100 protein-coding genes and 1 pseudogene (2 of these 101 only partly in view) are annotated in these 112764 nt (G+C 68.0%); 57 read left to right on the top strand and 44 right to left on the bottom strand.

Annotated elements, in window-relative coordinates; translation table 11 throughout:
* The 11 genes from OV287_RS38270 to OV287_RS38220 all read left to right on the top strand — a co-directional run.
* Positions 1-1306, top strand: the 3' end of a protein-coding gene (locus tag OV287_RS38270; RefSeq protein WP_267538986.1) for a DUF6884 domain-containing protein. It extends 2099 nt beyond the left edge of the window; the window shows 1306 of its 3405 coding nt (coding positions 2100-3405); its start codon lies off the left edge, out of view; it ends in the stop codon at positions 1304-1306.
* A 165-nt stretch (positions 1307-1471) separates the two neighbouring features.
* The gene (locus OV287_RS38265; protein ID WP_267538985.1) at positions 1472-2461 is read left to right on the top strand and encodes a hypothetical protein; all 990 of its coding nucleotides are present in this window, start codon (positions 1472-1474) and stop codon (positions 2459-2461) included.
* Complete coding sequence (locus tag OV287_RS38260) at positions 2458-2889, top strand: hypothetical protein (protein WP_267538984.1); 432 nt, start codon at positions 2458-2460, stop codon at positions 2887-2889. The genes OV287_RS38265 and OV287_RS38260 overlap by 4 nt, the downstream gene beginning before the upstream one ends.
* Positions 2886-3053, top strand: coding sequence for a hypothetical protein (locus OV287_RS38255; RefSeq protein ID WP_267538983.1), 168 nt, complete (start codon positions 2886-2888; stop codon positions 3051-3053). Before OV287_RS38260 ends, OV287_RS38255 begins: the two co-directional genes overlap by 4 nt.
* Complete coding sequence (locus OV287_RS38250; protein ID WP_267538982.1) at positions 3050-3427, top strand: VRR-NUC domain-containing protein; 378 nt, start codon at positions 3050-3052, stop codon at positions 3425-3427. The genes OV287_RS38255 and OV287_RS38250 overlap by 4 nt, the downstream gene beginning before the upstream one ends.
* Positions 3428-3441: 14 nt before the next feature.
* Positions 3442-3858, top strand: a complete 417-nt coding sequence (locus OV287_RS38245) for a hypothetical protein (protein WP_267538981.1) — start codon at positions 3442-3444, stop codon at positions 3856-3858.
* 155 nt (positions 3859-4013) lie between these two features.
* Positions 4014-4910 (top strand): hypothetical protein, encoded by an 897-nt coding sequence (locus tag OV287_RS38240; protein ID WP_267538980.1) that lies wholly within the window; start codon positions 4014-4016, stop codon positions 4908-4910.
* Positions 4907-5320, top strand: coding sequence for a hypothetical protein (locus OV287_RS38235; protein ID WP_267538979.1), 414 nt, complete (start codon positions 4907-4909; stop codon positions 5318-5320). Before OV287_RS38240 ends, OV287_RS38235 begins: the two co-directional genes overlap by 4 nt.
* Before the next feature lie 6 nt (positions 5321-5326).
* Positions 5327-5611: a hypothetical protein gene (locus OV287_RS38230; protein ID WP_267538978.1), complete on the top strand. Its 285-nt coding sequence runs from the start codon at positions 5327-5329 to the stop codon at positions 5609-5611.
* Between the two features lie 88 nt (positions 5612-5699).
* Positions 5700-6875 (top strand): hypothetical protein, encoded by a 1176-nt coding sequence (locus OV287_RS38225; protein WP_267538977.1) that lies wholly within the window; start codon positions 5700-5702, stop codon positions 6873-6875.
* Between the two features lie 69 nt (positions 6876-6944).
* On the top strand, positions 6945-7328 hold the full coding sequence (locus OV287_RS38220; RefSeq protein ID WP_267538976.1) for a hypothetical protein: 384 nt from the start codon (positions 6945-6947) through the stop codon (positions 7326-7328).
* Positions 7329-7331: 3 nt separating this feature from the next.
* On the opposite strand, the gene OV287_RS38215 is transcribed toward OV287_RS38220, so the two are convergent.
* The 19 genes from OV287_RS38215 to OV287_RS38125 form a co-directional block, all read right to left on the bottom strand.
* Positions 7332-9758 (bottom strand): fibronectin type III domain-containing protein, encoded by a 2427-nt coding sequence (locus OV287_RS38215; RefSeq protein WP_267538975.1) that lies wholly within the window; start codon positions 9756-9758, stop codon positions 7332-7334.
* A complete protein-coding gene (locus tag OV287_RS38210; RefSeq protein ID WP_267538974.1) occupies positions 9722-10045 on the bottom strand; it encodes a hypothetical protein in 324 nt (107 codons plus the stop codon). Before OV287_RS38210 ends, OV287_RS38215 begins: the two co-directional genes overlap by 37 nt.
* A gap of 161 nt (positions 10046-10206) precedes the next feature.
* On the bottom strand, positions 10207-10995 hold the full coding sequence (locus OV287_RS38205) for a hypothetical protein (RefSeq protein WP_267538973.1): 789 nt from the start codon (positions 10993-10995) through the stop codon (positions 10207-10209).
* A gap of 23 nt (positions 10996-11018) precedes the next feature.
* Entirely contained in the window at positions 11019-13736 is a 2718-nt protein-coding gene (locus OV287_RS38200) for a hypothetical protein (RefSeq protein WP_267538972.1), read from the bottom strand.
* Between the two features lie 223 nt (positions 13737-13959).
* A complete protein-coding gene (locus OV287_RS38195) occupies positions 13960-14361 on the bottom strand; it encodes a hypothetical protein (protein ID WP_267538971.1) in 402 nt (133 codons plus the stop codon).
* 42 nt (positions 14362-14403) lie between these two features.
* Positions 14404-14835, bottom strand: a complete 432-nt coding sequence (locus OV287_RS38190) for a phage tail tube protein (RefSeq protein WP_267538970.1) — start codon at positions 14833-14835, stop codon at positions 14404-14406.
* A gap of 9 nt (positions 14836-14844) precedes the next feature.
* On the bottom strand, positions 14845-15240 hold the full coding sequence (locus OV287_RS38185; protein WP_267538969.1) for a hypothetical protein: 396 nt from the start codon (positions 15238-15240) through the stop codon (positions 14845-14847).
* 64 nt (positions 15241-15304) lie between these two features.
* A complete protein-coding gene (locus OV287_RS38180) occupies positions 15305-15646 on the bottom strand; it encodes a hypothetical protein (RefSeq protein WP_267538968.1) in 342 nt (113 codons plus the stop codon).
* A 7-nt stretch (positions 15647-15653) separates the two neighbouring features.
* A complete protein-coding gene (locus OV287_RS38175; RefSeq protein WP_267538967.1) occupies positions 15654-17054 on the bottom strand; it encodes a hypothetical protein in 1401 nt (466 codons plus the stop codon).
* A complete protein-coding gene (locus tag OV287_RS38170) occupies positions 17051-17392 on the bottom strand; it encodes a hypothetical protein (RefSeq protein ID WP_267538966.1) in 342 nt (113 codons plus the stop codon). Before OV287_RS38170 ends, OV287_RS38175 begins: the two co-directional genes overlap by 4 nt.
* The gene (locus tag OV287_RS38165; protein ID WP_267538965.1) at positions 17389-18057 is read right to left on the bottom strand and encodes a head-tail connector protein; all 669 of its coding nucleotides are present in this window, start codon (positions 18055-18057) and stop codon (positions 17389-17391) included. The genes OV287_RS38170 and OV287_RS38165 overlap by 4 nt, the downstream gene beginning before the upstream one ends.
* A 2-nt stretch (positions 18058-18059) precedes the next feature.
* The gene (locus OV287_RS38160) at positions 18060-18569 is read right to left on the bottom strand and encodes an N-acetylmuramoyl-L-alanine amidase (RefSeq protein ID WP_267538964.1); all 510 of its coding nucleotides are present in this window, start codon (positions 18567-18569) and stop codon (positions 18060-18062) included.
* Positions 18570-18645: 76 nt separating this feature from the next.
* Positions 18646-19092, bottom strand: a complete 447-nt coding sequence (locus OV287_RS38155) for a hypothetical protein (RefSeq protein ID WP_267538963.1) — start codon at positions 19090-19092, stop codon at positions 18646-18648.
* Positions 19093-19120: 28 nt separating this feature from the next.
* On the bottom strand, positions 19121-20302 hold the full coding sequence (locus tag OV287_RS38150; RefSeq protein WP_267538962.1) for a phage major capsid protein: 1182 nt from the start codon (positions 20300-20302) through the stop codon (positions 19121-19123).
* A 51-nt stretch (positions 20303-20353) separates the two neighbouring features.
* Positions 20354-21094: an HK97 family phage prohead protease gene (locus tag OV287_RS38145; protein ID WP_267538961.1), complete on the bottom strand. Its 741-nt coding sequence runs from the start codon at positions 21092-21094 to the stop codon at positions 20354-20356.
* A gap of 18 nt (positions 21095-21112) precedes the next feature.
* Positions 21113-22474: a phage portal protein gene (locus OV287_RS38140; protein WP_267538960.1), complete on the bottom strand. Its 1362-nt coding sequence runs from the start codon at positions 22472-22474 to the stop codon at positions 21113-21115.
* 23 nt (positions 22475-22497) lie between these two features.
* On the bottom strand, positions 22498-24027 hold the full coding sequence (locus OV287_RS38135; protein WP_267542488.1) for a terminase large subunit domain-containing protein: 1530 nt from the start codon (positions 24025-24027) through the stop codon (positions 22498-22500).
* Complete coding sequence (locus OV287_RS38130; RefSeq protein WP_267538959.1) at positions 24027-24659, bottom strand: hypothetical protein; 633 nt, start codon at positions 24657-24659, stop codon at positions 24027-24029. Before OV287_RS38130 ends, OV287_RS38135 begins: the two co-directional genes overlap by 1 nt.
* A 45-nt stretch (positions 24660-24704) precedes the next feature.
* Positions 24705-25307: a hypothetical protein gene (locus tag OV287_RS38125; RefSeq protein ID WP_267538958.1), complete on the bottom strand. Its 603-nt coding sequence runs from the start codon at positions 25305-25307 to the stop codon at positions 24705-24707.
* A gap of 386 nt (positions 25308-25693) precedes the next feature.
* On the opposite strand from OV287_RS38125, the gene OV287_RS38120 reads away from it, so the two are divergent.
* The 3 genes from OV287_RS38120 to OV287_RS38110 all read left to right on the top strand — a co-directional run bounded on the left by OV287_RS38120 (position 25694) and on the right by OV287_RS38110 (position 26969).
* Positions 25694-25996: a hypothetical protein gene (locus tag OV287_RS38120; protein ID WP_267538957.1), complete on the top strand. Its 303-nt coding sequence runs from the start codon at positions 25694-25696 to the stop codon at positions 25994-25996.
* A gap of 49 nt (positions 25997-26045) precedes the next feature.
* Positions 26046-26297, top strand: coding sequence for a hypothetical protein (locus OV287_RS38115; protein ID WP_267538956.1), 252 nt, complete (start codon positions 26046-26048; stop codon positions 26295-26297).
* 126 nt (positions 26298-26423) lie between these two features.
* The gene (locus OV287_RS38110) at positions 26424-26969 is read left to right on the top strand and encodes a hypothetical protein (protein WP_267538955.1); all 546 of its coding nucleotides are present in this window, start codon (positions 26424-26426) and stop codon (positions 26967-26969) included.
* A gap of 170 nt (positions 26970-27139) precedes the next feature.
* Here OV287_RS38110 and OV287_RS38105 read toward each other — a convergent pair whose 3' ends face one another.
* The 5 genes from OV287_RS38105 to OV287_RS38085 all read right to left on the bottom strand — a co-directional run bounded on the left by OV287_RS38105 (position 27140) and on the right by OV287_RS38085 (position 29375).
* Positions 27140-27592: a hypothetical protein gene (locus OV287_RS38105; protein WP_267538954.1), complete on the bottom strand. Its 453-nt coding sequence runs from the start codon at positions 27590-27592 to the stop codon at positions 27140-27142.
* Between the two features lie 220 nt (positions 27593-27812).
* Entirely contained in the window at positions 27813-28349 is a 537-nt protein-coding gene (locus OV287_RS38100; RefSeq protein ID WP_267538953.1) for a hypothetical protein, read from the bottom strand.
* Between the two features lie 60 nt (positions 28350-28409).
* On the bottom strand, positions 28410-28886 hold the full coding sequence (locus tag OV287_RS38095) for a hypothetical protein (protein ID WP_267538952.1): 477 nt from the start codon (positions 28884-28886) through the stop codon (positions 28410-28412).
* 92 nt (positions 28887-28978) lie between these two features.
* Positions 28979-29185 (bottom strand): hypothetical protein, encoded by a 207-nt coding sequence (locus tag OV287_RS38090; RefSeq protein ID WP_267538951.1) that lies wholly within the window; start codon positions 29183-29185, stop codon positions 28979-28981.
* 25 nt (positions 29186-29210) lie between these two features.
* A complete protein-coding gene (locus OV287_RS38085) occupies positions 29211-29375 on the bottom strand; it encodes a hypothetical protein (protein WP_267538950.1) in 165 nt (54 codons plus the stop codon).
* Positions 29376-29428: 53 nt separating this feature from the next.
* On the opposite strand from OV287_RS38085, the gene OV287_RS38080 reads away from it, so the two are divergent.
* The 3 genes from OV287_RS38080 to OV287_RS38070 all read left to right on the top strand — a co-directional run bounded on the left by OV287_RS38080 (position 29429) and on the right by OV287_RS38070 (position 32491).
* The gene (locus tag OV287_RS38080) at positions 29429-30352 is read left to right on the top strand and encodes a hypothetical protein (RefSeq protein ID WP_267538949.1); all 924 of its coding nucleotides are present in this window, start codon (positions 29429-29431) and stop codon (positions 30350-30352) included.
* Between the two features lie 639 nt (positions 30353-30991).
* Positions 30992-31267, top strand: a complete 276-nt coding sequence (locus OV287_RS38075; protein ID WP_267538948.1) for a helix-turn-helix transcriptional regulator — start codon at positions 30992-30994, stop codon at positions 31265-31267.
* A 3-nt stretch (positions 31268-31270) separates the two neighbouring features.
* Positions 31271-32491, top strand: a complete 1221-nt coding sequence (locus OV287_RS38070) for a tyrosine-type recombinase/integrase (protein WP_267538947.1) — start codon at positions 31271-31273, stop codon at positions 32489-32491.
* A gap of 13 nt (positions 32492-32504) precedes the next feature.
* Here OV287_RS38070 and OV287_RS38065 read toward each other — a convergent pair whose 3' ends face one another.
* On the bottom strand, positions 32505-33959 hold the full coding sequence (locus tag OV287_RS38065) for a sigma-54-dependent transcriptional regulator (RefSeq protein WP_267538946.1): 1455 nt from the start codon (positions 33957-33959) through the stop codon (positions 32505-32507).
* Positions 33960-34473: 514 nt separating this feature from the next.
* Between OV287_RS38065 and OV287_RS38060 the strand changes: the two genes are divergently transcribed.
* Both OV287_RS38060 and OV287_RS38055 read left to right on the top strand, forming a co-directional pair.
* The gene (locus OV287_RS38060; protein ID WP_267538945.1) at positions 34474-42258 is read left to right on the top strand and encodes a S8 family serine peptidase; all 7785 of its coding nucleotides are present in this window, start codon (positions 34474-34476) and stop codon (positions 42256-42258) included.
* A 164-nt stretch (positions 42259-42422) separates the two neighbouring features.
* Positions 42423-42806 (top strand): hypothetical protein, encoded by a 384-nt coding sequence (locus OV287_RS38055; RefSeq protein WP_267538944.1) that lies wholly within the window; start codon positions 42423-42425, stop codon positions 42804-42806.
* Between the two features lie 37 nt (positions 42807-42843).
* On the opposite strand, the gene OV287_RS38050 is transcribed toward OV287_RS38055, so the two are convergent.
* A complete protein-coding gene (locus tag OV287_RS38050; protein WP_267538943.1) occupies positions 42844-43065 on the bottom strand; it encodes a YtxH domain-containing protein in 222 nt (73 codons plus the stop codon).
* 364 nt (positions 43066-43429) lie between these two features.
* On the opposite strand from OV287_RS38050, the gene OV287_RS38045 reads away from it, so the two are divergent.
* The 6 genes and pseudogenes from OV287_RS38045 to OV287_RS38020 all read left to right on the top strand — a co-directional run.
* Positions 43430-44188, top strand: coding sequence for an OmpA family protein (locus OV287_RS38045; RefSeq protein WP_267538942.1), 759 nt, complete (start codon positions 43430-43432; stop codon positions 44186-44188).
* A 26-nt stretch (positions 44189-44214) separates the two neighbouring features.
* Positions 44215-44649, top strand: coding sequence for a chemotaxis protein CheW (locus OV287_RS38040; protein WP_267538941.1), 435 nt, complete (start codon positions 44215-44217; stop codon positions 44647-44649).
* A gap of 3 nt (positions 44650-44652) precedes the next feature.
* Positions 44653-45033 (top strand): protein CrdC, encoded by a 381-nt coding sequence (locus tag OV287_RS38035; protein ID WP_267538940.1) that lies wholly within the window; start codon positions 44653-44655, stop codon positions 45031-45033.
* Positions 45030-46829 carry a methyl-accepting chemotaxis protein gene (locus tag OV287_RS38030; RefSeq protein ID WP_267538939.1) on the top strand — a complete coding sequence of 600 codons (1800 nt, stop codon included), beginning with the start codon at positions 45030-45032 and terminating at the stop codon, positions 46827-46829. The genes OV287_RS38035 and OV287_RS38030 overlap by 4 nt, the downstream gene beginning before the upstream one ends.
* Positions 46829-48649: a methyl-accepting chemotaxis protein gene (locus OV287_RS38025; RefSeq protein ID WP_267538938.1), complete on the top strand. Its 1821-nt coding sequence runs from the start codon at positions 46829-46831 to the stop codon at positions 48647-48649. The genes OV287_RS38030 and OV287_RS38025 overlap by 1 nt, the downstream gene beginning before the upstream one ends.
* Positions 48646-48903: pseudogene (locus OV287_RS38020) on the top strand (Hpt domain-containing protein); the annotation flags it as partial. The gene OV287_RS38025 and the pseudogene OV287_RS38020, both read left to right, overlap by 4 nt.
* A 170-nt stretch (positions 48904-49073) precedes the next feature.
* On the opposite strand, the gene OV287_RS38015 reads toward OV287_RS38020, so the two are convergent.
* Positions 49074-49442, bottom strand: a complete 369-nt coding sequence (locus OV287_RS38015; RefSeq protein WP_267542619.1) for a hypothetical protein — start codon at positions 49440-49442, stop codon at positions 49074-49076.
* On the opposite strand from OV287_RS38015, the gene OV287_RS38010 reads away from it, so the two are divergent.
* The 8 genes from OV287_RS38010 (at position 49435) to OV287_RS37975 (ending at position 57148) form a co-directional block, all read left to right on the top strand.
* A complete protein-coding gene (locus OV287_RS38010; RefSeq protein WP_267542487.1) occupies positions 49435-51138 on the top strand; it encodes a hybrid sensor histidine kinase/response regulator in 1704 nt (567 codons plus the stop codon). The genes OV287_RS38015 and OV287_RS38010 overlap by 8 nt on opposite strands.
* A 69-nt stretch (positions 51139-51207) precedes the next feature.
* Positions 51208-52278: a chemotaxis-specific protein-glutamate methyltransferase CheB gene (cheB, locus tag OV287_RS38005; protein WP_267538937.1), complete on the top strand. Its 1071-nt coding sequence runs from the start codon at positions 51208-51210 to the stop codon at positions 52276-52278.
* A gap of 6 nt (positions 52279-52284) precedes the next feature.
* Positions 52285-53604 carry a CheR family methyltransferase gene (locus OV287_RS38000; protein ID WP_267538936.1) on the top strand — a complete coding sequence of 440 codons (1320 nt, stop codon included), beginning with the start codon at positions 52285-52287 and terminating at the stop codon, positions 53602-53604.
* Between the two features lie 77 nt (positions 53605-53681).
* A complete protein-coding gene (locus OV287_RS37995) occupies positions 53682-54545 on the top strand; it encodes a tetratricopeptide repeat protein (RefSeq protein ID WP_267538935.1) in 864 nt (287 codons plus the stop codon).
* Positions 54542-54673 (top strand): hypothetical protein, encoded by a 132-nt coding sequence (locus OV287_RS37990; protein ID WP_267538934.1) that lies wholly within the window; start codon positions 54542-54544, stop codon positions 54671-54673. The genes OV287_RS37995 and OV287_RS37990 overlap by 4 nt, the downstream gene beginning before the upstream one ends.
* A gap of 72 nt (positions 54674-54745) precedes the next feature.
* Complete coding sequence (locus OV287_RS37985) at positions 54746-55657, top strand: metallophosphoesterase family protein (RefSeq protein ID WP_267538933.1); 912 nt, start codon at positions 54746-54748, stop codon at positions 55655-55657.
* A gap of 123 nt (positions 55658-55780) precedes the next feature.
* Positions 55781-56065: a 50S ribosomal protein L31 gene (gene rpmE / locus OV287_RS37980; protein ID WP_267538932.1), complete on the top strand. Its 285-nt coding sequence runs from the start codon at positions 55781-55783 to the stop codon at positions 56063-56065.
* 198 nt (positions 56066-56263) lie between these two features.
* Positions 56264-57148 (top strand): DNA-methyltransferase, encoded by an 885-nt coding sequence (locus OV287_RS37975; RefSeq protein WP_267538931.1) that lies wholly within the window; start codon positions 56264-56266, stop codon positions 57146-57148.
* A 20-nt stretch (positions 57149-57168) separates the two neighbouring features.
* Here the strand turns inward: OV287_RS37975 and OV287_RS37970 are convergent, their stop codons facing one another.
* Together OV287_RS37970 and OV287_RS37965 are read right to left on the bottom strand one after the other, a co-directional pair.
* Positions 57169-58941 (bottom strand): hypothetical protein, encoded by a 1773-nt coding sequence (locus OV287_RS37970; protein WP_267538930.1) that lies wholly within the window; start codon positions 58939-58941, stop codon positions 57169-57171.
* A gap of 543 nt (positions 58942-59484) precedes the next feature.
* The gene (locus tag OV287_RS37965; protein WP_267538929.1) at positions 59485-60135 is read right to left on the bottom strand and encodes a TetR/AcrR family transcriptional regulator C-terminal domain-containing protein; all 651 of its coding nucleotides are present in this window, start codon (positions 60133-60135) and stop codon (positions 59485-59487) included.
* A gap of 82 nt (positions 60136-60217) precedes the next feature.
* Between OV287_RS37965 and OV287_RS37960 the strand changes: the two genes are divergently transcribed.
* The 3 genes from OV287_RS37960 to OV287_RS37950 all read left to right on the top strand — a co-directional run bounded on the left by OV287_RS37960 (position 60218) and on the right by OV287_RS37950 (position 64316).
* Positions 60218-61765 (top strand): FAD-dependent oxidoreductase, encoded by a 1548-nt coding sequence (locus OV287_RS37960; protein WP_267538928.1) that lies wholly within the window; start codon positions 60218-60220, stop codon positions 61763-61765.
* Positions 61766-62039: 274 nt separating this feature from the next.
* Complete coding sequence (locus tag OV287_RS37955) at positions 62040-63131, top strand: lipase secretion chaperone (protein ID WP_267538927.1); 1092 nt, start codon at positions 62040-62042, stop codon at positions 63129-63131.
* A gap of 33 nt (positions 63132-63164) precedes the next feature.
* Positions 63165-64316, top strand: coding sequence for an exonuclease/endonuclease/phosphatase family protein (locus OV287_RS37950; protein WP_267538926.1), 1152 nt, complete (start codon positions 63165-63167; stop codon positions 64314-64316).
* Between the two features lie 67 nt (positions 64317-64383).
* On the opposite strand, the gene OV287_RS37945 is transcribed toward OV287_RS37950, so the two are convergent.
* Positions 64384-65064 (bottom strand): lysoplasmalogenase, encoded by a 681-nt coding sequence (locus OV287_RS37945; RefSeq protein WP_267538925.1) that lies wholly within the window; start codon positions 65062-65064, stop codon positions 64384-64386.
* A gap of 80 nt (positions 65065-65144) precedes the next feature.
* On the opposite strand from OV287_RS37945, the gene OV287_RS37940 reads away from it, so the two are divergent.
* The 3 genes from OV287_RS37940 (at position 65145) to OV287_RS37930 (ending at position 70056) form a co-directional block, all read left to right on the top strand.
* A complete protein-coding gene (locus OV287_RS37940; RefSeq protein ID WP_267538924.1) occupies positions 65145-66581 on the top strand; it encodes an ankyrin repeat domain-containing protein in 1437 nt (478 codons plus the stop codon).
* Positions 66582-66679: 98 nt separating this feature from the next.
* Positions 66680-67252: a tRNA-uridine aminocarboxypropyltransferase gene (locus OV287_RS37935; protein WP_267538923.1), complete on the top strand. Its 573-nt coding sequence runs from the start codon at positions 66680-66682 to the stop codon at positions 67250-67252.
* 296 nt (positions 67253-67548) lie between these two features.
* On the top strand, positions 67549-70056 hold the full coding sequence (locus OV287_RS37930) for a PAS domain-containing sensor histidine kinase (RefSeq protein WP_267538922.1): 2508 nt from the start codon (positions 67549-67551) through the stop codon (positions 70054-70056).
* Positions 70057-70060: 4 nt separating this feature from the next.
* On the opposite strand, the gene OV287_RS37925 is transcribed toward OV287_RS37930, so the two are convergent.
* From OV287_RS37925 to OV287_RS37915, 3 genes are all read right to left on the bottom strand, one after another.
* Positions 70061-74188, bottom strand: coding sequence for a protein kinase domain-containing protein (locus OV287_RS37925; protein ID WP_267538921.1), 4128 nt, complete (start codon positions 74186-74188; stop codon positions 70061-70063).
* A gap of 122 nt (positions 74189-74310) precedes the next feature.
* The gene (locus OV287_RS37920; RefSeq protein WP_267538920.1) at positions 74311-74952 is read right to left on the bottom strand and encodes a hypothetical protein; all 642 of its coding nucleotides are present in this window, start codon (positions 74950-74952) and stop codon (positions 74311-74313) included.
* Between the two features lie 15 nt (positions 74953-74967).
* On the bottom strand, positions 74968-76119 hold the full coding sequence (locus OV287_RS37915) for a hypothetical protein (RefSeq protein ID WP_267538919.1): 1152 nt from the start codon (positions 76117-76119) through the stop codon (positions 74968-74970).
* Between the two features lie 224 nt (positions 76120-76343).
* Between OV287_RS37915 and OV287_RS37910 the strand changes: the two genes are divergently transcribed.
* The 4 genes from OV287_RS37910 to OV287_RS37895 all read left to right on the top strand — a co-directional run bounded on the left by OV287_RS37910 (position 76344) and on the right by OV287_RS37895 (position 81503).
* Positions 76344-77396, top strand: a complete 1053-nt coding sequence (locus OV287_RS37910) for a saccharopine dehydrogenase family protein (RefSeq protein ID WP_267538918.1) — start codon at positions 76344-76346, stop codon at positions 77394-77396.
* 92 nt (positions 77397-77488) lie between these two features.
* Positions 77489-79654, top strand: coding sequence for an FAD-dependent oxidoreductase (locus tag OV287_RS37905; RefSeq protein ID WP_267538917.1), 2166 nt, complete (start codon positions 77489-77491; stop codon positions 79652-79654).
* A 191-nt stretch (positions 79655-79845) separates the two neighbouring features.
* Entirely contained in the window at positions 79846-80454 is a 609-nt protein-coding gene (locus OV287_RS37900; RefSeq protein WP_267538916.1) for a hypothetical protein, read from the top strand.
* Positions 80455-80465: 11 nt separating this feature from the next.
* Positions 80466-81503, top strand: a complete 1038-nt coding sequence (locus OV287_RS37895) for a polyprenyl synthetase family protein (protein ID WP_267538915.1) — start codon at positions 80466-80468, stop codon at positions 81501-81503.
* Positions 81504-81515: 12 nt separating this feature from the next.
* On the opposite strand, the gene msrB is transcribed toward OV287_RS37895, so the two are convergent.
* Positions 81516-81938 carry a peptide-methionine (R)-S-oxide reductase MsrB gene (gene msrB, locus OV287_RS37890; RefSeq protein ID WP_267538914.1) on the bottom strand — a complete coding sequence of 141 codons (423 nt, stop codon included), beginning with the start codon at positions 81936-81938 and terminating at the stop codon, positions 81516-81518.
* Between the two features lie 328 nt (positions 81939-82266).
* On the opposite strand from msrB, the gene OV287_RS37885 reads away from it, so the two are divergent.
* The 5 genes from OV287_RS37885 (at position 82267) to OV287_RS37865 (ending at position 87608) form a co-directional block, all read left to right on the top strand.
* Positions 82267-82683: a ribosome-binding factor A gene (locus tag OV287_RS37885; protein WP_267538913.1), complete on the top strand. Its 417-nt coding sequence runs from the start codon at positions 82267-82269 to the stop codon at positions 82681-82683.
* Positions 82680-83831 (top strand): RtcB family protein, encoded by a 1152-nt coding sequence (locus OV287_RS37880; protein WP_267538912.1) that lies wholly within the window; start codon positions 82680-82682, stop codon positions 83829-83831. The genes OV287_RS37885 and OV287_RS37880 overlap by 4 nt, the downstream gene beginning before the upstream one ends.
* Positions 83832-84331: 500 nt before the next feature.
* The gene (locus OV287_RS37875) at positions 84332-84796 is read left to right on the top strand and encodes a (2Fe-2S)-binding protein (protein ID WP_267538911.1); all 465 of its coding nucleotides are present in this window, start codon (positions 84332-84334) and stop codon (positions 84794-84796) included.
* A 2-nt stretch (positions 84797-84798) separates the two neighbouring features.
* Entirely contained in the window at positions 84799-87024 is a 2226-nt protein-coding gene (locus OV287_RS37870) for a xanthine dehydrogenase family protein molybdopterin-binding subunit (protein WP_267538910.1), read from the top strand.
* Between the two features lie 179 nt (positions 87025-87203).
* Positions 87204-87608 carry a c-type cytochrome gene (locus OV287_RS37865; protein ID WP_267538909.1) on the top strand — a complete coding sequence of 135 codons (405 nt, stop codon included), beginning with the start codon at positions 87204-87206 and terminating at the stop codon, positions 87606-87608.
* 27 nt (positions 87609-87635) lie between these two features.
* On the opposite strand, the gene OV287_RS37860 is transcribed toward OV287_RS37865, so the two are convergent.
* Positions 87636-88928, bottom strand: a complete 1293-nt coding sequence (locus OV287_RS37860; protein WP_267538908.1) for a phospholipase C/P1 nuclease family protein — start codon at positions 88926-88928, stop codon at positions 87636-87638.
* Between the two features lie 270 nt (positions 88929-89198).
* On the opposite strand from OV287_RS37860, the gene OV287_RS37855 reads away from it, so the two are divergent.
* Positions 89199-90959: a methyl-accepting chemotaxis protein gene (locus OV287_RS37855; RefSeq protein WP_267538907.1), complete on the top strand. Its 1761-nt coding sequence runs from the start codon at positions 89199-89201 to the stop codon at positions 90957-90959.
* 43 nt (positions 90960-91002) lie between these two features.
* On the opposite strand, the gene OV287_RS37850 is transcribed toward OV287_RS37855, so the two are convergent.
* Positions 91003-92535: a prenyltransferase/squalene oxidase repeat-containing protein gene (locus OV287_RS37850; protein ID WP_267538906.1), complete on the bottom strand. Its 1533-nt coding sequence runs from the start codon at positions 92533-92535 to the stop codon at positions 91003-91005.
* A gap of 291 nt (positions 92536-92826) precedes the next feature.
* Between OV287_RS37850 and OV287_RS37845 the strand changes: the two genes are divergently transcribed.
* The 3 genes from OV287_RS37845 to dbpA all read left to right on the top strand — a co-directional run bounded on the left by OV287_RS37845 (position 92827) and on the right by dbpA (position 95169).
* The gene (locus tag OV287_RS37845; RefSeq protein WP_267538905.1) at positions 92827-93018 is read left to right on the top strand and encodes a hypothetical protein; all 192 of its coding nucleotides are present in this window, start codon (positions 92827-92829) and stop codon (positions 93016-93018) included.
* 268 nt (positions 93019-93286) lie between these two features.
* The gene (locus OV287_RS37840) at positions 93287-93757 is read left to right on the top strand and encodes an FBP domain-containing protein (protein WP_267538904.1); all 471 of its coding nucleotides are present in this window, start codon (positions 93287-93289) and stop codon (positions 93755-93757) included.
* 26 nt (positions 93758-93783) lie between these two features.
* Positions 93784-95169, top strand: a complete 1386-nt coding sequence (gene dbpA / locus OV287_RS37835) for an ATP-dependent RNA helicase DbpA (RefSeq protein WP_267538903.1) — start codon at positions 93784-93786, stop codon at positions 95167-95169.
* Between the two features lie 12 nt (positions 95170-95181).
* Here the strand turns inward: dbpA and OV287_RS37830 are convergent, their stop codons facing one another.
* Entirely contained in the window at positions 95182-95667 is a 486-nt protein-coding gene (locus OV287_RS37830; protein ID WP_267538902.1) for a phosphatase domain-containing putative toxin, read from the bottom strand.
* A gap of 65 nt (positions 95668-95732) precedes the next feature.
* On the opposite strand from OV287_RS37830, the gene OV287_RS37825 reads away from it, so the two are divergent.
* A complete protein-coding gene (locus OV287_RS37825; protein WP_267538901.1) occupies positions 95733-96362 on the top strand; it encodes a DinB family protein in 630 nt (209 codons plus the stop codon).
* Between the two features lie 144 nt (positions 96363-96506).
* Entirely contained in the window at positions 96507-97190 is a 684-nt protein-coding gene (locus OV287_RS37820) for a hypothetical protein (RefSeq protein WP_267538900.1), read from the top strand.
* Between the two features lie 62 nt (positions 97191-97252).
* Here the strand turns inward: OV287_RS37820 and OV287_RS37815 are convergent, their stop codons facing one another.
* Positions 97253-97582 carry an ArsR/SmtB family transcription factor gene (locus OV287_RS37815; protein ID WP_267538899.1) on the bottom strand — a complete coding sequence of 110 codons (330 nt, stop codon included), beginning with the start codon at positions 97580-97582 and terminating at the stop codon, positions 97253-97255.
* 53 nt (positions 97583-97635) lie between these two features.
* Between OV287_RS37815 and OV287_RS37810 the strand changes: the two genes are divergently transcribed.
* Positions 97636-98115: an SRPBCC family protein gene (locus OV287_RS37810; RefSeq protein WP_267538898.1), complete on the top strand. Its 480-nt coding sequence runs from the start codon at positions 97636-97638 to the stop codon at positions 98113-98115.
* A gap of 129 nt (positions 98116-98244) precedes the next feature.
* Here the strand turns inward: OV287_RS37810 and OV287_RS37805 are convergent, their stop codons facing one another.
* From OV287_RS37805 to OV287_RS37785, 5 genes are all read right to left on the bottom strand, one after another.
* Entirely contained in the window at positions 98245-98802 is a 558-nt protein-coding gene (locus OV287_RS37805; RefSeq protein ID WP_267538897.1) for an aldo/keto reductase, read from the bottom strand.
* A gap of 11 nt (positions 98803-98813) precedes the next feature.
* Positions 98814-100025, bottom strand: a complete 1212-nt coding sequence (locus OV287_RS37800) for an ABC transporter substrate-binding protein (RefSeq protein WP_267538896.1) — start codon at positions 100023-100025, stop codon at positions 98814-98816.
* Positions 100022-102190 (bottom strand): TonB-dependent receptor plug domain-containing protein, encoded by a 2169-nt coding sequence (locus tag OV287_RS37795; RefSeq protein ID WP_267538895.1) that lies wholly within the window; start codon positions 102188-102190, stop codon positions 100022-100024. The genes OV287_RS37800 and OV287_RS37795 overlap by 4 nt, the downstream gene beginning before the upstream one ends.
* 113 nt (positions 102191-102303) lie before the next feature.
* Entirely contained in the window at positions 102304-102891 is a 588-nt protein-coding gene (locus tag OV287_RS37790) for a YfiR family protein (RefSeq protein ID WP_267538894.1), read from the bottom strand.
* 2 nt (positions 102892-102893) lie between these two features.
* Positions 102894-105149 carry a CHASE domain-containing sensor histidine kinase gene (locus tag OV287_RS37785; protein ID WP_267538893.1) on the bottom strand — a complete coding sequence of 752 codons (2256 nt, stop codon included), beginning with the start codon at positions 105147-105149 and terminating at the stop codon, positions 102894-102896.
* A gap of 558 nt (positions 105150-105707) precedes the next feature.
* Between OV287_RS37785 and OV287_RS37780 the strand changes: the two genes are divergently transcribed.
* Both OV287_RS37780 and OV287_RS37775 read left to right on the top strand, forming a co-directional pair.
* Complete coding sequence (locus OV287_RS37780; RefSeq protein ID WP_267538892.1) at positions 105708-107144, top strand: M16 family metallopeptidase; 1437 nt, start codon at positions 105708-105710, stop codon at positions 107142-107144.
* 566 nt (positions 107145-107710) lie between these two features.
* Entirely contained in the window at positions 107711-108208 is a 498-nt protein-coding gene (locus tag OV287_RS37775; protein ID WP_267538891.1) for a GNAT family N-acetyltransferase, read from the top strand.
* Here the strand turns inward: OV287_RS37775 and OV287_RS37770 are convergent.
* A protein-coding gene (locus tag OV287_RS37770) for an NHL domain-containing protein (RefSeq protein WP_267538890.1) crosses the window boundary here: on the bottom strand, positions 108205-112764 show its 3' portion. It continues 1647 nt past the right edge of the window; only the last 4560 of its 6207 coding nucleotides appear in the window; its start codon lies off the right edge, out of view; its stop codon occupies positions 108205-108207. The genes OV287_RS37775 and OV287_RS37770 overlap by 4 nt on opposite strands.

Below are 112764 nucleotides of genomic sequence, written 5' to 3'. Positions count from 1 at the left end.
CGAGAGCTGGGAGTACCTCCCTGGGTTCGGCGGCTGGCGTGTCATCCGGGAGATCGTCGACGGGTGGGAGCACGCGTGGCTCTCCTTCGACTTGCACGCCACCGCGACCATGGGCCCATGGGTGCTCGACGAGGACAAGCGGACGCTCGAGCGCGCGGAGACCTTCAGCTACCCGAACCGCTGGTTCAACCAGGCCGGGAAGCCGATGAGCTCGAAGAACGCCCACGAGTGGGAGCAGCGAACGGCGTTCGCACGGGAAATGGAGGTTGCCATGGGGCGCGTCCTCCTTCCTGAGCTGTTCCCTCCTTCGGGAGGCGGGGGTGGGCAAACTGCCAGGGATGGAGCCGGCCCGGCTGCAGAAGCGCCAGCAGCTCCCGTCGGGAAGGTCCAGCAGCCCGGGGCGGAGCGGTGGCAGCTCACGCAATGGAAGGGGACTACCTGGTCCTTCGGGCTCGGCCAAGGTCGCGGCCTGGAGATCGACGTCTGGGTGGAGAAGGCGACGAAGCGCAAGGGAGCGGAGTTGTTCGGCCCCGCGAGCTGGTCCCTTGCTATCGAAGGGTGGACGGGCGCCGCCTTCCCGGAGGGCGTTCCCGGGGAGGTGGTGAAGATGCTCGTCCGCGAACTCCGCGCGGAAGACTCCCCAGCTCGGGAGGCCGTTCAGCGTGGGGCTGCGCGACAGCTGTCTGACTCCAGTGCGTCCAGTGCGGCCGCGACGAGCACCTGGCGCGTGGAATTGCCGGAGCGCAATGAGGGACACGTCATCCTCCGTCTGTGGTTGGTGAACGACACCACCGGAGAGCGCAAGCCAGCCACCTGGCGGAGTGGCATGTCCGCTCTGCGACGCAGCCACCACCTCGCCGGAACGCTCGAGGGAGAGGCCCTCCAGGCTGAGCGTGAGCTCGAGGTGTGGTGGATGGTCCATGCGGACGACGTCGTCGCGCCGCTCGCCCAGGCCTGCCGGGACGGCAAGGTGTCGGGCCTGAAGGTGTACGACCCGGACGCGTTCGGCAGCGGGCCGCACAAGTACGCGCTCTCCAACGGATGGACGTTGGAGGCCTGGGAGGGGGAGGGCTCTGAGGGCGACCAGGACGAGGAGCCGGCACTCATTCACTTCACCCGGCCCACTCAGCGCAGCGATGTATGGGAGCGCTTCGGCCCGTTCGTGCTGAACCCGCAGGGCCACCTCACGACTGCCAATGCCGAGGCCTCAGAGTGGTCTGCCGAGCACGAGGCGGTGGTGGCCGAGGCCGAGGACTTCGTCCGACGGGGTTTCGTGTTCGAACTGCGCCAGGAGGTGGCGTCGTGACTCCGCGCGGCGAGGGCGGGGCAGATGCCGCCGCTGGAGGCCTGTTTGTGAGCGTCGCAGCGAGGGCACGTAGTAGGGCACCAGTCCGACCGGGCACCCGTGTCGTCCTGGTGGGCCGTAACGATACGGGTAGGGTGATGCCACACGATGTGGGGGGGCACTGACATGGCTCGTCTTCCTTTTCTGCAAGTGCCGCAGCAGACCGTGGCATGCGCGCGCATGCTGGCTCGTGCTCTCCGTGTGCCCGAGTTTCAGGGCATCGGCCTCGCAGTGGCCCTGGACGCGTGGGCGGTGGAGATGGCCCCCGAGGGGGACCTGTCTGGCACCCTCCCACCCGGGGACCCGGCGGCGCTGCTGGCCCTGGCCGTGGGTTGGGAGGGAGACCCGGCGGCCCTTCTGGCAGCCCTGCTCCTCACCGGGTTCCTGGTACGCGACGGCGACACGGTGCGTTACGTGCACCTTCCCAAGTACGAGGGTGCTCTCGTCTCGTCCCCAACCCGCCGGTCGACGCAGGCGAAGCATGCCGCCAACGCACGCTGGAGCAAGAGTCGAGCAATGCCGACCGATGCTCCGGCATGCGTGAGCATGCGGGAGCATGCGGGAGCATTGCCCCCCGATGCCGGGCGATGCCAAGACGCAGACGCAGACGCAGACGCAGATGAAAGATCCCCCAAGCCCCCAGGGGGGGCTGGGATGCTACGGGTTGTTGCGCCGCCCACGCCGCAGCTGCCGTACAAACCAGATGCACCCAGTCCTCCGTCCCTGGACGTGCCGACCGCCGTGGACCTGGTGCACCGCGAGGTGATGGAGGGCCGCCCGTACGCCTGGGATGTCGTGCAGGACGAGCGGGCGGCAACCGCGCTGCTCTCGCTCTGCATGGCCGACGGGGTGTCGATTTCCGAGGTGCCCGCTGAAGTTGCCAGGCGCTTCGGCCGCGCCCTCGTGCGCAGCCTGGACAAGTACGCGAAGGGCAGCACCAAGGCCGTCACCCTGCGCGAGCTCGCCCGGAGGGAGTGCTGGGCAGCCAACGCCGAGCGCCCCACCGTCGAGCGGGAGGAACGCGACCCGATCAGCGGCGTGGCACGACGTCGTCCCGTGCTCGTCGAGCCCTGGGACGCTGTTGCTGCGTCGCTGGCGGCGAGGGGGGCGTCATGAGCGCCGGCCGCAAGCGCCGGCCGGCATCCACCAGCGCCCGCCGGGCCGCGCAGGAGTCTCTGCCGCTCGCCCCGGCCGCCGCTGTGGACGGCGAGCTGTCCACGCTTCCCGTGCCGACAACTGCACCCCCGTCCCCGGAGGCCCCCGTGCCGCTCGAGCGCCGACAGGATGCGCCCGTGCACGAGCCCCAGGGCGCCTGGCTGGTGCTGTGGGTGAAGTGCGAGGACTGCGGCAATGGCAGGCACGTGGACGCGGCCGGGCGGCACGGCGCCATGCCCGTGCGCGGGGAGACGCGGACGGAACACCCGGAGTGGCCACGGTGCTCCCACGGAAAGCCGCACTGGGAGAACTGCCGCGGAGCTGCCGTGGCGCCTCCGTGCTGCATGTACGACGCCCCGGAGAGCAGTTCGCAGGAGGCCACCCCATGACGCCCCTCCAGGCCTGTCTCGTCCTGCTCGCCCACGTCCTCCTCGCCTGTGCCCTCAACGGAACGCGCGGGGAAGCGCCGGCGGTGCTCTCCGCGTGGGGCGCCCTCGCCGCGCTGCTCGGCTTCGCCAGTTCACTGGGTGCGGCGCTTCGGAGACGCCCATGAGGTGGGCCGCTCAACGCGACGCCGCAGAGCCTGCCGTGGTGCAGGCCCTCAGGCTGGCCGGGTGGACGGTAGAGAAGCTGTCCGACAAGGGCTTCCCGGACTTGCTGTGCGTCCGCAACGGGGAGGTGGTTCTCCTCGAGGTGAAGTCAAAGCGCGGCCGGATGAAGTCCGCGCAGGTGGAACTGCATGCCCGCCTGCGTGCGGCCGGACTGCCGGTGGCGATCGTCACTACCCCTGACGAGGCGCTCGCTGCCGTCCGCGGCGAGGTGCGACGGACTGCCATGGATGTCCGAGTTGAGCGGCGTCCAGGGCAGCGGCGCTCTCTCTCGGAACTCGCAACCCCTAACACGTTCAGGACTGGGAGGACGTCATGACGAGATGCAACGGAATGCAAGACATGCGACGCCCGGCCACCATCATCTGCGGATGCGGTTCGGTGGTAGAGGTGAAGCGACAGGGCCGCATACCCTGGCGCTGCGCCTCCTGTGCGCGCAACCACAGACTGGCGCGTCAGCGTGGAGAGACGACACCTCGTCGTCCCCGACACCTCACCGTAGACGCGTGCGACGAGCGGGAACTCGGCCCCGAGCGGCCCCTGTATGGGATGACGCCCGAGGAGTATGCCCGCTGGAAGGCAGCGCGCGCCGTGCGCCTCTACCAGGGCGAACCAGAGCTGTCTGTGCACGTCATTGCAGAGCGCTTGGACTTGACGGTGGAACACGTGACGTCGCTGCTGCGCGGGGTAGGGCTCCGGTGCAAGGGAGACGGTCGGGCCAACCTTGCCTCTGGGCCTCCGGCGCAATAGTTGACGCAACGGTCTCCCGTTGGGAGGGGTAGAGAATGGCTTGCGCAGCCCGCCCTTTGGTGCCCGCCCCTATCTCTTCTCCACCTGTCTCCGCTAGGAGTCGAGGACACGCACGTCCTGGAGTACCTGCACCGGCAGCTCCCTCGCGCGCAGGTGTGCAAGAGCCCTTTCCCTTCCTCTCCGAGGTGCCCACCCACCAGACGCGGCGTGAGGAGAGGGCCCGCCGCCCCCACCTCCGCCGGCGCACCCAGCCGGGCGCTGACCTGCGGCAGCAGGTGCTGCCCTTCCGTCGCACCGGCCGGGAGAGCATCCTCACCCCGGAGCTGGCCGAGGCCATGGAGACGGCCCTCGCCGAGGTGCGTGGCGCCGCGGAGGGTGGACTCCGACAGCGGAACGCCGAGGCCCGACTGCTGGAGTTGCTGACGCCCTTCCTGCGGGCCGAGGTGGAGCACGCCTTCACCCACCACGAGCGCACCCACCTGGACAAGGAGGACCTGCTGCAGGAGGCCCGGCTGCGCGCCCAACGCCTGTGGAAGCGCTTCACCCCGGGCTGGGCTGGGCCGGGGCGCACCCTCTACCCTGCCTACGTCCAGAAGGCTGTGCGCCAGCGCCTGGGCAACGTCCTCGAGGAGGCCAAGCTGGTGGGCCCGACCCAGTGGGGGCGCAAGCTTGCCGGCCGCGCTCGCCGGCGCGTGGCTCGCGGAGAGTCCTCGTACGAGGATGCTCTGCGAAAGGAGGGGGCGGACCACGCCACCACCCTGGGGCTGACCCTCGGCGCCACCCGGGCCAGCGAGCTGGAAGCCCTGCAGCTCGCCGACGAGGGCGAGGAGGGCAGGACTCGGCGCGCCCTCCATGTCGCCGCTGCGGCCGCGCTGAAGCAGCTTCCCCGGCTGGAGCGCCTGGCCGTCGCCGTTCCCATGGGCCTCACCCGCGAGACGCTCACCGATGCCCAGCTCGCCCGCCGCCTGAAGTGCACCCCCGAGGAGCTCCTCGCGGCCCGGGCGCGGGGGCTGGCGACCCTTCGTGAGTACATGCACGGGAGGGAAGCATGACGGCACCGCGAGAGATGACGCTTCGAGAGGTAGTGGCCATGGCACAGGGTATGGTGTTGATGGACGACCAGGTGAAGCTGGGCTTCATCGCCTCGTCCCAGGAGAGCGCCACGTGCACCGGGTTCGCCGTGGCGAAGATGCTCACGCCGCACGGGGCCACGTGGCATCCCGCCTACCAGCAGGTGCGCTGGCCGAGCGGTGCCGCGATGACGTTCCTCTCCGCCAGGGTCCCGAACCGACTGCGCGGGTTTCGCTGGGCGGCCGCCTTCCTTTCTGCCCCCGCCTCCGCATCGACCGAGGTGTTTGATCAGGCGGCGATGAATGTCCGACCCCCGGGCGCTGGCGTCATCCTCTGCGCCGAGGTGGCCAACCGGAGCGCGCTGGACGAGCAGCTCCACGCGGCGGCCTGAGGCGCCATGCCCACCATCATCACCGAGAAGCCGGGCCCCTGCCGGGCCTGTGGCGGACTCATCCGCAAGGGGGAGTACGCCGACTTCGAGTCGGAGAAGGGCGCCTCCCACGTGGAGCCCCAGTGCGTCACCGCACCCGTCCGCTACCGTCCCAACCGGCGCGCGGGGAGGTGCAAGTGCGGCGCGCGGGTCGAGGCCGGGAAGGGCCTTCTCCGGCTGCTCGAGGACAGGGGGGCCCAGGGAGGCGGGAAGCGCTGGGCGGTCGACTGTGCCAGGTGCGCGGGCTTGTGATGCTGGCCCGAGCGCGGGTAGCGTCCACGGCGCCATGCTCCGACAGGCCCCTACCCATCGTCTCCTCTCGCCCCGGATTACCTGTGTCTTGCTGTTGTCCGTCTACTCGTCGGGCTGCGCCTTCTTCAAAACGAAGGCGTTGCCACATGGGTACACGGCAGAGGCTGCACCGCAGTGCAGCACCAACCTTGGGCCGGCCCGGGTCGATACGGTCGTGGCCGGGGTGTTTGCTGGCTTGGCGCTACTTGTTGGGGCTCAGGCAGTGGGGATCATCCCCGGCGATCGCAAGACAGCGAGCGGTGGTCTTCCTGGGCTCCTACTGCTCACTGCACCGTTCGGCGCGTCCGCAGGCGTGGGCTACCATCGGGTAGCCGAGTGCCAGAGAGCGCAAGGGGCGTGGGCAACGGTGACGGCGCAGCGGGAGAGGGAACGCCAGGAACGGCTGGCGGCCCAGGCTCGTGCTGAGGAGGAACGCAGGGCTGCCGAGCAACGTGAAGAGGAAAGGCTTGCCGCGCAGAGGCGAGCGGAAGAAGAACGCTTGGCTGCTGAGGCTCGCGCGGAGGAAGATCGGGCGGTTGCGGCAAGTACTGACGCCGCACAACCGGACGCGCAACCAGCCACCGAGGAAAGGGCTGTGGGCACAGCACCTCCATCTGTAGCCGCGAGAGGTCCGGTCGCGGCTGATGGGACGCCCATGCTCCTTCCAGATGGCTCATACAACCCGGCATTTACCAATCCTCCCAATGGGTATCGAAGCCCAGAGGGATATCAGCACGTTCGCTGGGGCATGAGCGAGGACGAGGTGAAGCGAGCCTATCCACAACTCCTCCCCATTGAGCAGGGTCTATACTTCGAGGGTGAAACTGCCGGGCATAAGTCTGTGACGGCGTTCGCTTTCAGCGAGCATCGCTTGGCGTTCGCCGCGATCGTGTTTCAAACCACGCGGCAGACGGTGGCGCAGTATATTGACGACTACAATGAGTTGAAAACGCTGCTCACGCAGAAATACGGGGCGCCGCGCCACGACAATGTGAATTGGCGCGAGGGTAAGGGGTTCTTGGGCGATTCTCCGGACGGTCTTACGACGGCGCTCCGGTTGGGGTATGCGACGCTCGAGACGCAATGGACAACAGGTGAGACGCTAATACGTCTAGAGTGCGAGTCCAAGAAGCTCACGCCCGAGATCAGCATCAAGTACGCTAGCCTCCGACTGATGCCTAGGATGATTCAGAAGAACGACCAGGCGAAGGTCGACGACTTGTGATGCTGATAGTCCGTAGTGCGTTGCTGGCCACCGCTTCTCCCGTGAAGCAATCATCTTTCGGGAGATGCCATGGCGTACCGAGTATTTGCGATGGTAACCGTGCTGGGCATTGCGTGCGGCGGCACGGGTGTCGCCGTGAGCAGTGTCGACGTCGTTCTTCGGAACACCACCCAGAGGGAGGCCGCCTTCTATCTCTCGGGAGGAGGTAGGGAGGCCACACTCGACGTGTACGAGATGCACTATCTGCTGCCGGGAGACGTAGTCCACGTCCCCGATGCCATGGCCGGGCCTCGCGGTGCTCGCCTGTTTCTTGGAGTGGTCATTGCCGGCGGTGGGCTCCAGATGCGCGAGTACCAAGGCGAGGTGACGGTCACTGCGCCGCACCACGTCTGTATACTTGCGCTCTCGGAGATGGACTACGCCTACGAGGTGAGCCAGGAGTGCAGCCCCTGACGCTCAGAAGTCCGCCTGGAAGCGCACCATGTCGAGGGGGACCCGTCCCCCAGCTGCGATGGATGGGACGCGCACCGTGCCGTCCGGCCGCACCTCCACGTCCACCAGCGCCGTGCCAGTGGACGTCGCCCAGAGGCGCCGCTCTCCGGGGCGGTAGCCAGAGGGCAGGGTAAACAAGGTGCTGTTCGCAGCTGGGGCCGGACTCGGCGCGCCCGCCGTTCCTTTCAGCCACACCTCGCCCGCGTCGTTCTTCCGGTAGCGCACCAGCCCGAAAACGGCGATGTTGTACGGGAGCCAATCATTCTGCCAGGTGACGTCCTGCCAGGGCTCAAAGGCCTGCTGGCGGAGCGCATCCACGGAATCAACGGTGAGTGCCCCCGCGTATCCGCTCCACTTCTCCACGAGTACCTCCGCGTAGCGCGCGCCCGCCGGCACCGCCGCGGAGACTGCACCGCGCTGCCAACTATTGGCGGGCGTGCTCGCCCCGCCGAGCGCCTCACTGGAGAAGTCGACGGCCCCGGAGAGGCTGGACAGCCAGTTCACCCCCAGGGTGCCGGAGCGAACACCCGCCGTCCCCTGTTTGAACCACGTACTGAATACCCACTGCTCACCCTCTCGCACGGTGAACACCTGCCAGTACAGCGTGGCCGTAGCCATTCCAGCCGGGAACAGGATGGAGCGAACACCAGCGTAACTATCTGTGGAGGTGGTGACGTCGCTACCCCAGATGCCTCCGCTCAACGTCACCGTATCCGGAGGTTGGCCAGCGTCGGTGAGCGCCTCCAGTTCGCCATTGAGGGGGAGACTGCCGACCGTCACCTTAGGCAGGAGAACGCCAGGGGAGACGTACCTCGGCGCAAGCGCCACCTCCGCCGAGGCCGGTCCGACGTTCCCGCGCCTGTCCCTCGACCGGACCCGAGCGTAGTACGGGACGCCCGCTACCAGCCCCGTCACGTCGAACCGCGTGGAACTGCTCACCGCCTTGAGCGTGGAACTGGAGAGGGTGAACCCCGGCGAGGTGCCGACGTGGAGCTCATACTCCTCGGCGGCTGGGCCTCCGGATGTGAGGTTGGGGGCGGTGAAGAGAAGGACGGCGCCCGTCACCGAGTTCGTCACCGTCAGACCGGAGGGAGCGGCAGGCCCGGTGAAGGGGGAGCTGGGGTTGAGCCCCGGCCGGGCCTCCATGGACAGCCACGCGCGTGGGCCCAGGGCGGGCTTGCCGAGCAGCCGTAGCGCCGTCCGGCCCGAGGTGGAGGAGAGGCGGTGCGTCACCTGGCGCACCGCGAGGCGCTGTTCGCTGGAGAAGTTGACGCTATTGGCGGCAAGGGCGACCAGGTCCCCAAGCTCAAGGCCGGGGTGCAGTAACACCTCCACCGAGGCGCCCACGTCCGTGGTGGACAGGTCCGCGAGTCCCGCATCAGCCAAGCGCCCAGCCTCCGCGGCGGAGCGCAGGTTGGTGGCCGCACCCTCCACCACCCGCATGAGGCGGTGCAGGCGCGTGCCTGCGCTGTTGAGGTAGCCGTAGCGGGCCAGGGCGGTGGCGGACTCCCGGCGCTCTGTCTTGCGCTTGGGCTGGCCGGCTGTGTCCAGGTCCGAGGCGTCCGGGTACACCACCTCCACCACGGTGCGGATGTCCTCGAGCCCAACACTGAGCTCGCCCAGGTGCTCGTAGTCGTTGGCGGTGTACGTCCAGACGGGCGTGGTGGCCGCCCTGTCGGGGCCCCACAGCCAGAGCCCCCAGTCGCCGGTGTCCGGCCGGAACTTCCACCGCACCTCCCAGCCTCGCCCGGCCGCCAGCTTCGTCAGGGCGTTTATGACCGGCTCATAGTCCTGCTTGTACTTGCCCAAGGCCTGGGTGGAGGCCTCGGGGGTGTACAGGGCGAACTCGGGGAGCTGCGCGTCCGTGAGGATGGTGTTGCATACCGTCTCCAACGGCACACCGGCGTCGCTGCCGTACGTCTTCTCCTCGGCCGTCCAGACGTCCTGCAGCACGCCCCCCATGTCCCGGCCGACGAAGGTGATGACGTCCGGATTACCGGAGTCCACGTTGTCAATGCGGCCGGCGAAGAGGGGCAGCCACTCGGGGCTGGTGGCGAGTTGGCGCGGTGGGCCGAGGGCTACCTCCACCCGGAAGAGCCGGGGCGGGTCCAGCAAGGGGGCATAGCCAACGCCGAGGTTGTTGGCCCGGGAGGATGTCATCAGCGGCGCCAGTGAGACGCCTCGCACCTCGCGCAGGACGCGCACCGTGGCCTGTCCCACGGGGCTGTCGAGGCTCTCATCCACGTCCACCCCCTCGAGGAAGTCCCGCTCGAAGAGGTTGGTGAGATCGTGCCAGGCGTCGTCCGGGCCCAGCACGCGGACGCGGCCGCGCACGGTGTAGCCGGCGGGGTGCTTCAGGAGACGCTGCTGCTGCTCGTTGAGGGGGCGCATGCCCCGGAGAACGGGCGCTCACCGCGGAGCACCTGGCGGAGTGCCTCGATAACTACCGGAACCAGCGCCTCCTCGATGGACTCCAGCGGGGCGCGCAGGCGCTCAATGGTGGCGCGAGCTTCGGCGAGATCCTCTCGCAGCTTGCGCCACTCGTCAGTGGCCTCACGCCAACCGGGGAAGAAGGTGTCCATCTCGCACCAGCCGAATCCGCCGCGCTGAGCCAACTGCTCGACGCTCTGCCCCCGGCCATAGCGCGCCGAGTACCCAGCCCAAGCCTTATCAGCCACCTCCCATGGCACGCTGATTGGGCCGGGCGCTGCACGTCCAGACGTCTGAAGCGGAAACTCCGGGTACTTCGACCGCACTCTACGAACGCACCCAGCGCAGCCAAATACCGCTTCACGGTGGTCACACGTCGTTTTGTCCATGTGCTGGAGAAGCGTCGCACTCACACCTCGTAGAGGGTGAAGTCGAAGACCTCGGCCACGGACTCCCGCAGCGGCATCGTCTTCGCGCTGCCCACCTCGCCGAGGCAGAGTTGCCCGGCGGTAGCCAGACGCGGGCCCTCAGCCAACACGTACGGGAGAGCGGGCCAGGCGCGGGCGTTATGGAGCGCATACAGCTTCGGCACCCATGCGTCCGGCACCAGGTAGGGCAGAAGCACGGCGTCGTCGAAGTCGCCCAACCCAGTGCCGGTGAAGTCCCCCAGCACGAGCGCCTCCACGGTGCCGCCCGAGCGCCGAACAAACTGCGTGGGCACGGTGGACGGGGAGAGCACCCCATCCCTCCATGTCACCCCATCCGAGCGCGTCACGTAGTGGTGCCACGTGGAGGACTCCCTACGCCAGAGGAGGGCGCTCCAGGGGCTGGAAGCGGTCGCGTCGAGCACCTTCCAAGACATGGTTCCGGAGGTGGGAAGGCGCAGATGCCCGCCGTACTTCCCGCCGGCGGACTCAATGGTGAAGCTCAAGGGGGCCGCGAAGTACCCCACCTCGCGGCTGGTGTAGGAGTGCGAGTCGAAGGCAAGCACGTGCCCCTCGCCCTCAATGAGCGAGCGCAGTAGCTGCGCCGCCGGCACGGTGAGCAGAGAGGAGGTGTAGCGGAGGTTCGCCTTCTTCACCTTCGCCGTCGACCGCGGCACCCCGTTGAGCGAGCGCACCACCTCGCCGAGCCGGACAGGCAGCCACTCCGAGTCCGTTGCCTCTACCTCCACGCCGTTGAGCTTGAGCAGCGCCATAATCAGGGCCCCTCGTATCCGTACTACATCCGCCCGCGCGAGCCGCGGTTGCGGTAGGCGAGCTCATCCACCTTCCGCTCCAGCGCGGAGAGCCCATGGTAGACGTCCTGGGTGACGACGGTGACGGAGTTGATGAGCGGAGCCGCCGGCGCCGAGGGCTGGGCAGGGGCAGCGGGCGAGCTCGGCGTGGCGCTTGAGCTGGAGCCAGGTGCCTGGGAGGTGGGCATGGTGACGGTCCCACTCCGGGCGTTCTGCGCCTCGAAACTCTGGAGCGCGTACTTCCAGGAGCTGGGGGCGTTGGTGAGGCTCGCCGTCATCTTGTCCACGGCGCTTGCGGCCTGATAGGCGGCCGCAGCTTGCTCTGCCGCCGCTGCCGCCTGTTCATATGTCGTGGAGGTGAGGTTCTGGATGGCCTGCCGCAGCCCGCTGGTGTCCGACGTCGCGCCCTCGAGGCCATCCGCCCACCCGGCCAGGAATTCGAGCGGACGGACGCCGAGAATCTCTATTTCAGACAGCTTTCTGAAGACGTTTTGGATCTCCCAGATGATGCCGTTCCATGCCTCTCGGATGCCGAGAATGATGCTCATGACTACGAGGCCCACCATCTTGAGTACCTCGAAGAGGGCAGGCATCACCTCCTCGGCGATGCTGTTGAGCGGCGTTTGGATGGCCTCCAGCGCCTGGCCGAGCACCTGGAAGAGCGGCGCCAGCATGTCGCCGAGCAGCATCATCATCGGGGCGAGAGGCGCCACCGCCTTGCCCATCGCATCCAGCGCCGGGCCCAGCCCGTTGATGACCACGTCCACGACACGGAGGACGGCCGCCACCACCGGCACCAGTGGCCCCGCGAGTCGACCGAGCACGTCCGACACCACCTGGATGACGTGGTTGATCATCTCGATGATCGCCTTGAACTGCTCGGACCGCGTGAGGAGGTCCAGCGCCACGGCGATGACGGCGCCCCACACCCCGCCGGCTTGGGCACCCTGGACCCCCGAGTTGATGACACCGCCGAGCTCGCCCGTGCGGCTCATAGTCTGCTGGACGATGGCGTCCCGAGCCTGGAGCATGCTCTGGGCCAGCGCCTTGGCCCGGTCCACGATGGCCTTCTGCGCGTCCTTCGCGGCGGAGATTGCGGGCGACAGGCTCTCGCGGAAGAGCAGTTCGAACTGGGGGCCCATGACATTGGAGGCGAGCCACTCCTGACTCTTCTCCATGAGGGCCTTCTGCTTGAGAGCCAACTCCAGGAGTCCGCCAGTCACATCGAGCACGGACTCCAGTGCGTCCTTGGCAAAGCTGGCGGCGTTCTCGGCCTCCTTCTTCAACTCGTCCAGCGTCTTCGTCCCCTGGACGGTGTTGGGGTCTCCAATCTCCGGGAGCGAAAGGTTCGGCAGATTAAAGTCGAGGCTGAACCCGAGGTCCTTCTTGAATAGCGCCATGCCCCTGTCGAAAGACTCCTTGGTCGTCAGGAGCATGTCTGCGCCCGCCTTCGCCCCATTCTTGATGGCCGCACCCGCCTGGTCAGCGATGGCCTGGACCTCAGCCATGCCCGCTTCGGCCTTCGCGCGCCCGGCATCCCAGAGCTTTGTCACGCCCTGGTCGAGGTACTCGAGCATCTTCTTGCCGGACGTGTTGGCCATGGTCTCGAACATGGCGGACACCTTGTCAGCACCGACCCACCTCGCCACAGGCGCGGCCATCTTCGCGATCCATCGCACCTGGGCGGCGATGAATTCGAAGGCTGCCTCCACGCCCCTGCGCAGGAAGCCCGTCAGCGAGGAGAACATCTCCCCGACGAAGCCGGAGATCGTCCTGCCGAGGGCAATTGCTTCGGTGGTGATTTCCTCAAACCACGCCTTGATGCCCTCTCCAGTCTGTTCCCACGTGTCGCGCAGCACCGCAGCGAGCACCACGAGCGAACCCACCGCCACGGCGATGGCTGTGACCGTGGCCAGCAGCGGACCTGCCGCCACAGCCATGGCCTTGAACTTCGCTGCGCCGACTGCGAGCGCGGCGGGGATGGCGATGACGGCCCCCTTGATGGTGGACACCAGCTTGTCGACGCCGCTCGTCACCTTGCCGACGTCAAAACCCTTGAACGTCTTACCCACGTCGGACTTGCCCAACTCGCCGAGCCGCTTGCCGAGAGCCGACACCTTGTCGAGTGCCAGTCCCGCCGAGGCGGACATGGTCGAGAATCCCTTGCTGACGGCCTGTGCGGTGGGCCCGGCCAAGCGGGCGATGACAACGGTGCCCTCGGCGAAGCTCTTCGTGAAAACGAGAGCGCTGGAGAGAGCCTTTCCCGCGACGCCGATGACGGCCGCGTACTTCACGAACGTTACTATGCTGTCCTTCTGCTCGGCGGTGAGGTTGCGCCAGGTGGCCACGGCCGTCTTCACCCAGACGGTCATCTCCCGTACGAGGGGGGTAAAGGTGGAGCCAACCTCCTTGCCGAGCGTCATGAGCGCGCCCTTGAGGTCCTCCAGCGCCTGCCGGGCTGGCTCCGAGGTCTGGCTCGCCACCGCGAAGGCACCGGCGGCGAGTGCAGACACGGCGAGAAGCCCGTCTGAGAAGTCACCCAAGGCGGCAGACGCCTTGGACATCTCCCCTTCGATCTTGTCCGCCGTCTCCTCCACCGCCTTGGCGACGGCGGAGAGGTTCTTCACCGCCTCGCCGATGGCGGCGGTCACGGCGACGTAGAGATCGCCGACCTTTAGTCCGCCTGGTCCGTTGCCGCTCATTTGCTGCGTCCCTCCGCCTATGCAGCGTGGTACGTGGTGGTGCGCTTGACCCTCTTACGCTCCGGCCCGCCGGGGCTTGGGCTGGGTGCTGTGCCGTCCTGGGAGTTGCTTGGCGCGCCCTCCGCCTCCAACAGGTGGTCAGCCGCGATGGCCAGGATCCACTCGAAGGACTGCTCCCGTGTCTCCTGCTCCGTCCAACCCTGAAGTCTGGCGACCCGGACCTCTAGGCCTCGGTCGGGGTCGCCTCGGAGTTTCCCTTCATGCGCTCCAGTGCGACGCCCGCCGGGGCCAGGGCGCCATTGATGTCCTCCTGCAGCTCCATCAGCCACTCGGACTCGATGATGCGCTCGAGGTCCTCCTGGGAGTGGCGGTTGAACGCGGGGCGGACGGCGCCGGGGCGATAGACGACGAGTGACGCCATGCGCGCCAGAGCTCTCATGGCGCCGTCCTCGCCGGCATGGTTGTTGTTGGCATCCACGTCCCCCGCCTTCTTGGCCTCGGCAAAGGCCATCGCCACCAGCGACTTGGAGGCGCGCCGCAAGACGAGCGGCACAGCCTTGTCTCCAATAGTGACGGTGACCTCCTTGTAGATGCGCGGCGGTCCATTCAGGTCGTCGTTGTGCATATGCGTGAGTCCCTAGTGAAAGTTGTGAGACGGCGAGAGGGATTAGATGGCTACAGGCGGGCCGCTGAACTCCAGCGCGTACTCGAATTTCAGCAGGGTGCCCGCCTCGAAGTTGTTCGGAGACGACTGCACAAAGGCCTTGTAGCGCCAGCCCTGGCTTCCAGCGACGGCGGTGGGGTCCAGGATGACGTGCATATAAAAGGGCTCCTTGTTCTTGCGAGCCGTCTCGATGACCTCCTGCGTGACGCTGCCGGGGCGGCGTGTACCAGCCAGTGCGCCTCCGGTGAGGGAGGACCAGACGATCGTCTTCTCGCTGTAGCCCTCGGAGTTGAGGAACCGCTGCTCCTCGAATTCCTCCTCCTCAGTCACAGAGAACGTAGTGGCCGCCTCGATTTTGTTCGTGTCGGAGAGCGCGGTGACGGCGTCGGCCGTGACGTGGATGGGGACCTTGTGACTGATGACAGAGTCGGACATGTGGGTGCCTCACTTCGGTGGAAAGAACTTCGCCAGGGACTTCATGAGTTGAGTGGAGACGCCCTTGATGAGCAGCGAGCGCACCCCGCGTTTGAAGGCGCGGCGCAACCAATGCGGAGGTGGCGTCTTGGTCTGCACACCCCAGTGCCAGCCCTCGTGAATGGGACCCGCCTGGGGGTGTTCGTAGCCAGCGGTGGCGGTGGTGCTCAGTCGCTTGGAGAGGTTGTGGTGCGGCAGGCTTACGAAGGACGTCTCCGCCAGATTCAACGGGTCATCCGGCGCGCCGCCGCGAGGGACGAGGAACTGGGCCTGATCCAAGCCGCGCTGGGCGGCGTTGATGACTGGCCTGTCCAGGTCGCGCAGTACCAGCTCGGCCTGCGAGCGGAGCCGGACGAGTGCGGTCACGTCCACCTCCACCGCCTTCCGCATTCTGTAGCCACGTGCCATGCCCCAAAGAAGGGGCGGGCGCTCAGTTCGTGGGCGGGGCGGGGAGCGGCTCCGTTGCCCCGGGTGGCGTCACCTTCCAGCCGTTGCCAACCATCCACCCGAGGGAGAAGCGGGTGACGTTGAGCCACCACTGGTGGTCCTCCTGCGTCCAGTCGGCCGCCTCGGGGTCATCCGCCGTCGCGTCCCGGTACCAGTCGCACCCGACTGGGTGGGGGTTGGTGCAGAGCTTCCCGTGCAGGGCCACCGCCAAGCCGCGCACCGCGGGGGTGGTGGCAGCCTTCGCCTCGTCTTCCTCCCGCTTCTTGGCCTCCAGGCGTGCCACCAGTTCGTACGCGGCCAGCAACTCCTCTTCCGTCCTCGTCATGGCGTCCTCAGTCACGGAGCTCCCATGCCACCACCAAGTCAGCAGCGGGCGGGGTGTCCAGGTAGATGGTGAGCGAGCCGACTGCCGCCGTGGTGCGCACCACGCGTGAGCCGTTGGCGTCGGCGGTGGGCTGCTGCACGTGGGCGAAGACATCGCTACTGGCTAGGCACAGGTTGTTGGTGATGGTGACGGCATTCTGCCCAGCGGCGACCTTCGCTCGGCCCTTCCACGTATTGGACGTGGCGTTGCCCGCGGTGGCGGTGGTGTCACCCGTCAGGCGCCTGATGCGGCCGTTTCGGGTGACGACGAAATTGGAGCTCCCGTCCACAGCGAAGGCGCCGCTCTCGTTGCCGAGTCCTTGGCCCGCCGTGACGGACGGGGCCGCGAAGGCGGTGTTGCTTCGGATGATGTTGCTGCTGACGTGCAGGTACCTGGTTCCAGCTGCGTCGAAAGCCAGGTACGCGCCGGCCGGGATGCGGAGGGCCACAGCCCCCACTGGCACGTCCACCACCTCAAACAATCCTGAGTGTTTCTTCCCTGAGAGCGTCTGCACGCCCGTCGTGCCCACCACGGCGCCCGTCACCCCGTGAGCCGTGCTCGCCGAAGTATGCGAGGCAAGAGCGCTCGCGTCCGCCTTCGCCGCGAGCTCCGCCGCGGTGGCCCGGCCAGAGACGTCGGATTGCAGTTCCTCGAGCGCGTCCTGCACGTTGTTGGAGGCGAGCTCGCCAGCGGGCGTAACGAGGACCTCGGCAGCCGTGGGAATGGGGGGCGGCGCACCGATGGCCAACCACTCCGAGCCGGTGGAGACGCGCAGGAGCCCGGCGTCCGTGTCGAAGGCGAGGGCTCCGCGGTAGCCCCCAGGCGCGGGGAAGCTGGCGAAGGGCATGGACGCCAGCACCAGCAGCCCGTCCAGGGTGGCTTGGCCGGTGACGGACAGCCCTCCCACCTGCAGCGTGGCGTCCCGGGAGAGCGGCACCACCACGCCCGGGGCGGTGGCCGATAGGTACTCCAGGCCAACGGTGAAGGACCAGAGGGGGCGCTGCTCTTCGTCATCGCGCAGGTAGGTGGGCCCGCCATCCTCCAAATCCACCGTCTCGTACTCCGGTGGGTGCAAGTCGTAGAGGGCGGACCAAGCTGCCCTGGCCCTAGTGCCGCTCTCCGTGTACGCGTTCGGCTCCCGCGTACCGCGCACCAGCACCGTCACGGACTCGGTGTGTTTCGCCAGCCCCGTGTTGGCGAGGTACTTCTCCGGCTTCTCGGCACCAGAGTGACGGCAGGAGGTCATCGCGTCGGGCGCGCTGGCGGGGTAGGGGCCCGCGTAGAGCGTGGGCGTCGGGCCCGCGAGGCTGCCCACTCCCGCTGCCTGCAGCAGGGTGGCGACGTCGAGCTCGCAGTCGCGCAGGCTCATAGCACCAGCTCCGAATGGTCGAAGGCGCCCGTCTCGAGGTCCATCCGGACGAACACCTGCACGGCCTGGCGGCTCAGCTTGTAGTCCGCGGGGTCAGCCCCCGGCAGCCAGATGCGCAGCTTCCCGAGTTCCTCCGGCGACACCTGGGCGGTCGTGAAGAGGGTGCCCTGGGCCACCGCCTGGCGACCGTCGACGGTCTGCACGCGCCGGGCTCCGGGCTGCCAGCGGCACGGGTAGGGATCGGGCTCGCCGTACACCTCCCGCCGGCCGTTGTCCTCCGTCCCGAGGAAGCGGCGCAGATGGAAGGTCTGGTGCAGGTCCTCGGCGATGAGGCTCACGACTGCCTCCGGTTCCGCGTCTTGCGGTGCGGCTCGGCAAGCTGGCGGGCCATCTCAGGCACCGCCTTGGGGTCCGTGCTCCACGTCACCGAGGCATCGCCGACGCTGCGACTCGTCACATTGGGGTCCCTCCCCGCGGGCCGGTACAGGGCGGTGACCGTCGCGAGGACGGCCTCCTCGAGCTCGGCGGGCAAGTCGCTGGTGAGTGTGCTCGTGGGGTCCGCCGCCAGCGCAAGCTCCACCTGGCCGGGTGTCCTCCAGCCGGCGTCGTAGGTGACGACGATTTCCCCGGTGTCGTAGGCCGTGTGGGGTATTGGCGAGACGCCGGCCGTCCACGTGCCGGTGAAGGGCCACGCGCAGGAGCGCCGGACAATGCGTCCGTGACGTGGGCTCTCAAGGTGGTAGTCGGTGGCGGCCACCTCCTCACCGCCCACGGTGATACGCACCAGGCGCCGCACCGCCCCCGCGCGCAGGAAGAGCCGGCGTCCGCCCTCGCTGGGCACTGACTCCTGAGCGTCCGTGCGCAGGTGCACCTCGTAGCCCAGCCAGTTGGCCAGAGCCCGGCTCGCCGCGGTGACGAGAGCTGGCAGCTGGGCGTCCGAGCTGGACACCTTGAGGCGGCCCGCCGCGCGCGCCACCGTGGTGAGGTCGTACTCGGTGGCCATGGCTACGCCACGCTCCTCTGCGCGCGCTCCACCGCCGCGCGCACCCGGGCCCAGTTGAAGTTGTCCGCGGGGTCCGTCTTCCGTCCGGGGGCCACGTCACGGTGGCCGAGGACGTTCTCCGTGGGGATGCGGTGGCGCAGGACGATCTCCGGGACGAGCTGCTCCAGCGCCTGGTACTGCGCCTCAGTGAACGGGGTGACGTTGTCGCCGGGGTTGACGATCTCGATGCCGATGGAGCGTGCGTTGACGCTGGGCCTGCTCTCGCCACGCAGGGTGGAGACGCCCGCGTGCCACGCCTTCCGGCTCTCCGCCACGAGGCAGTACACCGTGCCGTCGGTGTCCACGAGGTAGTGCGCGGACACCCTGCGCTCAGGGGGAACCGCGTCGTCCGTCAACGTCCGGAGGGCCGGGGCGCCTCGCCGCGTCGCCGTGTGGTGCAGGACGAGAACGTCCACGCGCACGTCGCTGCGGCTGGAGTGGTTGGGGGAGGGGTAGCTGTTGTTGGTCAGCATGGGCGTCTCTAATAGAACGGCCGGAAAGGCAGCCAGGGAGGCCACCTCCCGGCCGGGAGGACTGAGAGGGGTTGCGCTAGATGGGCAGAGTGGACGCGCCGCCGAGCACCAGCACCGCCCCCGTCACCACCTTGGGCGTGGTGCCAGCGGTGAGGGCCACCGTCTCCACCACCCGCAATTCGTCATGCCCCACGGGAACGAACTGGAGATCGACGTCGAGCTCCTCCGCGGTGCTGGCCGAGGTGATGGCGAGCGCCACATCCTGGCCGTCCATGTCCTTCAGCGGGGTCCACGGATTGCCGGCATCGCTGCCGTCGCGCGTCTCCACCTCGTACGTGACGCTGGTGGCGGTGGGCGCCCCGCTGATGGCCCCGGTGAACGCCACCAGCACGGCCGAGCCGTAGCGGCCCGGGGCGAACGTCGTACCCTGGCGGGTGCCGGCCGCCTGGTCCGCAGGCACGAGCGCCAGGTTGTTGCACAGTACGTAGGCGCCGATGTTGGTCCTGATGATGCTGGACAGCATGGTGTTCCCTTCTCGGGCGGGGCCCGGGTCAGTAGGTGACGTCCTTCTTGAAGGCGAAAGCGGTGGTGTGGCGGAGCTTCCAGTCGGCGTACCCGACGATGCGCAGCGTCTGCATGTCGTTGGCGAAATCGGAGGCGTTCTCGCCGATGGCCATCTCCAACTCGGCCGCCGCGCCGAAGTAGAGCTGGGACGCCAGACCGAAGCCGATCTTCTTGAAGCCGATCAGCGTGTTGTGGCGGAGCACGGGGAAGCCGTTGTGGGTGGGGTTCTTCAGGTCGCGGAGCCCCTCGAACATCCAGCCGGCTGCGTCCCGCTTGTTGCGCAGCGCCCAGAAGGTGTTCGGGTCCATGAAGTAGAAGGCGCTCGCATCCAACTTGTGCCGCTTCTTCTCCAGCGCCGCCGGCAGGTCGTCCATGTCGGCGAGCATGTCGTCCACCGTGGCGCCGGCGCTCGCGGTGATCATGGACGAGTCCACATCCTCCAGGACGCCGAGGGGCTGCTTGTTGCCCTTGCCGAAGAGCGCGGCCTCATCCATCTTCAGCGCCGCCGCCACCTGGATGTCGGCGCCGACGTCCGACGCCGCCGACGAGTGGCCTCGGCGCATCAGGTCGTTGGAGGTCTCGGCGCGCCCCATGAGCTTGTGGCTGCCGAGCTCGAGCAGGCCCGTCTTCATCTGCGTCTTCTCGACCGGCTCACCCTCGGCCGCCCAGTAGACGACGGCCCCGGCGTTCTGACGTCCCACCACGAACTTGCCCCCGTACCCACTGGCCTTCCGCAGCCCGGGGCGCGACAGGAAGAGGGACTCGTCGCGGAGGAACTCGATCATCTCCGTGGACTCGACGACAGGGAGCCGCTCGCCGCCCTGGCCGAAGAGCGACGCGAACGCACCCACGGCCTTGGCCTTCACGAGGTATTTCTCGAGCTCGTCCAGGTTCTTCGCCACACCCAGCGCCTTGGCGCGCGCGAGGTACACCGCCTTGACAGCGACGCCAACGCGGGCTTGGTAGAGGCGTCCGTCGTCGGGGTCCATTTGGAGGTCACGCGCGTTGGTGACCGTCGGCCCGGGGGCAGCCGGGGTAGCAGCCGCGCGCGAGGCGAGCGCCGCCTCCACCGCCTTCACCACCACGGGCTGGAGCGCAGCCTCGACGTTCGGGGGGATGGGGGGCGGCGCGGGATTCGGGGCGGGGGCGGGGCTGGGAACGGGGGCCATCTGGGACTCCTGCGTGGGTGTCTCGGTTCGTGATGGAGAAGGGGCGGACTGCTACGCGGCGAAGCTCCGGAGCCACTTCGTCACGGGCTCCTCGTCCTCGGCCGGCGGGGGCTGCTCGTCCTTGGGCTTCTCCTCCTCGGCGGGCGGGGGCGCCTCTTCCTTCGCCTTTGGGGCGGGCGCCTCCTTGGGGAAGGCCTGCTCGTGCATCGCCGTCACCATCGCCTTCATCGCAGCCACGTCTGCGCGTACAGCCGCGCAGCCCGGGCACTCCGTCGTTTCGTCTGCCATTGCTTTCACCCTCACGGCGCTTTCCTTGGCGCCCTTGTCGACGAGGCTCGCCTCGAGCAACCGCGCCTCGTGCACGTCCTCACCTTTGCCGTCTGGCCCCTTGTCGTTCGGCGTTCCTCTCACCGTGAGGTAGCCGATGCTGCATGCCGTGACTTCGCCCGCGGCGACGGCGGCGGACACCTGCTTCGAGAGGTCGGTGAGGTGGTTGAAGCGCGGCACGAAGTACCACTGGCCGCCCTCCTCCCAGACGGTGGCGGAGCCAATGGGCAGGCGCTGCTCAGGCGTAGCCTTGGGGACAACGCCCTCGTGGTACGAGTGCACCCAGTAGAGCGGCACCTCGGAGATGCCATCGGGGAGCCGGAGAGCTCCGGCGTCCATGGTGTCGCCATGGGCATCCGGCACCCCGGGCGGGTCTAGCATCGCGAACACGGGCCCCGTCGCCGTTGCCAGAGACGGCCGGGGCGCAGCATCCATGAGCTTGAGGGAGAGGCCTCGCGTCTTCATGGTCAGGAGAAGCGGCGGCTATCGGCGTTCGGCGTCACCCCGCGGTGGTGGCGGGTTGGCGGGCGTGGCCGGGGTGTCGAGCACGGGCTGAGCGCCAGGCAGCGGGCGCGGCCGCTTCCCCTCCAAGGCCGGGTCTGGAGGGAGGCCGCCCAGGGCGCGCACCTCGTTCCAGGAGACTCCCTCATTGGGCGCAGCCGCCATCACCTTGAAGGTCCGCTCCCAGGACTCGGGACGCGGGTCCTTCGCCACGATGATCGCCTCGGGGTCGACGCGGGGAACGAGCCCGTGATTCAGCTCGACTACAAGCTTGTCCTGCCAGGGAGCGATCGCGCGGTCGGCCAGCGTGTACTTCTCCTCCTCGGCGCTAGCACGCGTTCCGGCGGCCGAGTCGCCCATCATCCCAGGGGGGACGTTGAACACCTGCCGCACCAGGCTCCCGAGGGCGCGGGCCGCCTCGTCCATCTGTAGCGCACGGAAGTCCTGCTGAATCTGTGACAGCGTCGTCTTGCCGCTGACGAACCAGACGCGGCCAGCGCTCTCGGGCTTGCCGAATCGCTCTTCATACTCGGCCTGGAGTTCCTCTGCTCTGTCCTCGCCGGCGGGCCCCTCGTCCACTCCTACGACGGCAGCTGGGAGGCCGCCTCGCTTGAACGTGGCCTTGCGTGCGGACTGGATGGCGGCATTGGTGTCGAGCTCGTCCGCCAGAGCGCTGCCGCGTCCCAGGCCGCGGCCTACGGGGTTGCGTGGGTCCAGCCCCTTGAGCCACACCACCTCGGAGGCGTGCACGCGCCCCGCGAATTGGTTGTAGCTGATGAAGTAGTGGGGGTCCTGCGGGGTAGGCGTCATCGAGACGCAATGAGGCGGGATGGGCTCATACCCCACGACGGTCCCTGTCGCGGAGCGACGCAGCCAGAGAAAGGCCTCGCCCGGGAGCATGCGGTACACCGCAAGCAGCTTCAGACAGGACTGGCCTGGGTAGTCAGGGTGGGGTGCGTATAGGATGCGCAGTAGCTCGTGGTCCTCGAGCTCAATCCAGTCCCCGGCGGAAACCAGGGCCTCCAATTCCTTGGTGCGCAGCTGCACATTCATGGCGCACAGGCGCGTGCGCAGCGCCTTGGTTTTGAAGGAGCCCGGCGGGGTGCGCAGGTGGTTGGGCTTGAACACCCGGAAGTGACTGGCGGCTATGGGGTCCGCCACCGTGTCCACCACCGCCTGAAACCACGCATCCTCCGCGTACGCGTCGAGCACTGCACGGCTGTCTCGGCGAGGAGAGAACGTGGTGATGGGGATGGCGTGGATGACCGGTTGCCCGGCACCTGGGCCCAGCAGCAGGCGGGACAGGGTGGCCCGAAAACGGTTGCGCAGGGAGGGGGCGGACATGCTGCGAAGAAGGGGCGCGTGGCCTACGCGTCGTCCTCGTCGTCCCCCTCTGCATGGGCCTGCGGCTCGCCCGTGCGCCCAGCGGCGCCGGCGTTCTGTCGCTTCGGGCAGACGTACAGGTAGATGGGCCACGCGAACGCGTCGGCCCGGTCGTCCCGGCCGTGGCCCCCATCCTGCCCGGTGAACTCCGATAGCTGCTTCTCCAGCTTGTGGTGCTTGCCCACCATGTGCACCAGGCCAGCTTCGCACTGGGCAGTCACCGGGGCCGCGCGCTCGGCCTTGGAATTCATGGCGCGCATGCCCTTCACCTTCACCTTGCCGTCCACGCCTCGAATGGTGCTCTTCACCATCGAACCGCCGGTATTCGTCTCGGCGAAGACGAAGGTCTTGCGCGGCGGGGCCAGGTGCTTCCACCGATGCACGGCGTCTACGGCAACCTTCGCCCAGGCGGTCGGCTCGGGCTCTTGGAGCGACAGGTCCTGCAACACGTACGTGTGGAGGAGGCCGTCCACCTCCTCGCGAATACCCTCTACGACAATCCCGTGTAGGTCCGCCCCCTTCCTCTCGCCGGTGGCAGGGTCGACGCTCACCACGACCTTGTCGAAGAGCGGCTCGCCGTCCCGGGCAGGGATCGCCTCGACGCTCTCCACCCGAGACGCGTCCCAGTTGACGCGCTTGTAAAGCGTCGCGTCCATGGGGAAGAAGAGCTCACCGCCGTACTCCCGTCGGCCGTCGGTGGAGTTCGCGAGCGCGAGCGCCTGCCGGATGAAAGACGGATCCAGATTGGCCGCGTTGTCGAAGGTGGTGGACTGCGCGAGGAAGAGCCTGTCCTTGTCCTTGAGGATCTGGCGGAAGAGAGGGGTGGGGGCCGGCGTGGTGGTGATGACGACGCGCGCGGGTAGGCCGAGCCGCTCCATGCGCGGGGTAATGATGCGCGCGCACTTGGTGCGGCACTGGTCGTACACGTCCTCGGGGTGCTTCTTCCAGGCGACGATCTCGTCTGCCCAAACGAAGGACACGTTGTAGCCGCGAAATTTGTCGGGCCCCGCCTGGGCAGGGACGTAGTGCGCGATCGCCCCATTGGGCCACACCAACATGCGCTTGCTGCGCTTGTGAACGGGCCGGAACCAGGGCGGAGAGAGAGTGAGAATTCCAGACGAACCCTCGAGCTGGTTCTTGCGAATCTCGCTGTCGGTGGGTCCGACGATGAGCATCACCGCGTTCGGATCTGCTCGGGCCTCCTCGATAACGGCCGACGCGCCGGCGTGCGTCTTCCCAGTGCCGCGGCCGCCCAGGAAGAACCAGGTTCGCCACACCGCCGAGGGCGTCATCTGCACCGGGCGCAGCGAACAGCGGGGCTCGTAGTACAGCGTGAGCACCTCCGCGGGCGTGAGTCCCAGAGCGATCGTGAGGGACTCCTGGATGCGAGTCGCCCGGCGCTTCAGGACGAGCTGGTCGAAGAGCGAGAAGCGCCCCAGGGTGGCTGACGACAGCAGGGTGACACCCTTGAAGAGATCCTCCCCTGCCTGCTGCACCGCCGCGCTCGCCACCATCACGCACCCTCGGATGGGGCGCTCTCTGCGTCGGCGGCTGCCGTGGCCTCGGCGATCATCGCCGCGCGCCGGTCCTCGAGAGCAAGGAACTTCGCGGCCTTCTCCTCCAGGCTTTTCATGGCCTGCTCGGGGGTGACCATCTCGAAGGCTGGCCCCAGGGCGTTTCCCGGCAGGGCCGCGCCCGGTTCCCGTGGGACGGTGAACTCCTTGGGCTCCGTGACCGCCATCAGCCAGGTCACGAAGCGCGGATTCATGTGCCGATCGGTGACGCTGCGCTCGCCCAGGTTGATGAGGTATGCGCGGCGGTGGGCCCTGGCGTACTCGACCTCCATGTAGAGCTGGGTGTAGAGGCTGCGCTTGCGACGGGCCGCCGCGTCCTTCCCTCGACGCAGCCACTGACTCAAGCAGTCGTCCGTGGTTCCAGCCTTGGCAGCTGCGGAGCGCAACACGCCGGTCCGGGCAATCTCCCGGGCGATGGTGAGCACCATCTCCGGGGTGAGGGACGTGCGAGGCCCTCGCAGGCCGGTGGGCTCATAGCCCTCCAGCGGATCGGGAGCGAGGGACGAGTCCCCGCCATCGCCCCCATCCGGGCCATCGAGCAGCTCCGGCGGCAGGTTCCGAGGGCGGGCCATGCCGGGGAGAAGGGGTGGGCGGACTGCGCCGCTCACCCGAGGAGGTTAGGCGTGGGCGTCGTGCTCGGAGGGCGGCGACGCCAGGACGCGCACCCGGTTGTGCAGCGCCTTCGTCACGTCCTCGACGAGCTCCGCCACCGGTGCGGAGTCCCCACCAGCCGCGCGCGTGGCCTCGGCCAGGTCACGGATGGCGCTGGCGATCTCCGAGATGCCCATGAGGAACGGATCGATGCGGCCCTCGTTCGCGAGGGTCGCCGACGGGGCGGGCGGCTCGAGCTTGGTCATCAACGTGTCGGCCTCGCGCAGGCTGGCCACGAGCGTCTCGGCCCGGGCTTCCAGCCGGGACATGGAGGCCTCGGCCTCACTGGTGTTGACGGCGATGGAGAACTCGCCGATGCGCTTCAGCCCACCGGCCTGGCGGCCCTCGTGCTCCGCGATGACGGCGGCCGCCGCCCGCTCCCAGCGCTCCTGGGTGAAGGCGCCGCTGCTGCCGGGGCCCGCCGCGCTGTACTCCTCCCACTTCGGCATGGACCGCCCGTCGAAGGTGGTCCAAGGGCCGTGGGCGCTCGGGTGATTGCCATAGGCGTCGTAGCCGATACGGCCGAGGGTGTAGGTGTTGGCGGGGGTGCTGCTGGACTGGGTCGTCATGGGTGCCCTCCATGGGCTGGCTGCGAGGTGACACCCGCGAGAAGGGGCGTGGAGGGCTCCAGTTCTGCTCCAATCAGCACCCCTCCCCGGACGGTGCCGAACGTGATTCCGCCCGTTTACGGACGGGGGAGGGGCCATGCACCCCAAATTTCCGGGGGTCGTCCGACAGTTTCGGCTGGTGGTTCGCGTGGGGCACCGTGGGGTAACCGCGAGCGCGAGATTGCAGGGCGCCGAGCAATCCGATTTTTGTCCTACATGGTGGTTTTTGAGGGTGGGGGTCCCCTCCATGCCTACATGTGCGACACATCAGGTTTGTTCACACTCACGGTAACGCCTCGCGCGTCGGACGAGCGCGCCGCTCGGCGCCTCACCCCTTCTCGCTGGGCATGAGCACGCCCACCGCCCCCGCCGAGCCCAAGCCCTCGCCCTGGCTCACCATGGCCGTGCCCATCGTCGTCACGCTGCTCGGGCTCGCCGCGCAGTGGGGCACGTTGGGCGCTGACGTCCGCCACCTCGAGCGCCGCACCACGGCCGTCGAGGCGGACCTGTCCCGGGTCGCCGCCACCCAGCGCACCGCCGACATCCAGGCGGGTCGCCTCGAGGAGCAGCTCCGAGCGCTCAACAGCGAGATCGCCCGGCTCTCCCGCGCCGTCGAGAAGCTGACCGAGAAGCCTCACGCGAGCCGCTGACCCTTTCACCCGGGCCCGGCTCGCCGGCGCCCTTCACCCAGGAGCACCCATGTCCCAGCAGAGCAACAGCCCCCCCGCCCAGAAGCCCAGCCTCGGCCGCGTCGTCCACTTCTACTCGACCACCAGCCCGGGCAGCAGCGAACTGGAGCCCAGTGCGGCGACCATCGCTGCCGTGCTGGACGACACTGGGCGGGTGAACCTGTCCCGTGTCCTGTGGAGCGGGGAGACCCAGCCACAGCCGGATGTCCCCTTCAGCCCCGAGCCCAAGGCGGGCTGCTGGAGCTGGCCGCCGCGCGTGTGAGGCACACCCTGCGGAACTGATGCACACGGGCCCGGTCTCCACCTTGGAGCCGGGCCTTTCTCGTTCCGGGGCGCCACCCACTCCTTCTCCAGGGCGAATCACCTCACCCAACACCCAGGAGCCCTCATGCGTCGCCTGTCCCTGTCGTCCCTCGCCGTCCTCACCCTGCTGGCCCTGTCCACTCCCGCGCTGGCCGAGCCGTCTGACAACACGGGGGCGGGCAGCGTCACCGCGCACCTGGTCGCCCAGGCCCAGGAGGCCGCGCCTGCGGTGTCCCAGCCCGAGGCGATCCCCCCGGACACCGCCACGCCCAGCGAGGTGCAGCTCGGCGAGGTAGTGAAGCTCTTCGCCCAGGCCGTGTCCTCGAAGAACTGGGGGCTGCTCGCGTGCGCCCTGGTGCTCGGCGTCGTGTACGCGGTGCGGCGCTTCGGCTCCTCCAGGGTGACCTGGCTCCGCACGGACTGGGCGGGCATCTTCCTGGCGGTGCTGACGGCCGCCGTGCTGCAACTGTCCACCGCACTGGCGGCCGGCACGCCCCTCACCCCGTCCCTGGTGCTGGGCATCCTGCTCACCGCCGCGGGCGCCTCGGGCCTGTTCTCCTGGGGCGCGAAGCTGAAGGCGGCGAGCTCGGCCGCCGGCGTCCGTCGCCCGGTAGGACACGCCGCCTCCTGACGCACGGAGGGCCCGGTTCTCCACCTCGGAGCCGGGCCCTTCGTTGTGTTTGCCTACAGCAAAGCGTGCGTGGCCGAAGGGGCTAGTCGTCCACTCCAGGGAGAGGGGGCATCACCATCCCCGACGTTGGGCGCGACGTCCCCGCCGCCGTGCTCGCCTCGGGGGCTCTATTATGATGCCTCTGCCGGCAGGCGCTCGGTGGCCTTCAGCACTGCGTAGATGAGTTCCCCCAGCGGAGGTCGGGGAACGTCCCCTTCGTTCCTTGGCTGCGCAGGCACGTAGTCGCCCAGATACGCATCATAGGCGAGATCCACGTTCACCTTCTTGGGTCCGCCTTCCACTACGAACGTACCGTTCGCGTACCTCACGTGCACGATGTCGGGATGGGTGGACGGCCCCGTTGGGAGACAGATCTTTACGCCTTCGCCTTGTTTTTCGAAGTCGAACCTCATGCTGTCGCGGCGCTGCTTGTCCCCCAGCGCCAGGAACTGGGTGAGGAGGCGTTTCGCGGCAAGCTCCCGTCCCTTTATATCCTTTGACTGCCGCTCTGCGTCGTCAGCCATGAGTCGGAGTGCTGCCTCGGTGCCGTAATCCTCGTTTCTTGCTGCCATACTGTCACTCATTCAAGCGCCCTTTCGAAAGACAATGCACCAAGCACTACCTATTGTTGGCTTAGATACCGGCCGCCCCCGGGCGGCAAGTACAGCGTAGGTCGGGAGAGGCGATATGACCCGCGCCGTTCACTGGCGTAGAGATACGGGGACCGTTCCGCCCCCCCCTGAAGCGAGAAGGGCCCGGCTCCGAGATGGAGGCCGGGCCCTTCTCACGTCCGTTGGTGCGTGCTTACAGCGGGGCGAGGGCCGGCAGCGCGAGGAGCGCCGCAGCGATGGCGGCGGCGACGACGGTAGGGGTGAGCTCGACCTTCTGCGCCTTCAGCCCCTCGAAGCGCTCCTGGAGGAACGGCCGCATGAAGGACTGAGCCTGGCTCGCATACGGTGCAATGGCCTCGGCGCCTCGCTTCCCTCCCTGCTTGTTGCACCAGTCGTCTTGGCCCTGCTTGAAGTGACGCAGAGCATCGTCACCGCCAGACAGCCCGAAGAGTTTTCCGGACATGGCCTCCTGCGTGGCCTTGATGAGCGCCTCTGCTGCTGTGGCCTGTGCGCACTGATTCTCGGCCTCGTTGAAGCCCAGCGCCTTGGCCACGGGGTCCACCATGCGCCTCACCGCGTGGAACAGGTTGGACTCCGCGGTGCGGCTAAGCCCCGTCTTCGTGTCGATGGTGTAGGGCGGCGGCGTCCCGGCGAGGGCGACGCTGGCCCCCAGCACCGAGAGGACCGCCAGCACGTGGACCGAGGGGAACCACTTCTTGGACGAGAGCATGCTTCCTCCTGACCGACCGGCGCGGGATGCGTCCGGTGTCGACGGGCAGAAGGGGCGCGCCTACCGGGCGGGCCGCGAGGAGCGCACGTAACCGGTGCCAGCGCAGGTGTCGCACGAGGACAGTACGAGGCTGGTACCCCCGTCGAGCGGAGGCCCGTCACCAGAGCCGACACAGCTCGGGCAGATGACACGGCCGAGCGCCCGGCTGCGGCGGGCGAGGAAGAGTTCCCGCTCGAGCACGGCCCGAAGGCTGTCCGCGTCGACCGCCAGCCGGCGCACCGCATGGCGGGCACTCTGCGCGTCTGCGAAGCGCAGGCACCACTCGTCCAGGGTCCGGCCGGAGCTGCCGGGCTTCACCAGGGAGAGGACCGACTCTGCGGCGGCGAGCTGCTCTCGGGCCTCGCGCTGGCGGCCCTCCATCCCGTGGACGGAGGCCTGGAGCTCGGTGGCCCGTGGGGCGTTGACTGCCGCGAGCTCGTCCAGGAGGGTGGTGAGGGTTGGCGGGGTGGGCAGGTGCGACGGGACAGGGCAGGGCACGGCAATCCTCCTGGGGTGGGGCGGAAAAGAGACGAGCCCCGGACGGGAAAGGGGACCGTCCGAGGCTCGCCGAGGCCGGGGCTAGTCGGCCTCTAATCGTGGGTGTTGGTGGGGTGGCAGCCCCCCGTCGCTGGATGGTCCGGACACACCCAGTAGTACCACTCGCACAGACACCGCTCGGCCTTCGCCTTGTCGCAGCACCGCTCGATGCTGCGCAGGTTCAGGGGGCCGAAGCGGGGCTTGGGCTCCTCGGGGGCGGGGAGACCCATCAACGCACGCAGGCGGTCGGTGAGGAACATCGGCATGCCCGGGAGAAGGGGCGGCCTATTCGACCTGGGCCGTCTCGCGCAGCAGGTCGACCACGGACTCAATATCGCCGTCGCCAAGCAGCGATGCAGGGTCGTCAGAGCCGACCTGTTCCATTGCCCTCCGGACGTCGGCGAGCGACACCATCACATCGTCATCATCCTGAACCTGCGTCTTGGCCACGCGTTCCCTCCAGTTGGGTGTGACGGGCGAGAAAGGGCGGTTGGCTTGGCGCCATGAATATCCGGAAGGCGACAGCGTCGGTGCGGGTGCGGTACAACCGGGCGCGGGAGGGCCGCGCCATGCACAGCGCTCGTCAACGGGGTAACCAGCTCGGGCCGTATGTACTGGGTCCGAGGTTCAAGAGCACGGGGGACATGGGGCGCATCTACCGCGCCCACAACGTGGTGACGGGGGCGCCGGCATTGGTCCTCCAACGCACGGAGCGTCAGGACGACGAGGAGATTCTCGCCGACTGGACAGTGCGCGTGACCTCGTCCGTGTCCCCGGCCTTCGTTGCGCTCGAGGTGGAGAGCGCGCCCAGGGCTGGTGACCCGGCTGACGTGCCCGAGGAGCTCGTGTTCATGCTCAGAGACGCCGAGGAACTCGCCAACGCCACCATCAACCGCCCCGAGACGATGCCCCACCTGCGCGCCGCGCGCCGTCCTCCCTCCGCGCGCCATGCGGTGACGCCTCGCCCGGCAGCCCCCACCTCTCGGAACTGGCAGCGCCCCTCCCTCGCTGCTGGAATCGTGGCCGCGGTGGCCGCGGCCCTCCTCCACCTCGGTGCCTCCAACTCAGGGATCTCCGGGAACATGCTTGCCGGCGCCGAACTGGCCCAGGGGGACTGGGACGCGGGGTGGGATGCCTCGCTCGAGGCGACGGGGTTGGTGCTCACCACCACCGCTGATGACCTCCCCATCGTCCTGGCGCGCGCTCTCCCGAAGAAGCCCTTCGCCAACCAGAAGCGCCCGCCGTGCAAGGTGAAGGAGAAGCTTGAGGTGGAGTTGTTCGGTGGGTGCTGGGTTCCGCATGAGGTGCGTGCTCCCTGCCCTGACGAACTGTACGAGCTTGGGGGGAAGTGCTACCTCCCAGCTGCCAAGCCCGAGTCATCGCCGACCGCCATTTCCGGGCGGGGTATTGCGTTTGACCGGCCGTAGGGGTATCTGTTTCGGTTAGTTGCTGTTCCTTTGTTGCTGGCTCACCTGTCTGCGAGCAGGACCCAGCGACGCCCCACCAAGACATAGCCGACCTTTTTGCTGTTCGGTCGGCCCAGGAAAGCCCGCCCCTATGGACTGCCCTGGGGGTCGGCCCAGGACGCCTCGCACCAGTCTCGCAGCTGGTGCTGAGGCGTCTGTTTTTTGGGGTGTGCGATGGGGGAAGCGAAGAGCAGCAGCCGACAGCACCGCCTGAGAGCAGCGCCCGTGTGGCACGTTCGTGAGGGACGCGCCCGGGCCACTCGCCGCGTGGTGGTCAATCCTTTCTCAGATGATGCTGGCCTTGCGCCATCGCACGCAGCGCGAGTGCAGCACCTCTCGTCGTCAGGGTCCCTTGTGACCGTGTTCACAAAATGGCTGACGCGTTTCGTCACCACCCTGCGTGAAGCCACACCCCCAGCAGTCCGCCTTCCGAGACAGGGTGGACAGTCCGTGGACGGACCGCGCCGTTCTGGGGCAGCACGCCGTCCCATAATTGGACAAGGCGGCTGGCACAGGAGTTGTTAGGCGGAGAACAAGAAGCAACCCGGGGGCGGCGGGGCGAAGCGGGGGAATCACCAACACAGCGAAGACGGCGAGCGCATGGAGCCCCGCTCCACGCGTGCCGTGGAGCGCAAGACGATGACGAACTGCAACCCTGAGCAGAAGGTGAAGCTGGTGCAGGTGCCTGAGGGCGGCCTTTGGGGCTGTGACCAGGTCGCGGCCTACCTGAATGTGTCGAAGTCCTGGGTATGGAAACAGTGCAGGGAGAAGCTCGGGCTGCCCTTCATCGAGCTCGGCGCGCGCAACTACCGCTTCGACCCGGCGGCCGTGAAGGCCTGGGTGGCCCAGTCCCACCAGCAGGGGCAGGTGGGCTGACCCGTGACGAGCGTGTACTTCCGGCCCAACAAGAAGGGGAAGACGGTGGAGGCAGCTGGCAAGCGCCTGCAGCGACGCGCCCCCGACTTTGGCACATGGTGGATCCGCTACCGGGACGCCGCGGGGCGACTGGTGCGCGAGCGCACGGCGGCGAGGATGGAGGGCGAGGCGGAGCGGATTGCCCACAAGAAAGCCCTGTACGCCGAGCAGGTGGCGGCCGGCATCGCCGACCCGGCGCCGGTGCCGATGACGTGCGAGGAGCTCTTCACCCGGTACCTGGACGCCAACAAGCACCTTGGCTCGCAGGCACCCATGCGCTCGCAGGTGAAGGTGTGGTTCGGACCGCACTTCAAGAAGAAGCCGGTGGCCGCTATTACCCCCGCCGACTGTGACGCTCTGCTCGTCGCCGCCCGGAAAGCCGAGCAGGCCCAGGCCTCGGTGCGCCAGCTCCACATCCGAGGGCGCCTCATCTTCAAGTACGCGCTGCGACTTGGGGCACGACGGGACAACCCCTGGGATCAGGTGCCCCGTCCGAAGCTGCCCAAACGCAAGCCGCGTTACCTCTCGCGGGCCCAGACGGCGGCGCTGCTGGGTGCGGCCCGCGGTCACCGCCTCCTGCTGCTCACCGCAGTCCTGTCCGGGCTCCGGCGGGGCGAGCTGGGCGGGTTGATGTGGGGCGACATCCATTGGGACGAGGGCCCATACGGCGTCATCTACGTGAGGCGCAGCTGGGGACGCGACACCACCAAGGGTGGTGAGGAGCGTTTGGTGCCGCTGCACCCCGCGCTTCGGCCGGACCTGGAATCCGCCTTCAAGAGCGCTGCCAGGGACGAGCACGGCAACCTGCTCGAGGACTACGTCTTCCCGTCTCCTGAGGGCGGGATGCGGAACGAGGCGTGGCACACCGCCAAGCTGGTCCGGCGGATCGCTCGGTGGGCTGGCGTGACGCTGCCCGAGGGATTCACCTTCCACGACCTGAGGAAGACCTTCCTCACCCACCTCATCCAGGACACGGGCGGCAACATCGGCGCCGGCCAGCAGCTCGCCGGACACTCCACGCCGGCCGTCACGGCGACCTACTACCTCGGCAAGGACGTGGGATTCCTCGCCGAGGCCGTAGAGGGGCTGAAGCTGGTGGAACCAGCCCCAGCAGTCGAGCACACGGCGAGCACACCGCGACTCAAGCTCGTCGCCAACGCTTCACGCAACAGCCGAAAGGGGTAGTAATTATGGATACTTACTGTTCCGAGCCGCCACGACGGAGTCCGAGGGCCTTCATTTTTTTGTAGAAGTGGCCGCGCTCCAGATCGAGCAGCCGTGCGGCCTCGGTGACGTTGTCCTGCGTGTGCGCGAGCGTGAACAGGATGATCTCCCGCTCGGCGTCCTCCACCTGCTCGCGGAAGGTTCGGTCTACCCGAGGCCGGAAGCCGCTGGCAGGTGCCGGGGCCGCGGGAGCCGCGGTGGGAACCGGCAGGGGAGGGGGACGAGGCGCGGCGGCATCGACCGAACCCGGCTGCGGCACGGCGCCCTTGCCCCGGGGCAGCAGCTCGGCGGCTTCCTGGCCGGTGACGACGGGGCCCTCGCAGAGGATGGCCAGCCGCTCCACCAGGTTGCGCAACTCGCGTACGTTGCCCGGGTAGTCATAGGCGGACATCACCGCCAGTGCCTCGGGTGACAGCGACAGCGGCCGGCGCCCGTTCTTCGTGCACGCCTCCTTCAGGAAGGCGTCGATCAGCGCGGGCAGATCCTCCCTCCGCTCGCGCAGGGGGGGCGAGTGAATCTGCACCACGTTGATGCGGTAATAGAGATCTTCGCGGAACCGCCCCGCCTCGATCTCCTTCTCCAGGTTCTTGTTCGTCGCGGCGATGACGCGCACGTTCACCTTGATGGTCTCGGCGCCGCCCACCCGCTCCAGCTCGCCCTCCTGCAGCACGCGCAGCAGCTTGGTCTGCATGGCCTGGGGCATGTCGCCAATCTCATCCAGGAAGAGCGTGCCCTCGTGGGCGAGCTCGAACTTGCCGCGCCGCACGCTCACCGCGCCGGTGAAGGCGCCCTTCTCGTGGCCGAACAGCTCGCTCTCGATGAGCTCGTGCGGCACCGCCGCGCAGTTGAGCTTCACGAAGGGCCCGCTCTTGCGCTTGGAGTTCTGGTGCAGCGCGCGGGCGATGAGCTCCTTGCCGGTGCCGTTCTCTCCGGTGATGAGCACTCGGCCCTCCGAGGGCGCCGTGCGCTGGATGAGCGAGAAGATGCGCTGCATGGCCGGGCCGCTGCCCACCATGTCGTAGCGGCCCACCTCCGCGCGCAGGGCCTGCAACTCCTCGAGCATCGCCTGCTGCTTGAGCGCGTTGCGCAGCGCCACCAGCAGCCTGTCGCGGGCGATGGGCTTCTCCAGGAAGTCGCGTGCACCGAGCTGCGTGGCCTTCACCGCCGTGTCGATGGTGCCGTGCCCGGACATCATGATGACGGGCAGCTCGGGTTTGAGCTCCATCAACCGGGCCAGGGCCGTCAGGCCGTCCATGTCCGGCATCTTCACGTCCATCAGCACCGCGTCCACCGGGCGCGCGGACACCACGTCCACGGCCACCTGGCCGCTGGCGGCCAGCTCCGTGCGGTAGCCCGCCAGTTGCAGCGACGTCTGGAGCGTCAGGAGGATGTTCTTCTCGTCATCGACGATGAGCACGGTCGCGGGCATGTCGAAGCACCTTGGGCTGGGGGGCCCCTGTGGCCACCGGGCCGCACCGTCCCGGAAATCCGCCGCCCGTTCAAGGGCCAAGAGCCTGGAATCTCGGAGCTTTCTCCTGTCCGGAGGCCGCCCGGCAATGCCTGACACAGACTCCGGACGGTGGTGTTTCTCGGCTTATGAGATTGCAAAACTGCTCCGTGTGACGTTCGGCCGCGGAGCTGGCAGGCGGAGCTCGGCTCATTGATAGGTCAAAGGATTGGACGTCAATCAATGGCTTGTAATGTCGCCTTCTTGTCAGTTTCGACCTGAGTGTGATATTTCACCAGATACTGGTGGTGGGTTAGCGGGCGGGTCACTCTGGCGGTCAGGGGCACGTCAGCGGAGTAGCCACCGGGTTTCGTCCGAGCGGGGTCATTGAAGAAGACGTGGCCCGCTCGTCGTTCAAGGAGCAAGGACAATGAAGGAATCGGCGTACCGGCTGATCGGTATGCGCACTCGTGGTGTGTCCGCGAGAGTGCTTGGAGTGGCATGGCTCACAACGGCGCTGGCGTGTGGGGGCTCGGGGAGTGAGCCTGGAAGTCAGCGGCTCGAGGGCTACCGTTCAGACGCGCCGTTCCACAAGGTGCAGCTCAGCGCGCGGCAGGCGGCGGAGCTGGAGAAGCAGGGCGCTCGGGTCCTCGGGGACTACGGCTCCTTCAAGCTGGTGCAGGTGGACGACGCCACGCTGAAGTCGCTGCCCGCGACGTCGGACGTGGAGCTGCGCGATGACTATGACCACATCCTGCTGAACGCGGGAGTGATCGAAACCACGTCCGAGAGCGCGAAGTCCCTGCGTGGCATGCGGAAGATGGTGGCCACCACCGGCAAGCGCTTCCACCTCGTGCACTTCTCCGGCCCCGTACGCGCCGAGTGGCTCGCGGAGCTGGAGGCCACGGGCGTCAAGGTGGTGACGTACATCCCCAACAACGCCTACCTCGTCTATGGCGACAGCGCCGCGCTGGGCAGCCTGCAGCGGCACATCTCCGCGGCTCCCACCATCCAGTGGGACGGCGAGTACCTGGATGACTACAAGCTGCATCCCACCGTCCAGACGGTGGCCACGTCCACCTACGCCATCCAGCTCATCAAGGACGAGGAGGCCAACAGCACGACGCTCGCGCTCATCCGCAAGCTGCAGTCGCGCGAGGGCGTCATCCAGGATGCGCTGGACTACGTGAACGTGGTGGCCTGGGTGGACCGCCAGGCGCTCAATGAGATTGTGCAGCGCCCGGACGTGCTGTCCATCCAGCCGCGCCCCCAGCGCAAGAAGTTCGACGAGCGGCAGAACATGATCCTCGCCGGGCAGATCACCGGCAACGGACCGACGGGGCCGGGCTACCTGGCGTGGCTGGCGTCCAAGGGCTTCACCCAGGCGCAGTTCACCGCGTCCGGCTTCGGCGTGGACGTGAGCGACAGCGGCCTGGACAACGGCACGGCGACGCCCAACCACTTCGGCCTGTACGTCAACGGGGATGTCACCGGTGCCAGCCGCGTCGTCTACGCCCGACTGGAGGGCTCGGCAAGCGCCGGCAGCTCCATCCTGGGCTGCGATGGCCACGGCACCCTGAATGCCCACATCGTGGCCGGTTTCGCCAACCAGACGGCGGCGCCCTTCACGGACACCACCGGCTTCACCCATGGCCTGGGTGTGGCGCCCTTCGTGAAGGTGGGCTCCTCGGTTGTTTTCGACCCGGACACCTTCACGGATCCGGACTACGAGGACCTGCAGGCGCGCGCATACCGCGACGGCATGCGCATCAGCTCCAACAGCTGGGGTGCCTCCTCCGACCTGTATGACTCGGACGCGCAGCGTTACGACGCGCTGGTGCGCGACGCGCAGCCCACGGGCTCGGCGGTGGCGACCCCGGGCAACCAGGAGATGTTCATCGCCTTCGCGGCGGGTAACGATGGTCCGGGCGCGGGCTCCATTGGCACCCCCGGCACGGCGAAGAACGTCCTCAGCGTGGGTGCCTCGGAGAACGTCCGGGCCTTTGGTGGCGCGGACGCTTGCGATACCCCCGACAGCGAGGCGAACAGCCTCTATGACGTGGTGCCCTTCTCCAGCCGCGGCCCCACCGCCGACGGCCGCAAGAAGCCGGACATCATGGCGCCGGGCACGCACGTCTCGGGTGGCGTGGCCCAGGCGGCGGGCCAGCGCTCCCCCACGCCGGCCAACCCCAATGGCTCGGCGATCTCCTGCTTCGACGCCACGGGTGTCTGCGGTGGCTTCAACGATGATTTCTACCCGGCGGGCCAGGCGTGGTACTCGGCTTCCTCCGGCACCAGCCACTCGACTCCCGCGGTGGCGGGTGGTGCGGCGCTCGTCCGCCAGTACTTCATCAATCAGGGCCAGACTCCGCCCAGCCCGGCGATGACGAAGGCCTTCCTGATGGGCTCCACCCGCTACATGACGGGGACGGGGGCCAACGACTCGCTCTACTCCAACACCCAGGGCGTGGGGTTGATGGACCTGGGCATGGCGTTCGACGGCGTCTCGCGCCTGTTGGATGACCAGCGCCCGGAGAACCTCCTGCGCACCACCGGCGAGACGCGGACCTTCTCCACCAGGGTGGGTGATGCAGCCCGGCCCTTCCGCGTGACGCTGGCGTGGACGGACGCCCCGGGTTCCACCGCCGCCAGCGCCTGGAAGAACAACCTGGACCTCACCGTGACGGTGGGCAGCAACACGTACAAGGGCAACGTCTTCAGCGGCGCCAACTCCGTCACGGGTGGCAGCGCGGACACCCAGAACAACGTGGAGAGCGTCTTCCTGCCGGCCGGCACCACGGGGCCCGTCACCGTGACGGTGACGGCCACCAACCTCAACTCGGACGGCGTGCCCAACAACGGCGTGGCGGTGGATCAGGACTTCGCGCTCGTCGTCTACAACGCCTGCGCCACCCAGGGCGGTACGCCCGCGGGAGTGACGGCCACCCCGAGTGGTACCGGCCGCATCGACGTGAGCTGGACGCCCAATGGCGCGTCCTCGTACAACATCTACCGGTCCTTCACTCCGGGCGGGCCGTATACGCGCCTGAGCTCCGTGGCGGCCCCGCCGTTCACGGACAGCGGCCTGTCGGGCGGGACGACGTACTACTACGTGGTGCGTGCGGTGGAGTGCGCCGAGTCCCCGAACTCCAACGAGGCCTCGGCGGTGGGCACGGGCGTGTGCACGCTGCCTCCCTCCTTCGCGGGTCTCTCCTCCGTCAACAACGGAGCCTCCAGCACCTGCACCAACACCCTGGCCTGGTCCGCGGCCTCGCCCTTCTGCGGTGGTGCCATCAACTACTCGGTGTACCGGAGCACCACGTCGGGCTTCACCCCGTCGGCGGGCAACCGGATCGCCACTGGCCTGACGGGCACCTCCTTCTCGGATGACCTGAACCTGACGCAGGGTACTTCGTACTACTACGTGGTGCGCGCCACCGAGACGAGCACGGCCACGCTCGAGGAGACGAACTCGGTCCAGCTCGGGGCTATCGCCTCCGGAGGGGCCACCTCGGGCATCCGCTACTTCGATGACTTCGACTCCAACCGGCCCGCCAACGCGTCCGCGTACTGGATTCCCACGGTCATCACCGGCAGCGCGTCCACCATGAAGATCTTCTCCGGCTGCCACTACCAGTCGGCGACGAACGCGTACCGGATGGCCTCGACCGGCACCACGTGCGGTGGCACCTATTCCAACAACCAGCAGCACGTGTTGGTGCTGGGCGGCAACGGCTCGGTGTCCCCCGACATCAACGGCTTCGCCATCCCGTCCATCAGCACCAACGCCCAGATGACGTTCAACGTCTGGTACAACATGGAGGCCAGGTACGACGGCGTCTACCTCGTCTACAGCACCACGGGGGCGAGTGGACCGTGGACCACGATGTCCGACTCGGTGTCCACGACGCAGCCGTACATCTCGGCGGGTGGCTACGACGATGTGCTCACCGCCAGCCCGAATCCCCGCATCTGGACCTCGCAGAGCATCAACGCCAACGGCTCGCTCAAGCCGGTCACCGTCAACCTGGGTGCACTCGCCGGGCAGAAGGTGTGGTTCGGCTTCCGCTTCCACAGTGGCTCGATCAACACCTTCGAGGGCTTCTACGTGGACGACGTCCGCGTCACGGCGGACACGGCGACCACCTGCTCCACGAACGTGCCGCCTCCGGGACCGGCCGTGGCCTACACCGTGACGGGGCTCCCGGCCACGGTGTCCGTGGGCACGCAGTCCACCCTCACCGTATCCGCGGTGGACGCGGCGGGCGTGGCGGCTACCAGCTACAGCGGCAGTGCGGCGCTCTCCAGCACGGATCCCCGGGCGACGCTTCCCTCCACCGCGGCCTTCACCGCGGGCGTGGCAAGCATCCCCGTCACCTTCGGCACTCTCGGCACGCAGTCCGTCACCGTGACGGAGACGGCGGGCTCCGGCTTCAGCGCGGCGGCCAGCACCACCGTCACGCCCGGCGCCGCGACCCGGCTGTCCTTCACCATCCAACCCGCCAACACGGTGGCCGGCACCTCCTTCACTCCGGCCCTGAAGGTGAGTCTGCTGGATGCGTATGGCAACCCGGTGTCCACGGGCTCCAACAGCGTCACCCTCGCGATTGGCAACAACTCGGGTGGCGGCACGCTCTCCGGTACCGCGACGGTGGCCATGAGCAGCGGCGTCGCCACCTTCAGCGGCCTGTCCATCGACAAGGTGGGCACGGGCTACACGCTGGCGGCCAGCTCCACCGGCCTCACCAGTGCCACCAGCTCGAGCTTCAACATCACCCCTGCCGCGGTGAACAAGCTGGCCTATGTGACCCAGCCCTCCTCCGTGGGGGCCGGCGCGGTCATCACGCCTCCGGTGCGGGTGGCCCTCGTGGACCAGTTCGGGAACGTGACCGCTTCCACCTCCAGCGTCACCCTCACGCTGAGCGCCAGCCCGGCGGGGGCCACCCTCTCCGGCACCACCACCGTGGCGGCGGTCAATGGCGTGGCCACCTTCTCGAACCTGTCGCTCAACAAGATGGGCACCGGTAACCGGCTGACCGCCACCTCGGGCAGCCTCGCCGGCCTGGCGAGTGATCTATTCGAGGTGACGTCCGCTCCTCCGTATCGCGCCATCATCACCCGGCAGCCCTCCAGCGCGGTGGCGGGTGCGCCCATCTCTCCGGCGGTCGAGGTCTCTCTGTATGACCAGCTCGGCAACCTGGCGACGCAGGCCAACATGCCCGTGTCCGTGTCGCTGGGCTCCAACCCGAGCGGCGGCATCCTGGGTGGCACCACCACCGTGAACTCGGTGAACGGTGTTGCCACGTTCGATGCCCTCTGGGTGAACCGTGCCGGCGTCAACTACACCCTGGTGGCGGGGGCGAGCGGCCTCTTCCTGGACACCAGCGTCGGCTTCAACGTGAGCGTGGGTGCTCCGGCGCGGCTCGCCTTCATCAGCGCGCCGCCGGCCAGCACGGCCTCGGGTGCGGCGTTCTCGGCCCGGGTCGAGGTGCAGGACAGCGCGGGCAACCGCGTCTCCAGCGCGTCGCCGCAGGTGGTGCTGTCACTCGTCAACGCGGCGGGTGCCACCCTCAGCGGTCCGACGACGGTCACCGCCGCGGGCGGCGTGGCCACCTTCACAGGCCTCTCGGTGGACAAGGCAGGCTCGGGCTACATGCTCCAGGCGGACGTGGCCGGCCTGACGTCCGAGCTCTCGCCGGCCTTTGGCATCGTCCCGGGCACTCCGGCGGCGGTGTCCTTCCTGACGCAGCCGGGAGACACCACCGCGGGTACCGCGCTCAATCCGGCGGTCCGGGTGGCGGTGAAGGATGCCCAGGGCAACACGGTGACGTCCTCCAACACGAGCGTCACGCTGGCCTTCGGCAACAACCCCGGTGGCGGCGTGCTGAGCGGCTCGGCGACGGCGCCGGCGGTGGCGGGCGTGGCCTCCTTCGCTGAGCTCTCCATCAACCGGGTCGGCGCGGGCTACACCCTGGTGGCGAGCTCGGGCTCGCTCGCCAGCGACACCAGCGCGGGCTTCGACGTGAAGGTGGGGCCGGCGGTACGGCTCGTCTTCGGTACGGCTCCGGCCAACGCGGTGGCGGGTAACGTGTTCGCCCCCGTGACGGTGGAGATCCTGGACGCGCAGGGCAATGTCGACACCGGCGCGACGGTGGATGTGACGCTGACCCTGGGCGGGCCGGCGGGCGGTACGCTCGGCGGCACCACCACGGTGACGGCTGTTAACGGCGTGGCCTCCTTCCCGGCGCTCTTCATCAACCAGGCGGCCAGTGGCTACACGCTGAGCGCCAGTGCCCCGGGTCTGAAAGGTGTCACCAGTGGCACCTTCGACATCACTCCGGGCGCGGTGTCGGCGCTGGCCTTCACCGTCCAGCCGGCCAACGCGGCGGCGGGTGCGGCCTTCGCTCCGGTGGTGAAGGTCGCCATCCAGGATGCGGTCGGCAACGTCGTGGCGAGCGCCCAGGACGAGGTCACCCTGTCCCTCGCGAGCAACCCGGAGGGGGCTTCGCTGGCGGGCACCCTGAAGGTGGCGGCCATCAACGGCGTGGCCACCTTCAGCGACCTGTCCGTCGGCAAGGTGGGCGCGGGCTACACGCTGGTCGCGGCCTCGGGGACGCTCACGGGCGCAACGAGCTCGGTGTTCAACGTCCAGCCTGGCTCGTCCTCGCGGCTCGTGTTCAAGACGGCTCCCTCCAATACGGCGGCGGGCTCCGTCTTCGCTCCCATCGAGGTGGAGATTCGCGATGCCTACGGCAACTCGGTGGCGGCGGCGAACAGCATCACCCTGACGCTCCAGGGCGGTTCGGGTGGCACGCTGGGCGGCACCACCACGGTGGTGGCGAGCAACGGTGTGGCGGCCTTCGGTGATCTGTCCATCACCCAGGCGGCGGCGGGTTACCGGCTGACGGCGCACGCGGACGGACTGGTGGATGTCACCAGTGCGGCGTTCGACGTCTCGCCCGGTGCGGCGGCGGCGCTGGCCTTCTCGGTCCAGCCCGGCGTCACCCAGGCGGGTGCTTCGGTGAACCCGGCGGTCCGGGTGTCCATCCGGGATGCCTTTGGCAACGTCGTCACGGGGGCGTCGGATGCCATCACGCTCTCGCTGAGCTCCAACCCGGGCAGCGCCACGCTGGCGGGTACCACCACGGTGGCGGCCGTCAACGGCGTGGCCACCTTCACGGACCTGTCGCTCAACCGCTCGGCCCGGGGCTACACGCTCCAGGCGAGCACGGGCGCGCTGCCCTCGGTGACGAGCTCGGCGTTCGAGATCACCACGGGGGCTCCGGCGCGCCTGGTCTTCCGCGGCACTCCGAGCCAGGTCTCGGCGGGCGCCACGCTGGCCCCGATCGAGGTGGAGCTGCGGGACGCTCTGGGCAACGTGCTCTCCGATAGCACCGCCCAGGTGACCCTGAGCCTCGGCGCGAACCCGGCGGCGGGCCTGTTGTTCGGCGCGGCTCCGGTGTCCGCGGTGAATGGCGTGGCGAAGTTCGAGGGGCTCTCCCTGCGCAAGGCGGGCACTGGCTACACGCTGGTGGCGAGCGCCCAGGGCTTCGCGGGGGCAACGAGCACGGCGCTCGAGGTGACGCCGGGCTCGGCGGCCAGCTACGCGCTGGCGCTTCCCGCGAGCGTCACGGCGGGCCAGGAGGTGACGGTCTCCACCACGGCGTATGACGCATACGGCAACGTGGCCACCTCCTACGGCGGGACCGTCCAGGTGACGAGCTCGGACGCGGCGGGAGTCCTCCCGGCCAACGTGGCCTTCGTGGAGGGCGTGCTCTCCGGCCTGAAGGTGACCTTCATGAGCTCGGGCCTGAGGACGCTCACCCTGACGGACGCCGAGCAGGCCAGCCTGAGCGGGGTCGCGCAGACCAACGTCACGCCGTTCGCACAGCCCACCGTGGCGGTGACGGAGCCGGCGGGCGGCACGGAGGTGTCCGGGAAGGTCCGCATCTCCGCCACGGGCGCGGTGGCCGCTGGCACCACGCCGGCCCAGCTCTCCCTCCTGGTGGATGGCGTGGTCATCGCCACCGGCAACGAGGCGACGCTGTCGGCGGAGTGGGACAGCTCCAAGGTGCCGGGTGGCTCGGCGCACACCATCACCGCCGTCTTCTCCGACAGCGCGGGCAACGTGGTGGGGTCCGCTCCGGTGGGCATCACCGTGAAGCCGGAGAGCTGCGGCTGCGGCGCTGCCTCGGGGGCGGACGCGAGCCTCTACCTGGGTCTGTTCGCCCTGGCCCGGTACGTGTCCATGCGGCGGCGCCGGACGCAGAAGGCCGCCTGAGGTGTGAAGGGGTCCCGTGCGCGTGCTGACGGCGCGCCGGGACCGGACCGGGCGGGGAGGTGCTCTCCGCCCGGTTGCTTCGGAGACGAGCCGGTTGACCGGAACGCGCTGGTGTGGGGCACTCCCGCCAGCGCGTTTCCTTTTCGAAGGCCAGGAGGTGCGGCATGGCGTCGCAGGCGATCCAGTTGGGAACGTGGGTGGTGGCGTTGCTGATGGGAGCGGGCGGGGCGGATGGGGAGAGCGCCTCGAAGTTGAAGCAGCGGGCGGACACGCTCGCGAGCGAGGCACGCGCGCTGGCGAACCCGAGCGGGTGCGAGAAGGTGGAGGAGTGCGAGCTGGCGGGGTTCGGCCACAAGCCCTGCGGCGGGCCGCGCGAGTACATCGCCTGGTGCTCGCGCACGACGGACGTGAAGACGCTGCGGGCTCGGCTCGAGGCACTCGAGAAGGCCGAGAAGGCGTGGCAGGAGGCGGTGGGGCTCAAATCCAACTGTGGCCTGACACGTAAGCCTCGGCTCCGCTGGGAAGCGGGGCAGTGCCGCGCTCGGTAGTGGAGCGCGGCACCTGGCCGGTACGCCTGGGGCCCGCTCAGTTGTCGGTCTTCTCCTCGATCTTGTCGCCGGCCTTCTCCGCTTCGTCCCCGGCCTTCTCCGCCGCATCTTCAGCCTTGTCGCCGGCCTTCTCCGCCGCGTCCCCCGTCTTCTCCGCGGCGCGCTCTGCGTCCTCCTTGGCGCCCTCCTGCGTGTGACGGCAGCCCACCCCTGCCAACAGGGTCCCCAGCGCTACGGCGAGCAGTGCTTTCCTCGTCATGTCCCCTCCTCGGTAGGGGGCCCCGGCTTCTGGCCACCGGAGCCTCGTCTTGAGGAGGAAGCTACGGACGCTTCGACCGCCTTACAGGGAGTTGAAAACAAGTGGGCTGCTCCGCCGGCAGCGGGGCAGGCAGCCAGGCGGATGAGGCCGTTCTTCTGCGAGCGCCCCCTGGACCTGGGCTCGCCGTGGCTCCACCGGCTGGGCGGGTTGCTTCCGGCCGGAAAATTCTTTGTCCTATCAAGGGGTTCGCGAGCGGGTGCAACCTTCCGATCCGGACAAAAGGCTTTGACTCAGCGTTCCAGTGCGGGCTAGACGCGGACGGCTTGTGACTCGTCCTCAAGACGACATCTTTTTCGGAGGAGAAATGCGTCGGATCTCGATGGTCGCGGGGCTTGCCCTCGCTGTGACGGTGCTGGCTGGCTGCCCGCCGACCTACCCCAAGTGCAACAGCGACGAGACCTGCCAGGAGAAGGGCGAGGTCTGTGTCAATGGCTCCTGCCAGGAGTGCGCCTCCGACGCCAACTGCAAGGAGGGCTTCGCCTGCCAGGAGAACAAGTGCGTTCCCAAGGGCCCCGAGTGCTCGCGCGATGAGCAGTGCACGGGCGGGAAGATCTGCGAGGCCGGCAAGTGCGCCGAGCCGCAGTGCACCTCGAAGGCCCAGTGCCAGGGCGCCCAGGAGTGCCAGAAGGGCCGCTGCGCGCTGCCGCCGGGCGCCTGCAACTCCAGCACCGACTGTGGTGAGGGCCAGGAGTGCCAGGAGAACAAGTGCGTGGCCGCCGCCGCCCAGAAGCCCGAGTGCAACTACGAGCCGCTGCGCTTCGGCTTCAACGAGTCCTCCCTCGCCCCCGAGGCCCAGAACCGGCTGGGCGAGATGGCCCAGTGCATCAAGGACTCGGGCAGTGGCCGGATTGAGCTCGCCGGGCATGCGGACGAGCGTGGCACCGAGGAGTACAACCTCCAGCTGTCCCAGAAGCGCGCCGCCTCGGTCAAGAAGTACCTGGTGGACCTGGGCGTGCCGGCTGGCCAGCTGAAGACGGTGGGTTACGGCGAGAACAAGCCGGCCGAGCAGGGCGCCTCCGAGGACGCCTGGGCAGCCAACCGTCGCGTCGAGTTCGTGCGCTAGCCGTCTTGAGGTAGGCTGCGCGCGAAATGGCCTCAACCGAGACCGAGACGCGGCAGTCCTACCTCGTATTTGCCTGCGGCAGCAGCTGGTACGCCGTACCCGCTGAGTGCGCGGCAGAAGTCGTCAGCTTTCCGGAGCTGACGCGGGTGCCCGGTGCCCCCGGGCATCTGTTGGGAGTTTTTGCCCACCGCGGGGAGGTCATCCCCGTGGTGGACATGAGCATGCTGGTATCCGGAGAGAGCGAGCCCACCCGCCGCGCCGTATTGGTGCGGCTGACGCGTGGCACCCTGGCCCTCACGGCCAGCCGGGTCGCCGGCGTGTCCCAGGTGGACGGCCGTCTGGAGCCTCTGGGCGCCAACGGGGTGCACCTCCACCTGCGAGGGCCAGCCCGCAGCGCTCAGCGCGACGTGGCGGTCATCGATCCCGAGGGCCTGTTCGATCACCTCAGCCAGGGAGGCTGAGCCATGGCCTCGGGCAGCCGCAGCATCACCGGCATGCTCTTGTGCTGGGCGGGCCACCATCGGGTGGCGTTCGCCGCGCATGAGGTGGCCACCATCGAATCTCCCAGCACCTTCGAGGGCCGGGCGGGTTCGGCGTGCCGAGCCTTTGGCGTGGCCACGGGGGCCGAGCGCATCCTCGTGGCTGCGTCGGGTGAGGCGGTGGGCGTGGACGCGCTGGAGATCGACTCCGAGCCTCTGACGCTGTTGCCGGCTCCGGCGCTACTGGGCCGGGTGGCGGGGGGCAGCCTGCGCGGCTTCGTCCAGGTGCGAGGCGGGTTGTGGCCCTTGATGTCGCTGGTGGACTTCGGGCGTTTCCTGGCGCCCACCACCCGGGAGGCCGCATGAGCGCGCCGGAGGGACTGAAGGGCCTGGCGGAGTGGACCACGCGTCCATCCTGGCTGGGGGGGACGGTGGGGCTGGGGCTGGCGCTGTTCTACGGCAGGCTGACCCAGTCGGTGCCCGAGGGCCATGTGGGGCTCTTCCTGGGGTTGCTGCTGGCGGTGCTGGCGATGAATGCGGTCCTGTCCGGCGCCCAGGAGCGTCACGCGCTGCGCGTACTGCGGGCGATGGCGCAGGGGCGGCTGCCTCCCAACCCGGACAACCTGCGCCGGGCGCTCCAAGAGGTCCGCCGCATCCCCGGGCGCTGCTTCTGGTTCACGCTCCAGGGCTGGCTGGGGGGCGCGCTGATGCTGGCGGCGACGTTCCCGCCCCTGGCGGATGCCCAGTGGAGCATGGGGATGCGCATCGGCATGGTGGGGCTGTCGCTCGGTCCGCTCTCCGCCATGCTCGTCTACCTCCTGGTGGTACGCCGGGGCCGCCTGGCCGCCGAGCGCATTGCCGCGCAGGGCCTGTCTCCCCAGGAGGTCATCGCCGCGCTTCCCGCCGAGCGGCTGCGGCTGCGGCGGCGGCTGGTGATGTTCACCGCGGTGGCCGTGCTCAGCCCGTCCGTCTTCATCCTCGACGTGTCGGTGAGCCGCACCCTGAAGACCTTCGATGAGATTCAGGATGCCCGGGGAGATTCCGCGAGGCAGCAGAAGGTAGTGCACAAGGCTCGCCAGGCCACGGGAGTGCAGCTGGGGCTGCTGGCCGGGCTGGTGGTGGTGCTGGTGGTGGGCACGGCGTATGTGGCTGGCACGGTGCTGGCCGAGCCCCTGCGGGCCCTCTCCGAGGACGCCACCCGCATCGCCCAGGGTGAGGTGCGCACCCCGCGCTTCATCCCCGCCGAGGACGAGGTGTGGGCCGTGTCCGGCGCCTTCACCCGAATGCAGGCCCAGCTCGCCCAGGCGCTGGTGCAGCTGCAGCGCGCGGGACTTCAGATCTCCTCCACCACCGAGCAGCTCGTGGCCACCTCGGCGGACCAGGAGACGGGGGCGGGGGAGCAGGCCATCTCGCTCAACGAGACGCGGGCCACCACCGAGGAGCTGGCGCGCTCGGCGCAGCAGATCGCCGTCAACGCCGAGTCGGTGTCGGCCATGGCGGAGACGACCTTCGGAGCGGCGCAGAGCGGGCAGCGCAGCGCGGCGGCCTTCCTCGCCGCCATGCACCGCATGAAGGGTGACAACCAGGCCATCGCCGACGCGGTGGTGCGGCTCAACAAGCGGGTGCAGCAGATCGGCAAGGTGGTGGAGTTCATCAACGAGATCGCCGACAAGTCGGACCTGCTGGCGCTCAATGCCGAGCTGGAGGGCACCAAGGCGGGCGAGCCCGGCCGGGGTTTCTCGCTGGTGGCCGCGGAGATGCGGCGGCTGGCGGAGAACGTGCTGTCCTCCACCCTGGCCATCGAGCGGCTCATCGATGAAATCCGCGACGCCACCCAGGCGGCGGTGATGGCCACCGAGGCGGGCCTGAAGACGACGGAGCGCGGTGCCGCGCTGGCGGCTCAGGTGGATCAGAGCCTGGGCCTCATCCTCGAGCTGGCGCGGCAGACCTCCCACGCCGTGCGCTCCATCTCCCTGGCCACCCAGCAGCAGCAGACGGGCACGGATCAGCTCGCCGCGGCCATGGGCGACATCCTCCGCGTCACCGAGGAGAACGCCGAGGCCACCCAGCAGATGGTGGCCGCCAACACGGACCTGTCGGCGCTGGCGCGCGACCTGAAGGCCACGGTGCAGCGCTTCCGCGTGGCGGAGAGGGAGGGGTGATGCGGGCCCCGCGCTTCCTTCGTGTCCGGCGTCCCTTCAGCCGCCCCCTGGTGATGGCGGTCGTCTACGCCAACCTCACCACCTTCATTCTCAGCGGGCGCTACTCGCAGCTCACCCTCGGTGAGCGCCTGGACGACAGCATCCCGCTGCTCCTCAAGCTGACGGGGGTGTTCTCCTGCATCTCCATCGTGCTGCAGGCGATCCTTGGCCTGCGCCGGCTGCGGGTGCTGCTGGGCGTGGAGTCCGCACAAGGGTCCATTCCTCCGGAGCAGCTCGGGCAGGCCTTGCGTGAGGTCCACCGCCTCGCGGACTTCACCTTTGTCTCCACGCTCGCCACGTGGCTGCTCACCCCCGTCTTCGTGAACCTGGGGCTGTGGGTGAGCGGCGCGTCCACGAGCTTGGAGGATGCGCTGCGCATCGGCTTTCCGGGACTGCTCTTCGGTCCGCTCTCCGCGCTGCTGACGTACTGCCTCGTCACGCTGCGGGCCCGGCGCGTGGTGCTGGACATGGGCTCCCTGGGCCTGACGCCCGAGCTGGCCATCTCCGTGGCGCCCCGGCGCTCGCAGATCCGCCTGCGGCTGAGCCTCTTCACTGCCATTGTCGTGGTGACGCCGGCGGCCCTCATCTGGGACGTGTGCACGGTACTGGCCGAGCGGGCGTTCGATCAGGTGCTGGCGGAGACCAGCCCCGTGAGGCAGGCGGCGCTGGCCGAGGTGCTGCGCTCCGAGGCGCTGTGGTCTGGCGGAGCGCTGTGCGTGCTCGTCTTCGGGGTGGCCCTGGCCGCCGCCTACCTGGGAGGCACGCTGCTGGGCCGTCCCATGCGACTGCTGGGGGAGGACGCTCATCGCATCGCCGAGGGCGACCTCAGCCGCGCGCGCATCATCCCCGCCGAGGACGAGGTGTGGGCCGTGTCCGGTGCCTTCACCACCATGCGGGCCCACCTGGCGGACGTGCTGTCGCAGCTGCAGCGCGCCGGCTACCGCATTGCCACCACCACCGAGGAGATCCTCTCCACCTCCTCGCGCTACGAGGCCGGTGCCGCCGAGCAGGCCAGCTCCCTGGACGAGACGAGCGCCACCACCGAGGAGTTGGCGCGCTCGGCCCGGCAGATTGCCGAGAACGCCGGCTCGGTGGCGGAGATTGCTCACAAGACGCTCGCGGCGGCCCGGAACGGACAGGCCAGCGCCGAGGACTTCCTGGAGACGATGACGCGCATGCGTCACGACAACCAGGCCATCGCCGCCGCGGTGGCCCGGTTGAACAAGCGCGTGCAGCAGATTGGCAAGATCGTCGAGTTCATCAACGGGGTGGCCGACAAGTCGGACCTGCTCGCGCTCAACGCCGAGCTGGAGGGCACCAAGGCAGGCGAGGTGGGACAGGGCTTCTCTCTGGTAGCCGCGGAGATGCGCCGGCTAGCGGAGAACGTCATCGAGTCCACCAAGGAGATTGAGGGGCTCATCGAGGAGGTGCAGGACGCCTCGGGGGCGGCGGTGATGGCCACCGAGGGCGGAGTGCGTGCCACCGAGACGGGCACCACGCTGGCGCAGCAGGTCTCCGAGTCGCTGCGGCAGATCGTCGAGCTGGCCGGGCGCACGTCGGACGCCGTGCGGGCCATCTCGCTGGCCACCCAGCAGCAGCAGGGCGGAACGGATCTGCTCGCCGAGGCCATGGCGGACATCCTGCGCATCACCCAGCAGAGCCACAACGCCACCAAGCAGGTCATCAGCGCCAACGGGGACCTGTCCACGCTGGCGAAGGATCTGCGCGGGGTGGTGGAGCGCTTCCAGATTGATCCACCGGCCTCAGGGGGGAAGGTGTGAGCGCGCGGGAGAAGCTGCTCAAGCAGTTCCGCGAGCTGGTGGGGGTGCGCCTGGAGCGCATCAATCGCCGCATCGTGGAGCTGGAGGCGGGGGCGAGCCTGGAAGCCGGCCGCACGGTGCTGCGCGAGCTGCACGGCCTCAAGGGCGAGGCCCGGATGATGGGCTTCGACGCCATCAACTCCGTGGTGCACGAGATGGAGGAGCTGGTGCGCTCCACCGAGCGCGTCGAGCATGCGCTGTCCGCCGGCTCCATCGACGCGCTGCTCCAGGCGGGAGACGCGGTGCTGGTGCTGGCCGGGGCGTCGCCCGAGCCGGCGCAGACACCCCCCGAGGTGGACAAGCTGGTGCGGTGGCTGCAGGAGTGCACCCGCTCCGAGGCGGCGGGACCCGCGTCCGCTCCCACGCCGCCCACTCCGAGCTCGGCTCAGGCCCCGGTCTCCCGGGGAGAGCCCGCCGCTCCGCCCGTACGCAAAGAACCCCAGGACAGGGAGCGAGAGGACCGGGAGGAAGTCACTCCCGCGTGGGGCTCGGCCCCGCTGGGCGTGATGATGCCCTCGTTGGTGTCCCGGCAGCCGCCTCCTCCCTCGCCGCCCCCTCCGACGCCCTCCGCGCCACGGCCCCCTTTGACGGGCCGGTCGGTGCCGGTGGAGCCGCCGCGTGTGCAGGCCTCCGCGGCGGTCACGGCCACCACCACCATCAACCGGATGCCGCCGGCCTCGCCCGAGGTCCCGGTCCGGACGGGCTCGACGCCCTCTATACGCACGGGGGACCGTGCGGACGGCTCGGTGCGCATCGGCGTGGCGAGCCTGGAGCTGCTGACAAGTGCGGTGACGAACCTCACCCAGGTCTCGCGCCGCCGCGAGCTGGCGACCGCCCGGCGGCTGGAGCTGGCCCGAGAGCTGAGCCTGCTGGCGCGAGCCGCGGAGGACCTGGGGCCGGCGGCCGCGGCGCTGTCGGAGCGGCTCGGCAGGACGAAGGAGCTGGCTGCCGCCCTCCACCGCGAGGCGAAGCTGCTGGCCAACGAGGAGCTGCGCGACCTGGGCTACGTGGCCGACGAGGTGCAGCGCCTGCGCATGCTGCCGCTCTCCGTCCTCTTCGAGCCCTACCCGCGCATGGTGCGGGACCTGGCGCGCGAGCTGGGCAAGGAAGCGGAGCTGGTGGTGGACGGTGAGGACACCCGCGCCGACCGGGCGGTGGTGGAGGCGCTGAGAGACCCTCTGCTGCACCTGGTGCGCAACGCGCTGGACCACGGGCTGGAGTCACGGGTGGACCGGGTGGCCTCGGGCAAACACCCGCGTGGGAAGCTGACGCTGGGAGCCGCGCGCGACGGCAACCGGCTGGTGCTGCGGGTGGAGGATGACGGCGTGGGGCTGGAGCCCGCGATGCTGCGCCGGGCGGCGGTGCGCAGGGGCTACCTGGACGAGGCCTCGGCGTCGGCGCTGACGGACCAGGCGGCGCGCGAGCTCATCTTCCTCTCCGGCTTCACCTCGCGCGAGGTGGCCACCGATATCTCCGGGCGGGGCGTGGGGCTGGACGCGGTGCGCAGCTCGCTCCGGGCGCTGGGGGGAGACGTGTCGGTGTCGTCCACGGCGGGCCGGGGCACGTGTTTCGAGCTGCGGGTGCCGGTGTCCCTCACCGTGTCCCCGCTGCTCTTCGTGAAGGTGGCCGAGGAGACGCTCTGCCTGAGCGCCGTCCATGTCTCGCGGGCGGTGAAGGTGGAGGCCTCTCAAATCAAGGAAGTGGCCGGGCGTGCGGTGCTGCAGGTGGATGATCAGCCCATGCCCTTTGCCTCGCTGGGCGCCCTGCTCGGGCTGGGGCCGGAGGAGGACGCGGGCGAGGGGGCGCTGGTGCTGGTGGTGCGCAGCCAGGGCGCCACGGCCGCGTTGGCGGTGGACCGGGTGCTGGAGGAGAGCGTCCAGGCCATCCTGCCGCTCAAGGGGTTGATGGCTCACTTCCCGCACCTCACGGGGGCCACCACCCTGGCGGACGGTCGGCTCGCCATGGTGCTGTCGGCGGCCCACCTCATCGCCAGTGCCCAGGGCGCCATGGGCTTGCGGGTGCCTCGCTCGCCCGCGGCCGCTCGCCCGCCTCCCGCTCCCCGTCGCTGCATCCTGGTGGTGGACGACTCCCCCCTCACCCGGGAGCTGATCGGCTCCCTGCTGGAGGCCGTCGGGTACGATGTGGTCATGGCCACCGATGGCATGGAGGCCCTGGAACTGCTCAATGGGTCCATCAATGGGGCCTCCAACGGCCCCAAGGTAGACCTGGTCTGCACCGACTTGGAGATGCCCCGGGTGGACGGGTTGGAGCTGACCCGCCGGCTCAAGGGGCATGCGACCCACAAGGTTCTCCCGGTGGTCATCCTCACCACGCGTGGAGGAGAGGAGGACCGGCAGCGCGGGTTGGCGGCCGGCGCAAACGGCTACATCACCAAGGGTGACCTGGTGCGTCAGGACCTGGTGGACGTGGTGGGCCGCCTCCTGGGCTGACGTACGCCCGCGGGACAGTGGGCTACATTGGGTATACTCGGGGGGCCGCGCACGGGGTATGGAAGCCACATGGGCAAGAAAGTGTCAGTGCTGGTCGTTGACGACTCGCACATCTGCCGACAGCTGATCTGCGAAGCACTGGGCAAGGATCCGGATCTGGAGGTCGTCGGAACTTGCGCCAACGGCAAGGAGGCGCTCGAGGCCGCGCGGGAGCTACGTCCGCAGGTCATCACCATGGACGTGGAGATGCCCGTGATGGACGGGCTCACGGCCGTGGAGCACATCATGGCCGAGGTGCCCACGCCCATCCTGATGCTGACGGCGGATCCGCGGCAGCAGGCGCCGGAGCTGACGTGCCGAGCGCTGGAGCTGGGCGCGCTGGCCTTGCAGATCAAACCGGCCATCGACGCGGGTACGGAGGCGTGGAACCTCTCGCGCGAGGTGAAGCTGCTGTCCTCGGTGCGCGTCATCCGGCACATCCACAACAGCAAGCAGCGCCGGCCGCCGCTGCCGGGCATGGGTGGGGCGGTGGCGCCCACGCCGGTGGTGGGTATGCCCTACGGGGTGCTGGCGGTGGCCAGCTCCACCGGTGGCCCGCAGGTCCTCTTCCGGATGCTCTCTGAGTTGCCGGCGGACTTCCCCACGCCCATCGTCATCGTCCAGCACATCAACGCCGCCTTCTCCGAGTCGCTGGCGGGCTGGTTGGCCAACTCCTCGAAGCTGAAGGTGCGGCTGGCGACGGACGGAGAGCAACTGCTGCCGGGCAACGTGTTGATCGCCCCGCCGGGACTGCACATGTCCGTTCCCTTCCGCGGCCGGGTGGCGCTGCGGCCGGGGGTGGAGCGCGACGGGCATATGCCGTCGGGCACGGTGCTGCTGGAGAGCGCGGCCAAGGCCTACGGGCGGCGCACCCTGGGCCTCATCCTCACCGGCATGGGCGAGGACGGCGCGGATGGCATGCTCGCCATCAAGCAGGCCGGCGGACTGACGCTGGCGCAGAACGAGGAGTCGTGCGTGGTGTTCGGCATGCCGGGTGCGTCGGTGGCGCGCAAGGCGGTGGATCACCTCGTTCATGGCGACGACATCGCGGGCGCCCTGGTGCGGCTGGCCCGGGGTGAGTCCCTCTCCACGGGGCGCTGAGCGCCGGTGGCTCCTCCCACCTTCCCGCCCGCGGCCAGTCCCTTCCACGCGTTCGTCGCGCGGCGGACGGGCATGGCCTTGAGCGAGCTGCAGTGCCGGCGGCTGGACGAGAAGCTGACGGCGCGGCCGGGTGGGTTGAGCGCGCAGTACCTGATGCACCTGCAGTCTCCCGCGGGCGCGGCGGACCTGGCCGAGCTCATCGACGCCATCTCCGTGCAGAAGACGGAGCTCTTCCGGGACGAGTCTCAGCTCGCGGCGCTGCGCATGCACGTGCTGGAGCCGATGGTGGCGAGGATGCGCCGGCCGCTGCGGCTGTGGAGCGCCGGCTGCGCCACGGGTGAGGAGGTGGCCACGCTGCTGGTGCTGCTCGCCGAGGTGGGAGCGGATCCAGACAGCACGGTGCTGGGCACGGACATCTCGGAGACAGCCATCGCGCGGGCGCGGGAGCTGTGCTTCAGCGCGGAGCAGTTTCAGCGGGTGCCGTCGGGGATGCGCGAGCGCTGGTTTCTGCCCGCCCCTGGGGGCCGCTTCACGCTGGTGGGGCACCTGAAGGAGCGGGCCAGCTTCGAGTGCCACAACCTGATGGACCTGCCGTACCCGGTGGCGGCGGAGGGGCAGGGCTTCGACATCATCGTCTGCCGCAACGTCCTCATCTACTTCACCCCCGAGTCCTTCGATCGGGTGGTGGCGTCGCTGGCCGTGAGGCTCGCGCCGGAGGGGATGTTGGTGCTCTCCGCCGCCGAGCCGCTGCTGCGCGCGCCGCCGAGCCTGCGCACCCAGCGCTTCGAGCAGGCCTTCTTCTATGCCCGGGCGCCGCAGGGCACGGCCATCACCGAAGCGGTGCTGCCCGGACCCGTGATGAGGCCGAGCTCCAGCGGCTTGCCGGCGGTAGGTGCCTCCCCAAAGGCGTCGGAGCTCACGGTGTCAGGGCGCTTTCCGGCGGTGGCTTCTCCGAAGGTGGCGACCCCTGCCGAGGTTCGGCCTGGGGAGGCCGGCGCGCACACGGAGGCGGATGCCCTCTTCGCGCAGGTGCTGGAGTGGGCTTCCGCGGGCGGCGAGGCGAGTCCCCAGACGGCGGAGGCGCTGCGGCGCTGCCTCATGTTGGACCCGGACCTGTCCGCGGCGCGCTATCTGCTGGGCATGTTGCTGGAGCAGCGGGGCTCGCTGACCGAGTCCGCTGCGGAGTACCGGCGGGCGCTGCGCTCGCTGGAGGAGGGGAGGGCCCGTGCCACCCCCTTCTTCCTCAACAACGCCCGGCTCCAGGTGGCCTGTGCGCGCGCCATCGAGCGGGTGGAGCGGGCCGCGGGTCCAGACCCGGTGCGTTGACGGGCAGGCAGGCGAGGCGCGAGGCCGCGAAGAAGCCCGAGCGGGCCAGGGGGTTTGTCCGTAAGATGCGCCCCCCTATGCGAAGGCTTGCCCTGATCGCCCTCCCGCTCGTGCTCTCCGGCTGCTTCTACCCCGCGGACCGCGGGCGTGCGCTGGAGACCCGTCTCGAGAAGCTCGATGCCACCCAGGCGCAGCTCCAGGCGGAGTTGAAGCAGACCCGTGAGCAGCTCGACGCCACGCTGCCGAAGATCGACGCGAAGATCGCCGAGGTCTCCAAGGCCCTGCAGAGCCTGGACACCGCCTCACGCCGCTCGGGCGCGGACATTGGCATCCAGCTCCAGAAGACGGTGGAGGACCTGGCCCAGCTCCGGGGCCAGGTGGAGACGTACCTCTACAAGATTGGCGAGCTGGAGGGGGCGCTCTCCAAGACGAGTGCGGAGACGGAGAAGCGGCTGCTGGCGCTCAAGGGCGACGAGGCCCTCAAGGAGGCCGAGGCCAAGAAGAAGGCCGAGGAGCTGAAGCGGCCCACGGACAAGAAGGAGTTCCTCGCACTGGCCCAGGAGAAGGCGAAGGGCGGCGACGTGGCCGTGGCCCGGCAGCTCTACTCGGAGTTCCTCAAGAAGTGGCCCAAGGACGCGCTGGCCTCCGACGCCCACTTCGGCCTGGGGGAGACGTACTTCTCCGAGGACAAGTGCCGCGAGGCCCTCTTCGAGTACGGCAAGCTGCTGCAGGAGTACCCCAAGGCCGACTCCACCCCGGACGCCTACCTGCGCTCGTCGGAGTGCTTCAAGAAGCTGAAGATGCAGGAGGAGTCGCGGCTGGCGCTCGAGGAGCTCGTGAAGGGCTACCCGAAGTCGGAGGCGGCGAAGACGGCCAAGGCGCGCCTGGCCGAGCTGGACAAGGCGAAGAAGGCCGAGCCGAAGAAGGGTGGCAAGAAATGAAGCTGCGTCTGGCGCTGCTGACCGTGCTCGCGCTGCTGCTGACGCCTCTCATGGCAGGGGCGGCAACCAGGCAGGTGGTGCTCCTCTTCACCGGAGACAACGGGGGCGAGATCGCCCCCTGTGGTTGACGCCACAACCCGTCTGGCGGTCTGGCCAGACGAAAGACGGCCCTGGCGCAGGAGCGCGCGAAGGGTGGGCCGGTGCTGGTGCTGGACGCGGGCAATGCGCTCTTCAAATCCTCCACGTCTGGAGGGGACCCCAAGGAGAAGGAGCGTGCCGGGCTGTTGCTCGAGCTGATGGACGCGACGGGCACCACTGCCATGGCCGTAGGTGCGCGCGATCTGACGCTCGGGACGGACTTCCTTACCCGGTCCACGAAGGGCCGGAAGCTGAAGCTGCTGTCCGCCAACCTCGTGGACGCGGCGGGCAAGCCGCTCTTCTCGGCCTCCACGGTGGTGACGGTGGGGGGCGTGAAGTTCGGTCTGGTGGGCCTCTCCCCCGAGGGACCCGTCACCACCCAGAAGGGCGTGGTGGGCAGGCCTCCGGTGCCGGCGGCCATCGCCGAGTCGCGACGTCTGCGCACCAAGGAGAAGGTGGACGTGGTGGTGGTGCTCGCCGCCGTGCCCTACGAGGCGGCCGTCAAGCTGTCCCAGGAGTCGGGCGAGGCCGTGGACTTCATCCTGCAGTCGCATGAGGGCCGCGGGCAGGGCGTGGCCCAGCGCAACGACTTCGCCGTCCTGGTGCCAACGGGCGAGCGGGGGCGGCAGATCGGCCAGCTGACACTCTCCGTGGGGGGCAAGGGGCCCTTCGTGGACCTCTCGGAGACGGAGCGGGCCCAGCAGGGCCTGAAGATCCTCGACAGCAACCTCCAGCAGGCGAGGCAAAGCCACGCGGCGGCCAAGGACGAGAAGAACCGGAAGATGTGGGAGGAGACCATCGCCAGCTTCGAGGCCCGCCGGAAGGCGCTGGCACTACAGGTGGAAGCGGGCAAGCAGGGGGCCGAGCGCACGCACCACCTCTCCTACATCCAGCTCAGCAGCAGCGTTCAGGATGACGCCGAGGTGAAGAAACGGGTGGAGCGAATCGAACCCCCGGGCTCCGCATCTCACTAGCCTGGACAGGGCCCGGTCGCGGGCCTTGTGCCAGGGCCGGTCCGCCGTTATAAGCGCCGGCCTACCTCTAGAACGCCAGACCTCCCACCTCAGCGTGGGGGCAAGGCGCAGGGAGTTGTCCAAATGAAGCCCGATCTGCACCCGGTCTACCCGGCCGCCCGTATCACCTGCGCGTGCGGTCACACCGTCGAGACCAAGTCCACGCGTGGCTCGTTCACCGTGGAAGTTTGCTCGAACTGCCACCCCTTCTTCACGGGCAAGTACAAGCTGCTCGACACCGCGGGTCGCGTGGAGAAGTTCCGCAAGAAGTACGCGGCCAAGCCCGCCGAGGGTGCCGCCCCCGCCGCTGCTCCTGCCGAGGGCACGGCTTCGGCCGAGAAGAAGACCGCCAAGAAGGCCAAGGCCTAGTCTCTTCCGCACAGCTTCGTTGTACCCGCCGAGCACGGCGCTGGAAGGTCTCGATGAGAGGCACTCCCGCCGTGCTCGCGGCGTTTCTGGTGCTCGCGTTTCGCGTCAAGTTTCAGGGTGCTACAGACCAGAAATTGGACGTAGCAGCGTGTTGACCGCACATTCCCGCCCGTCACGACGACCCCTGACGGAGGCGAGATGTCCGCGGAAGCCACTGCCCTGAAGCTCGTTCAGCAGCCCTCTCTGCGCGAGAGCCTTTACGCGAAGAGCGATGCGTACCGGCTGTACCAGGGCGACAGCCTGGCGCTGCTCGAGCAGTTCGAGCCGGGCACCTTCGACATGGTGTTCGCCGACCCGCCCTACTTCCTGTCCAACGGCGGCTTCACCTGCAAGAACGGCAAGCGCGCCGCGGTGAACAAGGGCGGCTGGGACGTGTCGCGCGGGGTGGACGAGGACCACGCCTTCACCACCGCCTGGCTCAAGGCCTGCCAGCGGGTGCTCAAGCCCACCGGCACCATCTGGGTGAGCGGCACGCAGCACGTCATCTTCTCGGTCGGCTTCGCGATGCAGAAGCTCGGCTACAAGCTGCTGAACACCGTCACCTGGTACAAGCCCAACGCCAGCCCCAACCTGGCGTGCCGCTACTTCACGCACTCCTCCGAGCTGCTCATCTGGGCCTCGCCCAAGCCGGCCGCCAAGCTCCAGCACACCTTCAACTACGCGAAGATGAAGGCGGACAACGGCGGCAAGCAGATGCGCGACGTGTGGGCGCTGCCGCGCACGGGTGACGAGGAGCTGGCCGCCGACGAGTCCGGCCGCGTGTGGACGATGACGGCGCCGCGCCGCGAGGAGAAGGCGCACGGCAGCCACCCCACGCAGAAGCCGGTGTCGCTGCTGGAGCGCGTCATCGAGGCGAGCACGCCCGCGGACGCCCTGGTGTTGGACCCCTTCAACGGCAGCGGCACCACGGGTGTGGCGGCGATGAAGCTGGGCCGGCGCTACGTGGGCATCGACATGGACGAGCAGTACCTGAAGCTGTCGCAGAAGCGCCTGGCCGAGGCCGAGCGCGCTGCCCGCCGGTAGTCTTCTCCCGCATCTGTCAATCAGTGGCAGTAGGTGGCGTCCTCCGTGTTTTCAATGGTGACGCCCAGCTCATCCTGGAGCGTGTCCAGCAGGTGGGGCCGCATCAGGATGGTGCCGATGCGCAGGTGGTGATTGAGCGAGAGATCTGCGCCGGAGAGCTTCCGTGCCGGGTGAGGGCGCTGGAGCAATGCATTGATCTGGCGCTGAGCACCTTCCATGGCGCGAAGCGCTGAGCGCTCGATGGACAGGTGCTCCGCTACGGTATCCGCCACGGTATCGAGGACGTCCCCCCGGCTCCCCGAGGGAGCGCCCGCGCGTGAGCGGATCAGCTCCCGGAGTTGCTGGCGGGCCCTCTCATCCACCGCGTCTCTCGCGGGGGTGAACGCCTCCTGGAAGCGATGCAGCGCGTCCTGTCGGAATCCCCGCTGGCCGTGCTGGGCGCGCTCGTACATCTCGCCGTAGCGGGCCTCGGCCAGGTCTCGCGAAGTGGCCTGATGCAATCCTGAGAGCTGGATCATCGGCCAATCGCGCTCGACACGCTCGCGCAGCCGGCCCAGGGCGCCACCCGGCTCATCCTTCACCTCGACCAGCGCCGCGTGAATCACCGCGTGGGCGCGGCACATGTGGCTCCAAAGGTTGGACTGGAGGGAATAGAGCTGGAGCCCGAGCATCCCGTAATCCATTGCCGCGGGGAGCTCGGCATCCCACGCCGCCGTGGAGCTGGGCGCACCCGCCACGGGCTTACCATCCAGCAGCGTCGCGAAGAACTCCTCCACCATGTGAGGGGGACCGGCGCAAACGCCGCGGTTCGAGAGGAACTGGTTGGTCTGCTCCGTGAGGCGGTACAGCTCGGCCGCCGTCATGGGCGCGTCGTACGCCATCGAGTTCTCCAGGAGCAGGAGCAGATAGGACGTCATCATCCGCACGCCGTCCGTCACCCGGAACATGGAGGACAGCACGGGATCCAGCGCGCCGTTGGGGACGGGCGCATTCGCGCGCATCAGCAGCAGGGTTGGCAGGGCCAGCACGGCATAGGACAGGGCGTGAAGGTCCCCCAGCTGCCAGCGCCCGTCTGGGAGCAGGGAATAGTGGCGCAGAAACTCCTCGCGTACCGCGAGCACTCCCTGCAACACGGGCTTCCAGTGCCGCGTCATCGACTTGAGCGCCGTCACGTTCATCGGCGCCTCGTCCCGATAGCGGCTGCCCGGGTAGGGGCACACCCGCCACTCCGTCGGGCGCTTCATGCGCATGGCCTCGGGGAAGACGTTCATCTCACCGACATGGCGACCCTCCGCGTCGAGCGCCGGGTGTGCAAGGCGATGCACCGGGAGCACCGTCTCGAGGAAGCCCAGCTCCAGCGGCCGTCCCACCAACTGCTCCATGACGCGGGGACAGTCCGGGTTCCACCACAGGGGTTCGGTGGGGGCTTCCCGTTTGGCCTCGGCCTCCAGGAACCTCTGATTCGGCTCTCTCCCGGCAGGCGGCTTCGGGGCCTCGCGAGAGAGGATGTCCTCGGCCAACAGTGTCTCGAGCAGCTCCCTCACACGCTCCCACGGATAGGGCTCACCCGAGCTCCACGTGGTGGCGCTGCCCGCCATGAACTGGTCCTGCGCGAGCAACGCCTCACCAAAGGAGAGCAGGTCCGGCTCATCGATCGTGATCTCCTTGATGCCGAAGAAGATGTGCAGCTCCCGAGTGCCCTCGGGGGTGGTCACGTACTCGCTCGTGGAGCGACGCCGCATGGGCAGGTACAGCATCTCATGGGGCTCGACCGACACGGCTTCCTGACTCATGGGCGTGCTCCTGGGAGCAAGCCCGGGATGTGCTGGCGCGGAGGGGCTGCTCCAGACGGATAGGGTTCTTCTCAAGACTGAGCAGGGAACGCGGCTTTGTGATGCGCGGCGCTTCCGGACGCCCTGCTGAGAGGACGAGCGGGCTACCCCCGCCGGATACACCGGGACCTTCCTGGCGATGACGCCCCCTGCACACCAAGAAAACAAAGTCGCCAGCGAGTGGCACCATCCACTGGCGACTCGAATCAAACATCAAACGCGTGTTCTCCCACCTCGGCTAGGGATAGCCGCGGCATCCGCCACCCATGCTGGGAGGCGGGATGTAAGGGATGAAATCGATTTCGACTGGCTGCACCGGTCTCAAGCCACCACGGATATTCGTTTTGACCTTCATGGGACTGCTCCTTGGTTGTACTCCGTTTCACACGGGCTGACGAAGGAGCGATACGTTTGTGATTGTGTTTAGAGTCCCTCTTGGATTGCGCTCCAGTGTCTGCTTGGAGCTGCTTCAGGTAGGCGTTGGCAGATGGCGCGAGGCCGAGCTCATCTCCTATGAGGGAGGGACTGCTCGATTCCATTGAGGATGAGCTCCAGGCCGCGCTCGAAGCGGTCGTCGAACCCCGTGAAGAGCTCCTCACCCATTGCCTGGGCGAGCGGCACTCCCTGTCCCTCCATCCGCTTGGCGCGCCGCGCCAGATCGTACTGCGCTTTGCGCTCGCCCGGCATGGGGTATACGGCCTGCTCCTCGATGGTGAACCCCACCGTGTAGTTGTAGACCGTGGAGTAGCCACTCACCGCGTCGCGAAGTGAGAACCCGGCCTCCACGAACTGGCGCAGCATCGCGTCCAGGGACGCGTACAACGAGGGATCCGTGAGCCGCGTGCCGCTGAACACCTTCGCGCCGTCCCGGTAGCCCAGCAGCATCCGCCGCAGGCCTCGCGCTATCTCCGCCATCAACTCCCGCCACCCCCGCGCCTGCCCGGCCGGACGCTCAGCCTTCACCAGGTCGCGCAGCATGGCGGTGGCCATCTCGTCGAGCAGCTCCTGCTTGTTCTTGAAGTGCCAGTAGAGCGCCGGAGCCTGCACGTTCAGCTCGCTGGCGATCCGCCGCAGCGTCAGCCCTTCCAGCCCCACCTCGTTGAGCACCCGCAGCGCCGTGCCCACCACCCGCTCCCGGTCCAGTCGAGTCGCCACTTCGCTCACCACCTCCGCTCTTCACGAGCTTGACAGCTTAACGGCGTTAAATGCATCCTTAACGTCGTTAAGGAGACGGCGGATGAACCAGCAAGAGACGATCGCGGTCCTCATCGTGGGAGCGGGCCCAACGGGGCTCACGTTGGCGGTTGACCTGCGGCGGCGAGGGGTGGCCTGCCGCGTCATCGACAAGGCGCCGGAGTTTTTCTCCGGCTCGCGGGGCAAGGGCCTGCAGCCCCGGAGCCTCGAGGTGCTCGACGACCTGGGAGTGCTCGACGCGATACGGGCCGTGGGCGCCCCCTATCCGCCGCTGCGCGCCTACGCGGGGGAGCGGGTGGTGTGGGAGGGGCGGATGCATGAGCCGCGCGAGCCCACGCCGGATGTGCCCTATCCGGTCCCGCTGATGGTGCCGCAGTGGCGCACCGAAGAAGTGTTGCGCGCCCGGCTCGCGACGCTCGGAGGCCACGTGGAGTTGGCCACGGAGCTGGTGCACTTCGAGCAGGACGCGGACGGTGTGAACGCCACCCTGGTGCACGTGGGAGGAGCCCCCGAGCGCGTGCGCGCGCGCTACCTCGTGGGCGCCGATGGAGGCCGCAGTCACGTGCGCAAGCAGCTCGGCGTCGGCTTCGAGGGAGAGACCCACGAGACGGACCGCATGCTGATTGGAGACCTCCATGTCGATGGACTGGACCGGGACTATTGGCATGTCTGGTCCAACCTCGAGACGCGCGCGCTGAAGGCGGGGCTGTGCCCGCTGGCTGGCACGGACCTCTTCCAGCTCATGGTGCCGCTCGCCCCCGACGAGGAGCCCGGCCTGGCCCTGGAGGACTTCCAGCGGCTGTTCAACGAGAGGTCCGGCCGAGCGGACCTGCGGCTGCACGGGCTGCGCTGGGCGTCGCTCTACCGGGTCAACATCCGCATGGTGGATCGCTATCGCGTGGGCCGGGTGTTGCTGGCCGGAGACGCCGCGCACGTACACACGCCCGCGGGAGGACAGGGGCTGAACACGGGCATCCAGGACGCGTACAACCTGGGCTGGAAGCTGGGCGCGGTGTGCGAGGGAGCTCCCGCCACCCTGTTGGACACGTACGAGCAGGAGCGCCTGCCCGTCGCCGCGGAGGTGCTCGGCCTGAGCACGCGGCTGTACCAGAAGAACCTGCTGGGACAGCGCAACGGGGCGCAGCGGGGCGCCGAGACAGAACAGCTCGGATTGAACTACCGGGGCGGTCCGCTTGCCCGTGACGAGCGCGAGGCCGCCGGTGACGTCCAGGCGGGAGACCGGGCTCCGGACGCTCCCTGCCACACGGCCAGCGGCGAGCCCGTTCGTCTGTTCGACGTGTTTCGCGGCCCCCACTTCACGCTGCTGGCGTTCGGCGTCGCCACCGCGGACACGGTCGCCCGGATCAACGCCCGCCATGGTTCCCGAGTGCGCGCGCTGCGCGTGGCCCGACCGGGCGAGTCTTCCGGAGAGCACGTCCTCATCGACACGCACGGGCACGCGCGCACGGGATATGCGCTCGCGGGCGACGCGCTCGTGTTGGTTCGTCCCGATGGCTACATCGGGCTCGTCACGCCCCACCTGTCCGCGGACGCGGTGGAGCGCTACCTCTCGTCCGTCACCGCTCCCTGAGCGCCGCGAGACTTCACGGCCCGCTGCACATCGCAATCGATGTGTGGGAATGCCAGGGAATTCACTCTCGTCAATTCCGGTCACATCGTGGTGACAGGCATTGCTGGGGAGATGGCCCGGTCCGTACTCGTCCGCCGCCCTTGGTGTGCCCCCATCGAAGTGTGTTGCTTCTGATGGAATTACACGGTATTCAGTTTAAGCCGTTGTGGTGCGGCAATCGACATCCGAGCCGTTGACGCGCGAGTCCTTCCGGCCTCGAGCAAGAGGTACTCCCATGCGGATGGACATGAGGGTTCTGGGAGTCCTGCTGGGGGCGGTGCTCCTGGGGTTTGTGCTCTGGTGGTCCCTCTCCGACTCCGTGGCGGTCGCTCAACCCCCGTCCACCCCCGGTGGGTCCGGTGACCGTGCGTCCTCTCTGGCCGGGACCCGGCGCCCGGCACAGCCTGCCTGGAGTGCGCCGGCCGCGTCCGCGAACCTCGATTCGCGGGAGCTCGAGCTGCGGATGCTGGTGGCGAAGGTCCGGGCCTCGCTGGGCCGGAGCTATGAGCGTGCCTCGTCGCAGGGGGACTTCGCCCTGGCGCCGGGCCGCATCCTCAAGGGCCTCCTCGAGCGACGTTGCGGACTCGTGCGGCGTCATGCGGAGGAACTCTCCGCCCATCGGGAGCAGCTCGGTCTCACGGGACCCGATGCCGAGGGATTCTGCAGGGATCTGCTCTTCTCGCTGCTCCAGGAGCGGCACTCCCTGCCCGAAGGGACTTCCCAGGCGCGGTTCTGGGAGTCCTTGGCGCGGGTGGACGAGGCCGCGGCACGGCATGTCCTCGCAGAGCCGTCCGCCTCGCGTGGTGAGACGTTCCTCGCGGCCTACGAGCGCTTCCGGCAGGAGCGTCGGGACCTGGTGGGCCCGGGCGTCGAGCGGAAGCTCTTCGGGCTTTCCGACGAGCTGGTGCGTCTGCCCTTCCAGGTGGACGAGCTTGTCAACGATCCACGGCCGTCGCCCGAGCAGCGGATGGCCACCTACGAGAACGTGCTCCAGCGCATTGGGCAGGAGTACGGCGTCGAGCTCGCCTCGGTGGTGGAGCCGCTGGAGCTGGCGAAGAACGCCTTGCGGCTCCACGAGACGGCGGGGGCCCTCGGGCTCGCGCAACAACAAGCCATCCTGGAGAAGTACGCTGGCTCCGAGACCACGCGGCTCTACCTCGAACACCAGCTGGAGCAGCAGGACCGGGGCGAGCGGCTGCGGGCCTTCAACCAGGAGCGCGATCGGCTCCTGGAACAATTGACCCGCGCGGGCCTCACGCCGGAGCAACTGCGTGAGCGGATGCCCGAGATCGACCAACAGCTCTTTGAGAAATACAACCTGCAGTAGGACCGACCGCGGTTGCACAGGGGAAGCCAGCCCATGAAGACTCGCAAGAACCAGGGAAGTCACCGCATGCTGCCCGCGGTGGTGGCGTTGATGCTCGGAAGCCAGGTATGGGCGTATGACGCCTATTATTCGAACAACCCCACCGCCTGGTACAACGAGGTGGCCGAGGACGAGTACTTCAATCCGTCCCTCACGCCCGGCTGGCAGCTCAACGAGACGTGCAGCGACACGGGTTACTTTTCGGTGGCGTCCTACAACATCTTCCACAACGTGCCCTTCGTCTACGACTTCGGAGACGAGATGGAGCAGAGCCTGGGGAAGGTGACGAAGTGCGCGGACGTCGTCCTGTACCAGGAGGCCTGGGATTATGACGACATCATCGAGGACGGTCCCAAGCAGAACATGGCCTCGCGCGGGTTCAGCACCCTCACGCCCAGCGGCTATTACTGTGATGACACCTGGGGTGGGATTGAGAACGACTGCAGCGGCTTGATGATCTTCTACAAGAGCGGCACCACGCTGGTGAGGGAGTTCACCCTCCAGCCCTTCACAGACGTGAACGGGACGGATGTGCACAAGGAGAAGGGGGTCTGGGGCGCCATCTTCGCCAAGGGGGGCAAGTATTATTATGTCTTTGATACGCACTTCACCTACGGGAACAAGGGGCACCTGGAGGGAGACGCCGCCTCGGACGCCTCGCGCACCTCCAATATGAAGCAGTCGTTGGCCTATATCCGCAACCAGGTGAACGCCAACAAGGTGAGCTATCCGCCCTCGCTCATCCTCTTCGGGGGGGACTTCAACGCCGACTTCGCCAGCAACAACAGCTATTCGCGGGGCTATCAGCTCCTCGTTCAGGCCGCGGCCCAGACGTCTTTCTATGAGCCGTACGACTATTCCCTGATGAGTGCCGTGCTGGGCAGCTACGAGACCCCCGGTTTCCAGTCCAACTGGGTCGGCGGTGCCGTGGACACAGGCCCCAATGGCATGGCCTCGGGGGAGAAGGCGGACTACGACACCCTGCTGCTGGGCCAGCCCGGGGCCTTCGGGGGTTGCTCGCCCGCCGAGATCTCCTACAGCGGCTGGGCTCCTGCGTGGAAGACGACGACCGGCGTGCGCAAGTGGCCCTTCTATACCCACTCTGATCACTACGGCCGGTGGATCCGGGTGAAGCCCGGCTGTTAATCCCTTTCAGGAGAGCCCGTGAAGGGGGCCCCAATTTCCCCTCTCCCCTCGGGAGAGGGAGCATTGCTCAGGCGTGGGTCAACTCCTGTGCCTGAGTCCGAGCAGGGACGGCCGAGAGAGTGATGCCGAGCTGGCCAGCCCAGTACAGCAGGATGATGGCGTAGCTCAATCCCGCGACGGGGGACACGAAGAGCCGGAAGGCGAGCAGCGTGTCACTCAGGCCGAAGCACAGGGCCCCTATCAGTGCGGCCCACTGTTCGCGCCGGGCGAGCCCTTCCGTGCTCATCAGGGCGGCCGAGCGCCACATCATCGTGCAGATGACGGCGATGTAGGCGCCCACGGGTGCGGCCAGGCCTCCCAGTCCAGGCCGGAGGAACAACCAGATGCCCACGCCAAAGAGGAAGAAGAGCGCGCCCACGCCCCAGCGCGGCGTGCGCGAGACCGTCAGGTACGCGGCGACATAGGCCACATGGGCCAGCAGGAACGCGCCCAGGGCGGGCAGGAACAGTTGCTCGTCAGCCTCCAGCACCATGTCACCCACCAGGGAGAGGGCGAGGCCGGCGGCGATCCACTGGGCGTAGCGCTCGCGCGGAGGCCACAGCCACACGGCGAGGCAGAGCAGCGGCACGGCCTTGCTCGAGAGCCGTAGCCAGGGGAGTTCCAAATGGAGGCCAGCGAGGAAGGCGGCGACGCCAAACACTCCGAGCACGGCGAGGCCGCGAGTCCAGGGTACAGTGAGAAAACGCATGTCGGGCCCTACGCTCGCACACCGGGCTTCCGGCGTCGAAGGGTAGGGCGGATCAGCACGGAGCAGCTCCGAGGACAAGAATGTCGGTGACATCGAATGGAGACACGACCCAGGCCCTGCTCTCGCTCTGCGAGAACAAGCGCCGTTGGCGCGAGGAGCTCAACGCGGCGACCGTGAAGAAGCTGGTGGCCGAGGGCGCGGACGTGAATGCGCGCAACAAGAACGGCATGACGCCCCTGCACCTCGCCGTGCAGGCGCCCTACACGACGGGGGAGCCGCTGCCCGACGTCGACGTGGTACGTGCGCTCATCGAGGCGGGGGCGGATGTGAATGCGCGCGACAACCACCTGCAGACCCCCGTGCTGCGGGTGGTTCCGTACGATGACAACAAGGCCAACGAGGAACGGGCCCTGGAAATCGTGCGCGTGCTGCGGGACGCGGGAGGACAGGTGCCCTCGGACGTGAAGGACGGGCGCGGCGGTGCGTTCACCTCCGCGGGTGAGGCGCTCTACCGGGAAGTGCTCGACGCGGGCGCGGCCATCGACGCGAGGGATGACACTGACCAGACTCCACTCCATCGCGCGGCGGCTCGAGGGGCCGCCCCCGTCATCCAGGTGTTGCTCGAGCGCGGCGCCGAGGTGAATGCGCTCGACGGGCTCGGACGCACGCCGCTGGGTGTGGCGTTGCGCACGCAGGCGGAGCCCTGGGTCGCGGCGAACAAACGCCAGGCCGCGTTCAAGGCTGCTGTCGGCGCGCTGGAGGCGGCGGGCGGGAAGTCGAGCATCCCCTATCAGCGGAGCGACGACCCCTTCGCTCCCTTTCCCGTTGACGGCACCGCCCTGAGCGCCGCGCTGAAGGGCAAGAAGCTCTCGTTCAAACACGAGGTCAACTCGGCCCAGGAAGTCGCCACGGGGTTGCACAGCTACGGGGATCCGGAACAGTCCCTGGCCAAGCTCGAGGCCCTGCGGGAGTCGCTCGGGGTGGCGCCGAGGAAGGCGCACTTGAAGGGCCCCCTGACCCTGAAGCGCGCTTTCTTTCACCATGGCGACCTGGAGGTGGATGGTGACCTCTCCATCTACCGGCCGTTCGCGGTGACGGGGAACGTCATCGTCCACGGCGTGGTGAGTGACAATGCCAACGACTCGCTCGTCAACGTCCTGGGCAACGTGAAGTGCCACGCGCTCAACACGGACGGCGAGTTCACCGTCGGGGGGGATATCGAGGCCCGCGACGTGGTGCTCGGCTATTACAACGACCACATCCTGAGCGCGGGCACCATCAAGGCCCGGGTCGTCATCGAGGATGACCACGCCACCAGCGCTGCCGTCGAGGCGGAACTCCACTTCGACTTGGACACGTATTCCCAGGGCTACGGCGAGGGGGTGTCCGAGCGACTGCGCGAGCTGTTCGTCGATGAGGTGTTCAAGAAGGACGAGGACGAGGAGGAGGGAGCCCGGCTCGATAAGGGCGAGCTCTTTTACCGCATCAGCAAGGGGCTTCCCGTCTTCCGGAAGTGAGCCTTCTGGCCTGCCGTCCGCCACGGGAGGGGGTTGCTCGGCTGCCCCCTCAACCGGACGCTTCTCTTCCCGCGGCCGCCGGAACAGGATGCCGAAGGATGTCTCCCCGCGTCTCCCCCCGGCCCCGCTGTCACCGCTGCAACCTTCCGCAGCACCTCTGCCTGTGTGCCGAGATCCCTCGGGTAGAGACGTGCACCCGTTTCCTCATCCTCCAGCACGTGGTGGAGATCGGGAAGAAGAGCAACACCGGGCGGGTGGCGGCGCTGGCCCTCTCGAATGCCAGGCTGCTCACCTATGGTGCGCCGGGCGAGTTCCTCGACACCGCCCTGCTCTCCGAGCCCGGTACCTGGCTGCTCTATCCCGATGGCCCCCCCGCGCCGCCGGATGCTCCTGCGCCGAGGCAACTGGTGGTGCTGGACGCGAGCTGGTCGCAGGCACGGCGGATGACTCAGCGGCTCCCCGCGCTGCGGGCGCTCCCCCGGCTGGCGCTGCCGCCGCCTGAGCCCGGGCTGCTCCGGCTCCGCGAGCCGACACATCCATCCGGAATGTCCACCCTGGACGCGGTTGCCCGTGCGGTGGCGGTGCTCGAGGGCCCGGAGGCGGCGGTGCCGTTGGAGCGGCTGGCCGTGCTTCGGGTACAGCGGATCTCCGAGTGCGGGACGCTGAATTGAGCCCCTCGGTACGCTGAGGTGTTGCAACCCAGTCAGCGAGGACGGGTCTCGGAGGCCATGCTCGGCGCGCTGCCGGAGGGACATGCCCTCGGTGCGGGCTTCCAGGCGGGTGCGCCTGGCCTCGCGCTCCTTGGGGATGCCTTCCCGCACACCGGGGCCAGCACTCCTCCTTCCTGAACGCAGCGGAGAAGATACCTATCCTATGTCCATGGGCCTCGGCGTGGGCGACCCGCGAGGCACGGCCCGCCCAGGTCGCAGGAGGGAAGGGCACGGGTACGCGGATGCAAGATTCCCAGATGAAGTTGGATTGGAAGCGGGCCCGGAAAGAGCCTGCCCCTCTGGAGATGCTCGAGGAGCTCACCGCCGCTGCTCTCGACATCGTCGATCAGGCCTCCGCTGACCGGTTCATGGAGCAGCTTGCGCTGTGGTTGGGCTGCGCTGTCGCGCTTCTTCTCGACTCCGACTCCGGGGGACAAGTCCACCTGTGGAGTGCCGCCGGCCTTTCGAGCAACTCCCGCGGCCTCGCCATTTCCACGCCGCTCGCCCATTCCTCCTGGTCCACCCTCGCTCTTCCCTATCCAGAGCTGGCCAGCCCAGAGCTGGTCCGCTCGTGCATTCCCCTCGGTGAGTCTGAGGGCTCAGCGGAGCAATCCCAGGCGCTGCTCCTGTTCTCCGAGCGCGCGCTGTGGCTCCCTCTCCGTTATCACGGCATGGTCCGGTGCCTGGCCAGAGGCCTGCATACCGCCCTGGGGCGCCGTCAGCGCTCCGGTCTGTTTCTCGGGAGCGAGTTCTCCCTCCCCCAGGAAAAGGCCCTCCTCCAGAGCCTGAACGAGGCCTCCAGGGACGGCATCGCGCTCTTCGCCTGCGAGGGACAGCTCATCTTCGCCAATCACCGGTTCTCCGAGATGTGGGGCCTGGACGAGGAGCTGAGGAGTGGCTCGCGCGACCTGCTCGTCACCGCCGCCGCGGCGAAAGTCATGGATCCCGCGGGGTTCGTCGCACGTGCCCAGTACTACCTCGATCATCCGGAGGTGGTGGGCTCCGACGACATCGCCATGAGGGATGGCCGTGTCTTCTACCGCTACACCGCGCCGATCCGGAGCGCGGATGGTGCCTGTTGGGGCCGGGGGTATTACTTCCGGGATGTCACCTCCCGCCGGCAATCCGAACGGGCGTTGCGCCTCGAGCGGGACTTCAACTCGGCCATCCTCGACACGCTCGACGCCCTGGTGGTGGTGCTGGACCGACGGGGACGCATCATTCGCTTCAACCGGGCCTGCCAGCGTGCCACGGGCTACTCCTTCGAGGAGGTGCTGGACGTGACCTTCTGGGAACAGCTTCTGCTTCCGCAGGATCTGGAGCTGCTCAAGGCGGAATTCGTCCGGCTGATCGAGTCGAAGCAACCTCGCCAGCTCGAGAACTCCTGGATGGCCCGGGACGGCAAGCGCAGACGCATTGCCTGGAGCAACACCGTCTTGCTGGGCGAGGACGGTGAGGTTGAGTATGTGATTGGTACCGGAATCGACGTCACGGAGCAGCGCCAGGCCGAGGCGGAGCGCGACCGGTTGCTGGCCTGGGAGCAGGAGGCACGCGCCCGGGCGGAGGAGCAAGAGCGGCGCCTGGCCTTTCTTTCCGGGGCCAGCGGGCTGCTCGCCGGTTCACTGGACGAAGACTCCACGCTGCGCGGCGTGGCACATCTGGCGGTGCCGCGGTTCGCCGACTGGTGCATCATCGACCTGCTCGACCCGGACCAGTCGGTCCGTCGAATCCTGGTGGAGCACGCGGACCCCACGCAAGCGGAGAGAGCGCGCATCCTGCGCGCCCACGTTCCGTCCCTGGGCGCGACGCTGGGTCCGGGAAAGGTGCTGCGCACGGGCGAGGCGGAACTGCTCCCCGAAGCTGCTCTCGTCCCCGCTGGCCTGGAGTTTCGCTCCTGCCTCTGCGTGCCTCTGCTCGCCAGGGACCGGATTCTCGGAGTGCTCACCTTCGGTCTCATGGCGCCAAGACGCCCGTATGGAACGGTCGAGCTCTCCCTGGCCCAGGAGCTGGCCCGCAGGACCGCGCTGGCGGTGGACAACGCCCGCCTCTATCTCGCGGCCCGGCAGGCCATCGACCTGCGAGACGAGTTCTTGTCGATCGCCTCGCACGAGCTCAAGACCCCCCTCACCACGATGAAGCTGGCCCTCCAGGGCGCCTTGCGCGCCAACCGTGCGGCCCCCCAGGTGGAGACCTCACCTCTCTCCATGCCGCGCTCGCTCGAGACCATCGAGAAGCATTGCGGGCGGCTGACACGGCTGGTGGAGAGCCTGCTCGAGGTCTCCCGCCTCCAGGCGGGCCATCTCGAGTTGGATCTCGAGGAGATGGACCTGTCATCCCTGGTGCGGGAGGTGGCCGCGCGTTTCGCGACGGAGCTCGAGAAGGCCAGGTGTGAGCTCACGCTGCGTGCCGATGCCCCGGTGCTGGGCCACTGGGACGTGTCCCGGGTCGATCAAATCCTCACCCACCTGTTCTCCAACGCCATCAAGTACGGCAGCGGCAAGCCCGTCGAGGTGGAGGTCGGGAGGATCGGAGGCCTGGCCCGGCTCGTCGTCCGGGACCATGGAATCGGAATCCCCCGGGAACGGCAGGGGCAGATCTTCCGGCCCTTCGAGCGCGCGGTGTCCTCGCGCTACTACGGTGGGCTTGGGCTGGGGCTACACATCGTGCACCAGCTCGTGGAAAGGCTTGGCGGCACCATCCGGGTGGAGAGCGAGCCCGGCGCCGGCTCCACCTTCATCGTCCAGCTTCCCTGCGCGGTCTCGTAGCGCGTCATCCTGGCGTCGTCCCTGGGGTGGGAGCGTGGCCCGAGAGCCCGGCCAGCAGCTCCTGGGCGCTCCGATAGTCCCGGAGGCTGGCATCCGCCGAGACTCCGCCGAGGACCTCCGAGAGGAGCTCGCGGGCCTTCTGCTCCTCGCCGGATTGAGACAGGAGCCGGGCCAGGCTCGCGGCGGAGCGCAGCGCATGGAGTGCCGCGCCGGATTGCCGGGCCAGGGTGAGCGCCTGCTCAAAGGAGGCCCGTGCCGCTTCCGTCTCTCCCTTCCGGAGCTGGAACTCTCCCTGGAGCCACAGCAGGTCCGGGTGTGCCCGGCGCGCCAGCAAAGGCTCGAGCACCTTCAGCCCCTCCTTCACGGCGGCCTGTCCTTCGTCGATGCGTCCGCTCACGAGATACGCCTTGATGAGACACACCAGGCACGTGGGGTACATGACGAGCGCGCCCATGGCCTGGATGAGCGCGAGGCCCTGCTGGATGATGGGGATTCCCTTCTCGGCGTCTCCGAGCCGGGCGGAGGCCCAGCCCAGGACGCAATAGCCAATCGCCAGCGTGGACAGGAACCCGTTCCCAGCGGAGACGGCGATCAGCCGGTTCGCCATGTCGAGCGCCGCCTCGGGCTCCTCCACCTCGTACTCGATGGAAGCACAGAACGAGAGCGTGACCGCGACGGCATACGGGTGCTGCATCGCCTCGGCCAGCGCGAGCGCCTCCTGGTAGGCCGCGCGGGCCCGGGAGATGTTTCCCAGCATCGACTCGGTGAAGGCCTCGTACAAGGGCGTATAGAGCACCTGTTCGGAGAAGTAGCTCTCGCTGCCACCGCCGCGGATGCGCGCCAGGGTCTCCAGCGGGTGCTCCCGGCGGATCAGCCCTTTCGCCAGGGTGCAGTGCCGCAGGGCCTTGGCATAGGCACCTCGCCAGAACTCCAGCGAACCGAGCGCGGCGTGGATGACCACCTGGGTGGTGGGATCATCATGGGTCTCGAGGATGCGAAGGAAGCGCGCTTCCACCCGGGCTGCGTCCTCGCGGTTGCCCCGCACCAGCGCGACGACCCAGATTCCCCAGACCACGGACAGGGGGACGTCGCCGTACCGTTCGCAGAGCTCCTGGGCGCGTGTGTAGACCTCCTCGACCTCCTTGGCGGCGTAGCCCTTCGTCGCGACGAGTGCCTGGCCGAGCTCGACCAGCAGGGCGATCTCCCGCTCGTTCCTCTCTTTCGACGCTGGCAGGAGCGCCAGTTGCTCCAGGGCTCGGGATAGGTGGCTGATGGCCTCGGGGAGGGCGGACTTCGCCGCGGCCCGCTGACCGGCCCGCTGCAACAGCGTCACCGCTTGCTCCGCGAGCCCCGCACGGATGGCGTGGTTCGCGAGCAGCTCCGGCTGTTCCTGTGCCATCGCGGGGAAGCGCTCGCTCAGCACGTGGAAGATGCGGGTGTGGTAGTGCTTGCGCGTGCTCCGTGGCAGGGACTGATAGGCCGCGTCCTGGACGAGTGCGTGTTTGAAGGCATACGTCATGTGGGGTGGCCAGCCCTGTTGGAAGAGCAACCCGGCCTGCTCGAGCTGCTCGAGGTCCCGTTGCAGCTCGTCCTCCGAGAGGAAGGAGATGGCGCGGAGCACCTCTTGGCCGAACTCCCGGCCCAGCAGGGCGGCGAGCTGCGCCAGCGCTTTCGTCCGGGACGGGAGTTGGTCGAGCCGGGCCAGGAGCAGCTCATGCAGGGTGGCTGGAATGGGGAGGGGACCGGCCTCCATCGCGTGCCCGGCCGTGCCACGCTGCTCCAACACCATTCGGGTCATCTCCTCGACGAAGAGGGGGATGCCATCTGCCCTGGCCACGAGCTGTTCGAGCGCCTCGGCCGGCAGTGTTTTGCCCTGGGCTGTCTCTCGCGCCAGCGTGGCGGTGTCCTGGGGTGAGAGGGGCGCGAGCTGCAGCTCGTGGTAGCCGGGATGCTCCGCCCAGGTCTGGGTGAGCCCGGGCCGGGCGGTGAGCAGGACGCAGATCCGAAGCTGCTCGAGGCGCGCCAGGAGGACGCCGAGGAACTGGAGGGTGGACGGATCGGCCCAGTGCACATCCTCCACCACGAAGACGAGGGGCCGGTTCTCGGTGAGCCGTTGGAGGAGGGCCGAGACGGCCTGGACGCCGCGCTCTCTCTGACGCTCAGGAGGCAGGAGGAGGAAGGGCGCGCTCTCGGAGAGCGGCAGGGAGAGGAGCGAGGCGAGCGGCGGCACGTGCTCCGGGGGCAGGCCGATGGCGGCGCTACGCTCCTCCAGCATTCGTAGCTTCTGCTGGGCGCTGTCCTGGGGGGAGATCTCCAGGAAGCGCTGGAGCCAGTCGATGAGCGGGTAGAAGGCGCTGCTCTTGAATTGGGGCCAGCACTGGCACCGCGCCCACGTGCTCGAGCCGGGAGGCTCCTGATCATGCAGCTCTTGGATGAGGCGGGACTTGCCGATGCCTGCCTCGCCCTGGAGCAGGATGAAGGCGCCGTGCTCGCGCGCGGCCTCTTCGCGCAGCAGGGCCAGGCGTTGCAGCTCCCGCTCCCGTCCCACCAGCGGGGTCAGGGGGCCCACGACGAGCGCACGATCGAATCGCGTCACGTTCCGGCGTTCCTGGAGCACGCGGTGGACGCCGATGGTCTGGGTCCCCGAGAGACCCGCGAGGTTTCGCTGGCCCAGCGGCCGGGTCTGGAAACGGCCTCGCACGAGCGGATAGGTCCGGTCGCTGATGAGCACCGTGTTCGGCTCTGCCTGCATCGCCAGCCAGGAGGAGATCCTCGGGGCCTCGCCCTGCATGGCAGGGAGCATGCCCTGGAGCTCGGGCATGACGTTGGCCAGAGCCACCAGGTCGGTGTGGATGCCCACGCGCACGGACAGGCCGTGACGCCACATGCATAGCAACTCTCGCGGGAGCTGCTCTGTCTGCTGCAGCGCCGCGCGGACCGCATGCTCCGCATCATCCTCCCCAGCGCGGGGGTAGCCGAAACACGCGAGCACCTCGCCTCCGACGGCCGTGGTGATGGCTCCGCCGTGCTGGTGGATGATGCGCGTGCAGGTGCGGTGGAAGGCTGCCTCCAGCTCGCTGGAGTCCTCGGGATCCATCCATCCACCGTCAGCGGGAGTGAGCATGAGCTGGCAGGACACGAGGGTGACAGGACGCCGCTCGGCCTGGGCCTTCGGGCGCTCGGGCCGGAGGGCGAGGCGCTCCTGCAACTCGCACAGCCCCTTGAGCAGCTCGGAGCCGTCCGAGGGGCGCTGCGTCGGATTCTTCTCCAGGGCCGAAGCGACGAGCTGATCCACCTCTTGGGGCAGCTCGGGGCGGCGCTCGCGCACCCGGGGCATCGGGCTGGCGGAGATGACGTGTGCTCGGAGCTCCAGACGTGTCGACAGCGGGAAGGGGAGCTCGCCGGTGAGCAACTCGAAGAGGAGGACGCCGCAGGACCAGATGTCGTCGCGAGCCTGAGGCGGGGCCTGCCTCCACTGCTCCGGAGACATATAGGGCGGTGTTCCCGTGCCACTCGGTTCACTCGCGGAGGCGGTGCCGATCAGCAACCGCGACAGGCCGAAGTCGAGCAGCTTGGCCCGGCCCGTGGAGAGGATGAAGACGTTGCCTGGCTTGAGGTCCAGGTGGACGAGGTGGCGCTCGTGTGCATGCGTCAGTCCCGCCGCCACGTCGATCATGATGCCAAGGGCTCGGGGCAGGCCGAGCCTCTCCCGACGCAGGAGGGACTGAAGGGTCTCCCCCTCCAGGTGCTCCATCACGAGGAATGGAATCTTGAACGGGGAGAGGCCGCTTGCCTGGCGGAACCCGGTGCTCCACAGGGACACGTCGTGGATCCGGACGATGTTGTCATGGTCTAGCCGCGCCGTTGCCTGGGCCTCCTCGCGGATGAGCAACCCCACCTCCTGCTGGGAGATTTGCAGGAAGGAGAGGAGGAACTTCAGGGCGACCGTGCGTTGCAGCTCATGGTCCAGGGCTCGGAAGACGCGCCCCATGCCTCCTTCGCCGATCAGATCGAGGATCTCGTATCGACTCCCATCCAGGCCACCCAACCGCTCTCCCAGGACGGGCATGGGAACCGGGGGAGCTTGTTGGGACAGCTCCCGAAGGAATGAATCCTCCAGTTCGGAATCCACGTGCGAGGTGGACTCCCTCATGGGGAATGATGCGGGGTGCTCTTCATTTCCGATGGCGTTTCCCATCTCGTGTCCCAACCTGGCGATGGCCTGCTCGCGAGATGGCTTGCCCGCCACGTGTCCTACGGCAACGTGGGCTCTTCGAAGAGGGCACAGATGATCGCGAGGGGGCGGCGTTCTGATCCTTCCCTGGCGAAAACGGCGCCCACGTAGAAGCCCGGGAAGATGCCCTTCTGCTCGCGCACGCTCTTGCCCCTGCCGATATCGACCAGGGTCACCACCACCCGGTCTCCTTCCAGCGAGAGACGGGCCCGGACGTGCGCCTGGGCGGAGATCGTGCGGCTTCCCAAGGGCGGTGGACCTCCCGCCAGGATGTCATCTCCAGCACGGTAGAGATCGCTCACCTCCGTTGTGACGCCGGGAGGGAGGAAGATGTTCGTCGGTGCGTCGCCTGGGGGGCTGAACTCGGCATCTCCATCCACGACGAAGAGCAGAGTAGGGAGCTGTTTCGCCTGCCCCGCGGCCAACTGGAACGGCACGGCCGCCAGGTCGAGCCACGAGTCCAACATTCCAACGGTGTCTTGAATCCACTGGGCGGAGTCGTAGGTCCCTGCTCTCGCCTTCTGGAGGATACCGGTCCAGCGGCCGAGCTGGTCCGCGAAGAAGGTGGTGGAAGCTTTCAGGATCTCGTCCAGGTGGCGGACGGCGGTGGTGGTGCCCGTGGCGGAAGGGGCTGCAGTGGTACCACCGATCGGCGTCGTCATCGCGGGCTCCTTTGTCTAGCAATAGAGTTTCTTGACGAGCTCGTTCATCCAGAGCCCCACCACGACGGGCGCCAGAAGAGAGAGGATTTGACCGGAGCCCAGGGGGGCCGGAGTAAGAATCCGCCTGTCCAGGAGGTCCGAGTAGCGGATGTTCTTCACGGTGCGGAGCTTGAAGCGGGCTCCCCCGGGGAGCGGGTTGCGGATCGGCTCGACGGTCTGGAAACCGACGTCAACGTCGATGCCCCTGTCGAACGACACCACGAACAACTCGCTGCCCTCACACGAGAAGAGTGAGAACTGCATGTCGATCTTCTGTTTGGCCGCATCCACCTTGTAAACGATGTTGAGGAAGTTCCGGAACGAGGCGACGCGGAACGTGTTCCAGTTCCACTCGACGTGCTCGAAGAGGAACCCCTCCCAATCTGTTCCTCTCGGAGCCGCATCGGCGGTCGGGAAAGGCACGAAGTCGCGCCCGTCCGGGGAGAGATTCACCTGGAAGCATTCAGGCCAGAAGGGCGAGGGGCCCCAGCTTCGGGGATCGAGGGTTTGTGCCAGCAGCGCGAAGTCGCATCTGGATTCCGAGGGGATATCCACGGTCGTGACCAACGTGTTCAGGTCCACCGTGCTCTCGGGCTTCTGCGCACGAAGCAGCGCGGCCTCTGCGACGAAGCGCGCCCGGGCCTCCTGCTGGGCGGGCGCTTCGGCTGTCAGGCCCAGCACGTCGAGGAGCATCTTCCGGAGGCCCTTCTCCCGAGTCGGATAGGGGGGATAGGCCAGGGGCGCGGGGGGCGCTTCCTGCGCTGGAGGTTCCGCGAGCGTCGTGCTGCCGAGGTCGCCATAGATGACGTTCCTGATGTCGTCGTAGCTCAGGTCGCGGTCCTGGATGCCGGGTGTCCTCTCCCTGAAGCTCTGAGTGAGCCCCCTCCGGAAGTCCGTGGGATCCCCCACCTCCATGCCCAGGAGTTGAGCGAGCGGAGGGATGAACTCGTCTCGCTGCTCGACGAGCACCGCGGAGGTCAGCTTGAACTCCGCGGTGGCGCTTGCTTCCGCGGTCAGTCTTCCGGGGAGCTGATGAATCAGCTCAATGGCTTTCGAGAGGGGGAGCGGCTGCATCTCCGGAGGGAGGGCCAACGAGGCATCGCCTCGGGGGTCCGTGTGCAGGAACACGCTGAGCAGGCTCGCTCGGTATTCATGGACACCGGGGTCCCGCTCCGGGAGGAAACTGTCGGATTCGGATAGTCGTATGACACCCATCAAGCCCTGCCATCGCGCACGCTCGGGCCACGCCCGAGGTCAACTAAGTAGAAAATGAGTCAGGTTGGCGGGTTCTCAAGTGCCGGGCGGGCGACGGGACGTGTGTCCTGCCGTAGGTTGGTGGCGGGGGGAACTTGATGCCGACCACCCATCCCTTCCTTCTCTACGGGGCCACGGGCTACACGGGCCGCTTGCTGGCACGGGCTGCGAACGAGCGTGGGCTGCGCCCCATCCTGTGCGGGAGGGATGAGCCCCGGCTCGCGGCCATGGCTTCGGAACTGGGGCTGGAGTACCGGGTGGCTCGTCTGGACGACGGTCTGGACGAGGCCCTGCGGGGAGTCCAGGTCGTCCTTCATGCCGCGGGGCCGTTCTCCTCGACGTGCCGTCCCATGGTCGACGCCTGCCTGCGTGTAGGGGTCCACTATCTGGATCTCAGTGGAGAGGTAGCGGCCATCGAGGGCGTCTTCCAGCGGGGGGCCGAGGCTCGCCGTCGTGGAGTCATGCTCATGCCTGGGGCCGGGTTCGACGTCGTCCCGTCGGACTGTCTCGCGCTCCACCTGTCGCGCCAGGTGCGGGGGGCTCGGCGCCTCGTGCTGGGCATCTCCGGGCTCGAGACGATCTCTCGCGGCTCCTTCCGGACACTCGCCGAGGGCGCGGGGCAGTCCATCCTCATCCGCCGGGGTGGGAACATCCTCGGGATTGTCCCGGGCTCGCTCGAGCGCGAGCTCGATTTCGGCTCGGGGCCGCGGCCGAGCCTCGCCATGAGCTGGGGAGACGTCAGCTCCGCGTATTACTCGACGGGCATTCCGGACATCGAGGTGTACTGCGACGCCATCCCCGCCTTGCGAATGATGGTGATGGCGAACCGCTGGTTCGGGGGGGGGCTCGCTTCGGACGCGGGGCGCCTCGGGCTCGAGCTCCAGGCGCGGGCGCTTCCTGACGGTCCCACCGGCGAGCAGCGAGCTGGACGCCAGGGCGTCATCGTCGCGGAAGTGGAGGACGCCGCGGGCCGTCGCCTCCGCGGGCGCCTGCGCACTCCAGAGGCCTATGGGTTCAGCTGTACGACCGCGCTGGCGCTCGTCGAGCGCGTGCTGGCGGGAGACCTGGAGACGGGAGCCCAGACTCCGGCGCGAGTCTATGGCCCGGACTTCGTGCTCTCGTTCGCGGGTGTCTTGCGGGAGGAGTTTTGACTGCCCTGGAGTGCAGGGGGCGTTGGAAGATGGACGCTCAGGCGATGCGCTGGATTGACGGGCTTCGTGTCTGTCTTCTTGACTGAGAGGCGATGAGCAACGAGCGCCCCATCAACATCGCCGTCATCGGAGGCGGTTGCGCGGGCATCGCCGCCGCGTTCGAGCTGACGAGACCCGAGCACCAGGGCCGCTATCGCGTCACCGTGTACCAGCTCGGCTGGAGGCTGGGAGGCAAGGGGGCGTCGGGCAGGGGAGCGGCGGATCGCATCCAGGAGCATGGCCTGCACCTGTGGATGGGGTTCTACGAGAACGCCTTCCGGTTGATTCGCGAGTGTTACGCGGAGCTGAAGCGCGACCCGGCCACCTGCCGCATCGCCGACTGGCGCGACGCCTTCACTCCCGATCACTTCAACGGCCTGGCGGACTGGTCCCAGAGTGGAGGCTGGTCACCCTGGACGGCACGGATGCCCCCCTTCGACGGGCTGCCTGGTGATTCCGGCAACGAAGTCCCCCGGTGGACCATCGCAGACTATCTGGCGAGGAGCCTGGAACTGGTGCGCGCCCTGGTGCTGACGGTGCAGGAGACCACCAGCGGCACAGTGCCTGATACGCAGCAGAGCCCGGCGGGAGTGGGGACTCCGGAAGCGTTGCTGGAGTCGATGTCGAGCCTCCTCAAATACGGGCAGTTCGCCACGCTCGCAGCGGTGGTTGAAGCCCTGGGCATGATGGAGCTCGCGCTCGGGACACTGCGCCGCTACCCGGAGAACCTGCTCCTCCGCTTCCATGATGCGGTGGCGGCAGCGCTACGTGAGCGCTTCGCGAAGCTGGTGGAAACGGACGACAAGCTTCGCCGCCTCTGGGAGATTATCGACATGATGCTGGCGGTCGTCCGCGGGGGACTCCGCTTCCGCCTGCTGACCGATCCCCGGGGCTTCGACGCCATCGACGATTACGACTGTCGGGAGTGGCTGCGGCTCAACGGGGCTTCCGAGGGGACGATCAACGGCGCCTTCGTTCGAGCGCTCTACGATCTCACCTTCGCCTACGAGGATGGGGACGTGAAGAGGCCTCGGGTCGCCGCCGGACAAGGGTTGCGCGGCGCGTTCCGGGCCTTCTTCACCTACCGGGGCGCCTTCTTCTGGAAGATGCAGTCGGGGATGGGGGACGTGGTGTTCGCTCCCTTCTACGAGGTGCTGAAGCGGCGAGGTGTCCGCTTCGAGTTCTTCCACCGCTTGGAGGACGTCCGGCTCGTGGCGCCCGAGCGGCTCTCGCCGGGCGAGCGCCCCTACGTGGAAGCGCTCGACTTCGACGTGCAGGCCGAGGTCGTGGGAGGAGGGGAGTACCAACCCCTGGTGGACGTGCGCGGGCTGCCCTGTTGGCCCGCGGCTCCTGACTATCGGCAGCTCGTGGAGGGCGAGCGGCTCCAGCAGGAGGGCTGGCAGTTCGAGTCACACTGGGACCGGCGCAAGGCGAGGACGCGGACGCTGCGCGTGGGAGAGGACTTCGACCTCGCCATCCTCGCCATCGGTGGTGGGGCGATTCCCTATGTCTGCAAGCAATTGGTGGAGAGGGATCCGCGCTGGCGCTCCATGGTCGAGCGCGTCAAGACCGTGCCGACCCAGGCCTGTCAGCTTTGGATGCGCGCGAGCATGAGCGAGCTCGGCTGGAATGAACCGCCCATCAATGTCTCGGGCTTCGTCGAGCCCTTCGACACCTGGGCGGACATGTCGCATCTGGCCTCGGAGGAGAGCTGGTCCCAGCCTCCCGCGGCGATCGCCTACTTCTGCAATGTGTTGCCAGATGTTCCCGAGGAGGAGCGGCTTCGTCCCGCCTTCCCTCAGGAGCAGCACGAGCGGGTCCGGCGCAACTGCGTCCAGTTCCTCCAGCGCGACATCGTCCACCTGTGGCCCCAGGCCCATGGGGTCTCTGGCGGGTTCCGGTGGGACCTGCTGATGGATGCCCGGGAAGCGCCGGATGCTGGCGTGAGCAACCAGGGCGAGGCCCGCTTCACCTCTCAATACTGGACCGCCAACGTGAATCCCACGGACAGGTACACCCTCTCGCTGCCCGGAAGCCTGAAGTTCCGCATCTCGCCGCTGGACAACACCTACGACAACCTCACCGTCGCGGGTGACTGGACGGACTGCGGCTTCAACCAGGGGTGTGTCGAGGCCGCCGTGATGTCAGGGCGGCTGGCGGCTCATTCCATCTCGGGCGCGCCTCGGCTGGAGGAGATCGTGGGGTTCGATCACCCGTGAGCACCATGGATCCTCGAGAGAGAGCAAAGAAGCCGGAGCCCCAGCGTACGCAGCCCATCCGGAGCTGGAGCGTGTTGTTCCCGGGCACGCCACCGCCGGGAGCAACTCCCCCCTCGGGAGCAACTCCTCCGCCAGGAGGGACTCCCTCACCAGGTGAGCCCGTCTCCCGAGGCGTGGAGATGGGTTATCGGGTGATTGAGGAGTATCTGCGCCAGGGTCAGAACGTGGCACGCGCGGTGGGGATTCCCTCCCTCGGGGGTGCTCCGGCCGATGATGGGCTCCAGAACCGCATGGGCGCGATGCTCCGGAGCTTCACGGACTTCGCCAGTCTGTGGATGGATTTGATGGGCAAGATGAGCGCGGGTGGTGCCGCGGCCTCTGCTCCGGGTGCCGCGCCCCCGGTGGGGACGGCAGGTCCCTTTGCAGCAGGCGTTCGCCCAGAGGCTCCTGAGCCCCCGAAGGCTGTGGCGCCGGAACCCCAGGTTGCCCCAGCGCCCCAGGTCGTGGCGCCGCTGGTACTCACGCTCGATATCGAATCGCCCCGGCGCGTCGAGGTCTCGATCGAGCTCCGCCCGCGGTCCTCGGGTCTGCCGCTCGTGGTTCACGACCTGCGCGCTCCCGAGCCGGACAAGCCGCGCATTACGGGTGTGAGGCTCGAGGGCGTGCCCGAAGAGGAGCGGATGGTTCTCTGCCTCCGGGTCGCGGAGGAGCATCCTCCCGGGGTCTACAGCGGGCTCATCCTCGATGAGCGGACGAGCCTTCCGCGAGGCACGCTCACCGTGCGGATTCCTCCCCGGTGACCGGAGGTCTCATGCCCACCACGGCCACATCGGCGCGGGTCCGGGAGACGCTCGAGGAGTACGGTGCCGCGGCCCGGGCGCGCATGCGGGAGTACCTGCGGGACAGACAGTCCCACCACGCGTTCTACGAGCTCGTCTCGGACTATCCCGAGCGGGGAGGGCGGTCACTTCGCGCCAGCCTCTGTCTGGCCACCGCGCGTGCCTTTGGGGCCGAGCCCACGGCGGCTCTCAACTCGGCCGTGGCGCTCGAGCTTCTCCACAATGCGTTCCTGGTCCACGACGACCTGGAGGACGAGAGCGAGGAGCGGCGTGGACGTCCGACCCTGCACCTGCGTCACGGGGCTCCTCTGGCCATCAACGCCGGAGATGCCTTGGCCGTCCTGAGCCTGCGCCCGCTCATCGACAACGTGGGCACGTTGGGCTCACGGCTCGCCCTGCGGATCCTCGAAGAAGCGGAGCGGATGGCGCGCGAGTCCGTCGAGGGACAGGCGCTGGAATTGTGGTGGCGCCAGCACCACGTCATCGACCTCGGTGAGGCCGACTATCTGCGGATGGTTCTGAAGAAGACCTGCTGGTACACCACCATCTACCCGATGCGCGTTGGAGCCCTCATCGGCACCCGGGATGGCGTGGAGCTGGACGGCTACCTCCACTTTGGCTTCTTCGTCGGCGCCGCCTTCCAGATTCAGGATGATCTCCTGAACCTCGTGGGAGACGAGGCGAGCTACGGCAAGGAGCGTGATGGGGACATCTGGGAGGGCAAGCGCACGTTGATGCTCATCCATCTGCTTAATGCGATGGAGCCCGAGGCGCGGGCCCGGCTCGCCCGGGTGCTCGAGAGGCCACGAGTCGAGCGGACCCGGGAGGAGGTCCAGTGGGTTCGGGAGCAGATGGACCGGTACGGTTCCATCGACTACGCCCGGCAGGTCGCCCACGGACTGGCCGGGGCGGCCCTGCACGAGTTCGCGCTCGCCTTCGCCGATGTGCCGGATTCACCGGACAAGGACTTCCTCGCGGCGCTGCCCACCTGGGTCATCGAGCGGGCCTGAGCGTCTGCCCACTTACTTCGTGACGAGCTGGATGGGTTGGCCTTCCGGCACGTGCTTCATCGCCACCGAGTTCATGCAGTAGCGCAGCCCGGTGGGCGGCGGACCATCTGGGAACACGTGTCCCAGGTGGCCATCGCACCGGCCGCAACGCACCTCCGTGCGCAGCATGCCGTAGGAGCGATCCTGGTACTCCGTCACCGCGTCCGGCTGGAGGGGTTGGGTGAAGGAGGGCCAACCGGTGCCGGACTCGAACTTCACGCCGGACTTGAACAGCGGGTTGCCGCAGCCGGCGCAGACGTACGTGCCGAGCGTCTTCGTCCCGAGGAAGCACCCGCTGCCGGGCCGCTCCGTGCCATGGTGCCTCAACACCTGGTACTCCTCCGGTGTCAGGCGCTTGCTCCACTCCTCGTCGCTGAGGATGAATTTGTCGACCATGTCGTCATCCTGCTGTCCGCCCTGTCCGGGAGCAATCGTTCCTTGCGGTGTGGCGCTCGGGGATTGACACATGGTGTGCGTGTGCCCATCCTGGGCGAACGGCTCGCGCGGATTCTCCTTTGCGCGGCGGGAGGTGTGCCATGGGACGTGTCGAAAACGGTGTCTCTGGTCTCTCCACGCTGCCGCTCGTGTAGCCGGGCGCGTTCCGTCTCACCGCTGAACGGACCCGTTGGCTCCGGTGCTCGGGCACCGGCGTGGAGCCTCGTCTTTTCTGACTGATGGCGCCGTGCCCCTGTGCGGGTGCGGCGTCCAGGGAACCGTTCGCTCCATGAGCTCGAAGCCTCGTCGTCCCCGCGCGTCGCACCGTCGCGCGGGTGCTGATTCCTTTTCGTCTGAAGAACCCTCCATTCCGGCGCGCCACCTGCGCCTCCAGTCCACCCTCTTCGAGGAGGTGTCCCTCCTGTTCCGAGGTGAGCTGTCCGACCCATTGCTCGAGGGCGTCACGGTGACGACGCTCGAGCTGTCCCCGGACGGCCGCCATGCCCGTATTGGCTTCACCCTTCCGCCCGAGCGCCAGGAGTCCGGCCCCGCTCCGGTGGAGGAGGCCCTCGAGCGCGCCAACGGCTACATCCGCTCGCAGCTCGCACTGGGCCTGAACCTCAAGCGCGTCCCGCACTTGCGCTTCATCTGCGTGGGCGTGGCGCCGCGCATGCTGGCCTCCACCGGGGAAGGAGACGAGTCATGATGCCTCGTGTCCTCGAGAGCCCGCCCGGGGCCCTTCCCATCCTCGCGTGGGCCCGCGAGGTCCCGCCGGGCGCGGTGAAGCAACTGCAGCACATCGCCAGCCAGCCGTACGTGGTGGAGCACGTGGCGGCGATGCCAGACGTCCACGTCGCTCAGGGCGTGGCCGTGGGGACCGTCTTCGCCACCGAGCGCACCGTTGTCCCGGGCGCGCTGGGAGGAGACCTCGGGTGCGGCGTCAGCGCTCATCGATTCGCCTTCCCAGCGGCGTCGCTCGGGCGGGCGGACCTGGAGCGGTTGCTGTCGGCCATCGCGCGCCGGGTGCCGGTGGGAGATGCGGTGCACCGGGGCGCGGGCCTGTCCCTGCCACCGGAGCTCCAGGCAGCGAGTCTCTCCACCCACCGGCTCCAGAAGGACTGGGAGCGCCTTGCGCCGCGGCATCTCGCCACGCTCGGGGGCGGCAACCACTTCCTCGAGCTGGACCGTGACGCCGGGGGAGACCTGTGGCTGCTCATCCATACGGGCTCGCGGGGCGTGGGGGGCGCCATTGCCTCGCACCACCTGCGGGTGGCCGCCGCTGTGGGAGAGGGCTCGTTGCCAGGCCTGCGCACGGACTCCCCCGAGGGGGCTGCGTGCCTGGCGGACATCGCCTGGGCCTGCCGCTTCGCTCGAGCCAACCGCGACGTGCTCGCCGCGCTAGCGGTGGAGGTGTTGGCCGAGGCGCTCGGCTGCGAGCCGGGCGCGAGCGTGGACGTGCACCACAACTACGTGGCGGAGGAGGCGCACCTGGGAAGGGTGCTGCTCGTCCACCGCAAGGGCGCGGTGGGGCTCGAGGAGGGGCAGAAGGGCCTCATCCCTGGCTCGATGGGGACAGCCTCGTACGTGGTGGAAGGGAGGGGAGAGGCGAGGGCCTTCCGCTCCTGCTCACACGGAGCAGGGCGGGTGCTCACGCGGAGCGAGGCCCGGGCTCGCATCCGCCCGGCGGCGCTGGAGCAGGCGCTGCGCCGGGTGGTGTTCGACCAGGGCCGGGTGGAGGACCTGGTGGAGGAGGCACCGGCCGCCTACCGCGACATCGCGGAGGTGCTGGAGGATGAAGCGGAGCTGGTGACGCCCGTCCTGCGGCTCACGCCCATCGCTGTGCTCAAGGGCTGAGTGTTACCGTCTCCGCGCCGTACAGACCAGTTCCTGGGAGCACACGTGCGAGCGACAATCGTGGGTGGTTTGCTAGCGGTAGGGCTGTTCGCAGTCGGCTGTGGCGGCGCTGATGCCAGCGTGGAGGAGCCGTCCGGCCTCGCTGAAGAGGCCGGTACGGTTCACGCGGCGTCTACATGTCAGAGTTGCTGGGATCAGTATTACAGCTGCATGCGGATCGCGCACGGCGAGCTCGAAGAGGTGCAGGCCTGCGTCGAGGCGCGCATCGCATGTCTGGCGAGCTGCTCCTGAGTACAGCGCGCCTCGCGCCTCGGTGAGATGGGGCGTCCCGCGCCCGGTCGCTCGCACATACCGGGTGTAAGGGCTTTCCCCATACCGCCAGCCACAGGGCGCGGGCCCGTGTCAAAGAACGTTGGCCCGCGCCTTGTTCCCCGATATTCCTTCGTCGAGGATTCCACACTTCGGACGAGGCCCCCGCCTCGGGTCCGAAGGGAGGTCGCATGGCGCAGACACTGAAGGTGAATGGCAAGGATGTGACGGTTGAGGCGGAGCCCGGAACGCCTCTGCTCTGGGTGCTCCGCGAGAAGCTCGGGCTGCTTGGAACGAAGTTCGGCTGTGGTCAGGGCATGTGCGGGGCCTGCACGGTGCACATCAACGGCGCCGCGGTGCGCAGCTGTCTGATGCCCCTGGCGGCGGTGAGCGGCGAGGTCACGACGATCGAGGGCCTCAGCTCCGACAACAGCCACCCCGTGCAGCGCGCCTGGATCGAGGCCGATGCGCCCCAGTGTGGCTACTGCCAGTCCGGGCAGGTCATGGCCTGCGCCGCGATGCTCAAGGCCAAGGCTCAGCCCACCGACGCTGACATCTCGGCGGCCATGACGAACCTGTGCCGCTGCGGCACCTACGGCCGCATCCGCAAGGCCGTGAAGCTCGCCATCGAGCTCAACTCCGAGGAGAAGGCCTGATCATGAAGACCGACCAGGAGACGAACAACCCGGCAGGGCTCTCCCGCCGCTTCTTCGTGCAGTCGGGCGCCGCGACGTTCGCGGGACTCGTGCTCGGCTTCCACCTTCCCGCCAACCCGATGCGCCGCTCCGAGGCGTTCGCCGCCGGCGCCCCCGAGGGCAAGCTGGAGGCGAAGGACGCGCGGCTCAACACGTGGCTGCGCATCGCCCCGGACGGGCTCATCACCATCTACGTCGCCAAGAGCGAGATGGGCCAGGGCATCTTCACGTCGATGCCCATGCTCATCGCCGAGGAGCTCGAGGCCGACTGGAGCAAGATTCGCGTCGAGCCCGCCCCCTCGGACGTCGAGTTCAACTACACCGGCGCTCCTTTCGAGATCACCGGTGGCAGCATGAGCGTGCGCACCACCTGGGAGATCCTCCAGCGCATCGGTGCCACTGCCCGCCACATGCTGACCGCCGCAGCCGCCCAGAAGTGGGGCGTCCCCGCGGAGAGCTGCCGCGCCGAGCAGGGCCAGATCGTCCACGCGGCGACCGGCCGCAAGGCGGGTTTTGGTGAGCTGACCGCCGCTGCCGCCGCGCTGCCCGCCAGCGCCATCCCGAAGGAGCCGAAGCTCAAGGCGCCCTCCGAGTACAAGCTCGTGGGCAAGTCGGTGAAGCGGCTCGACACGCCCGCCAAGGTGTCGGGCAAGCCCATCTTTGGCATCGACGTCGTCGTGCCGGAGATGCGCTACGGGGCGGTGCGCCACTCGCCTGTCTTCGGCGGGGAGTGCGCGAACTTCGAGGCGTTGGCCAAGGGCATGCCCGCGGGCACGTCGCTGGCGAAGGTGACTGGTGGCATCGTCGCCGTCGCGGACAGCTGGTTCACGGCGAAGACGGTCGTCCTGGGCCTCGAGCCCAAGTGGACCAAGGGCGCCTCGGCCGGGCTGTCCTCGAAGGACATCGAGAAGAGGCTGCGCACCGCGGCGGGCGGCAAGAAGAACCCCGTGGCGGCAACGAAGGGCGAGGCCACCAAGGTTCTGGGCACGGCGAAGGTGAAGCTCGAGGCCGAGTACTCGACGCCCTTCCTGGCCCACACGCCGATGGAGCCCCTCAACGCCACGGCGCACGTCCGGCCGGACGGAATCGAGATCTGGGTGGGCACGCAGTCCCATACCCTCACCAAGCTCCTCGTCTCGCAGGCGACGAAGGTGCCTCAGGAGAAGATCGTCGTTCACACCACCTACCTCGGCGGTGGCTTCGGCCGGCGGGCGGAGAACGACATGGTGCTTCAGGCCGTCGAGGCCTCGAAGGCCGTGGGCAAGCCCGTCAAGCTCATCTGGTCCCGCGAGGAGGACGTGCAGCACGACTTCTACCGGCCGGCCAGCCTCGTGAAGATGCGGGCCGGGCTTGGTGAGGACGGCCTGCCCGTGGCCCTCACGGCGAGCATCGCCAGCCCCTCCATCATGCAGCGCTGGACGATGTTCGGCGGCCTCCCCAAGAGCGGCATCGACATGACGACGATCGAGGGCCTGGCCGACATGAAGTACGAGTGCCCGAACCTGCACGTCCAGACCGTCGCTGTCGACACGGGCGTGCCGGTGGGCTTCTGGCGCTCGGTCGGTTCCTCCCACAACGCCTTCTACGTGGAGAGCTTCATCGACGAGCTGGCGCACGCGGCGAAGCAGGATCCGTACAAGTACCGCCGTGCTCTGTTGGAGAAGTCGCACCCGCGCTTCGTGAAGGCGCTCGACACCGTGGCCCGGATGGCGAACTGGGAGACTCCGCCGGCGGAGGGCCGGTTCCGCGGCATCGCCATCGCGGAGAGCTTCGGGAGCATCGTCGCCGAGGTGGCCGAGGTGTCGGTCTCCGCGGAGGGTCAGCCCACCGTGCACAAGGTCTGGGTCGCGGTGGATTGTGGTCGGTACGTCAACCCCGACAACATCGCCGCCCAGATGGAGAGCGGTGTCGTCTACGGCCTGTCCGCCGCGCTGCGCGGGCAGATCACCCTGCGCAACGGACGCGTCGAGCAGAGCAACTTCCACGACTACTCGATGCTGGCGCCCCACGAGATGCCGGAGATCGCCGTGGAGATCGTCGAGAGCGGCGAGGCCCCGGGTGGCGTCGGAGAGCCTGGCACGCCGCCCATCGCCCCGGCCGTGACGAACGCCCTGTTCGCCGCCACGGGGACGCGCATCCGCAGCCTGCCCATCAGCAACCACAAGCTGACCGGCAAGAAGAAGGCGTGAGTGTCAGCGGGGAGGCGGGTCCCTCGCCTCCTCGTCACGCGAGGAGGCGGGCCCGTCTGGAGCGTCCCGGGTCCGGGCGGTCCACCTCGGGGCCCCGGGTACAATGACGACGAAGGGCCGGGAGTCTCAGCGCGCCATGCGCTGAGGCTCCGGGGTATTCAGCAGCCGAAGAGGAACTCATGAGCATGAAGTGGATGGGACTGATGTTGTCGGTCGTGGTGTCGGGCTCGGCGATGGGGGCCGAGACGCCCAAGGCCACACCGGAACTGCTCGAGAAGGGCAAGACCGCGTACACCTCTTATTGCCAGTCCTGTCACGGAGAGAAGGGCGAGGGGAACGGTCCGGCGGGCATGTACCTGGTGCCGAAGCCGCGCAACTTCGTGGCGGAGGCCTTCAAGAAGGGCAACAAGCCGGAGGAGATCTTCAAGACGATCACCACCGGCATTCCGGGGAGCACGATGGTCCCCTTCGCGAACCTCACCGAGCAGGATCGTTGGGCGCTCACCCACTACGTCCTCGAGCTCCAGAAGCAGGGCAAGCCGGCGGACGCGAAGGGCAAGAAGAAGGGCGCGACCAAGAAGTAGACGGGCTCGAGGGGCGAGCCCGCGTCCCTAGTTGTCGCCCCAGGTGAAGCCGGTCCCCAGGGTGAAGGTGACGCCCTGCGCCCAGGGGGCCGACTGGGGGGCGAACGCGCGGTACTGCGCCTCCGCGCTCAGGGAGACCCGGCCGAGCAGCGTGTGGAGACGCAGGCCGACGGGCACCTCCGGGTGGAGGCCGCCTCCCAGGGCGGACAGGCCCGCGCCCACCATGGCGCGCAGGTCGAGCCCTCGCGAGTAGCCGAGCTGCGCCGTCAGCAATGGCGGAGACAGCAGCGCGAGTGACCAGGCACCTGCCCCACTTCCTCCCGTGAGCGGATGGGCCAGGGCCCGCACGTAGCTGGCCGACAGCCCCATGGCCAGGGGGAGGGGAAACAGGGCTCGCACCCCCGCCACCGGTGCGGCGCCGCGCAACGTGGTGATGGCTCCTCCCTGCAGCTCCAGGGCAATCACCGGAGAGGGCTTCCATTGCGGCTTCGCGGCCTGCTCCCGAGCCTCGGCCAGGGTGATGAGCCGCTGCGTCGCATAAAGGAGGAAGGCGCGGGAGTAGGCCACGGCCGACTCGACCCGCGCGTCCACGAAGTCGTCATACGCCGAGGGGTCCACCTTCCACGTCCGTCCCTGCCAGCGCACCTCCTTCGAGTCGAAGGCATTCCCCACCACTCCATAACCGCCGAAGGCCCCTGGCCCGCGGGTGGAGGGCTCGGCCCAGAACGCGTTCCAGGGGATGGAACCCCCCTCCACGGGCAGCGAGCCCGTACGCACCACCTCCAGCGTCTCCCGAGCCAGGGCGAGCTGGGCATCTGCCCCGGAGAGCGGCTCCAGCTGCCGTCCCTCGGGGAACAGCGCCTGTCTCGCCGCGTGCTGCTCGAATCGATCCGACAGCCCGTGCATCACCGGCACCACGTGCATCGGCACCGCCATGTCCTGGATGTGGTGCACCAGGTGGCCGACGCGATCGAAGGCCCGCGCCAGGTCCCCGTTGCTCGCGGCCTCCTCGGCCTCCTCCCACAGCGCGCGCACGCGGGCTCCGGAGTCCTTGCGGAAGGAGGAGTCAAGCGACGTACCTGGGTGGAAGAAGTGGTGATAGCCCGTCCACTTGACGTGGAGGTTCAGGTCCTCCGCCCGGCTGCCCTCCACCACGGCGGCCCGGTGGGCTGCGAGCTCGGGGTGGCCGCCTTCCGCGAGCACCGCGTCAACGGAGGCCCGGGTCATCACCTCGTGATCTGGCACCGAGAAGGCACTTGCTCCCAGGGGCAGCATGAGGGCGAGCAGGGGCAGCAGCAGGCGAGCAGGGGTCTTGGGCATGGTGCGGAGCCATCGTAACCGTTGACCTTCCGAACACTTCCCGGCTCGCCTGGGGCAGGGGAGCGCCTGCCTGGGTGCCTCCTTATTACTATGGCTCGAAAGTTCCGCTCCGGTTGGCGCCGAGTTTCACCTTCGTGACCATCAACCGTCCCGAGTAGGGACGGGTGGGCCCCAGGGGTTCACTGCCTGTACGGAGCCTCATATGCTGGGCCCGTGCAAGCCAGCGCTTCTAGCCCCCTCTCGTATGATACCGGCCCGATCGTCCGCCGGATGGTCATCACGCAGCAGATCTACACGCTCTTCGGGACACCTCCCCTGGTGTACCTGATGATTCTCATCTCGGGGCTCGACAAGGCGCAGGCGATCGACGTCTCGAAGGTGTTGCTGCCCATCCTCGTTCCGCTGATGGGCGTCGCCGTCCCGTACTTCGTCATCTACGTGACCGTGCGCAACGCCCTGAAGGTGGTGCCGGGCGAGCCTCCTGGAGCGCGGCTGTCGCGCATCCTCAAGGTCCCGGGCATCATCGACGCAACCACACTCGTCACCACGCTGGCCTCCTCGGGCCTCTTCGTGGGGCTCTCCGTGTTGCGGCACGGCAAAAGCCTCTGGACCATTCCGTGGGCCATGGCGACCATCTGGCTGCTGGTGGCGCTCCTGACGCTGCAGGAGCGGGTCTGGTTCGAGAAGATCCTCCAGCCCTACGCGCTCGCGGAGTTCTACAAGAACCCCGGCCAGGTGCCCCAGTCGTATGGCTTCCTCTGGCCCCGCCAGGCCTGGTTCCTCCCCTACGCCTTCGCCGTCTTCGTGGCGTGCACCCTGGCGTCGATGGGCACCATCGTCGGGCGGCAGGCGTATGACGCCCATGAGCTGCTGATGAGCCGACTCGACAAGGTGAGCCCGGCCGAGGTGGCTCCCCTCGTGCGTCAGGTCATCCAGATGCTCCTGGATAGCTCGGTGCTGCCGATGCTCCTGGTGGGCGCCTACCTGCTGATCAGCGCCGCGCTCGCGGCCTGGTTCCTGGCCCGGCGTCAGACGGAGGGCACGCGCAGTGTCCAGCGCACCCTGGAGGGGCTGGTGCAGGGCAGGCCTCGGCTGCCGGAGTGGGTCTCCACGGACGAGGTGGGAGATCTCTCGGCGACCACCGCGCGCGTCTTTGCGCAGCTCAAGTCGTTCGCCGGCTCGCTGCAGTCCTCCGCTCAGGCCCTCCGGGACTCGGCTGAGCAGCTCGGGCAGTCCACGAGCCGCCAGACGGAGGTGCTGACGCAGCAGGCCTCCGCCCTCCAGGAGACCCAGGTCACCGCGCAGGAGATCAAGCACACCTCCGTGCTCGCCTCGCAGAAGGCCGATGCCATCCTCAAGCAGACCGAGCGGGCGGATCAGATCAGCATCTCCGGTGATAATGCCCTCCAAGAGGGCCTGTCGGGCATGCAGGAGATTGGCTCCCAGGTGCGAGAGATGGCCACGAGCATCCGAGCCCTGGACGAGCGGGCCCGGCAGATTGCTCACATCACCACCCTGGTGAAGGGGCTGGCGGACCGCTCCAACATGCTCGCGCTCAACGCCGCCATCGAGGCGGTGCGCTCCGGCGAGGCGGGCAAGGGCTTCGGCGTGGTGGCGCGGGAGATCCGCACGCTGGCCGATCAGTCCATCAAGGCCACTCGGGACATCACCGACATCCTCCAGGACATCGGCGATGCCATCGGCTCCACCATGAACCTCATGGATCAGGGCTCGGATCGCGTGGAGGTGAGCCTGCGGCAGATCCGCGACTTCAGCACCCAGGTGCAGCAGATCTCCGGCATCGTCCGGGAGAACGCCTCCTCGGTGCGGCAGATCACCGTCGCCGTGGGCCAGCAGGACGTGGGCATCGCGCAGATCTTCGAGGCCGTGAACGACCTGTCCAAGGGCATGGAGCAGACGATGAGCCAGCTGCGCGCCTCGGACGACGTGCTCGCCCGAGTGCGGCACGTGGCGGAGCAGGTCTCCAGCGTTGTCGTCGGCTACGGCTGGCAGGAAGGCCCGCGGTCGTAGCGGGCCCTCCGTTGTGGCCTGGGCCCTTCGGGGCCCGTCCGCCTCACTCCGCCAGGCTGTCCCGGTCGAGCTCCAGCGCGAGCATGGCGCTGCGCTCGAAGACGCGATCCAACCGGAAGGGCCGGTAGAGCTCCTTGCCCGTCCAGAGCATCTCGTGCTGCTCCGGGGCCTTCTCCTGCTGCGCTCCCATCCACCGGGCGGCGCGCTGGAGGGCCTGCTTCACCTCGGGTCCGAAGAGGCCCTGGCTGCGCATGGCGCGCAGCGCATGGACGGCATAGGCCGTCTCCAGGAGAGAGGGCTGCGCCATGCCCCACCCGCCATCGGCGGACTGGGCTCGCAGCAGGCCGTCCACCGCGGGACGGATGACCTCGGTGGCCCTCGCGCGGCACAGCGCGAGCATCACCTGGGAGGTGCTGTAGAGCCAGGAGGCGTGCCACTTGTCCATCCTCCACAGGCCATCGCTGCCCCGCTTCTCGGCGAGCCAGCGCACCTGCCGCGACACGTCCTGGCCGAGGATCGCCAGTGCCATCACCCCGTGGGCGGTCGTCGTCACCGACGGCTGCATCTCGTGCGCGTAGGTGATGAACTGCCCGTCCGCCAGCTGGTAGCGCTGCAGCAGGCCACCATCCACGGCGTAGCCCGACTCCTTCAGCATGGCGAGGCAGGTGGAGGTGATGTCTCCGTCACAGACGAAGAACTCGCTCATGCCGTAGCCCTCCGGCCGCACCGCGCGGTACAGGGCCTCGAGCTGGGGGCGGACGACGTCGCGCAGGCCCGGGTGCTCCAACAACCCGGTGGAGAACAGGGCCAGCAGGCTCCAGGACTGCTCGTAGTGCACGATGGGCCAGACAGTGGGCACCACGCCCGGCAGGCCCGTTCCAGTGGCCTCCGCGGCCCCTCGCAGGAACTCCTCGGCTCCGAGCAGCTCCTTGGACCCAGCCGGTGCGGTGGCCCGGCGCAGCCGCAGCCAGTGCGCGGTCGCCGCCGGGCTGTTGCCCACGCCCTTCGAGCCATCGAGCACATTCATGTCGGGCTCGGTGCCCCACGCCTCGAAGGAGTGGATGGGCGCGGTGCCGGCCCGATGCTTCATCCGGGCAATCAGCCCCCGCCGCCGGTTGCCGAGCGCGCTGAGGGACTGGAAGGGCTTGTGCGGCAGCTCGATTCCCACCGAGGCGGCCTCTTCCATCAGCCGCGGGAGGATGAGCTCCGAAGCCACGGGGATGTCATCGGGCGGGGGACCCTCGAAGGCCCACACCCCCGCGTTGCGGCGGAAGAACTCGATGCCACCTTCCACCGCCCTCCGGCTCTCCGGGGTGTCGCTGCTACCGCGCAGCGCCAGCACGGCCGCGAGCGTCGGGACGTGTCTTGCCAGCGGCATCAACTCCGAGCCCCAGCCTCCGTCCGGGCGCTGCTGGCGCATGAGCCACTCGACGGCGGGTCGGGGATCTTCAGGCGGGGCGTCTCGGAGGACCTGGGCAGTGTCATAGACGGACGGGGTGAGGATTCCGCCTTGGGCGCCAAGTGCCTGAATGTCTGCTTTGAGTTGTGCGATGAACCACTCGGGGGTCGAGGGCATGTGGATCACCTGGAAATGGGGGTTATCCGACTCCTAGCACGGGGGTTCCACTTGGAGGAATCCAGCTGCCTGTGTCTCCGCACGACTCGGACCATGCGCCTGTGTCTTTTCTCGGCTCACGGTAGCGGAGTGTTCAACGCGGTGCGCATCGAGGGTGGTTTCTCTCCCGAACCACCCACTTCGTCTTGAGGGAGGGGAGGGCAGCGCCTTCGTCTCCACCTTCGCGCCAGCCTTTCCGACGGGAGGCGGTGGGAGCCGGAGCTGTCTCCCTCATGCTAGGATTCGTGGCGTATGAGCGACTCCACCAAGACCCAGCAGTTCGGACAGAAGCAGGAAGAGACGAAGAAGAATCCGAAGGTGTTCGGTCTCCGGGTGAAGATCAACCCGTACTTGAACACCCCAGCGGAGAAGAAGAAGCGCGACGACGAGAAGTTCGACCCCTTCGCCGTGAACTTCAAATCCCCCAAGCCCGAGGATTTTTGAGGCGCCCCTTCGCCCTCCGAAATTTCCTGGGGTATTCCTGTGTCCAGCCCGGCTCCTCGTATGAGGGTCGGGCTGTTTCCGTTCCAGGTCAGGGGCTTGCTGTCCTGATCGCTTCCCAGCAGACCCGACGAGCACCTGTGCTCACCGAGAGCGTGCACCCGCTCCACTGAAGCCCTTATGAAGGGAGAGCACAGGCGCAGGCCGCCCAGATGGCCCTGTCCTCCCCGGGTGAGCCTCGGCTGGGGTGGGGCAGCACGAGGAGATGACCATGTTCCGGATCGAGACTGAGAAAGATCTGCTGCAAGCGTTCCGTCCGCGGGACCGGAAGACGCTCGAGCTTCCCGCGGGCCTCAAGTTCCCGCTCTTCGTCCGCGACTACCTGGCGTGGACCGAGCCGGCGGGGACCCGGGTGTTCCTGGTGATCCCTCCCCAGGGGAGCAGGCTGCCCGTGGGCATCGCCTTCCGCCGCGACTCGCAGGGCGGCGGACCGGGCTCCTGCATGTGTGACTGGTGCCACTCCTACGGCTCGGCGGACGAGATCGGGTTGCTCACCACGGACGTGAACTCCAAGCGCCGGGTGGGCGTCAGCCTCTGCCTCGACCTGCGCTGCAAGGAGAAGCTGGAGACGGTGGCGGACCGGTCTGGCCGGCACCCGCTCGAGTTCGTGAAGCCGCTGGTGGAGCGTATGAGCCGCTTCGCGCGTGAGGCGCTCCGGATCGAGACCGTCCCGGAGAACTGACGCGGTTCCGTTCCCTTGAGACCTTGATGAACTTCTCTTCGCTCGCCCTCTCTTCTCCGCTGCTGCAGGTCCTCGAGGAGCTGGACTTCCAGACCGTCACGCCCATTCAGGCTCAGAGCATCCCGGTGCTGTTGCAGGGCCGGGATCTCGTGGGCCAGGCGAAGACGGGCAGTGGAAAGACCGCTGCCTTCGCACTTCCCATCCTGGAGCGGATCCGGCTCCAGCACCGGCGGCTCCAGGCGCTCGTGCTCTGTCCGACGCGCGAGCTCTGTGCCCAGGTGGCTGGAGAGCTCCGCCGGCTGGGCCGGAGACTGCCTGGGCTCCAGGTCCTCGTGCTCGCGGGGGGGCAGCCTGTCCGGCCCCAGGTGAACGCGCTGGAGAAGGGCGCCCACATCGCCGTTGGGACTCCCGGCCGCATCCTGGACCTGCTCCAGCGGGAGTCACTCGAGACGCGGCAGCTCGCCACCGTGGTGCTCGATGAGGCCGATCGGATGCTCGACATGGGCTTCCGGGAGGACATGGAGCGCATCCTCGGCGCGACTCCTCCCACGCGGCAGACCGTGCTCTTCTCTGCGACGTTCCCCCCGGACATCGAGGCGCTGAGCCGTACTTTCCAGAAGCAGCCCGCACGCGTGACGGTGGTGGAGTCCGAGGCGGCCCCCGACATCCAACAGCTCTGCTACGTCTGCGAGCCCGAGGAGAAGACGGCGCTGCTGCTGCGAATCTTGCGGCAGTACCAGCCGGCCTCGGCCATCGTGTTCTGCAACCTCAAGGCAACGGTCGCCGAGCTGACGCGGGCGTTGACCGCGGCCGGAGTAGGGGCGGACGGTCTCCAGGGAGACATGGAGCAGAGCGAGCGCGACAGCGTGATGGCGAAGTTCCGCAACCGCAGCATCCGGATGCTCATCGCGACGGACGTGGCGGGCCGTGGCATCGACGTGGAGGCGCTCGACGCCGTCATCAACTTCGATCTGCCCTCACAGCCCGAGTCCTACGTGCATCGCATCGGCCGCACGGGGCGCGCGGGGAGAAGGGGGCTGGCCATCTCCATCGCCACGCCGCGAGACGAGCGCAAGGTCGAGACCCTCGAAGGCGCCACCGGCGTGAAGCTGGAGCGCGCGAGCGTGGAGTCGCTGCCCCCGGCGGAAGCGAAGGACGGGGCGTCGCTGGAGGCGGCCTGGGAGACGCTCTTCATCTCCGCCGGACGCAAGGACAAGATGCGGCCGGGTGACATCCTCGGGGCCTTGACGGGAGAGGCTGGCGGGCTGAATGCCGCCGACATCGGGAAGATTGAGATCCACGATCATCACGCCTACGTCGCCGTCTCCAAGGACCTCGTGCGCCTGGCGCTCCAACGGTTGCGCGATGGGCGGATCAAGGGGCGCAAGTTCCGGATCGAACGGGTGCGGTAGCGCCCCCCTCGATTAGAGCGGCAGATGGAGCACCCACTGGCGTTGCTCCTCTGTATCGGGAACGGGCAATCCGCGAGCTGTCGCCAGCCGCTGGAGGGCCTCGTCGGGATTGACGCCAAGCAGGGCGAGCACGCTCGCGGCCACGAGCGAGGAGCGGCCGATGCCCATCCGGCAATGGACGGCGATCGAGCTCCCCGCTCGAACTTCGTCCCGCACCTGGCGAAGGAAGCCAAGTGTGGCCGCATCCCGCGGTGGGACGCCCCGGTCAGCGATGGGAAGCGAGAGGAACCTCAGTCCAGCGTTCTCACAGGCCTGGTGCTCACCCTGGAGCCCCAGCTCGGCCTCCTCCTCCGGCGTCAGGAGGGAGACCAGCCCATCAACGCCTGAATCACGAAGGCCCTGCACCTCATCGGCCAACCAGTCCCCGGCGCGCGGGCGCGCCATGATTCCGAGCCGCCCCGCGACGCCTGTTTCAACCCAGTAGATGGGGGTATGCACCGTTCATCCTCCTTGTCAGACGGCTGAGCTATGGGTGCGCCTCCCTTTATCGGAGGTACCCCACCATGAAGCGTGCCGTGCTTGCCCTCAGTGTGCTGCTCCCCGCCATCGTCTTCGCTGCCGAGCCGACCGCCACCGAGAAGGCGGCGCCGAAGGACTCGAAGTTCCTCGTCGAGTACCTCACCCAGACCCAGCAGGACTTCCTCAAGTCCATCAAGGGGCTCTCGGAGGCACAGTGGAAGTTCAAGCCCGCGCCGGATCGCTGGTCGATCGCGGAGGTGGCCGAGCATATCGCGCTGTCCGAGCAGTCGATCGGCGGGAACATCACGGACAACGTCCTCAAGTCGCCGCCAGCGACCGCCGAGCAGAAGGCCAAGACGCAGGGGCTCGATGACAAGCTTCTCCAGGGCATTCCGGATCGGACCAACAAGTACAAGGCCCCCGAGAAGCTCCAGCCCGCGGGGAAGTTCGCCTCGGCCAAGGAGGCCGCCAAGGCCTTCAACTCCAAGCGCGATGAGCTCATCGATGTGGCCAAGAAGACGCCGGAGAGCGAGCTGCGCAGCCACGTCGGCGGCCCCTCGCCCATGGGCGACATGGACGGCTACCAGTGGATGCTCTTCACGGCTGGGCACTCCAAGCGGCACACCGCGCAGATCGAAGAGGTGAAGGCCGACCCCAACTTCCCGAAGAAGTAGGACGCGGCGCCGTTCTGCTCCATTCCTCCCTGCGAGTGGCCAGCGAGCTCGCGCCACGGCGTGGGGAGGGGGGGCTGTGCCGGAGATGTCAGACCCAACCGGTAGTGTTGCTACATGCCCAACACCGGTAGGGAAGGATCTTCCGTGGCTGATCTCCGTGAGAATCCGTGCGTCTCGGTCAACAAGCTGGGCCAGTACCTCACCGCACGGCCCGCGCTGCGCAAGCGCATCATTCACGCCCAGAAACACCCGTGTGACCCCAAGTACCTGCGCTACCCGGAGGCCGCCCAGGCCATCGTCGAGTTCCTCTGCGGCGGACGGGACGAGACCATCCTGCGCTACCACCAGCACCGGTTGCTCAACGCAGCGCCCGAGTCGGACTTCGACGCCCACCGGCTGGCGCTGTGCGCCGAAGCCCTCCATCACTTCCTCAAAGCCTCGGGTGAGCTGGCGCTGACCCACGCGGTGGCCAGTCCCGCGGACGAGGGGCTGCCGCCGCTGGCGCTGGCGGGGGTGGCCATCAACGTGCGGCCGGAGCTCCTCCTGCGCAGCGTGGACCGCCATGGGGCAATGCGCTCGGGGCTGTTGAAGCTCTATTTCTCCAAGCACACGCCGCTGGACGAGGCTTCCGGGCAGTACATCGCCACGGTGCTCCAGTTGTTCGCCGAGAAGAACCTGAAGCAGCAGGGTGAGGTGGACCACCGGCTGGTGCGCGTCTTCGACGTGTTCGCCGGCAAGGTGTTCGTGGCTCCCAAGGCCCAGCAGCGGAGGCTGGGAGACGTGCAACTGGCGTGTGAGGAGATCGCCGCGCGCTGGGGCATGAACTGAGGCACAGGCCCGCCTGGCTGCTAGCCCGGGCGGGCCCGCCAGCTCGAGCTGCCGTTGCTCGCCTACTCCCCTTCCTCGAGGTCTGACTTCAGTCGCGCGAGCAGATCCACCGCGCCCTCCGCGTACCGGCTGATCCACCGATCGTGGATCTCCCTGATCGGCAGCGGATTGAAGTAATTCCAGCGATTCCGGCCACGCCGCTTAGCGATGACCAGCCCCGCTTTCTCGAGCACGCCGAGGTGCTGCATCACCGTGCAGCGATCGAGCTCCGAGAAGTGCTCGGTGAGCTCCCCGGTCGTCCGAGGCTGCTCCTTGAGCAGGTCGAGCATCGCGCGCCGCCGGGAGTCCCCGAGCGCCTTGAAGACCGCGTCGTCATCGCCGCCGCTTGACATGTTATAAATCTATAACATATTTGGAGGTGAACAAGCCAATTCCGGAGGTAGCTATGGCGCACGAGCGAAGCGCGACGTCGGCGGCGGGGGAGCTGGACCTCAAGTTCCAGGTCTTCGCGAAGATCGCAAAGCCGGTCGCCGAGGTATTCGACGCGGTCTACAACCCGAAGAAGCTGAGTGGTTACTTCACGACCGGCGGAGCGAGCGGCCCGCTCGACGAAGGGACGACCGTCACGTGGGACTTCGCCGACTTTCCCGGCGCCTTCCCCGTGCATGTGCGCAAGGTCGAGCGCAATCGCCTGATAGCGCTCGAGTGGAAGGCCAACGACGGCGACTACAACACCCATGTTCGCATGGAGTTCGAGTCACTCGGGCCAGACGCGACGCTGGTGCGCATCAGCGAGTCGGGATGGCAGAAGACGCCCAAGGGACTCGAGGCCTCCTACGGCAACTGCATGGGCTGGTCGCAGATGCTCTGCTGCCTGAAGGTGTTCGTGGAGCAGGGGACGAACCTGCGCGCGTTCATGTATTAGAGTCGCTGCGCAACCCCGTGCTCCGCTCCTCGCTCCAGTCCAGCGCTACGCCGGGGCCTTCGACTTCTGGTACCGGAAGCGTGTCTGGACGCAGGGGCCTGGGCTCCCCAAGCCCTTGCTTTCCGTGAGCTACCAGCGGCCCTGGATGCGCTGCATGAAGTCGTACGGGTAACCCAGCTCCAGGGCGCTGGCCTCATCCAGCCGCTTGAGCTGGGCGTCGTCCAGCTTCAGCTCGGCGGCCTTCAGGTTGTCCTCGAGCTGCTCCACGGTGCGTGCGCCGAAGATGACGGAGGTGACGGCCCGCTTGCGCAGCAGCCACGCCAGGGCCACCTGGGAGGGCGAGGCCTTCAGCTCGGCGGCCACCGCGTCCACCGCCTCGAGGATTCGCCAGTTCCGCGGGGTGTCGAAGCTGGCGAGCCGGTCCTTCCACTTGGTCAGACGCGAGGAGTCCGGCGGGGGCTGGCCCTTGCGGTACTTGCCCGACAGGAAGCCACCGGCCAGGGGCGACCAGGGGAGAATGCCCAGGCCGTACTGCTCACACACCGAGACATGCTCGCGCTCCAGCTCGCGCACCACCAGGCTGTACTGGGCCTGCAGCGCCACGAAGCGCGAGAGATGCTGCGTCTTGCTGGTCCACAGGCTCTCCACGAGCCGGTAGGCGGCCTGGGCGCGCACCTCTCGCCACAAGGAAAAGCTCCCTAGGGATTCACCGAGGGCTCGAGGATCTCGAGACGTCCGCCCGAGATCCTCCAGACATGGTAGGGCGACACCACGTCCCCATTGGCATCGAGGTCCACCGGTCCGGAGGCGCCCTCGAAGTTGATGTCCTGCCCGGCCCGGAGGGCCTCCACCGCCTGCCGGTACTCCGTTGGTCCATAGGGGGTCCCATCCCGGGAGACCGCGGTGAGGTGCTCCCGGACGGAGCTGCCCTCCGGCTGGCCGGCGGCCTCGAGCGCCAGCGCTGCGAGGTAGATCGCGTCATAGGCGGTGGTGTCGATGGGAAGGATCGACTCCTTTCCGTACTTGTTTCTGTAGGCGGTCTGGAAGGCGCGATAGGGCGCGGTGTTGGTGGCCGCCGGCCCGGTTCCCTCGTGCGCGAAGGTGAAGCCGCTCGCCCCCACCGCGGTGATGAACTCGGGGTCTTCCAGCGCATCGGTGAAGAACCAGAACGTGCCTCGGACCAGGAAGCTCGACAGGTAGTCCCTGATGATCTGCGAGGCTTCGACCGGGTACCCCGCAAGGACGATGGCCTCGGGGTTCCCCGTGTAGACCTCCGTCAGGAGATCCATATAGCTGGTCTGGCCCTCGACGTACTCCGCGAGACCCGTGACCGTGCCACCCAGCGCCGTGAAGTCGGCCTCGAAGGCGCTCGCGAAACCGGTTCCATACGCCCCCGGGACGTGGATGACCGCCACCCGCCTGAAGGACTTCGCCATGGCTCGCTGGGCGACGAGCCTGGACTGCAGGATGTCGGACGGACAGGTCCGGAACAGGTACCCGTTGTCGGCTGCGGTCGTGAGGACCGACGCGGTGGAGGAGGATGAGAGCAGCACGACCTGGGCGTCTCGGGACACCTCGGAGGCGGCGAGCGTGGCCTCGCTCGTGAGCGCTCCGATGATCACCGGGACCTGCAGCTCGACCAACGCCTGAGCGGCGGCTCTGCCCCTGTCTGGGTCGTTCCTGTCGTCGCGGTTGATCAGCTCCAGCGGACGGCCGAGCACTCCTCCCGTCGCGTTGATCTCCTCCACCGCGAGGGTTGCCGCCTCGAGACTCGAGATACCGGCCGATGCGGCCGGCCCAGTCGTGGAGAAGATGGTGCCAATGCGGAGGGTGTCCTCTGGGGTGTCTCCGCCGCCAGCACACCCCGACATCAGGAGCCCGAGCAATGCTGTGAAGACCGAGCGTTTCATGGGTTTCCCAGCGACTGGACCACCGTGAGGAAGGCCGTCAGGCCTTGATGGGGATAATCGATGCCGCCAAACCCTGGCTCCACCCAGGGCCGGTTGAACACGTTGCTCACCCGGAGGGTGAGGCGGGTCGAGTACTTCTCCCAGGGGTGGAGTTGCGGCACGGACAGCGCGGCGGCGGTGTACAGGTACGCAGGCACCTGGTAGTCGGTCCCCTTCCGCAGGGCATTGGACTGAGATGCGCCACGCGGGCCAATCGGAGAGAGCTCCAACGAGGCCAGCAGGCCCGCCCATGGCAGCTTGTACTCTCCCATCAGGTAGACCTGGTACGTGGGGAAGAGCGGGTTGTGGATCTCCGGCGCTCCCGTGAGCAGCACTCCCGCCGAGCGGGAGACGGTGCGCGCCACGCTGCCAGAGAGGCGCAACTTCAGGGCGGGGGTGGGTTGGAAGCGGCTCTCCAACTCGCCGCCGACCACCCACTCCTGGAGGATGTTCTGGGCTTGCAGGTAGAGCCCCTTCTGGACGAACTCCACCCGGCCGTTGACGCCGAGGGCGAAGAGGTTGAGCGACAGCTCCCCCAGCTCGGCGAGACCATGGGTGCCCGCCAGCTCCACGGTGTGCGCCGTCTGCGCCTCCAGGTTGGGATTGCCCTGGATGTCCAGAATCGTCATGGGCTGGGTGTAGAGCTGGACCGCGCTGGGTGCCTTGAAGCTGGAGCCGTAGAGGAGCTTGACGCTCAGGGCCTTCTCCGGGGGCGCATAGACCACGCCCACCCGGCCGCTGGGGTTGGCGCCATAGATGTTGTGGAGGTCGAGGCGTCCTCCTGCAACGACACTCCAGTCTTCCCCGAGGGAGAGCAGGGCCTGCACCAGGGCGCCGGCGTTCCGGAAGACGCGGCGCTCGCCATGCGCTTCGCCGGGGATGATGGTGCCAACGGGCCGAAGCACCGTTCCATCGGGTGCGATCACGTCCTGGGTCAGCAGGCGGTCGAAGGTCTGGAGCAGATGGTCCTCGGAGACGAAGTCGGCTCCCAGGGTGAGGATGAGGATCGGGTGCACCTCCCAGCGGCCCCCGGCGGATGCGCCGAAGCCTTCCACGCCGGAGCTGCTGAGGAGAACGAAGTCGGGCCGCCCGAGGTCCAGTCGCTCGACCGATGAGGGCGCGCCATGGAGATAGTGGCCCGTCAGCTCGAGCGACAGCTTCTCGGAGGGCTCCACCTCGTAGGCCAGCCGATAGTTCTGGTTGAGGACGGCGATCCGGGTGCCATGGCTGAGTGGCCCGAAGTCCTGGAACTCGCCCCCTGCATCAAGGTTCTGGATGGAGGCAAGCAGCTTGAGCCGGCCGCCCCCGCCGAGCCCCACCGAGCCCTTGGCGAAGACGCTCCGAGGTCGGGAGATGTCGTCGCGAGAAGGCCCTCGTGTCGCCACCGGATTTCGTGGCTCCTCCAGCAAGGGACTGCTGGCCGGCAACTCCAGTCCCGAGCGATCGATGTAGAACGCGCTCAGGCCCGCCACCAGCTCCACGGGCCCCTCCGCGCCCCCTAGCACGAGGGCCCCGCCTCCTCCCGGGTGCTGACGCACCGTCCCGCCGTAGCCCACCAGCTGGGCGCCATTCAGCGCCTCGCCGCTCTTGGTGATGACGTTGACCACTCCCAGGAAGGCGTTGGCGCCATAGAGCGCCGAGGCGGGGCCGCGGATGACCTCCACCCTCTCCACGAGCTGGAGGGGAATCAGCTCCTCACCGAAGAAGTTTCCCGTGGTGGGCCGATAGTCCACCGGGTGTCCGTCGATCATCAGCTTGAGGACGTTCCCGCTCGCCCGGGCTCCACCGTTGATGCCCCGGATGCCCATGTTGTGAGTCGTCAGGTCGTAGACGTCGTAAAGCCCGGGCACGGAGCTCAGTACCTCGGCCAGTGACGTGTACCCGCGGGCTTGGATCTCCTCCCCGGAGATGACGGACACCACCGCGGGCGTCCGCGCGCCGCGCTGCTCCTCCTTGGTGGGAGAGACGACTGGAATCTCCAGCAAGGACTCGAGATCGAGGCGCTCGATGTCGCCAGGGGGCAGCTCCTCGAGAGGAGGGGAGGGGGGCTCTTCCGCCCCCGCGACAGTAGCGAGCAGGCTCCCCAGCAGCGCGGCAATGATTGATGGCCGAGGTTGACCGCGCATCGTTCCCGCCTCCCTGCACCGCCCCCCTCGGGTGGGAAGCCCGCGCACCTGGGACAGGGTGTGGCGACTTCATGGGAACAGCAATCCGCCCTCGGGTCGGAGGACGGCGCCGTTCAATCCCGCACCTCGGACAGCTGCAGGAGCTCGGGGGCGAGATCCGCCCCCGCCTCGGCCACCGCGGAGCGATCGATGATGATGGAGACCCGCGCCCCGCGGCGCACGAGCGCGATTCCTACCCCCAGGCCAACCTCCGCTTCGTTCTCGGAGAAGGCGAGCACCGAGTTGCGTCGCGAGGCCTCGGCGATCGCTTGGAGGGCTTCCTTGCCCAGCCCCGGACACACGTAGATCGCGGAGGCACCGGCGGCCGAGAGCCGTGCCTCGAGCGTTCCGGGACCAGCGTAATCCACCGCCACCGCCTTCACCTGGAGCCCCGAGACGGTGGACTCTTGGGCGACCCTGCCCAGGGCCGCGACCATGGCGGCCTGTTTCTGCGCACCATCCGAAGACTGCCCGTTGATGACCGCGATGGTGAGGGTTCCGGACGCGCGCTCGCGCAGGTTGCGGTCGTAGGCCAGCACTCGCAGCATGACCAGCGCCTGCCGGTCGGGAGGGACCTGCTCCGACGCCTTGGCGGTCTCCGCTCCTACCGCTGTCAAGGACAGCGAGCACACCAGTACGAGGAGGACGAGGAGCGTGCGCATGGTCAGACCGGGTGCTCGCTGTTGGACTGGGAAAACGTCATGGGCCCGGCCCTTCGTTCAGGCTCCCCCGCCATGACGGGGGAGTCCGGGACCGTCCGGGGCAGCTCGACGATAAACGTCGAGCCGAGCCCGACCTCGCTCTTCACGAAGATCCTCCCGCCCAGGGCCTCGACAATCTGCCGGGTGATGAACAGGCCGAGACCCAGGCCTCCATAATGGTCCGAGGAGGCCGCGCGCTCGAACCGGTTGAAGATCCGCAACACGTCCGCTGGCGCGATGCCGATCCCCTCGTCGCGCACCATCACCCGGACGGTGTCTTTGCCGCCCACCAGGGAGAGCGAGATCGGCCGTCCGAGCCCGTACTTGAGGGCATTGGCAACGAGGTTGGTGAGGACCTGGTCGAGCCGGAATGAATCCCAGACTCCCACCAGATCTCCCTCTTCCGTGACCGAGATCGTCGCGCTTTTCGCCGCGGCCTGCTCGCCGAACCGGTCGACCACCTCTCGCCCGAGTCGCCCCAGGTCCATCTTCTCGAGATGGAACAAGAAGTGTCCCGAGGCAATGCGGGATACATCCAGCAACTCCTCCACCAGGTTCGTCAGTCGCACCAGGTGCCGCCGGACCTTTCCCAATTTGTCGCGGAAGGGCTCCAGGAGGATCTCGCCCTTGCCGAGCAGGCGACCCATGTGCGTGATCTGCAGTTGCAGCGCCGTCAATGGGGTCTTCAGCTCGTGCGCGGCGACCACCAGGAAATCGTCGCGCAGGTGCACGGCCGCGTGGGCCTCCTCCACGAGATGTCCGTTGTCGACGGCGGCCGACACCCGGCGGGCAAGGTCTTCCGCCAGCGCGCAGGTGACGGCGTCGAACTGTCGCGGCCCGGGGCCCAGGAAGAAGGACATTGCGCCGATGAGCTGCTCGCGCGCCGAGAGCGGCACAACCAGGGCTGCCCCGGAGTCTTGGGTAGAAGGCTGCGTCGAAACGAGGCTGTGGCCGTCCCACCGCAGCGGATACAAGCGTCTGGATTCGGCCATCCACCGCTGGGCTTCCGGCCCTGCCTGAGCGGAGGCCACTGGCGCCAGCGAGCCATCTGGCTGAACCAGCTCGATGATGCAGCCATCTGCCATGAAGGGAACGACCCGTTGTGCCACCGCGCCCAACCGCGCCGGGTCATCGAGCGAGGAGGCGAGCACACGGCTGGCCTCGGCGAGCATGGCTGCCCGATGCTCGGCTTGTTCCGCCATGCTCTTGCTTTGGCGAGCTGCCTGTTCGGAGCTGCGCAGCTCGGCGGTCAACCGCTCGGCCGCCACACGGCCACGAACCTGCGTGGCGATGATGCCGAAGAGGAGCACCCCCATCAGCGAGCCGCCGATCAGGATGGCGATCGACGCGACCCGTTCCACCCCGATCTCCTCGAATCCGGGACGGGTCGAGAAGTAGAAGGTCCAGGGGCGCCCGACCATGGGCAGGGTGCTCGCACGAACGAGCTGCTCCCCGGAGCTCTGCCGCCCGACGTCTGGAAGCCCGTCGTCGTCATAGAGCAGGTGGTCGGGGTCCAGTGCTGGACCCTCGTAGACCTCGTAGTCGACCACCGCGCTGACCGGTCCGAGGTTCTGCAAGAGGTCGTCCACGCGGAAGATTCCCACCACGAACCCGACCACGGGGGCGCTTTCCGGGTGCAAGACCCCGGAGGGCCCGGGCTTTCGGGAGACCTGGTACACCGGGAGGAAGATCCACACGGTGGGCAGGCCCATGTCCTCTGGCTCCCACCCGGGACCGGAGCGGGTGATGGCGAAGGGTTGACCCGTCATGGCCGCCGTGCGCATCGCTTCGCGCGCGATGGGGTCGGTGCCCAGGTCCTCCCCGAGGAGCACTCGGTTGGATTCGAGAGGCCCGACCCGGGTGACCGTGACCTTGGTCGGCGACACCGCTGCATAGGCCACGCCTTGCATGGCCGGGTAGCGGGACTTGGTACCCATCCACGTGAGGAGCTCTTCCAGTTCCTGGGCCGAGACCTCGTGGCTGGCGACGAACAGTCCACGAACCCCGTAGACGACGCCGAGGTAGTGGTCGACCCGCCGGTCGAGGGCGCGCTGTGTCTCCTCGGCGGCGGCCTCGACCCGCGTGTGGGCCTCCGCATCCACGGTCTGCTCGACACGTTGATAGGCGATCGCACTGAAGATGACCGAGGCGAGGAGGACCGCATACGCGCTCCACAATCGGCGTAGATGCTGGGCGAGCGAGCTCAGGCATGACCGCATGCATCCCCCCCTTCCGGGGCCTCTCGGCAACTCTCCTTCCTGGTAAACCTATGCATGCAGGACACGGCCCGAATCAGGAAGCACCATGGGGTCTCGACCGCGAGTGAGACGGTCCTCGGGCTCGAGCCCGCTTCTCCCTCGTTGACGGGAGCGTGAATGTTGCCCCCGTCGCATGCCAGGGGGTTGCCTCCCACCGCAACGGACTGCTCGACGGCACGGGCGACGGCAATTCCTTCAGTCGGTCGCTCGTCCAGTTCGATTCCTTCGAGGATGCGGCGCGACATGAGAAGCAGGATGGCAGTCCAGGGTTAATTGGATTGCATCAAGGGTGGTCGCGAGAAGAGTCCTTGAGCAGAGTTTGCTCAAGTGAATGAGGGGGCCTTCCAGGTGCGGTTCCGCGCCCCTCGCTAGCGTGCTGGATGCGTCGTCCATGTTTGTTGACGAAAGGGATTGCGCCCCTCTGCCAGAGCGCGCGACTGTGCAGCCCCTACGCGGGCAACCGCGTCCACGGAGGCTTCGTACGTGTCGTCTCTCTCTTTGCATCTCCCCCGATTGCTCATGGGCACGGTCCGTCTGCTCGGCCTGCTCCTGCTGCCCTGCCTCTTCATGCAGGGCTGCGCGACAGCGCCGACCACCGCCGCGAGGCCTGTTCGCTTCGCCGCTCGGGGTCTCAATCCCGTCGCCGCCGCGAAGGTCTCGACCGCGGTCTACCCAAAGGGAATGCGGCTGGTGGTGCGGGAGGACCCCAAGGCGCACGAGGTGTCGATGTACGTATCCTATCGCGTCGGGGCCACGGACGAGCCCGCCGGAAAGGCGGGACTGGCCGAGCTGGCCGCCCGCCTCACGCGGATGGCGCGACACGGCGGGGCCAGTGCCCAGACGCTGGAGGCACGGCTCGCGGCCGTGGACGCGACGACGAACAACGTGGTGACTCATGACGACACGGAGCTGTGGGTCACCCTGGCGCCGGCGCGCTTCGCCACCGTGGTGGGGCTGGAGGCCCAGCGGATGTTGGATCCCCTTGCGCACGTCACCGAGGAGGATTTCCAGCGGGTGCGCGCGCGACAGGTGGACGACCTGTGGGCGCGTTACGAGAGATCGGACAACGGACCTGCCCAGCGATGGCTCCATGAGAAGCTGCTGGAGGGCCATGCCTACGGCCGCCCCGTGGGAGGGACGCCTGAGTCGCTCGAGAAGGTCACCTTGGAAGACGTGCGCGCCTTCGTGAAGGCGAACTACACCCCGGCCCATGCGGTGCTGGTGGTGTCCAGCCCCCTGCCGCTGGCGGATACGAAGTTCGAGGTGGCCAGCGCCTTCGCCGGTCTCGCAGGCCTGGGCTCCGAGGCGCGAATTCCTCCCGCGGAGCGCATTCCGCCCCCCATGCCCGAGGACGTACCCGGGGGAGCACCTATGCAGGTCGTGCGCGGGCCCGTGAAGGTGCCGCGGCTCCACTTCGTTCTGACGCTGCCGGGCCGCTATTCGGGGATGTACGCCGAGGAGCAAGTGGCGATGGAGGCCGTACAGTCGTGGATGCGGGCGAATCTCAAACGGGACGAATATCCGCTCGGCAGGTCCTTCTCGATGCACTACCAGGAACTGGATGGGGTGACGGTGCTCGACTGCTTCGTGGACCTGATGAGAAATGTCCGCGAGGAGGAGGCGCGGAAGTTGGTCCCCAGCATGCTAGCGACGCTTGAGCGCCACGCCGATCAGATAACCCAGGGGATGAAGGATGCGGAACCCGGTTCCAGTACCAAAGCGAACCTGGCCGCCAACAAGACACTGCGCGCGAGCCTGATGCAGGATCTTCACCGGCAGTCACTCATGACCTCGCCCATGAACATCGCACGGGTACTCCGCTCCACCGGGCGGGCGGACATGCTTCGCCTCCGGGAGGAGCAGGTCAACCGGGTGCTTACCTCCGAGGAGTTGTCGCCCTACCTGCGTCTATACGTCCGCGCCGAGCGGGTGCGGACGTTGTTGATTCTTCCTTGAGGCGCGGGGTGTTGAGCCTCAAGCAGTAGTTGCGTCCGGCCACCGTTCACATCCGAGGCTTGACGGCAGTACACCTTCGGGTGAAAATGCAAATCATTCTCATGTTCTGGCGAGCGGCGCATCCAACGCGCGACCCGAAGAGCCGTGACAGTGGCGGTGCGCCCCTGCACGGAGAGCGGCGATGTTGAGCCTCGCGGCGCTCGCCTTTTCCGTGTCGGCGGTGTCGTTTCTGAGCAATGGGACGCGGGGCTCCTCACGGTGGGTGGGGGCGGGCGCTGCGCTCGCGGCGGCGGCGTCCTCCATCCAGGAACGCACTCCGCTCCGCCTCAACCGAATCGCTCTCGCAATCCCGCCGCATGGCTCCGGCTGAGCGGCAAGGGTGCGGCGAGGGCAGGTACACCTCGCCGCCCTGCTCAAGCCCCGGTCCACGCGCTCGACGAAGGACAAACATGAAGTCGCAGAGCCGACATACCGTCCGGCCTTACTGAACCCGTGCTTCACGAGCCGAACCCCTGCCGGTGTAGGTTCCGCTGCTCGTGGTGGGCTCCGCCAGATGGGAGGTTCGCATGGCCCAGCCGTTCGACATTCGTCCATTCCAGCCGGCCGACCTACCGGCCATGCAGGAGATCAGGCGGCTCGCCTTCGAGCCGGTCTTCCAATCCTTTCGTGACATCGTCGGTGAGGAGATCGGCAAGAGGGCCTTTGCCGACGCGGACGCGGAGCAGTCCCAGCTGCTCGAGACGCTGTGTGGCACGGGTTCAGTGCACCAGGTTTTCGTGGCCACGGTCGGCGATGAGGTCGTGGGCTTCGTCACGTACTCGCTCGATGAGAAGAAGCAGATCGGCGAGATCGGCCTGAACGCCATGCATCCGGAGCACGCCCGCCAGGGCATCGGCGCCGCCATGTACGAATTCGTCTTGGAGCGGATGAAGAGCGCCGGCATGAAGGTGGCCACGGTGGGCACGGGCGGGGACCCCAGCCATGCCCCGGCCCGGCGCGCCTATGAGAAGGTCGGGTTCGGCCCTGCGATACCCTCGGTGTATCTGTACAGGTTGCTGTTTTAGAAGATGGCCCACTCGATTCCGGCGGAGGCACCTGGTCGGAACCCCCATGGGCCTCCTACAGTCCATTTGGGTTCAGGGGGAAAGCGAGTCCCATAGGCTTCACTGTCATGAAGGTAGTGGAGACTGCGGCCACAGTTGACTTCGTACTTTGCGCTCAAGAATCCCCACTGAAACCCAGCCTCTGCGTAGAGGCCAATCGAGACGCCGTGCCTGCTCGGGTCTCCAGTGTCTCCCCCAGGCCGGCTACCCGCTGGATCGGCTTGGAATCCAAATCCGATACCTGGTCCGATTTTCCCAGAGAAGAAGGGCCGATTGGTCTGCGGGTCCCTACCAAAAGCCAGTGAGAAGCCGAAGCCCCAGCGGGCACTGATCTCCCACGACCAGAGCCCCAACGGATCGAACCGGGTGAGTGGCTCGTTCTCCACATAGCTGAAGGTATTCCATCCACCTTGCAGCCCAATCGGATCCTTCGCGGTCCACCTGCCCGTTACCGGGTCATAGTCTCTTGCTCCAAACCTGACGAGCCGGGTGTGGTTGTCTTGTAACCCGCCCGCGAAGCCGAAGGGCTGAAAGCCGGGGCTCGTGTCTGACGTGACGTCGCCCCACTCGTCGTAGTCCAGCCGCTGAGCAATGGCGCCGGTCGCGGTGTTGATGACCAGCCGCACACTGCCCAGGTGATCGGTGATGAGCCGGTACGTCACGCCTCCTTTGGTCATGTACTCTGGCACGTTGACCGCCGTGCCATAGTGGAAGCGGCTGACCACGTTGTTACTGGCATCCAACTCCGCCACGAGCTTGAGCAGGTCCTGGTACAGGAACTTCTGAGTGACGGTGCCATTGACCTTCTTGCCGACTCGCCGGTGCAGGCCGTCCGTCAGGTATTCGAGCTGTGTGCCATCCGGCAGCACGACCTGCTTCAGGTTGCCGAAGACGTCGTAGCGGTACTGGGTGACCTGGGTACCCTCCGTCTTCCGTAGGCGCTCGCCGTTGGCTCCGTGTTCGTAGGCTGCGGCGCCGTAGGTGAGCAGGCGGTCCTGAGCGTCATAGCTCCCAATGAGAGCGCCGTTCAGGTGGGTGCGGTTGCCGTTGGCGTCGTAGCCGTACTGACGTACGACCACGCCATTCTGGGTAACGGTGGCCAGGCGCCCCGCCAGGTCATAGCCGTACTCCTGGGTGGTGGGGGTTCCAGCAATCGTCTCGGCCCGGGTGGCGATGCGGCCCAGCTTGTCGTAGCCAAGGGTGTAACTGAACTGGGAGCTGCCGCTGACGGTCGCGGTGAAGTCGGCCAGCTCACCGAAGCCATTGTAGCCCTGGGTCGTGGCTACGTTTCCAAGCGTGGTGCCGGTGATGAAGCCAGTGGCCGCGTCGCGGCTGAGCGTGAGCGTACCCACCCGCGTGAGCAAGCTGTCTCTGTCATAAGCCAGCGCGACGTTGGTGCCGTTGACAGCCACGCCTGTGACGCGGAAGTTGTTGTCATAGGTTCGAGAGATGGTGCCGGACAGTATTCCGCTGTAGCTCTCCTGTTTGAGCAGGAAGCCATCGAAGGTGTAGCCTAGCGTCACGGTGGGAGTGGCTATCGAGCTGAGCCGGCCGGTGGTGGCGTGGTACCCGTAGGTGATCACCTCGCCGTTGGCCGAAGGCGTCATGGAGGCCATGCGCCCGTTGGACTGATAGCCCAGGGTCACCGTGACGCCGTCCGGCCGCGCCACCGAGGTGAGCTGCTGGTCCAGGTTGTACTGGTAGTTGGTGCCAGCCTGCGGCAAGCCGACGGGTGGCGGGTCATACCCGCTCTGAAGATCGACGGGCGAATAGGTGAACGTATGGGCGGGTCGCCCCGGTGGCGTGAGCGAGGTGACGTTGCCGTTGGCGTCATGGCCCAAGCGCAGCACACGGTTGTCAGGCAGGGTGGCCTGGGTGACGCGGCCTACCCCATCGCGCAGGTAGAGCACCTGCTGGTTCGCCGCATCGGTGACACTCTGAACATACCCATCGGTGCCGTAGGTGAGCGTCAGGGCGCGCGCGTCGGCACCTGGTCCCTGCGTGACGGTGGTGAGCCGGCCTCGAGCGTCATACTGGTAGTTGAGCGCGGCGACTCCCGGGCGCTGGATGAGCGTGGGCCGGCCCTGGGCATCCACTCGGTAGGTGCTTGTGCGGTTCTCCGGCGTGGTGGCGGTGTACTGCCGGGTGGCGGAGGTATAGACGGTCGAGAACTCACGGCCGTTCAGGGTGAACGTGGTGGTTTCTTGCGTGAGACTGAGCGGATCGTAGGGATCGGCCAGGCTCACCTGGCGCGTGGTGGCCGCGGAGAAGGTGAGGCCACTGGGCAGGCGCACCTGGGTCTTGCTGTCCAAGGGGGCCTGCATGCCAAAGCGCGGGTCTGGGCCCTGGGTGTTCGTGACGATGGTTCCATCGCGTCCGGTCTGAGTGAGCACTCCATCGCCGCTGATGAGCTCTGTGGTGGTGGTTCCATCCGAAGCGGTGTCGGTGCGGCGCTCATCCCCCGTGACGAGATTTTCTATCTGGTAGGTGTTGGTGCGGCCCTCGGCCGAGGTCTGAGTGACCAGCCGCCCCAGGGCCTGCGGGGTGCGGGTGAAGCTCCACGAGCCGTTCGCGGCATTGGCGTCCTGGAGCAGCATGCCGCTCGAGTCGTATTGCAGGGTGGAGCTGTGGTTGCGGGGGTTGGTGAAGCGGGTGAGCAGTCCGCTCGCCGTGTACTGCATGCGGTGCGTCTCACCGGCGGAGTTCGCAAGGGAGGCGAGCCAGCCGTTGACATCCAGCGTCAGGACCGTGCGCTGGCCGTCGGGGGCAACGATGGCGCTGGCATTGCCGGTGGTATCTCGCTCGATGCGCGTGGTGTTTCCGTTACCGTCCTGGATTTGCGTGAGCAACCCACGCGAATAGCTGAAGGTGTAGATCAACCCTCCAGTTCTGGCGTTCCGCGTCGTGAGGTGCCGCCCCGCCGCGTCGAATTGATACAGCTCCGAGCCATCTTCAGAGGGAATCAGCGATGCTGTGCCTTCAAAGCCTGGAAGCGGGGGAGAGACTTTTCGAATGTCATAGTCACTTACAATGTAGAAGAACCCCTCGGGGCTGACTGCAACTCCATTGAGGTAACCTCCCAGGCTTGTCTGGGTGGGGGGGCCTCCATCGCCATCACGGAAGAGGCCGCTTTTGCCCGCCACGGTGGTGATGATACCACTGGGACTGACTTTCCGGATGCGAGCGCCATTCGCGATGTAAAGGCTGCCATCCGTGCTCAGCGCGATTCCATATAGGGCGTTGATCGCTGCTCCAGTGGCTGGTCCTCCATCGCCCGAATGGTTGTTGGTGCCGTTGCCCGCCACGGTGGTGATGATGCCGTTGGGACTGATCTTCCGGATGCGGAAGTTGCTCGTGTCCAAGATGTAGAGGCTGCCGTCCAGGCCCAGTGCAATGTCCGTAGGCGAAGACAGGCGCGCCTGAGTGGCGAGGCCGCCATCGCCCGCAAAGCCGGCGATGCCACTGCCCGCCACGGTGGTGATGATGCCACTGGGGCTGACTTTTCGGACGACATGGTTGTCGGCATCCACGATGTAGAGGCTGCCATCCACGTCCAGGGCAATGTCCGAAGGAGCAGAGATGAACGCTTGGGTGGCGGGGCCGCCATCGCCCTGCGGACAAGAACTGCCACAGCCTGCCACAGTGGCGACGATGCCACTGGGACTGACTCTTCGGACGCGATGGTTTTCAAGATCAGCGATGTAGATGCTGCCATCCGGGCCCAGTGCGATTCTCCGAGGAGAGGCAAAGAGCGCTTGAGTCGCGGGGCCTCCATCGCCCGAAAAGCCATAGTGCTGGATTTTGCCCGCAATGGGGGTGGTAGTGCCGCCTGAGTTTAGCTTCAGCACGGAGTTGTTGACCAAAATGTAAGGCGTGCCGTCCGATCCCCATTCAATATCGTCAGGGGAGGAGCCAGCCGGCGACTCGTATAGGGTGGAGATCACCGGGGTAATCCCTTGCGCGCTCCGCCAGCTCCCATCGCCACGACGCAGGATCCGGCCGACCGGGTCGTAGGCATGATGTTCGCTCAGAGTCCAACCGGCCAGCCGGAACACGCGGGAGTCTGGCACCTCGAGTCTGGCCTGTCTGCGTTGATGGAGTGTCACCTCCGAAGTGGAGCGGTCCCCAGTAATCGGGGTGCCACCAAAGGCCGCGAAGCTGCTGGCGAACTCCGCGGGCGTCTTGTAGACGACGCCATAGACATAGCCAATGTCGATGCTGGCCAGGCGGCTGCCTTGCAGGGGGCGGCCATAGGCATCCTTGCCGTCCCACTCGAAGTCATGGTTCAGGTTCGGGCTGGCGGGGAAGTTGTAGTGGAATTGCCTGCCCTCGAGCTGAATGGTCAGGCTGATGCGCTTCAGGCTGGCGGGGACGCTCGCCCCGCTCAGCGGGATGTGGAGCTTGTTCTGGGCACGTCCTGGCACCCGAGCACTCTGGTAGTGGAGGCTGAAGGGCGTTCCGGCAAGCTTCACGCGCTCACCCAGGGTTTGATTCTGGGCTCCAATGATCGAGCCACA

It is taken from the genome of Archangium lansingense, from assembly GCF_026626635.1.
Classification (GTDB): Bacteria; Myxococcota; Myxococcia; order Myxococcales; family Myxococcaceae; genus Archangium; species Archangium lansingense.
The sequence above is the reverse complement of the archived record's forward strand: the minus strand, read 5'-3'. Positions and strand labels throughout refer to the sequence as shown.

What these genes read in the sequence shown, in the direction of transcription:
- OV287_RS38265 (WP_267538985.1), top strand. Translation starts at nt 1,472, where the DNA reads ATGGCTCGTCTTCCTTTTCTGCAAGTGCCGCAGCAGACCGTGGCATGC.
- OV287_RS38260 (WP_267538984.1), top strand. Translation starts at nt 2,458, where the DNA reads ATGAGCGCCGGCCGCAAGCGCCGGCCGGCATCCACCAGCGCCCGCCGG.
- OV287_RS38255 (WP_267538983.1), top strand. Translation starts at nt 2,886, where the DNA reads ATGACGCCCCTCCAGGCCTGTCTCGTCCTGCTCGCCCACGTCCTCCTC.
- OV287_RS38250 (WP_267538982.1), top strand. Translation starts at nt 3,050, where the DNA reads ATGAGGTGGGCCGCTCAACGCGACGCCGCAGAGCCTGCCGTGGTGCAG.
- OV287_RS38245 (WP_267538981.1), top strand. Translation starts at nt 3,442, where the DNA reads ATGCAAGACATGCGACGCCCGGCCACCATCATCTGCGGATGCGGTTCG.
- OV287_RS38235 (WP_267538979.1), top strand. Translation starts at nt 4,907, where the DNA reads ATGACGGCACCGCGAGAGATGACGCTTCGAGAGGTAGTGGCCATGGCA.
- OV287_RS38230 (WP_267538978.1), top strand. Translation starts at nt 5,327, where the DNA reads ATGCCCACCATCATCACCGAGAAGCCGGGCCCCTGCCGGGCCTGTGGC.
- OV287_RS38220 (WP_267538976.1), top strand. Translation starts at nt 6,945, where the DNA reads ATGGCGTACCGAGTATTTGCGATGGTAACCGTGCTGGGCATTGCGTGC.
- OV287_RS38215 (WP_267538975.1), bottom strand. Translation starts at nt 9,758, where the DNA reads ATGCGCCCCCTCAACGAGCAGCAGCAGCGTCTCCTGAAGCACCCCGCC.
- OV287_RS38205 (WP_267538973.1), bottom strand. Translation starts at nt 10,995, where the DNA reads ATGGCGCTGCTCAAGCTCAACGGCGTGGAGGTAGAGGCAACGGACTCG.
- OV287_RS38200 (WP_267538972.1), bottom strand. Translation starts at nt 13,736, where the DNA reads ATGAGCGGCAACGGACCAGGCGGACTAAAGGTCGGCGATCTCTACGTC.
- OV287_RS38195 (WP_267538971.1), bottom strand. Translation starts at nt 14,361, where the DNA reads ATGCACAACGACGACCTGAATGGACCGCCGCGCATCTACAAGGAGGTC.
- OV287_RS38190 (WP_267538970.1), bottom strand. Translation starts at nt 14,835, where the DNA reads ATGTCCGACTCTGTCATCAGTCACAAGGTCCCCATCCACGTCACGGCC.
- OV287_RS38180 (WP_267538968.1), bottom strand. Translation starts at nt 15,646, where the DNA reads ATGACGAGGACGGAAGAGGAGTTGCTGGCCGCGTACGAACTGGTGGCA.
- OV287_RS38175 (WP_267538967.1), bottom strand. Translation starts at nt 17,054, where the DNA reads ATGAGCCTGCGCGACTGCGAGCTCGACGTCGCCACCCTGCTGCAGGCA.
- OV287_RS38165 (WP_267538965.1), bottom strand. Translation starts at nt 18,057, where the DNA reads ATGGCCACCGAGTACGACCTCACCACGGTGGCGCGCGCGGCGGGCCGC.
- OV287_RS38160 (WP_267538964.1), bottom strand. Translation starts at nt 18,569, where the DNA reads ATGCTGACCAACAACAGCTACCCCTCCCCCAACCACTCCAGCCGCAGC.
- OV287_RS38155 (WP_267538963.1), bottom strand. Translation starts at nt 19,092, where the DNA reads ATGCTGTCCAGCATCATCAGGACCAACATCGGCGCCTACGTACTGTGC.
- OV287_RS38150 (WP_267538962.1), bottom strand. Translation starts at nt 20,302, where the DNA reads ATGGCCCCCGTTCCCAGCCCCGCCCCCGCCCCGAATCCCGCGCCGCCC.
- OV287_RS38145 (WP_267538961.1), bottom strand. Translation starts at nt 21,094, where the DNA reads ATGAAGACGCGAGGCCTCTCCCTCAAGCTCATGGATGCTGCGCCCCGG.
- OV287_RS38140 (WP_267538960.1), bottom strand. Translation starts at nt 22,474, where the DNA reads ATGTCCGCCCCCTCCCTGCGCAACCGTTTTCGGGCCACCCTGTCCCGC.
- OV287_RS38135 (WP_267542488.1), bottom strand. Translation starts at nt 24,027, where the DNA reads ATGGTGGCGAGCGCGGCGGTGCAGCAGGCAGGGGAGGATCTCTTCAAG.
- OV287_RS38130 (WP_267538959.1), bottom strand. Translation starts at nt 24,659, where the DNA reads ATGGCCCGCCCTCGGAACCTGCCGCCGGAGCTGCTCGATGGCCCGGAT.
- OV287_RS38125 (WP_267538958.1), bottom strand. Translation starts at nt 25,307, where the DNA reads ATGACGACCCAGTCCAGCAGCACCCCCGCCAACACCTACACCCTCGGC.
- OV287_RS38120 (WP_267538957.1), top strand. Translation starts at nt 25,694, where the DNA reads ATGAGCACGCCCACCGCCCCCGCCGAGCCCAAGCCCTCGCCCTGGCTC.
- OV287_RS38115 (WP_267538956.1), top strand. Translation starts at nt 26,046, where the DNA reads ATGTCCCAGCAGAGCAACAGCCCCCCCGCCCAGAAGCCCAGCCTCGGC.
- OV287_RS38110 (WP_267538955.1), top strand. Translation starts at nt 26,424, where the DNA reads ATGCGTCGCCTGTCCCTGTCGTCCCTCGCCGTCCTCACCCTGCTGGCC.
- OV287_RS38105 (WP_267538954.1), bottom strand. Translation starts at nt 27,592, where the DNA reads ATGAGTGACAGTATGGCAGCAAGAAACGAGGATTACGGCACCGAGGCA.
- OV287_RS38100 (WP_267538953.1), bottom strand. Translation starts at nt 28,349, where the DNA reads ATGCTCTCGTCCAAGAAGTGGTTCCCCTCGGTCCACGTGCTGGCGGTC.
- OV287_RS38090 (WP_267538951.1), bottom strand. Translation starts at nt 29,185, where the DNA reads ATGTTCCTCACCGACCGCCTGCGTGCGTTGATGGGTCTCCCCGCCCCC.
- OV287_RS38080 (WP_267538949.1), top strand. Translation starts at nt 29,429, where the DNA reads ATGAATATCCGGAAGGCGACAGCGTCGGTGCGGGTGCGGTACAACCGG.
- OV287_RS38075 (WP_267538948.1), top strand. Translation starts at nt 30,992, where the DNA reads ATGGAGCCCCGCTCCACGCGTGCCGTGGAGCGCAAGACGATGACGAAC.
- OV287_RS38065 (WP_267538946.1), bottom strand. Translation starts at nt 33,959, where the DNA reads ATGCCCGCGACCGTGCTCATCGTCGATGACGAGAAGAACATCCTCCTG.
- OV287_RS38055 (WP_267538944.1), top strand. Translation starts at nt 42,423, where the DNA reads ATGGCGTCGCAGGCGATCCAGTTGGGAACGTGGGTGGTGGCGTTGCTG.
- OV287_RS38050 (WP_267538943.1), bottom strand. Translation starts at nt 43,065, where the DNA reads ATGACGAGGAAAGCACTGCTCGCCGTAGCGCTGGGGACCCTGTTGGCA.
- OV287_RS38045 (WP_267538942.1), top strand. Translation starts at nt 43,430, where the DNA reads ATGCGTCGGATCTCGATGGTCGCGGGGCTTGCCCTCGCTGTGACGGTG.
- OV287_RS38040 (WP_267538941.1), top strand. Translation starts at nt 44,215, where the DNA reads ATGGCCTCAACCGAGACCGAGACGCGGCAGTCCTACCTCGTATTTGCC.
- OV287_RS38035 (WP_267538940.1), top strand. Translation starts at nt 44,653, where the DNA reads ATGGCCTCGGGCAGCCGCAGCATCACCGGCATGCTCTTGTGCTGGGCG.
- OV287_RS38030 (WP_267538939.1), top strand. Translation starts at nt 45,030, where the DNA reads ATGAGCGCGCCGGAGGGACTGAAGGGCCTGGCGGAGTGGACCACGCGT.
- OV287_RS38025 (WP_267538938.1), top strand. Translation starts at nt 46,829, where the DNA reads ATGCGGGCCCCGCGCTTCCTTCGTGTCCGGCGTCCCTTCAGCCGCCCC.
- OV287_RS38015 (WP_267542619.1), bottom strand. Translation starts at nt 49,442, where the DNA reads ATGCGCACCGAGCCGTCCGCACGGTCCCCCGTGCGTATAGAGGGCGTC.
- cheB (WP_267538937.1), top strand. Translation starts at nt 51,208, where the DNA reads ATGGGCAAGAAAGTGTCAGTGCTGGTCGTTGACGACTCGCACATCTGC.
- OV287_RS37995 (WP_267538935.1), top strand. Translation starts at nt 53,682, where the DNA reads ATGCGAAGGCTTGCCCTGATCGCCCTCCCGCTCGTGCTCTCCGGCTGC.
- OV287_RS37990 (WP_267538934.1), top strand. Translation starts at nt 54,542, where the DNA reads ATGAAGCTGCGTCTGGCGCTGCTGACCGTGCTCGCGCTGCTGCTGACG.
- rpmE (WP_267538932.1), top strand. Translation starts at nt 55,781, where the DNA reads ATGAAGCCCGATCTGCACCCGGTCTACCCGGCCGCCCGTATCACCTGC.
- OV287_RS37975 (WP_267538931.1), top strand. Translation starts at nt 56,264, where the DNA reads ATGTCCGCGGAAGCCACTGCCCTGAAGCTCGTTCAGCAGCCCTCTCTG.
- OV287_RS37970 (WP_267538930.1), bottom strand. Translation starts at nt 58,941, where the DNA reads ATGAGTCAGGAAGCCGTGTCGGTCGAGCCCCATGAGATGCTGTACCTG.
- OV287_RS37960 (WP_267538928.1), top strand. Translation starts at nt 60,218, where the DNA reads ATGAACCAGCAAGAGACGATCGCGGTCCTCATCGTGGGAGCGGGCCCA.
- OV287_RS37955 (WP_267538927.1), top strand. Translation starts at nt 62,040, where the DNA reads ATGCGGATGGACATGAGGGTTCTGGGAGTCCTGCTGGGGGCGGTGCTC.
- OV287_RS37950 (WP_267538926.1), top strand. Translation starts at nt 63,165, where the DNA reads ATGAAGACTCGCAAGAACCAGGGAAGTCACCGCATGCTGCCCGCGGTG.
- OV287_RS37945 (WP_267538925.1), bottom strand. Translation starts at nt 65,064, where the DNA reads ATGCGTTTTCTCACTGTACCCTGGACTCGCGGCCTCGCCGTGCTCGGA.
- OV287_RS37940 (WP_267538924.1), top strand. Translation starts at nt 65,145, where the DNA reads ATGTCGGTGACATCGAATGGAGACACGACCCAGGCCCTGCTCTCGCTC.
- OV287_RS37935 (WP_267538923.1), top strand. Translation starts at nt 66,680, where the DNA reads ATGTCTCCCCGCGTCTCCCCCCGGCCCCGCTGTCACCGCTGCAACCTT.
- OV287_RS37930 (WP_267538922.1), top strand. Translation starts at nt 67,549, where the DNA reads ATGAAGTTGGATTGGAAGCGGGCCCGGAAAGAGCCTGCCCCTCTGGAG.
- OV287_RS37920 (WP_267538920.1), bottom strand. Translation starts at nt 74,952, where the DNA reads ATGACGACGCCGATCGGTGGTACCACTGCAGCCCCTTCCGCCACGGGC.
- OV287_RS37910 (WP_267538918.1), top strand. Translation starts at nt 76,344, where the DNA reads ATGCCGACCACCCATCCCTTCCTTCTCTACGGGGCCACGGGCTACACG.
- OV287_RS37905 (WP_267538917.1), top strand. Translation starts at nt 77,489, where the DNA reads ATGAGCAACGAGCGCCCCATCAACATCGCCGTCATCGGAGGCGGTTGC.
- OV287_RS37895 (WP_267538915.1), top strand. Translation starts at nt 80,466, where the DNA reads ATGCCCACCACGGCCACATCGGCGCGGGTCCGGGAGACGCTCGAGGAG.
- msrB (WP_267538914.1), bottom strand. Translation starts at nt 81,938, where the DNA reads ATGGTCGACAAATTCATCCTCAGCGACGAGGAGTGGAGCAAGCGCCTG.
- OV287_RS37885 (WP_267538913.1), top strand. Translation starts at nt 82,267, where the DNA reads ATGAGCTCGAAGCCTCGTCGTCCCCGCGCGTCGCACCGTCGCGCGGGT.
- OV287_RS37880 (WP_267538912.1), top strand. Translation starts at nt 82,680, where the DNA reads ATGATGCCTCGTGTCCTCGAGAGCCCGCCCGGGGCCCTTCCCATCCTC.
- OV287_RS37875 (WP_267538911.1), top strand. Translation starts at nt 84,332, where the DNA reads ATGGCGCAGACACTGAAGGTGAATGGCAAGGATGTGACGGTTGAGGCG.
- OV287_RS37870 (WP_267538910.1), top strand. Translation starts at nt 84,799, where the DNA reads ATGAAGACCGACCAGGAGACGAACAACCCGGCAGGGCTCTCCCGCCGC.
- OV287_RS37865 (WP_267538909.1), top strand. Translation starts at nt 87,204, where the DNA reads ATGAGCATGAAGTGGATGGGACTGATGTTGTCGGTCGTGGTGTCGGGC.
- OV287_RS37860 (WP_267538908.1), bottom strand. Translation starts at nt 88,928, where the DNA reads ATGCCCAAGACCCCTGCTCGCCTGCTGCTGCCCCTGCTCGCCCTCATG.
- OV287_RS37855 (WP_267538907.1), top strand. Translation starts at nt 89,199, where the DNA reads ATGGTCATCACGCAGCAGATCTACACGCTCTTCGGGACACCTCCCCTG.
- OV287_RS37850 (WP_267538906.1), bottom strand. Translation starts at nt 92,535, where the DNA reads ATGCCCTCGACCCCCGAGTGGTTCATCGCACAACTCAAAGCAGACATT.
- OV287_RS37845 (WP_267538905.1), top strand. Translation starts at nt 92,827, where the DNA reads ATGAGCGACTCCACCAAGACCCAGCAGTTCGGACAGAAGCAGGAAGAG.
- OV287_RS37840 (WP_267538904.1), top strand. Translation starts at nt 93,287, where the DNA reads ATGTTCCGGATCGAGACTGAGAAAGATCTGCTGCAAGCGTTCCGTCCG.
- dbpA (WP_267538903.1), top strand. Translation starts at nt 93,784, where the DNA reads ATGAACTTCTCTTCGCTCGCCCTCTCTTCTCCGCTGCTGCAGGTCCTC.
- OV287_RS37825 (WP_267538901.1), top strand. Translation starts at nt 95,733, where the DNA reads ATGAAGCGTGCCGTGCTTGCCCTCAGTGTGCTGCTCCCCGCCATCGTC.
- OV287_RS37815 (WP_267538899.1), bottom strand. Translation starts at nt 97,582, where the DNA reads ATGTCAAGCGGCGGCGATGACGACGCGGTCTTCAAGGCGCTCGGGGAC.
- OV287_RS37810 (WP_267538898.1), top strand. Translation starts at nt 97,636, where the DNA reads ATGGCGCACGAGCGAAGCGCGACGTCGGCGGCGGGGGAGCTGGACCTC.
- OV287_RS37800 (WP_267538896.1), bottom strand. Translation starts at nt 100,025, where the DNA reads ATGAAACGCTCGGTCTTCACAGCATTGCTCGGGCTCCTGATGTCGGGG.
- OV287_RS37795 (WP_267538895.1), bottom strand. Translation starts at nt 102,190, where the DNA reads ATGCGCGGTCAACCTCGGCCATCAATCATTGCCGCGCTGCTGGGGAGC.
- OV287_RS37790 (WP_267538894.1), bottom strand. Translation starts at nt 102,891, where the DNA reads ATGCGCACGCTCCTCGTCCTCCTCGTACTGGTGTGCTCGCTGTCCTTG.
- OV287_RS37785 (WP_267538893.1), bottom strand. Translation starts at nt 105,149, where the DNA reads ATGCGGTCATGCCTGAGCTCGCTCGCCCAGCATCTACGCCGATTGTGG.
- OV287_RS37780 (WP_267538892.1), top strand. Translation starts at nt 105,708, where the DNA reads ATGGGCACGGTCCGTCTGCTCGGCCTGCTCCTGCTGCCCTGCCTCTTC.
- OV287_RS37775 (WP_267538891.1), top strand. Translation starts at nt 107,711, where the DNA reads ATGGCCCAGCCGTTCGACATTCGTCCATTCCAGCCGGCCGACCTACCG.